Source organism: Candidatus Bathyarchaeia archaeon, assembly GCA_038883335.1.
Taxonomy (GTDB): Archaea; Thermoproteota; Bathyarchaeia; order Hecatellales; family Hecatellaceae; genus JAVZMI01.
In genome coordinates, this window is the sequence record JAVZMI010000004.1 from 1 (window position 1) to 105,625 (window position 105,625).

General features: G+C 46.9%; 106 protein-coding genes, 6 tRNA genes and 3 pseudogenes. 48 read left to right on the forward strand and 67 right to left on the reverse strand.

What is annotated here, in order from left to right; genetic code table 11:
* Positions 1-307: 307 nt before the first annotated feature.
* The 5 genes from QXJ75_02850 (at position 308) to QXJ75_02870 (ending at position 2,803) form a co-directional block, all read left to right on the forward strand.
* On the forward strand, positions 308-742 hold the full coding sequence (locus QXJ75_02850; protein MEM3737017.1) for a phosphoribosyltransferase family protein: 435 nt from the start codon (positions 308-310) through the stop codon (positions 740-742).
* Between the two features lie 37 nt (positions 743-779).
* Complete coding sequence (locus QXJ75_02855) at positions 780-1,286, forward strand: THUMP domain-containing protein (GenBank protein ID MEM3737018.1); 507 nt, start codon at positions 780-782, stop codon at positions 1,284-1,286.
* Between the two features lie 58 nt (positions 1,287-1,344).
* Complete coding sequence (locus tag QXJ75_02860) at positions 1,345-2,133, forward strand: proteasome assembly chaperone family protein (protein MEM3737019.1); 789 nt, start codon at positions 1,345-1,347, stop codon at positions 2,131-2,133.
* A gap of 15 nt (positions 2,134-2,148) precedes the next feature.
* Complete coding sequence (locus QXJ75_02865) at positions 2,149-2,598, forward strand: Hsp20/alpha crystallin family protein (GenBank protein ID MEM3737020.1); 450 nt, start codon at positions 2,149-2,151, stop codon at positions 2,596-2,598.
* 120 nt (positions 2,599-2,718) lie between these two features.
* Positions 2,719-2,803: transfer RNA gene (locus tag QXJ75_02870), tRNA-Leu, on the forward strand.
* Positions 2,804-2,995: 192 nt separating this feature from the next.
* On the opposite strand, the gene QXJ75_02875 is transcribed toward QXJ75_02870, so the two are convergent.
* From QXJ75_02875 to QXJ75_02890, 4 genes are all read right to left on the reverse strand, one after another.
* The gene (locus QXJ75_02875; GenBank protein ID MEM3737021.1) at positions 2,996-3,391 is read right to left on the reverse strand and encodes a hydrolase; all 396 of its coding nucleotides are present in this window, start codon (positions 3,389-3,391) and stop codon (positions 2,996-2,998) included.
* Positions 3,392-4,282: 891 nt separating this feature from the next.
* Positions 4,283-4,579 (reverse strand): DUF6114 domain-containing protein, encoded by a 297-nt coding sequence (locus tag QXJ75_02880; protein ID MEM3737022.1) that lies wholly within the window; start codon positions 4,577-4,579, stop codon positions 4,283-4,285.
* A gap of 590 nt (positions 4,580-5,169) precedes the next feature.
* Positions 5,170-5,856 (reverse strand): DNA alkylation repair protein, encoded by a 687-nt coding sequence (locus QXJ75_02885; protein MEM3737023.1) that lies wholly within the window; start codon positions 5,854-5,856, stop codon positions 5,170-5,172.
* A gap of 10 nt (positions 5,857-5,866) precedes the next feature.
* Complete coding sequence (locus tag QXJ75_02890) at positions 5,867-6,481, reverse strand: GyrI-like domain-containing protein (GenBank protein MEM3737024.1); 615 nt, start codon at positions 6,479-6,481, stop codon at positions 5,867-5,869.
* Between the two features lie 265 nt (positions 6,482-6,746).
* On the opposite strand from QXJ75_02890, the gene QXJ75_02895 reads away from it, so the two are divergent.
* Positions 6,747-7,238 (forward strand): hypothetical protein, encoded by a 492-nt coding sequence (locus QXJ75_02895; protein ID MEM3737025.1) that lies wholly within the window; start codon positions 6,747-6,749, stop codon positions 7,236-7,238.
* On the opposite strand, the gene QXJ75_02900 is transcribed toward QXJ75_02895, so the two are convergent.
* From QXJ75_02900 to ahcY, 12 genes are all read right to left on the reverse strand, one after another.
* A complete protein-coding gene (locus QXJ75_02900; protein MEM3737026.1) occupies positions 7,226-9,493 on the reverse strand; it encodes an amylo-alpha-1,6-glucosidase in 2,268 nt (755 codons plus the stop codon). The genes QXJ75_02895 and QXJ75_02900 overlap by 13 nt on opposite strands.
* Positions 9,493-10,737: a glycosyltransferase family 4 protein gene (locus QXJ75_02905; protein MEM3737027.1), complete on the reverse strand. Its 1,245-nt coding sequence runs from the start codon at positions 10,735-10,737 to the stop codon at positions 9,493-9,495. The genes QXJ75_02900 and QXJ75_02905 overlap by 1 nt, the downstream gene beginning before the upstream one ends.
* 141 nt (positions 10,738-10,878) lie before the next feature.
* Complete coding sequence (locus QXJ75_02910) at positions 10,879-11,184, reverse strand: hypothetical protein (GenBank protein MEM3737028.1); 306 nt, start codon at positions 11,182-11,184, stop codon at positions 10,879-10,881.
* Between the two features lie 344 nt (positions 11,185-11,528).
* Positions 11,529-11,646 (reverse strand) — tRNA-Ile (locus QXJ75_02915).
* A 150-nt stretch (positions 11,647-11,796) separates the two neighbouring features.
* A complete protein-coding gene (locus QXJ75_02920) occupies positions 11,797-12,894 on the reverse strand; it encodes a DNA topoisomerase IV subunit A (protein MEM3737029.1) in 1,098 nt (365 codons plus the stop codon).
* Positions 12,857-14,410 (reverse strand): DNA topoisomerase VI subunit B, encoded by a 1,554-nt coding sequence (locus QXJ75_02925; protein MEM3737030.1) that lies wholly within the window; start codon positions 14,408-14,410, stop codon positions 12,857-12,859. Before QXJ75_02925 ends, QXJ75_02920 begins: the two co-directional genes overlap by 38 nt.
* Before the next feature lie 6 nt (positions 14,411-14,416).
* Complete coding sequence (locus QXJ75_02930; protein MEM3737031.1) at positions 14,417-14,983, reverse strand: KH domain-containing protein; 567 nt, start codon at positions 14,981-14,983, stop codon at positions 14,417-14,419.
* Between the two features lie 131 nt (positions 14,984-15,114).
* Entirely contained in the window at positions 15,115-15,945 is an 831-nt protein-coding gene (locus tag QXJ75_02935; protein ID MEM3737032.1) for a serine protein kinase RIO, read from the reverse strand.
* Positions 15,946-16,107: 162 nt separating this feature from the next.
* The gene (gene eif1A, locus QXJ75_02940; GenBank protein MEM3737033.1) at positions 16,108-16,410 is read right to left on the reverse strand and encodes a translation initiation factor eIF-1A; all 303 of its coding nucleotides are present in this window, start codon (positions 16,408-16,410) and stop codon (positions 16,108-16,110) included.
* Positions 16,411-16,517: 107 nt separating this feature from the next.
* Positions 16,518-16,829, reverse strand: a complete 312-nt coding sequence (locus QXJ75_02945; protein MEM3737034.1) for a DUF424 family protein — start codon at positions 16,827-16,829, stop codon at positions 16,518-16,520.
* Positions 16,830-16,835: 6 nt separating this feature from the next.
* Positions 16,836-17,249: a translation initiation factor IF-2 subunit beta gene (locus tag QXJ75_02950; GenBank protein MEM3737035.1), complete on the reverse strand. Its 414-nt coding sequence runs from the start codon at positions 17,247-17,249 to the stop codon at positions 16,836-16,838.
* Between the two features lie 82 nt (positions 17,250-17,331).
* A complete protein-coding gene (gene ahcY, locus QXJ75_02955) occupies positions 17,332-18,591 on the reverse strand; it encodes an adenosylhomocysteinase (protein ID MEM3737036.1) in 1,260 nt (419 codons plus the stop codon).
* 142 nt (positions 18,592-18,733) lie between these two features.
* On the opposite strand from ahcY, the gene metG reads away from it, so the two are divergent.
* Positions 18,734-20,740: a methionine--tRNA ligase gene (metG, locus tag QXJ75_02960; protein MEM3737037.1), complete on the forward strand. Its 2,007-nt coding sequence runs from the start codon at positions 18,734-18,736 to the stop codon at positions 20,738-20,740.
* A complete protein-coding gene (locus tag QXJ75_02965) occupies positions 20,741-21,430 on the forward strand; it encodes a CehA/McbA family metallohydrolase (protein ID MEM3737038.1) in 690 nt (229 codons plus the stop codon). It begins immediately after the preceding gene.
* Here the strand turns inward: QXJ75_02965 and QXJ75_02970 are convergent.
* From QXJ75_02970 to QXJ75_03005, 8 genes are all read right to left on the reverse strand, one after another.
* Positions 21,390-21,548 (reverse strand): hypothetical protein, encoded by a 159-nt coding sequence (locus tag QXJ75_02970; GenBank protein ID MEM3737039.1) that lies wholly within the window; start codon positions 21,546-21,548, stop codon positions 21,390-21,392. The two genes, QXJ75_02965 and QXJ75_02970, sit on opposite strands and share 41 nt — an antisense overlap.
* A 555-nt stretch (positions 21,549-22,103) precedes the next feature.
* Positions 22,104-22,550: an adenylyltransferase/cytidyltransferase family protein gene (locus tag QXJ75_02975; protein ID MEM3737040.1), complete on the reverse strand. Its 447-nt coding sequence runs from the start codon at positions 22,548-22,550 to the stop codon at positions 22,104-22,106.
* A gap of 12 nt (positions 22,551-22,562) precedes the next feature.
* On the reverse strand, positions 22,563-22,823 hold the full coding sequence (locus QXJ75_02980) for a DUF357 domain-containing protein (GenBank protein ID MEM3737041.1): 261 nt from the start codon (positions 22,821-22,823) through the stop codon (positions 22,563-22,565).
* Positions 22,816-23,622 (reverse strand): diphthine synthase, encoded by an 807-nt coding sequence (dph5, locus tag QXJ75_02985; protein ID MEM3737042.1) that lies wholly within the window; start codon positions 23,620-23,622, stop codon positions 22,816-22,818. Before dph5 ends, QXJ75_02980 begins: the two co-directional genes overlap by 8 nt.
* Before the next feature lie 156 nt (positions 23,623-23,778).
* Entirely contained in the window at positions 23,779-24,105 is a 327-nt protein-coding gene (gene rpl12p, locus QXJ75_02990) for a 50S ribosomal protein P1 (GenBank protein ID MEM3737043.1), read from the reverse strand.
* 62 nt (positions 24,106-24,167) lie between these two features.
* A complete protein-coding gene (locus QXJ75_02995; protein ID MEM3737044.1) occupies positions 24,168-25,346 on the reverse strand; it encodes an MFS transporter in 1,179 nt (392 codons plus the stop codon).
* A gap of 123 nt (positions 25,347-25,469) precedes the next feature.
* A complete protein-coding gene (locus tag QXJ75_03000) occupies positions 25,470-26,138 on the reverse strand; it encodes a translation initiation factor IF-6 (protein MEM3737045.1) in 669 nt (222 codons plus the stop codon).
* Between the two features lie 137 nt (positions 26,139-26,275).
* Positions 26,276-27,550, reverse strand: coding sequence for an MFS transporter (locus QXJ75_03005; protein MEM3737046.1), 1,275 nt, complete (start codon positions 27,548-27,550; stop codon positions 26,276-26,278).
* A gap of 157 nt (positions 27,551-27,707) precedes the next feature.
* Between QXJ75_03005 and QXJ75_03010 the strand changes: the two genes are divergently transcribed.
* On the forward strand, positions 27,708-28,583 hold the full coding sequence (locus QXJ75_03010; protein ID MEM3737047.1) for a heme o synthase: 876 nt from the start codon (positions 27,708-27,710) through the stop codon (positions 28,581-28,583).
* A gap of 32 nt (positions 28,584-28,615) precedes the next feature.
* Here the strand turns inward: QXJ75_03010 and QXJ75_03015 are convergent, their stop codons facing one another.
* The 3 genes from QXJ75_03015 to QXJ75_03025 are packed head-to-tail and all read right to left on the reverse strand — an operon-like array spanning position 28,616 to position 30,851.
* Positions 28,616-29,542 (reverse strand): CoB--CoM heterodisulfide reductase iron-sulfur subunit B family protein, encoded by a 927-nt coding sequence (locus tag QXJ75_03015; GenBank protein MEM3737048.1) that lies wholly within the window; start codon positions 29,540-29,542, stop codon positions 28,616-28,618.
* Positions 29,524-30,447, reverse strand: a complete 924-nt coding sequence (locus tag QXJ75_03020) for a DUF2096 family protein (protein ID MEM3737049.1) — start codon at positions 30,445-30,447, stop codon at positions 29,524-29,526. Before QXJ75_03020 ends, QXJ75_03015 begins: the two co-directional genes overlap by 19 nt.
* Before the next feature lie 14 nt (positions 30,448-30,461).
* On the reverse strand, positions 30,462-30,851 hold the full coding sequence (locus QXJ75_03025; protein MEM3737050.1) for a DUF2096 family protein: 390 nt from the start codon (positions 30,849-30,851) through the stop codon (positions 30,462-30,464).
* 293 nt (positions 30,852-31,144) lie between these two features.
* On the opposite strand from QXJ75_03025, the gene QXJ75_03030 reads away from it, so the two are divergent.
* From QXJ75_03030 to QXJ75_03040, 3 genes are read left to right on the forward strand one after another with little or no spacing between them, the layout of a single operon-like run.
* Positions 31,145-33,595: a hydrogenase iron-sulfur subunit gene (locus QXJ75_03030; GenBank protein ID MEM3737051.1), complete on the forward strand. Its 2,451-nt coding sequence runs from the start codon at positions 31,145-31,147 to the stop codon at positions 33,593-33,595.
* Positions 33,592-34,347 carry a hypothetical protein gene (locus tag QXJ75_03035; protein MEM3737052.1) on the forward strand — a complete coding sequence of 252 codons (756 nt, stop codon included), beginning with the start codon at positions 33,592-33,594 and terminating at the stop codon, positions 34,345-34,347. Before QXJ75_03030 ends, QXJ75_03035 begins: the two co-directional genes overlap by 4 nt.
* Positions 34,344-35,669, forward strand: coding sequence for a nickel-dependent hydrogenase large subunit (locus tag QXJ75_03040; protein MEM3737053.1), 1,326 nt, complete (start codon positions 34,344-34,346; stop codon positions 35,667-35,669). Before QXJ75_03035 ends, QXJ75_03040 begins: the two co-directional genes overlap by 4 nt.
* Positions 35,670-35,978: 309 nt before the next feature.
* On the opposite strand, the gene QXJ75_03045 is transcribed toward QXJ75_03040, so the two are convergent.
* From QXJ75_03045 to QXJ75_03070, 6 genes are all read right to left on the reverse strand, one after another.
* Positions 35,979-36,395, reverse strand: a complete 417-nt coding sequence (locus tag QXJ75_03045) for a hydrogenase iron-sulfur subunit (protein ID MEM3737054.1) — start codon at positions 36,393-36,395, stop codon at positions 35,979-35,981.
* A gap of 15 nt (positions 36,396-36,410) precedes the next feature.
* Entirely contained in the window at positions 36,411-38,375 is a 1,965-nt protein-coding gene (locus QXJ75_03050; protein ID MEM3737055.1) for a CoB--CoM heterodisulfide reductase iron-sulfur subunit A family protein, read from the reverse strand.
* A gap of 90 nt (positions 38,376-38,465) precedes the next feature.
* The gene (locus QXJ75_03055; GenBank protein ID MEM3737056.1) at positions 38,466-40,520 is read right to left on the reverse strand and encodes a heterodisulfide reductase-related iron-sulfur binding cluster; all 2,055 of its coding nucleotides are present in this window, start codon (positions 40,518-40,520) and stop codon (positions 38,466-38,468) included.
* Positions 40,521-40,571: 51 nt separating this feature from the next.
* Positions 40,572-41,546 carry an electron transfer flavoprotein subunit alpha/FixB family protein gene (locus QXJ75_03060; GenBank protein ID MEM3737057.1) on the reverse strand — a complete coding sequence of 325 codons (975 nt, stop codon included), beginning with the start codon at positions 41,544-41,546 and terminating at the stop codon, positions 40,572-40,574.
* A 4-nt stretch (positions 41,547-41,550) separates the two neighbouring features.
* Positions 41,551-42,351 (reverse strand): electron transfer flavoprotein subunit beta/FixA family protein, encoded by an 801-nt coding sequence (locus tag QXJ75_03065; protein MEM3737058.1) that lies wholly within the window; start codon positions 42,349-42,351, stop codon positions 41,551-41,553.
* Positions 42,352-42,363: 12 nt separating this feature from the next.
* Positions 42,364-43,530, reverse strand: coding sequence for a (Fe-S)-binding protein (locus tag QXJ75_03070; GenBank protein MEM3737059.1), 1,167 nt, complete (start codon positions 43,528-43,530; stop codon positions 42,364-42,366).
* A 342-nt stretch (positions 43,531-43,872) separates the two neighbouring features.
* On the opposite strand from QXJ75_03070, the gene QXJ75_03075 reads away from it, so the two are divergent.
* The 3 genes from QXJ75_03075 to hypD all read left to right on the forward strand — a co-directional run bounded on the left by QXJ75_03075 (position 43,873) and on the right by hypD (position 46,664).
* Complete coding sequence (locus QXJ75_03075) at positions 43,873-44,358, forward strand: hydrogenase maturation protease (GenBank protein ID MEM3737060.1); 486 nt, start codon at positions 43,873-43,875, stop codon at positions 44,356-44,358.
* A 3-nt stretch (positions 44,359-44,361) separates the two neighbouring features.
* Positions 44,362-45,408: a hydrogenase expression/formation protein HypE gene (hypE, locus tag QXJ75_03080; protein MEM3737061.1), complete on the forward strand. Its 1,047-nt coding sequence runs from the start codon at positions 44,362-44,364 to the stop codon at positions 45,406-45,408.
* 140 nt (positions 45,409-45,548) lie between these two features.
* Entirely contained in the window at positions 45,549-46,664 is a 1,116-nt protein-coding gene (hypD, locus tag QXJ75_03085; protein ID MEM3737062.1) for a hydrogenase formation protein HypD, read from the forward strand.
* A gap of 333 nt (positions 46,665-46,997) precedes the next feature.
* On the opposite strand, the gene QXJ75_03090 is transcribed toward hypD, so the two are convergent.
* From QXJ75_03090 to hypF, 3 genes are read right to left on the reverse strand one after another with little or no spacing between them, the layout of a single operon-like run.
* On the reverse strand, positions 46,998-47,396 hold the full coding sequence (locus tag QXJ75_03090) for a hydrogenase/urease maturation nickel metallochaperone HypA (protein MEM3737063.1): 399 nt from the start codon (positions 47,394-47,396) through the stop codon (positions 46,998-47,000).
* Positions 47,397-47,428: 32 nt separating this feature from the next.
* The gene (locus tag QXJ75_03095; GenBank protein MEM3737064.1) at positions 47,429-47,677 is read right to left on the reverse strand and encodes a HypC/HybG/HupF family hydrogenase formation chaperone; all 249 of its coding nucleotides are present in this window, start codon (positions 47,675-47,677) and stop codon (positions 47,429-47,431) included.
* A gap of 40 nt (positions 47,678-47,717) precedes the next feature.
* Positions 47,718-49,994, reverse strand: coding sequence for a carbamoyltransferase HypF (gene hypF / locus QXJ75_03100; GenBank protein ID MEM3737065.1), 2,277 nt, complete (start codon positions 49,992-49,994; stop codon positions 47,718-47,720).
* 336 nt (positions 49,995-50,330) lie between these two features.
* Between hypF and QXJ75_03105 the strand changes: the two genes are divergently transcribed.
* On the forward strand, positions 50,331-50,777 hold the full coding sequence (locus tag QXJ75_03105; GenBank protein MEM3737066.1) for a BsaWI family type II restriction enzyme: 447 nt from the start codon (positions 50,331-50,333) through the stop codon (positions 50,775-50,777).
* Here the strand turns inward: QXJ75_03105 and QXJ75_03110 are convergent.
* Both QXJ75_03110 and QXJ75_03115 read right to left on the reverse strand, forming a co-directional pair.
* Positions 50,745-51,557: a site-specific DNA-methyltransferase gene (locus tag QXJ75_03110; GenBank protein MEM3737067.1), complete on the reverse strand. Its 813-nt coding sequence runs from the start codon at positions 51,555-51,557 to the stop codon at positions 50,745-50,747. The genes QXJ75_03105 and QXJ75_03110 overlap by 33 nt on opposite strands.
* Before the next feature lie 247 nt (positions 51,558-51,804).
* Complete coding sequence (locus tag QXJ75_03115; GenBank protein MEM3737068.1) at positions 51,805-52,446, reverse strand: molybdenum cofactor guanylyltransferase; 642 nt, start codon at positions 52,444-52,446, stop codon at positions 51,805-51,807.
* A gap of 108 nt (positions 52,447-52,554) precedes the next feature.
* Here QXJ75_03115 and QXJ75_03120 point away from each other — a divergent pair, with 108 nt between their 5' ends.
* Both QXJ75_03120 and QXJ75_03125 read left to right on the forward strand, forming a co-directional pair.
* Positions 52,555-53,103: an isochorismatase family cysteine hydrolase gene (locus QXJ75_03120; protein MEM3737069.1), complete on the forward strand. Its 549-nt coding sequence runs from the start codon at positions 52,555-52,557 to the stop codon at positions 53,101-53,103.
* A gap of 206 nt (positions 53,104-53,309) precedes the next feature.
* On the forward strand, positions 53,310-54,287 hold the full coding sequence (locus tag QXJ75_03125) for a zinc metalloprotease HtpX (GenBank protein ID MEM3737070.1): 978 nt from the start codon (positions 53,310-53,312) through the stop codon (positions 54,285-54,287).
* A gap of 9 nt (positions 54,288-54,296) precedes the next feature.
* Here the strand turns inward: QXJ75_03125 and QXJ75_03130 are convergent, their stop codons facing one another.
* On the reverse strand, positions 54,297-57,167 hold the full coding sequence (locus QXJ75_03130; protein ID MEM3737071.1) for a DEAD/DEAH box helicase: 2,871 nt from the start codon (positions 57,165-57,167) through the stop codon (positions 54,297-54,299).
* Positions 57,168-57,300: 133 nt separating this feature from the next.
* On the opposite strand from QXJ75_03130, the gene QXJ75_03135 reads away from it, so the two are divergent.
* From QXJ75_03135 to QXJ75_03145, 3 genes are all read left to right on the forward strand, one after another.
* A complete protein-coding gene (locus tag QXJ75_03135) occupies positions 57,301-57,894 on the forward strand; it encodes a signal peptidase I (protein ID MEM3737072.1) in 594 nt (197 codons plus the stop codon).
* An 86-nt stretch (positions 57,895-57,980) separates the two neighbouring features.
* Entirely contained in the window at positions 57,981-58,541 is a 561-nt protein-coding gene (locus QXJ75_03140) for a TATA-box-binding protein (GenBank protein MEM3737073.1), read from the forward strand.
* Between the two features lie 272 nt (positions 58,542-58,813).
* Positions 58,814-58,963, forward strand: coding sequence for a hypothetical protein (locus QXJ75_03145; protein MEM3737074.1), 150 nt, complete (start codon positions 58,814-58,816; stop codon positions 58,961-58,963).
* Between the two features lie 31 nt (positions 58,964-58,994).
* Here QXJ75_03145 and QXJ75_03150 read toward each other — a convergent pair whose 3' ends face one another.
* The gene (locus tag QXJ75_03150) at positions 58,995-59,960 is read right to left on the reverse strand and encodes a kinase (protein MEM3737075.1); all 966 of its coding nucleotides are present in this window, start codon (positions 59,958-59,960) and stop codon (positions 58,995-58,997) included.
* Positions 59,921-60,607 (reverse strand): DUF447 family protein, encoded by a 687-nt coding sequence (locus tag QXJ75_03155; protein ID MEM3737076.1) that lies wholly within the window; start codon positions 60,605-60,607, stop codon positions 59,921-59,923. Before QXJ75_03155 ends, QXJ75_03150 begins: the two co-directional genes overlap by 40 nt.
* Before the next feature lie 79 nt (positions 60,608-60,686).
* Here QXJ75_03155 and QXJ75_03160 point away from each other — a divergent pair, with 79 nt between their 5' ends.
* The 7 genes from QXJ75_03160 to QXJ75_03190 all read left to right on the forward strand — a co-directional run bounded on the left by QXJ75_03160 (position 60,687) and on the right by QXJ75_03190 (position 67,676).
* The gene (locus QXJ75_03160; protein ID MEM3737077.1) at positions 60,687-61,475 is read left to right on the forward strand and encodes a 6-hydroxymethylpterin diphosphokinase MptE-like protein; all 789 of its coding nucleotides are present in this window, start codon (positions 60,687-60,689) and stop codon (positions 61,473-61,475) included.
* A gap of 26 nt (positions 61,476-61,501) precedes the next feature.
* Entirely contained in the window at positions 61,502-63,097 is a 1,596-nt protein-coding gene (locus QXJ75_03165; protein MEM3737078.1) for a dihydropteroate synthase-like protein, read from the forward strand.
* Positions 63,098-63,298: 201 nt separating this feature from the next.
* Complete coding sequence (gene mptA / locus QXJ75_03170; GenBank protein MEM3737079.1) at positions 63,299-64,273, forward strand: GTP cyclohydrolase MptA; 975 nt, start codon at positions 63,299-63,301, stop codon at positions 64,271-64,273.
* A 99-nt stretch (positions 64,274-64,372) separates the two neighbouring features.
* Positions 64,373-64,765 (forward strand): dihydroneopterin aldolase family protein, encoded by a 393-nt coding sequence (locus QXJ75_03175; GenBank protein ID MEM3737080.1) that lies wholly within the window; start codon positions 64,373-64,375, stop codon positions 64,763-64,765.
* Between the two features lie 39 nt (positions 64,766-64,804).
* Positions 64,805-65,833 carry a nucleotidyltransferase domain-containing protein gene (locus QXJ75_03180; GenBank protein ID MEM3737081.1) on the forward strand — a complete coding sequence of 343 codons (1,029 nt, stop codon included), beginning with the start codon at positions 64,805-64,807 and terminating at the stop codon, positions 65,831-65,833.
* A gap of 11 nt (positions 65,834-65,844) precedes the next feature.
* Positions 65,845-66,897: a hypothetical protein gene (locus tag QXJ75_03185; protein MEM3737082.1), complete on the forward strand. Its 1,053-nt coding sequence runs from the start codon at positions 65,845-65,847 to the stop codon at positions 66,895-66,897.
* Positions 66,898-66,983: 86 nt separating this feature from the next.
* The gene (locus QXJ75_03190) at positions 66,984-67,676 is read left to right on the forward strand and encodes a helix-turn-helix domain-containing protein (protein MEM3737083.1); all 693 of its coding nucleotides are present in this window, start codon (positions 66,984-66,986) and stop codon (positions 67,674-67,676) included.
* Positions 67,677-67,681: 5 nt separating this feature from the next.
* Here QXJ75_03190 and QXJ75_03195 read toward each other — a convergent pair whose 3' ends face one another.
* Positions 67,682-68,182: a DUF1947 domain-containing protein gene (locus QXJ75_03195; GenBank protein ID MEM3737084.1), complete on the reverse strand. Its 501-nt coding sequence runs from the start codon at positions 68,180-68,182 to the stop codon at positions 67,682-67,684.
* A 162-nt stretch (positions 68,183-68,344) separates the two neighbouring features.
* Here QXJ75_03195 and QXJ75_03200 point away from each other — a divergent pair, with 162 nt between their 5' ends.
* From QXJ75_03200 to QXJ75_03210, 3 genes are read left to right on the forward strand one after another with little or no spacing between them, the layout of a single operon-like run.
* A complete protein-coding gene (locus tag QXJ75_03200; protein ID MEM3737085.1) occupies positions 68,345-68,572 on the forward strand; it encodes an LSm family protein in 228 nt (75 codons plus the stop codon).
* A 23-nt stretch (positions 68,573-68,595) separates the two neighbouring features.
* Positions 68,596-68,748, forward strand: coding sequence for a hypothetical protein (locus QXJ75_03205; GenBank protein ID MEM3737086.1), 153 nt, complete (start codon positions 68,596-68,598; stop codon positions 68,746-68,748).
* Positions 68,749-68,798: 50 nt separating this feature from the next.
* On the forward strand, positions 68,799-68,936 hold the full coding sequence (locus QXJ75_03210; protein MEM3737087.1) for a hypothetical protein: 138 nt from the start codon (positions 68,799-68,801) through the stop codon (positions 68,934-68,936).
* Positions 68,937-68,985: 49 nt separating this feature from the next.
* Here QXJ75_03210 and QXJ75_03215 read toward each other — a convergent pair whose 3' ends face one another.
* From QXJ75_03215 to pstS, 5 genes and pseudogenes are all read right to left on the reverse strand, one after another.
* Positions 68,986-69,843, reverse strand: coding sequence for an MBL fold metallo-hydrolase (locus tag QXJ75_03215; GenBank protein MEM3737088.1), 858 nt, complete (start codon positions 69,841-69,843; stop codon positions 68,986-68,988).
* 338 nt (positions 69,844-70,181) lie between these two features.
* Positions 70,182-70,941: pseudogene (gene pstB / locus QXJ75_03220) on the reverse strand (phosphate ABC transporter ATP-binding protein PstB).
* Positions 70,941-71,546, reverse strand: a complete 606-nt coding sequence (gene pstA / locus QXJ75_03225) for a phosphate ABC transporter permease PstA (protein ID MEM3737089.1) — start codon at positions 71,544-71,546, stop codon at positions 70,941-70,943. Before pstA ends, pstB begins: the two are co-directional and overlap by 1 nt.
* Positions 71,547-71,772: 226 nt before the next feature.
* Positions 71,773-72,723: a phosphate ABC transporter permease subunit PstC gene (gene pstC / locus QXJ75_03230; protein ID MEM3737090.1), complete on the reverse strand. Its 951-nt coding sequence runs from the start codon at positions 72,721-72,723 to the stop codon at positions 71,773-71,775.
* Positions 72,724-72,773: 50 nt separating this feature from the next.
* Positions 72,774-73,886, reverse strand: a pseudogene (pstS, locus tag QXJ75_03235) (phosphate ABC transporter substrate-binding protein PstS).
* An 84-nt stretch (positions 73,887-73,970) separates the two neighbouring features.
* Between pstS and QXJ75_03240 the strand changes: the two are divergent.
* Positions 73,971-75,014, forward strand: coding sequence for a phosphate uptake regulator PhoU (locus QXJ75_03240; protein MEM3737091.1), 1,044 nt, complete (start codon positions 73,971-73,973; stop codon positions 75,012-75,014).
* Between the two features lie 81 nt (positions 75,015-75,095).
* On the opposite strand, the gene QXJ75_03245 is transcribed toward QXJ75_03240, so the two are convergent.
* The gene (locus tag QXJ75_03245; protein MEM3737092.1) at positions 75,096-75,821 is read right to left on the reverse strand and encodes a tryptophan-rich sensory protein; all 726 of its coding nucleotides are present in this window, start codon (positions 75,819-75,821) and stop codon (positions 75,096-75,098) included.
* Between the two features lie 375 nt (positions 75,822-76,196).
* Positions 76,197-76,670, reverse strand: a complete 474-nt coding sequence (locus tag QXJ75_03250; GenBank protein MEM3737093.1) for a pyridoxamine 5'-phosphate oxidase family protein — start codon at positions 76,668-76,670, stop codon at positions 76,197-76,199.
* 221 nt (positions 76,671-76,891) lie between these two features.
* On the opposite strand from QXJ75_03250, the gene QXJ75_03255 reads away from it, so the two are divergent.
* Positions 76,892-76,997 (forward strand) — tRNA-Ala (locus QXJ75_03255).
* A gap of 96 nt (positions 76,998-77,093) precedes the next feature.
* Here the strand turns inward: QXJ75_03255 and QXJ75_03260 are convergent.
* The 3 genes from QXJ75_03260 to QXJ75_03270 form a co-directional block, all read right to left on the reverse strand.
* Entirely contained in the window at positions 77,094-77,516 is a 423-nt protein-coding gene (locus tag QXJ75_03260; GenBank protein ID MEM3737094.1) for an arsenate reductase ArsC, read from the reverse strand.
* Between the two features lie 68 nt (positions 77,517-77,584).
* Positions 77,585-78,271: an endonuclease V gene (locus tag QXJ75_03265; protein MEM3737095.1), complete on the reverse strand. Its 687-nt coding sequence runs from the start codon at positions 78,269-78,271 to the stop codon at positions 77,585-77,587.
* A 263-nt stretch (positions 78,272-78,534) separates the two neighbouring features.
* Positions 78,535-79,878 carry an NADP-dependent malic enzyme gene (locus tag QXJ75_03270; GenBank protein ID MEM3737096.1) on the reverse strand — a complete coding sequence of 448 codons (1,344 nt, stop codon included), beginning with the start codon at positions 79,876-79,878 and terminating at the stop codon, positions 78,535-78,537.
* Positions 79,879-80,230: 352 nt separating this feature from the next.
* Between QXJ75_03270 and QXJ75_03275 the strand changes: the two genes are divergently transcribed.
* Both QXJ75_03275 and QXJ75_03280 read left to right on the forward strand, forming a co-directional pair.
* On the forward strand, positions 80,231-81,112 hold the full coding sequence (locus tag QXJ75_03275) for a deoxyribonuclease IV (protein MEM3737097.1): 882 nt from the start codon (positions 80,231-80,233) through the stop codon (positions 81,110-81,112).
* Between the two features lie 70 nt (positions 81,113-81,182).
* Positions 81,183-81,515, forward strand: coding sequence for an MTH1187 family thiamine-binding protein (locus QXJ75_03280; GenBank protein MEM3737098.1), 333 nt, complete (start codon positions 81,183-81,185; stop codon positions 81,513-81,515).
* A 201-nt stretch (positions 81,516-81,716) separates the two neighbouring features.
* On the opposite strand, the gene QXJ75_03285 is transcribed toward QXJ75_03280, so the two are convergent.
* From QXJ75_03285 to trxA, 6 genes are all read right to left on the reverse strand, one after another.
* Positions 81,717-82,928 carry a bifunctional 5,6,7,8-tetrahydromethanopterin hydro-lyase/3-hexulose-6-phosphate synthase gene (locus tag QXJ75_03285; protein MEM3737099.1) on the reverse strand — a complete coding sequence of 404 codons (1,212 nt, stop codon included), beginning with the start codon at positions 82,926-82,928 and terminating at the stop codon, positions 81,717-81,719.
* 841 nt (positions 82,929-83,769) lie between these two features.
* Positions 83,770-84,189, reverse strand: a complete 420-nt coding sequence (locus QXJ75_03290; protein MEM3737100.1) for a secondary thiamine-phosphate synthase enzyme YjbQ — start codon at positions 84,187-84,189, stop codon at positions 83,770-83,772.
* 195 nt (positions 84,190-84,384) lie between these two features.
* Positions 84,385-84,675, reverse strand: coding sequence for a CRISPR-associated endonuclease Cas2 (gene cas2, locus QXJ75_03295; protein ID MEM3737101.1), 291 nt, complete (start codon positions 84,673-84,675; stop codon positions 84,385-84,387).
* A 1-nt stretch (position 84,676) separates the two neighbouring features.
* A complete protein-coding gene (gene cas1 / locus QXJ75_03300; GenBank protein MEM3737102.1) occupies positions 84,677-85,711 on the reverse strand; it encodes a CRISPR-associated endonuclease Cas1 in 1,035 nt (344 codons plus the stop codon).
* A 13-nt stretch (positions 85,712-85,724) separates the two neighbouring features.
* Positions 85,725-86,612: a type I-A CRISPR-associated protein Cas4/Csa1 gene (cas4a, locus tag QXJ75_03305; protein ID MEM3737103.1), complete on the reverse strand. Its 888-nt coding sequence runs from the start codon at positions 86,610-86,612 to the stop codon at positions 85,725-85,727.
* A gap of 330 nt (positions 86,613-86,942) precedes the next feature.
* Positions 86,943-87,284, reverse strand: a complete 342-nt coding sequence (trxA, locus tag QXJ75_03310) for a thioredoxin (GenBank protein MEM3737104.1) — start codon at positions 87,282-87,284, stop codon at positions 86,943-86,945.
* Between the two features lie 488 nt (positions 87,285-87,772).
* Here trxA and QXJ75_03315 point away from each other — a divergent pair, with 488 nt between their 5' ends.
* Entirely contained in the window at positions 87,773-88,663 is an 891-nt protein-coding gene (locus tag QXJ75_03315) for a fumarate hydratase (GenBank protein MEM3737105.1), read from the forward strand.
* A 27-nt stretch (positions 88,664-88,690) separates the two neighbouring features.
* Positions 88,691-89,341: pseudogene (locus QXJ75_03320) on the forward strand (FumA C-terminus/TtdB family hydratase beta subunit).
* A 12-nt stretch (positions 89,342-89,353) separates the two neighbouring features.
* Here QXJ75_03320 and QXJ75_03325 read toward each other — a convergent pair.
* Positions 89,354-89,770: a CBS domain-containing protein gene (locus tag QXJ75_03325; protein MEM3737106.1), complete on the reverse strand. Its 417-nt coding sequence runs from the start codon at positions 89,768-89,770 to the stop codon at positions 89,354-89,356.
* Between the two features lie 109 nt (positions 89,771-89,879).
* On the opposite strand from QXJ75_03325, the gene QXJ75_03330 reads away from it, so the two are divergent.
* Positions 89,880-89,978 (forward strand) — tRNA-Val (locus QXJ75_03330).
* A gap of 414 nt (positions 89,979-90,392) precedes the next feature.
* Positions 90,393-91,670, forward strand: a complete 1,278-nt coding sequence (locus tag QXJ75_03335; GenBank protein ID MEM3737107.1) for a mechanosensitive ion channel — start codon at positions 90,393-90,395, stop codon at positions 91,668-91,670.
* Positions 91,671-91,811: 141 nt separating this feature from the next.
* Here the strand turns inward: QXJ75_03335 and QXJ75_03340 are convergent, their stop codons facing one another.
* Positions 91,812-92,201 carry a hypothetical protein gene (locus tag QXJ75_03340; GenBank protein ID MEM3737108.1) on the reverse strand — a complete coding sequence of 130 codons (390 nt, stop codon included), beginning with the start codon at positions 92,199-92,201 and terminating at the stop codon, positions 91,812-91,814.
* A gap of 342 nt (positions 92,202-92,543) precedes the next feature.
* Here QXJ75_03340 and QXJ75_03345 point away from each other — a divergent pair, with 342 nt between their 5' ends.
* Both QXJ75_03345 and QXJ75_03350 read left to right on the forward strand, forming a co-directional pair.
* Positions 92,544-93,299, forward strand: coding sequence for an ABC transporter ATP-binding protein (locus QXJ75_03345; protein MEM3737109.1), 756 nt, complete (start codon positions 92,544-92,546; stop codon positions 93,297-93,299).
* A complete protein-coding gene (locus tag QXJ75_03350; protein MEM3737110.1) occupies positions 93,287-94,495 on the forward strand; it encodes a SufD family Fe-S cluster assembly protein in 1,209 nt (402 codons plus the stop codon). Before QXJ75_03345 ends, QXJ75_03350 begins: the two co-directional genes overlap by 13 nt.
* 231 nt (positions 94,496-94,726) lie before the next feature.
* Here the strand turns inward: QXJ75_03350 and QXJ75_03355 are convergent, their stop codons facing one another.
* Both QXJ75_03355 and QXJ75_03360 read right to left on the reverse strand, forming a co-directional pair.
* Positions 94,727-95,284 (reverse strand): RDD family protein, encoded by a 558-nt coding sequence (locus QXJ75_03355; protein ID MEM3737111.1) that lies wholly within the window; start codon positions 95,282-95,284, stop codon positions 94,727-94,729.
* A 63-nt stretch (positions 95,285-95,347) separates the two neighbouring features.
* A tRNA-Ser gene (locus QXJ75_03360) sits at positions 95,348-95,527 on the reverse strand.
* Between the two features lie 90 nt (positions 95,528-95,617).
* Between QXJ75_03360 and QXJ75_03365 the strand changes: the two genes are divergently transcribed.
* Positions 95,618-95,690: transfer RNA gene (locus tag QXJ75_03365), tRNA-Val, on the forward strand.
* Positions 95,691-95,761: 71 nt separating this feature from the next.
* Here the strand turns inward: QXJ75_03365 and QXJ75_03370 are convergent.
* Positions 95,762-96,322 carry a DJ-1/PfpI family protein gene (locus tag QXJ75_03370; protein MEM3737112.1) on the reverse strand — a complete coding sequence of 187 codons (561 nt, stop codon included), beginning with the start codon at positions 96,320-96,322 and terminating at the stop codon, positions 95,762-95,764.
* A 144-nt stretch (positions 96,323-96,466) separates the two neighbouring features.
* On the opposite strand from QXJ75_03370, the gene QXJ75_03375 reads away from it, so the two are divergent.
* Positions 96,467-97,513 (forward strand): polyprenyl synthetase family protein, encoded by a 1,047-nt coding sequence (locus QXJ75_03375; GenBank protein ID MEM3737113.1) that lies wholly within the window; start codon positions 96,467-96,469, stop codon positions 97,511-97,513.
* A gap of 116 nt (positions 97,514-97,629) precedes the next feature.
* On the opposite strand, the gene QXJ75_03380 is transcribed toward QXJ75_03375, so the two are convergent.
* Entirely contained in the window at positions 97,630-98,460 is an 831-nt protein-coding gene (locus QXJ75_03380) for a site-specific DNA-methyltransferase (protein ID MEM3737114.1), read from the reverse strand.
* Between the two features lie 158 nt (positions 98,461-98,618).
* On the opposite strand from QXJ75_03380, the gene iorA reads away from it, so the two are divergent.
* From iorA to QXJ75_03405, 5 genes are all read left to right on the forward strand, one after another.
* On the forward strand, positions 98,619-100,493 hold the full coding sequence (gene iorA, locus QXJ75_03385) for an indolepyruvate ferredoxin oxidoreductase subunit alpha (GenBank protein MEM3737115.1): 1,875 nt from the start codon (positions 98,619-98,621) through the stop codon (positions 100,491-100,493).
* Positions 100,494-100,504: 11 nt separating this feature from the next.
* Positions 100,505-101,089 (forward strand): indolepyruvate oxidoreductase subunit beta, encoded by a 585-nt coding sequence (locus tag QXJ75_03390; protein ID MEM3737116.1) that lies wholly within the window; start codon positions 100,505-100,507, stop codon positions 101,087-101,089.
* Positions 101,090-101,215: 126 nt separating this feature from the next.
* Positions 101,216-102,493, forward strand: a complete 1,278-nt coding sequence (locus tag QXJ75_03395; protein ID MEM3737117.1) for an ABC transporter substrate-binding protein — start codon at positions 101,216-101,218, stop codon at positions 102,491-102,493.
* 9 nt (positions 102,494-102,502) lie between these two features.
* A complete protein-coding gene (locus tag QXJ75_03400) occupies positions 102,503-103,363 on the forward strand; it encodes a branched-chain amino acid ABC transporter permease (GenBank protein MEM3737118.1) in 861 nt (286 codons plus the stop codon).
* A 2-nt stretch (positions 103,364-103,365) separates the two neighbouring features.
* Positions 103,366-104,379 (forward strand): branched-chain amino acid ABC transporter permease, encoded by a 1,014-nt coding sequence (locus tag QXJ75_03405; protein ID MEM3737119.1) that lies wholly within the window; start codon positions 103,366-103,368, stop codon positions 104,377-104,379.
* A 98-nt stretch (positions 104,380-104,477) separates the two neighbouring features.
* Here QXJ75_03405 and QXJ75_03410 read toward each other — a convergent pair whose 3' ends face one another.
* The 3 genes from QXJ75_03410 to QXJ75_03420 form a co-directional block, all read right to left on the reverse strand.
* Entirely contained in the window at positions 104,478-104,723 is a 246-nt protein-coding gene (locus QXJ75_03410) for an Lrp/AsnC ligand binding domain-containing protein (GenBank protein ID MEM3737120.1), read from the reverse strand.
* Between the two features lie 105 nt (positions 104,724-104,828).
* Positions 104,829-105,521, reverse strand: coding sequence for an ABC transporter ATP-binding protein (locus QXJ75_03415; protein ID MEM3737121.1), 693 nt, complete (start codon positions 105,519-105,521; stop codon positions 104,829-104,831).
* Positions 105,508-105,615 (reverse strand): hypothetical protein, encoded by a 108-nt coding sequence (locus QXJ75_03420; protein ID MEM3737122.1) that lies wholly within the window; start codon positions 105,613-105,615, stop codon positions 105,508-105,510. The genes QXJ75_03415 and QXJ75_03420 overlap by 14 nt, the downstream gene beginning before the upstream one ends.
* Positions 105,616-105,625: the final 10 nt, after the last annotated feature.

Below are 105,625 nucleotides of genomic sequence, written 5' to 3' on the forward strand. Positions count from 1 at the left end.
GGGAGGATAAAGTTTAACCCCAAACTATCTCCTTCCCTCTGACGCTCTCCTACTAACCGTCTCTACAAAAAAAACACACCACTAGAGAAATTAAACTCTAATGATTTTCCACTTTACCCGGTATTTTGTAAGTTGAGAGGCAACTTGCGCCGGAGTTGGATGTGAAGCTTAAATTAGACTGAGCCTCGAATCCTCAGACTGTTCAGGCTTGCAGTTATCTTCATCTTATTGGCAGCTTACCCGAAGCAGCCTTTAAACTCGTGTATAAGACTTTTGAGTGAGAGCCTCCAAATCTTTAGGGGGAGGTTTGTTGATAGGTTGGCTTTATGTGGATAGCCTCTGTAAGGTTTTGGCTAGAGAGGTCAGGGAGCCGGAAGTTGTTGTGGGCATCTTGAAAGGCGGAATGATTCCGGCAGTAATTATCAGTAACATCCTCCGCAAGCCACTTTTGGCGTTAGGAGTCCACCACCCTTGCGAGTATGTGAGTAGAGGGGTTCAGATATACCAGAATCTGCGTCGAGAGTTACTGGCTGGGCGCAAGGTTCTACTAGTGGATGATATATGCGACACTGGGGAGACCCTTCGAGCTGCGAAGGAGCATGTGGAGGGTTTAGGGGGGAAGGTTGAGACAGCAGTCCTCCAGAAGAGACACGGCTCCACATTCACTCCAGACTATTGGGTGGAAGAGGTCTGGGGTTGGGTGGTCTACCCTTGGGAGGTTGGACGTGCACACCATGTATGATTACAATTTAATAGTATCTTATGTGGGGCAATATGTGGTGGCAAGGAGCGAGGCGAGGAAGCTTTTGGCAACCCTAGGCGACGCTCATCCTAATATAGGACGGACTGCCGCGCGGGGTATCCTCGGCGTTAAGAGTAGCTTGAATAGTCGGTTAGTGGTGCAGGGTCTCCGTGAAATATATGAGAGGGATCCGTTGAGGTTCAGGTTTACCCTTAAATGGGTGCCGATTGACACCTGGACGACTTCGGATTTGGAGGCTATGCGTGCGGAGGTTGCCAAGCTTAGGGTAGCGATACTTCCAGGCGAGTGGTGGAGGGCAACCTTGGAGAAACGCCGTTATACGCTTCTTCATAAGGCGGAGATCATCGCCTCACTGGCGGAGTTGATTGACGATAAAGTTGACTTGAAGCATCCTGACAAGATTCTCCGGGTGGAGATAATCGGCAGGCACGCAGGCATGGCTATACTTACACCTATAGATGTCTTCTCAACCGCCAAACCCTACCTCGAAGGAGCTTCCGATGTGGTGAGGTTGGAAAGTTAAGCTTATTTCCGTGTATAGTTAAAAATATTATGGGTTGAGCCTCTTAGGGCTGTGAAGAATGACTGGGACTGAATTCTCAAAGGGCCAATTGATCTCGAGATATGGTGAGATCTCTGTTGTTGAGACTAAACCCCTCACAGTGGATAAACCATATGTCATAGTAGGTCTCCCAGAGGTGGGCTTGGTAGGCGTTATAGCAACTTCCCACATAGTGGGAGAGCTGAAGATGACGGATGTCGGCTACCTAGACTCTGAGATGCTCCCCCCAGTTGTTACCATACATGATAGTGAACCGAAATATCCGCTTCGAATCTTTCAGAGGGACAGAATCCTACTCGTTATCTCAGAGGTCTCTCTGCCAGCCTACTTCATTTTTCCTTTAACTAGGGCTATAGTTGACTGGGCTAAATCCAAAGGCGCCGAGTTCGTCGTAGGCTTGAGTGGGTTGCCGACTCCGAACCGCACCGAGATAGAGAAGCCGTCCATCATCGGGATAGCCACAACCCCTGAGACCAAGGATCTTTTATCGAAGTCTAATGTACCTCCATTCGAGCAAGGCGTAATAGTTGGCGCCTACGCCCTACTCCTAAGAGAATCCCTCAGGAAAGAGCAGCCCAACATAACTCTCTTCGCGGAGTCTCACCACCAGTTCCCAGACCCAGGCGCCTCCGCCTCAATTCTGGAGGCTCTGAGCCGAATTCTTAATGTCGATATAAATGTGAAGGCACTCTTGGAGAAGGCTGAAGAGATACGCCTTAAGGCGCGTGAACTTATGAGACAGACCCAACAGTCAATGGAGGCAATGAGCAAGGCGCAGGAGAGAGGAACGCCCAGCGTCTACGTCTAAGTGGGGAGGCGTAAGGTGTACTATTCGCGTAGGAAGAAGACGATCTTCGACACGATAGAAGCCTTACGGAAGGAGATGGATAGGATCTTCGAAGAATACTTCGAAGCCTTAACACCTGAGACTTCTCTATACGACTTTGAACGCAGAGGCCTTACACCTCTCACAGAGGTTAGGGAGCTTGAAGACGAGATAGTGGTAAAGGTAGATCTGCCCCGCGTGAGCAGGGAAGACATAAAGATCCAAGCGAATGAGAACGAGCTCAAGATTGAAGCCCCCCTGACCCAGCGCTATAAACCAGACCTCTGGAGCCCTTTCTGTAGCCGGGTGGAGTTTGACGGATTCCGAAAGGTTATCCCCCTCCCAGCCCCAGTTGATCCAAACAGGGCGAGGGCGAAGTTCAAGGATGGAATCCTCCAAGTGAGGCTGCCTAAGAAGATCACTGGAACCGCGATCCCAGTAGAGTAATTGTATGAATATTTCTCCGCAGTTTAACGTTACCGGCCTCGCGCCTAGGTTGAGATGGTTGAGGTTGCGGGTGAAGTGAAGAAGACTTTATAGATGGATCCCTCACAAGTAATTAGTCGGGCGGGGGTCGCCAAGCATGGTCAAAGGCGCAGGAATGAGGATCCTGTCCTGTAGAGGTTCGAGGGTTCAAATCCCTCCCCCCGCACTTAATTTGCACAAAACACGTTTATAATCTAGGTTTGCGCGTTACATTCTTTGTCGCAACATTCATTTGGACATTATTTCTTTTTGATGGTTTTCTGTAAATTGAAAAGCTTAGTAATCCTAGGTAGTATATTATTCCGAAGGCTCCCATCCAAATGCATACGCTGTAGATTTCTAGCGTAAGAGAGAGATCTTAGAAGGGATTTGTTGTTATTGGGTAGAATGGTGTTATGTCCGCATAAAGTGGCGCGTCCAGCAAAACGTGAAGACCAGTTCCTAAACCACCTGCAACAACGAAAGACTTCAGACTCAAACTGTTGCCTGCTTCCAAAAGAAATATTTTGTAAAGAGGTTGGAGAAATTTCTCAAGAATGAACATAGCATAACAGAGAACAATGCCTACTGATATAGCCAATATGAATGTGTGCAAGTATCCATGTAAGGGATACCTTAACCCAAGGAAGAGCACCAAAAAAGGTTCCACATCAACGATAACGCTTGCCAATAAGAATGTTGGAGTATGAAGATATTTCCTCAGGGGAAGACCTAACCCTAAGCCTGGACCAAAATGAAGAGGAGTAAAAGGCATATTCCAACTCCATTACCACCTATGAAGCTTGAGAATTTAATAATTTGCAAGAAAAACTGTTGAAATAGTAATGTTTTGATGGAAAGGGACTCTATACGGTTATGGAGAAACAGTTGAATAGGAGAACAGTTCTAATCATCCTTTTCTTTATCTTCCTTATCTCTGTAGTTGGGGTCTCACTGTATTGGCACTGAAAATTTAGCAGAAGAGAAGCTACAAGATTATATCACGCGGCTGGAGGATGAGGGCTTCACCATAGAAGAACGTCACTTGGCAGATTTTAATGTAGATGGAGCCGTTCCAATCCATTTTTCGGGGATTTCCGCAGTTTTGCCAAGCAAGAAGGCGTTAATCACATTTACCTTGATAGAGCGATACGTGCTCTGTTTTCCCTTCACTCAATAGACAATGAAGTTGAAGCAAACGTCTTTTACTACAGACTCAAAGTCAGGATGTTAACGCATACATGCATTTTATCTTGGTTTAACACGCGCCTGTTATGAATTCATGCAAAAAATCGGGAATTTAAACCGAGTTTTAAACCTAATCCCCACACTAAAGTTTACGACTGGCGTTTAAATTATCGGTTTAGATCACATTTTCTTGGGAATGTTGTCAATGATTCGATGTAGGATGTCTATGGATGTCTATAAAGCAAGCTTTGGATGCCTTGAGAGGTGACGAATCGAAAAGTCACAGAGATTAAGGCTGCTGACTATTCTTTTCGGCGTACTAAACTGTAAGTAATTTCATCTTCCACTGCTGATTCGAATCGTGTTATGGAAATTAAGAATAATATGGTTGTGGGGCTTTCCATTAGCAGACTGGATAAACTTTGCATTGTACAACAGCATTGATAAAAATTGTTGCAGATAATGAAACCCATAGCTTTTATGTTTGCTTTATTTTTTCTGGTTTCCAAAGTATAGCCAACATTCCTCCAAGGATTCCTAGGAGTAGCCCTATTCCCATACCACCCATGCAGCTTATCACACTAATTACTGAAAATACTATAATTAACGCGCCCCATAACTCATGTTGTGTGGGATTTGTGTAAAGCAGGATAGTAGCCGCAATTATTATTATGCCGAAGACTATGCCCACAATACCCATAGCATACGCAATTCCTTCAAAGTTCCATCCAGGCATATGCTCCTCCATTTCCTGCATCATACCCCTCCAGCCCATAGGCCACCACCAACTCCACCAAAGGCACATAATAGCGCTGCCTAAAACTATGAAAATGCCAGAAAGCAATGAAAGAAGGATAGCTGCCGTAGGCTTTTGATATGAACTCATCAGACTTTAACAGCGTATGTTTAGGATGAACGATATTTAAAATTTCACCTCTTAATCCCAACTACCATATGCAAACTGGCATATCTCTCATCATTTGTGTCGAAAACGCGTTGTCCTTTAATGCCTAGAGCGTTCTCTTCTTTTATGACCATGTAGAATCGCGAAATATAAGCTCGAATCTCTCGGGTTTGTATGCTTAATTCTTCTGAAGTATTACTGTTGAGTTTCATGATCTTTAAAAATTCCGAGAATTTAAACCCTGACCTATACACGGTATGATAGCTTGGGATGCGTGGCTTACCTCGTTTAATTTTCTCACTCCAGATTTCTTTAAGGTTCTACTCAGGTGAAAAGCAAAGAGCAAAAGATACCCAGAAATGAGAGAATCATAAAACTTTCAGCAGCTCTTCTCTAACTGCATTGTCTTAAAGACGATGCTGATATTACGCTATCTTTTGTGGATCCAAACCCTGTGTCCTTTATTTATTTCTGTCTCGCAGTCTCTTTTGAACTGCTTCGCTTGTTAACTCTCGAATCGCGTCGGAAGCGATCCACTGTGCACTTCTTGAATCCATTTTTTGAATCTCTTTTGCCGTTTCAATTGCCTTCTTGTTCAGATCTGGGTTTCGTTTTCCGATATTTCTTAACGCCCAGTTGACTGCTTTTTTGACATAATTTCTATCATCATTAGCCCCCTGTTTTATCACGGGCAGAAAGACCAAAAACTTCTCGTCTGGTGATTCCTTGTCATACCATGCTAGACACGCTATCAATACAAAACCTGCGCGCTTTTCAAATTCTTTTTCACGCTTTGTCCATTCTATTGCCTTCTCCCATGCCATTGATGTCTTACTAAACAGGTTCATACAACACTGATCGCATACGTCCCACGAGTTGAAATCCTTTATCCACAAATCCATTTGTTTTTCTGTCACTTGAATCGGATCGTCGATCATGCTCGCAAGTATACGCGCTTCATGAACACCTGAAAACCAAAGCTGTTGAGCGAGAGAGTGATCCTTTTCAATTTCTTTTGCTATTCTCCTTAGGTTTGGAATAGAAACTCCATAAGTATTCTCTGGATTAATACCAAACCGCGCCATGCCCTCTACTGCCTTGGGATTAGATAATTCCCTTAGTTTCCTAAGGATGTCCTCATATTGCATTTTTACCTTGTTATGTTCTTTCTCTTACTGGTTGCCGCAATATCGTCTTCATTTTTTCTTCAGACACTCGTTTTGGATCAGAGAGATAGATTTCGTGGTGGAGACCATTTTCGACGAGATTATTCTTTTCCATCAATTTTCTCATCTTTGACAGCGATTCAGGTTCAGTTGAATAAGGACCGACATGCATAATTTGAACACATTTACCCTCGGCTATTCTCTCAAACCTGATTTCCTCGACCAGTTCTATACATTTCTTCTTGATAATCTCTGCCTTGGCTTTCTCAACAATCTCCGAAGTTACAAATTTTGGCATACGAATGAGAAGTTTCCATCGCCACTCCTCACGAGGAACTTCCAACGCGGGCTTATCAGATTCAACCCACCAAAGACCCTCAAGTTTTGGAACCCCAGAATCATTACCTTGTTTTTTGCAAAGATTCTTTACACCATAAGCGATGGGATATAGCGCCTCTATTTTGGCTGTAAATTCTTTGCTGCCAGGAGCACCTTTGCCTTCTATTGTCAAAAATTTAGCTTCATCAAATTCAACAACTTCCGGCCTTGTCTTTGCCGCATAATATGTTTTGTATTCCTTTGTGAGGTCAAATTTTGTTGTTGCCACAGTTTTAATACCCCTTTCTAAATAGAATCGGTAATCTACATAAATTTTCCTAAAAGGTTGGCTGGCAACATCTAAGAACCAATGTTTAAACCTAACCCCCCGCACTTTAGAAGAGCAGTTTAAAGACGAAAACGTATATGCTAAGCGTGTTTGATTTGGACGTTCAAGGTATCCTGTCGCTGTTCTAATGTGTGGTTTAATATCTAAGCCTATACTATTATCGTTGCCTGTTTTTGCCTAAAAAACGACTTTCGGGGTATCTGGATTGAATAAAAGATGTATCACGGAGATAGTGATAGGTGCAATTATAATCGTTACTGGCTTAGCCCTCGAGTTGTGGTCCGCACAGCTATACTGGATCCAGACCTACCCACCTCCCCTCGGCAAACAGGTACTTGACATCTTACCCCCAGCTACCTGGCTGATTGGAGGACTATTGATAGCCGATGGTCTCTGGTGTATCTTAACCTCCAAGAGAGCTGTGAAGTTAAAGTTTACCCGATCCCTACTCTTGAGTGTAGTTTTAACACTCTGCAGCCTGATGTATAGTGAAGAGGTTATGTGGCCTGACTTCTACCACATAAACTACGGCTTTCCACTCGCCTGGCTAATTAGAACCCTGAGCACTATTGCAGGCCCAACTGACTATTTTAGAATCAATTTTCCAGCACTCTCAGTAGACATGATCTCCTGGTTCACAGTTGCTCTGGTAGCATTCTGGTTTTGGAGCAAACTGAGGAAGAACTATAAAGCATAATTGAGGTATGGGTCAACCCATTGCGACCAGAACTGGGCAGGATTTTTTACTGGAACTGGATTATCTTTAAAACCTTCCACTGGCGAAGGATTGACTCCAAGCGGTAGGCTGAACAGCTCATGGTTATAGAAGATTACCCCTTCACTCATCTGGTGGTCTAGGTTACTGATCAACAGCCCTCTAATGGCGTCATACTCTTGAAGCCTGCTCAGTAGCTGTATCAGAAAAGGCGTATCCCTAGGCCAGACCACTGCACCATGGTATTGTTGATCATCTAGGTAAATCTTATCTTCACAATTCTTCACCATAACGCCAAACGGCAAAACCTCATTGACATATTTATCCAACCAAACAGTTCTACGATATATAAGTAAACAGTCCTTTACAGTCCTCCAGACCATCTCCAATTTATCCTGTGGAAACAAATGCTGGAGAATAGTGGCGGCTACCATCCCCGGAGATCCCTCAGTCTCATCACGTCTAGATAGGTCACGGGATACAACATTATACATGAAATTTTTTCTTCCATTCCAAAAGACTTTAAGGTAACCATTTTTCGCAGGTTCGAGAATGCCTTTAACATCCTCAATGATCGTCGAGTTATGCAGCCCTGAAAATTTAGCCAAGTTTTCTATTAATTCGAGTACGTGAATCCATAGGGCGTTCACCTCTGGGAGACAAAATCTTGGAGTGTTAAAGAGACGATAGACTTCCTCAGGATTAGATGAGTCAAGTTCTTCCAGTTGCCACATTCTCGGTATTCTCGCCGGTAAGGCTTCAACTTTACAGTTGCCCTTCACGACAGCTATTCTCGAATCTGTCCACGAGTGCCAAGGCACACACGCCAGTAACCCATCTTCATGAATCACTGGCGAGCCGTTAACCGTATCAGTAGACGACTTTTTCCATGCTTGTAGAGTTCTCCCAAAGAGTTCTAGAACTTTGAGGGCAAAATAGGTGTCTCCTGTCTTTCTAGCATACTTACAGGCTAGTGAGAAGAATAGTAGAGTTGAATCTACGCTATCATAGGAGGGATTCTCCGAGGCTCTGGTTGGGAGGCTGTTAGGTATCCTACCAGTGTGCTCGTCGAAATACTCTACACCCAATAGAAGAGAATCCCTGACGAGTTTTAGCCTTCTATCGAGCAGTTCGAGAGTTTTCATGTTTTGAAGCAGGTTTAGGTATACATCACGGAACCAAACAGCCCTAAACCACCAAGCGCCGGCCTCAGGTACAGAAAGTTTGATCTTCTTTTGTGGAAGTAAGACTCTCGTTTTAAACCTCAGAAAGGCGTCTATTCTGGCTAAGATTGAGTTACGGATCTGCGGGTCGCCAATGTTCTTCAAGGGGAACACTCTGTTGAGCGTGGACGAGTTCTCCATCTCCATTCTGAGTGTTTCACCAAATGTTTGAGGGATTATCTTATCTTCAAGGTCTTCAGCGGCTACGTGGAAGATAATCTCGCCATCTTTAGGGTATCCAATGTAGAACAGGGCTGGAATGAATAGTTCTCTATGCTCCCCGCGAAATTTCACTCCCTGGGGCGTCATGACCCTAAACCCGTCATCAAGTTTGTAAAACCAGTCATGTCTCTTCTTTAACTCTTTAACACACGTAACCTCGTTTGGAGTGTAAATTTTTAGTGCATGCATGTCTTTTTCCACATATACTTCTCTTTTTTCAGCCTTAACTTTCACGCGATGCTTACCTGGTTCGCTCCCTGAGTACATGTGCCGAATGTCAACAAGTGGAGCGACAGCTAATATGAAATCAGAACTGAGTTTGGGAAGCTCTGCTTGGAAAGCCAAATTTAAACATGCATTGCTCCTGTTTAGCCAGTATATCACATTTAAAGAGCCGATTTGGCCGCTTGAACTTGTGATGGCATAATGGTAGTTTAAGAGGCCTGTTGTTGCGATAACCCTCACAGGCTGGATTGGTAAGACTCTAGAGCCGCTTAGTATAGAGAAGGCGAGACAGTCTATGAATTTCCAGTATTCCCCTTGTGTTAGCGCAAGGAAGCCTTCGTAAGGGTAGTCTCTATTTGGGGATGTGAGAAACAATTCTCCTGATTCTGTTCCTATTTTTATTGTCACAGAGTAAGCCGAGAGACCTAATTCAGCAACCTCGCTACGCAGTAAGAAACGGTGCGCCCTCGCAAAATGCCAGTCAGGGTTCTCATCCGTTTCGTAGGTGAAAACCGGGGTTGATAATTTACTATCCGTTATCATACTGGGGAGCTTGTAAACTACCATTAACGGAAAGATTCCCTGTAGATCTTTAAAGTTTGCTCAGCCACAACCTTCCATGTAAAATACTTTAAAACCCTAACTCTTCCGTTTTTGCCTAACTTTTTGGCGTATGCCGGATCTCTCAAAACTTCTTTGACACCCCAAGCGATGTCTGCCGGGTCTTCGCCGTTTACATGTATCCCATTTTGTTCAGGGCCTGAAGGAATAACCTGCTCCCTGAAGCCGACGCAACCCTTCGCCCCGACGACTACAGGTTTCTCCATAGCCATTGCTTCGAGGCTTACAATGCCGAAGGGCTCATATATAGATGGAAGGACGCAAAGGTCAGATGCGGCGTAATGAAGTATGCGTTCATCTTCTTGAACGAACTCAAACCTATAGACAACCTTATCGTTTACCCCTAGGCGCCCCGCCAGCTCCATTATGTCCTTCTGCTCCTCACCTCTCCCCAATATTACAAGCTTAACTTTTGGGAAGTCTCGGAGAATTAAAGGTAAAGCTTGGATTAGGTTCCTTACGCCTTTAACCCACGTTAGCCTACCAACGAAAAGTATCATCTGCTCATCTTCCCTTATGCCGTAACTTTCCCTGAGCTTTTGGATTTTATTAGTATCCACAACCTCAGGATTGTAACGTTCAGGATCTACGCCGTTCCATACTACGTGAATCTTCTTCTCATCCCATCCATGGCGGGTCAGGTCTTCTTTCATGACGTGACTGACGGTTATGATGTTGTCTGCCACCTGCGCTGTCGTATCCTCAATATGGATGATCACACGGGATCCCCCACCCATGCTTCTACCCCATTCTGTTGAATGCACATGAAATATGACGGGCATCCTTCTAAGCTCATTTTTAACTATCAACCCCGCTATGCCACTAAGCCAGTCGTGCACACAAACAACATCGTAATTGACTCCCTCCTTTCTTATAAGTTGGTTTACGAACTTGGAGGCTGAGAGTATATTGTAAGTGAACATATCGCTGAAGTACTTGATGTAAGTACCCCATCTTGAGAGGTCCTCTGTGACGAAGAGCGGAAAGACATTAGCACAGTTTACAATATTAGGCCTGTGAACTTCGACGCCCTTTATGATTTCCCGAGTTTTAAGATCACCGGGATTTAGTGTAAACACAGATACATCATGCCCATACTCGACGAACTCGCGGGTGATATACTGTGCGTAAGTCCCCAGCCCGCCGAAGAGAACTGGCGGGTATTCCCATACGAAAAATGCTATCCTCAACTTTTCACCCACCCTTGCAGTAAAGATGGAATATGCTTTTAAATATTCTTCAATTAGTTGCCCCTGTGAACCAGATCCACCTAGTGAATATTAGAAGAACAAACTTGGGGAAGTTTTGATGTTTTCATTAAAGCAGACGCCCTAAACGCTCACCAGTTCGACCTTGTTGATGTCCAAGGCAACCCTGTCGCCAACTTTTATGTCTAATTTCTCGTACTCACTAAGGCCCAGCTTAATTATTGTGGCAAATCCGCTCATCATCTGCGTGCTCAAAACGCGGCCTAAGTTTCTGATGAGTTCATCCATAGATCTGAAAGTCGACACCTGTGTTCCAAACGCTGGGTATTGACGATCTCTCATATCGCCAGGCTCTCTCAGAGAGACTAGGACATAGGGGGCACCGTCTGGTGCAGCTGTTATCTCCGTGACAACGTATTCCTTCTTCACATGTACCACCCGAACGATTATGGATATGATATGTAGTAAGACTATAATAGGCTATTCGCCGTTAAATTCTCGGAGCAGTTGAGAACTTCTAGACTCGCGAGGTGAATAGGGATGCAAAGAATCTTTAGATTAGTTCAATAACTTAGATGTTTACCGAATAGAGATTATCCGCCTAAAACAGGTTAGTAAAACCTAACTCCAATCTCACCTTCTGTGATTCATTCCCTTCTGGGTCATAAAACGCTTAATTTACGTTTACTTAAAAACTTGATGAGACACCCGTTAGCCTATGGTTTATGTTGGGTTGGCATTTAAGTGTTAAATCGCCTATTATGTGGCCTGTATGGTGGGCCCGCCCGGATTTGAACCGGAGACCAACAGGTTATGAGCTACGACAGAGAGACTTCTGTCGCTCTTTCAGTACTTCCAGCTCGGAAGCAAACCTGGCTGAGCTACGGGCCCCCTAAGATAGCAGAGAGCCTCTATCGATTTAAGAATTTTCCCCAACTCCCAGCATTCCTCAACATTCTGCACCCAAACAGTGAAACAACCTTCATAAACCCAAATTGTAGGGTTAAAAGAGACGAGAAATGGGGAGACTTTTGAGACGTGTTAATAGCTCTTCATCTCATCCAACCGTTTCGGGAGATACTCGTCTACAATCGTGGTCAGCCCATAACGGCTGAATGCCTCCTGCTCGGCCTTCTTGCGAATCTTATTGAACACTTCTATCTCTCTCCGCCAGAGACTCTCCTTATACCGCGGATCCTTCTCCAACTCTTCCAAACGTTTCAAGTCTAGTTCATTCAACCTCTCGGTTGGGAGTTTGTAGGAGATTATGTCAGAAGCCCACACCCCTGACCACTTTGCGTCAGGTGTAGTCAACTCTTTTAGGTGTGCAGCGTTGGCTGAGCCGGAGATTATAACTTGAGCTATGTGCATCCCCCATGGGTCGGCGTCGCAGAAAATATAAACTGGGAGACCCAATTCCTCATTCAGACGGTGGATTATATGTCGGGTGGCTCTGGGTGCCTGGCCAGCCGTATGAATTAGTATAGCCTTGTATTTTTTGTGAACCTCTTCCTCCAGAAACCGTGTGAACATGGCGCCCTTCTCAATGCAGATGACCAACTCAGCATCGGTATCTATGAACTCTGCACTTGATAATGCAGGCCCGATTATGACGCCGTCAGGGTGAACTGTGAGATTCAAACGTTTCCCTTCATACCGAGGCGCCGTATACTCTATGGTCAAGTTGCCGTATATGGCACTCCGCTCCTCAGGGAATACGTTGAAATCCTCCCTAGCAAACTCGATGACAGTCTCAAGGTCATTTATTATATCGTCCGATTCAGCTTGATCGGTGAAATCAACCCCGTAGGCCTGTGCCATGTAGTAGATGTCCCTTAGGGTACTCGTCCTACCTTGGAGTGAAAGCTGCCTGACTATGTCAGCCAACCAGATGAGCTGTGTGAAGGGCCTGAGGTGGCGGATATTTCTAGAGCTCCTTCTTATCTTCTTATCCCCCAACACGAACTGTCGAAGCTTCTCGTCGTAGATTATGTTACCAGTCGAACGGCTTGGGAGGTCTATTGTAGGGAAGGCTCCGGCATCTATTTGCCGACACACCTCACGGCCCAGCTTCTCTATGCTCTCTAAGACATGTTGCTTCTTACTCTTCACAGGACTTACGGTCTTCTTCGGGGCCATACTTCATCACACTCTTTAATAACGGTCTAATGTCTGGAGGTTCATTCCGCTCGATGATCTCGGCGGAGAACTTCGCAATTTTTGGGAGAAACTTCTCAAACACGTCGAGACGACGTTTTTCACTCTCGATCGCCTGTCTTCTTGAGAGGGAGATGGAGAGCTCCCGTGCGGCATCTCTAATACCGTTGAGGATTTCCCTTCTGATCTCAGGTACGTCGGCTATGAACTCTTTACCGACGCTCCGATAGGGAATCTTGGTGGAGCAGATGTGGACGAGAACTGCCAACGGTGCGTTGGGGACGTCTACATTATAGTGTTTCCAATTAATCCCGTTATGAACAACATCCCATGAAACATCACTGGACTCATCATAGAGGAGGGGTATCCTATTAGCAAACCTATAGAGAGAAATTTCTCCTGTCTGAGGTATTCCACCCCCATAAGCTACGCCAACCTCCACAATGAAAGGGAAACCTGAATATACTGAGGGAGCACGCTGCTTCACAGATACAAACTCTGGATTCAGCTCCTTCTTTATCCCGGCGCGAAGCAAATCCTCACCGAGCGGTGAGAGGCAATCCGCAGTAGGAGGTCGAAAGTCTGGAAAACATTTCATATGTTGAACCAACTTAACTACTTCGTCGGTGCTCAGCTTATTTGGGCGTCTCGAGGGTGGAATACCGGCAGATTCTAGGAAACGTTTGGCTATCACCGGCCCTACTCTGTGAAAGTGAGTCGTCATGAAGTTTAGCATGTCTTTGCAAGTTGTCCCTGAGATTATTCGCTTAACCGTCTCAACGTCTGAGCCGTAAGGGTGCGGTTTGGTCTCTTTGGGGGGAGAAGGAAGCTCACTTGCGACCCTCTCAAACCTATACAAACGTCCCTTCGGGTCGACGAAGGTCAATTTTGCGTAGGGTGTTACAATCGCTGTCTGTTTGAGGTATTCTAGAATTTTTGGGCCTGCTCGCAAATAGTCACCGTCTAACTTTATCTCGATAACGGTGCCATGCCATCTCTTATCATTCCTGTATGTCCTATGTTTTAGGACAACCGGTTTATTCCGTTGGATATCTACCAACAATTCATACTCATGAATTACTGGGGTACCCGTCGAGGAGATGACATGTACAGCATTATTTGTTGTTATCTGTCCGTAGAGAATAGCCATCGTCCCGCCGAGCCCGAAAGTCCCTCTAGACTGTCTTAATCTATACTTTGACCCGTAGAAGACTTGGGCTAATGCGTGTGGGATATGGCGGGCGGGAATACCAGAGCCATTATCTGCAACCCGCACTGCATATATGCCGACCCCTTCACCGCCCTCAGCGCCCTCATGGCTGATCCTGAGATAGATGTCAGGGAGGATACTGTGTAATTCACAGGCGTCAAAGGAGTTCTCAACTAATTCCCTAACCGTTGAGTATAAGGCGCGTGCAGGATTGCTGAAGCCGGCTAAATCTTTATTCCGGTAAAAGAAGTCGGCTGGGCTTATCTCGTAGAACTCTTCTTTCGACATAGTAGCTCACCCTTGCTCTTCCCAGAGCTTCAATTTCTCCTTCTTGAGTTCGCGCCTAACCCTGCTCAGATATTGGTAGACGGTCCTATGCTCACTCCCCCCTATAAGCCTCTGAATTGCAGATCTAGCGACCTCGACTTCTTTAGGCCGCCCTATAATCGCGACCGTGTGACCGTAGATCGATATGTGCGTGTCTGTATTCTCCTCTAGTATTCGGCGAGCTTTCCCACTCCGCCCAATTAACCTGCCCATCAACCTTTCCAAGTCAGCCTTTGACCGCCCCACATAGTCGCGCAGGTCAATTATCTCGAATAGAACATCATCCTCGAGTAGACATAGAGCTTTGGTGGAAGAGAAGCCATGGCCTATGGCTGATATCACATTTTGAAGTTTAAAGATGGCTGTAGGGTCGCTGGGCGCACTTGATGGCTCAAATTCTACTACGCCTGTATCGCTACTGACGACGAGGTTTACGTTGCACAGTTTCTCAATCTTCCTCTTAAATGAACCTTTAGGCCCTATTAGAACCCCTACTCGCTCTTCAGGGATTTTCATTCTAAGATTTGAACTCATTTCTAGACGTTCACTTATCCTCTTTAGATGTTATAGGGATTTCTAGCATAGAGCCAAAGCCCACGGGATCCCCCTTTATGATAATATAAAAGATATTAAGTATTATGTTTAATTTTTTATTCCTATCAAACTCAACTGCCAGTTAAAGTGAAGTTTGGCTTCGAGCCAGTCACCCAAATGTAAGTTACTTCGACCGGCTCTACTTCCACCCCAAGATGTTTGAAGAAGTTCGCAAGGTTGACTAAGTCGCGGTATAGTAACTGAGATGCCATCGGGTGTGTTAACAGAACTGCCTGCGACAGATCGAAGATAACAGGTTCATCGTTGACAACCATAACATTGAACCCGCTGAGGTCCCCATGCACGAGGCTAGCATCCCGATAGAGAATCTTCACATACTCCAAGAGTTTCTTGTAAACCCTACTGGGGTCATGAAGCTCCGCTTCCCTTAGAAGAGGCGCTGGTATACCATTGCTACCTATGAACTCCATTACCAACACATTATTCTCCACAGCATAAGGTTGAGGAACCCTAACTCCTACACTATAGGCTTTCTCGAGATTCTTGAACTCTTTAAGCGCCCAAGTGTATATCAGGTTGCGGGAATCACGTTTAACCTTCCCGAAGCGGCGGTCACCTTCGATATATTGTAGCATACCCTTCCTGAACTCAGCCGAGGCTACGAGATATATCTTCACAGCTAACTCGCGCCCGCTCTTGTTCAGCCCTCTGTAGATGCGCGCCTCTTTCCCACTCTTTACCACACCATAGAGGCGGTCAATTACACCTTTATTTATGAGGTGGTAAAGGGTCATCAAAGTGGGTTTATCGAAGACCTCTTCGAGAACATCGTAATCCTCGGAGCGTTTAATCTTCATACGTTGAGTTACGTCATAAAGCCTCTCATCTCGGTCAAGCTTCTTTTGAAACTTCCCTTCCGCTGGCAATTCATTCCGTGGCATGATATTCACTCGAATGAATTAAGTGATGAGGAGAATATTAGCTTCACAGTAGGATATGGATTAACCAGTCAGAGGGTGATGGGTTAGTTGAGGTATCATACATTCAAAAGCCGAGATTTTTCTGTGCAGTAAATTAATGAACAATGAGGTAATCGGCGGTTATTACATTTTTAGGTAGTTGTTCTTTCTAAGCCACTCTGCTTGATTATGTGTGTACCTCCACGTGATGTCTCCCTTTGAGTCGCTTTGGAACTCCCAAGGCGAGACTAGGACGACGTCGTTCTCTCTTATCCAGATCTTTCTTTTGAGTTTTCCACTAATCCTACATAGGCGATCCTTGCCGTCTTCGCACCTTACGACCATTCGATCGAAGCCAAGCATCTTGATTACGACGCCCAACATCTGCCCTTCACCAGGCAGTATAAGGTCTTTGAGTTCCTCCTCGCTCAAGACTTTCCTTTTCAATTTCCTACAGCTCTACCCGCTAAGCCACTTATCTCTCTCTCTCGGAAAGTAGCTTTACTATAATTTAAAACCTAGTACCAAACAACCATAACGCCTCTTCAGTGGAGCTACAGTTTTATTATCTGAGCGTGAGGAATACCACCAATAACTATTACGTTAGGCGCGTCAACGTAGCCAGCCTTAACTGCGGCGTCTACTATGGCTGGGCCTGTCAGGTTGACTATGGTAGCTGGTTTCAGGAGTTTTATTGACTCGCTAATTTCGATCTTTTCCCCTTTGTAGAAAGATTCACGAACTTCGAAGACTACTCTCTTCTCTTTATCCTCGAAACATTTCCCTAGAACGTCTTCATCACATATAGCCACAAGTAATTCCCCTCTGACCTTCGTCACCTTCGCGTAGACCTGAACCACGGCCACTAACTCCTATATTGCCCTCACAGAGGATTTTGCGCCGCACGCCTCACAGACGAGAAAGCGGAAACGCTCTTCCCGAACGATTTTTGTGTCTGGGGCGTGGCAGACTGGACATATGACGAACTCTTTGATATAGTCATCTACGATGTGGTTAACACGGACTTTATCGAATTTTCCCTGAAAGACCGCTTGGTCCTCCTCAATGCTTCCAGCGGTAGCAAGCTCCTTAGCCAAGTATCTAACAAGATGCTGGCAGTCTCTGTTGAGCGTCTCACATATATGCTTTAAGTTAGTGATGAAAGTCCGATTTCCCGCGATCACTACTGAGGGCCTAGGCGGTTCGAAACGTGTCTTGGTGGCCGCACCTTTAGGTAAATTCGAGTAAAGCCTGTTCAGCTGTTGCTCGTAGTTCTTCTCGTTCATTTATGATTCACGGAAATTGCTCAAACATATTATGATGCAGAGGAGGTAAAAGGAGTTTCGGTCTACGATAACCGCTCCGTCCTTAAGTGGTTCCCATCTCCCAACTTCGCATGTACTCAATTTGTTCAGCTGTGAGGTTATCTATCTCAACCTTCTGGCTCTGGAGAGCTAGCTTCGCTACCCTCTCATCGATCTCCTCTGGAACTCTGAAGACCTTAGGTTCCATATCACGCCCGTGACGTAAAAGATATTCAACCGAGAGAGCCTGATTCGCGAAGGACATCATCATAACTTCCGGCGGATGACCTTCAGCAGCCGCGAGATTGACGAGCCGACCCTCAGCCAATAGGTAGATGCGTCGCCCATCCTTCAACCGATACTCGTCAACATTTGGTCTAATCAACCTCTTTTGTTCAGCGAGCTCACTCAGTTCAGCGATGGATACCTCCACATTGAAGTGGCCGGCGTTGGCTATCACGGCACCACTCTTCATCTTTGACATATGTTCCCCGCGTATCACGTTTATATTACCAGTAGCAGTTACGAAGAAGTCGCCTATCTCGGATGCCATTAGAAGCGGCATCACCAAGAAGCCGTCCATCTTGGCTTCAAGAGCCTTCAAAGGGCTAACTTCAGTTACTATCACGTTGGCGCCCATCCCACGGGCTCTCATCGCTATACCACGGCCACACCAGCCGTAGCCGCAGACAACGAAGCTCTTTCCAGCTAAAAGGAGACCCGTAGCACGCAGTATACCATCGATGGTACTCTGACCTGTTCCGTAACGATTGTCAAAGAGGTATTTCGTGTAGGCGTCGTTCACCGCGATAATTGGGTAGCTCAGAACCCCGGATTTAGCCATAGCTCTAAGCCTCACGACGCCGGTGGTGGTCTCTTCCGTACCTCCGATCACTGCTCGCAACTGATCCTTCTTCTTGGTGTGTAGTGTCATGACTAAGTCTGCACCATCATCGAGGGTAACTTCAGGTTGATGTGAAAGTACATTCTCTATGCACCTATAGTACTCCTCGCCTGTCTGACCTCTCCAAGCATAGACATTAGTACCTTCGCTAGCTAATGCTGCCGCAACATCGTCTTGGGTCGAGAGAGGATTAGAGCCGCAGAGATAGACCTCCGCCCCTCCAGCTTTTAGGGTCCGAGTAAGGACTGCGGTCTCTTTAGTAACATGAAGACATGCGCCGACCTTAACACCTTTGAGAGGTTTACGTTTCTCAAAGTCGCTCCTGATACTCATGAGTACCGGCATTCTGCTCTCAGCCCACTCGATGGATAAGCGGCCTCCCACGGCTAGGGAGATATCCTTGACCTCAAACTCTCGCATAGCCACCCCTCCAAGTTGACCCTATTATCCTGAGTAGGAGGATTTAAGCCTCTTTCACCACGGTATTATGACAGATATATTGGGAAGCTACACTCTATAGGTGTATACTAGTAGACTGGTATAAGGAGGGGGAAGACAGCTCTTGGGGAGATGGCTGGTCACATCAGCTTGGCCATACATTAACCATGTGCCACACCTAGGGACGATGATTGGTTCTGTTCTCTCAGCGGATGTTGTAGCTAGATATCTGCGGATGAAGGGCGAAGAGGTGGTCTTCGTAAGCGGCTCTGACGAGCATGGCACACCTATAGAGGTCGAAGCCATAAAGGAAGGGAAACATCCGAAGGAACTTACAGATAGAAACCACGCCAAGATAAAAGACCTCTTCCAGAGGTGGAAAATCTCCTTCGACAACTACACAAGAACCGAGAGCCCCGTTCACAAAGAGATAGTACGGGAGATCCTCCTTAAAATTTACAAGAACGGTTACATCACCACGGAAGAAACCATACTTCCATGGTGCCCCAGATGCCAACGTTTCCTGCCGGACAGATTCGTAGAGGGAATATGCCCATACTGCGGGTATGAGGGAGCACGTGGGGATCAATGTGACTTCTGCGGCAGACTTCTTGAGCCTACCAAGCTGATTGGACTACACTGCACAATCTGTGGGGCACACCCAACTCTTAGGAAGTCTAAACATTGGCTCTTCGACTTGCCCAAGTTCTCGCAAAAACTTCTAGAATACATTGAAAACAATAGGCAGCTGCCAGACAATGCTAGGAACGCTACGCTCAAGATGATAGAGGAAGGCCTCAAACCCCGACCCATAACACGTGACAACTTTTGGGGGATACCAGCCCCATTCCCCGGGGCAGAAGGCAAAACCGTTTATGTCTGGATAGAAGCAGTGCTCGGGTACATTTCAGCCACAATTGAATACTTTAGAGACAAAGATAACCCCGAGGGTTGGCGTGACTATTGGGTTGACCCCTCGACACGGACGCTCTACTTCGTCGGGAAGGATAACATCCCTTTCCACACAATAATACTGCCAGCGCTTCTCTTAGCCAGTGGAGAGAAATATAATTTGCCATGGAATGTGGACTCGACAGAGTTTCTCATGTTCGAGGGGCAGAAGTTCTCTAAGAGCCGCAGAGTTGGAGTCTGGATTGATGAAGCACTTGAGATGTATCCTGTTGATTACTGGAGGTATACGCTCATTTCATCCAGACCGGAGGCGAAGGACTCAAACTTCACATGGGATGGCTTCTTAGAGAAAGTGAACTCCGACCTCAACGATACCCTAGGAAACTTCATACACCGCACACTAACCTTCGTCGACCGCTACTATAGCGGGCGTATACCTAAACCTAACAGGCTAGATAAGGAGGATGAAGCGGTACTCCAATCGATAAAGAAGTATAGCGCCGATGTTGCCTCCTATATTGAGCGGTTCAGGTTGCAAGCCGCAGTTGGGGCTGTAATGGAGCTAGCACGTCTCGGAAATAAATACATCAATGACAGGGAACCTTGGAAGACCATCAAGACCACTCCGGAGAGGACTGCGGCCACCATCTACACATCTGCGCAGATCGTAAAAGCGCTGGCAGTTCTATTAGCACCTTTCATGCCCTCCACGGCGGAATATGTCTGGGGGCTTCTGGGGCTTCCAAATAGCGTCCACGATCAGAGATGGATGTCTGCATCTGAGGAGCTGCCACCAAACCATAGAGTAATGAAGCCTAAACCAATCTTCTCCAAGATTGAACTCTCAGAGGTTAGACGCAAGCTGGAAGTGGGAGCCGTGGCAAGGGATGAAGGCAAGATGACAGTAGATGAGCTCTCCAAGTTTAGCCTCAAGATAGGCAAGATCATCGATGTGAACTCGGTTCCAGGATCTACAAAACTATACAAGTTGACTGTGGACATTGGGGGAAGCGAACATAAGACGGCTGTAGCAGGATTAAAGGGAAACTATTCAGCAGAGGAGTTGAGGGGTAGGTTGGTAGCAGTAGTTACCAATATAAAGCCGCAGAAGATCTTTGGCGTAGAATCTGAAGTAATGATCCTAGCTGGTGAGGACGACGAAAAAGTTGCACTACTGCAACCAGACCGACAGCTGAAACCTGGGAGCAAGATCTATTAAATGGAACTCAAACTTGACCTCCACGTCCACACAGTCTACTCTCTGGATAGTTATATCACCCTCGAGGAGGCTATCGAACGCGCAAAAGAGCAGGGTTTGGATGGTGTAGCCATCACGGACCACAACACCACCAAGGTCTGTAACAGGCTGCCGAACAACTCAGGTCTAATTATTGTGCCAGGTATTGAGGTAAGTTCGTTGGGGGCTCACATACTGGGGCTCGGTATTAGAGACAACATTCCAAGGTCGATGCCAGCCGCTGAGACCGTTGAAGCAATTCACAGCCTAGGCGGAGTAGCAGTCATTGCGCACCCAACCTCTATCTTAAAGGGCGCTAAAGAAGAAACTATTAAGCTGGCGAGACCAGACGCTATCGAGACAGTGAACTCTTCGACTATATGGCCCTTCTCGACCAAGATGAGCCGGCGACTGGCGGAGAAGTTAGCGTTACCTCAGACGGGTGGGAGTGACGCCCATACCCCCAAAAGTATCGGTACAGCTTATACCCGTATCGATGTTGATAGACCAACGCTCGACGATATCCTTAAGGCGTTAAAGGAGGGGAGGAGTAAAGCTGAGGGAGGTAGGGATTCTTGGAGAAATTTGGCGTTTAGGGTGGGTATGCGTGTTATAAAAAGTGGGAGGGCCTTTAGATCTCGTCCTCTATCTGATCCAGGTTTAGGTTTATGAGAATCTTCTTGTCAAATCCTGTTCGATCTTCTAGATCTGTCAAGTCTATCCCTCTAACAGGTCTTGAAGGATTGTGGATTTGAACACGCTCGGGCAGTATGACTTGTAATACTTTCATCGCTCTCTCCCTCCAGAGTTAACCACACTCTATAGCTTAGAGGATATATTCTATTGTATTTCAATTTAAATTAAAAATAAATACCAATGAAATATTAAAATATAAGCCTTTAGTTCGGCAAGCCAAACAATTATAAAAAAACACGTCAAAAACGATGATTAACGAATCCTTTTTTTAAAGGATTCGTATGGAATATCCTTTGGTAAGATACATGCCCATTAATGACAACGCGGCCGGTCACTGAAAAAGGCATCTCATGATCTTTACGCTCTGCAAACCAAAACAGTAAATACCCCACGCCTCTTTGTGGATGGCGACTCGGATTCCCTGCGTCTCATTTTTCGATTCTTCGAAGATTATGCACCCTTAACCCGTGCCCAAGCCTCTGGAATAGAGTACCGCCAAGCAGAGCTAATTTTCACCTATCTGCTACATTCAAATTCTTTAGAGTGAAGCCCGTGAGGCTCTTAACGTTGCGAACTCTAAATGGCTTGCCCGCGTTATTATCCCGTTTAGATGCCCTTCACCCAAGGTGAGTGGCGCGATACCAGAGCGCTACCTTAAGTTGTCGATTATCCTGCGCTTTATCTTGGAGGAACTGTTCAGATCTCCCCGCCCGAATTTTGGAATTGTTACAACCTTAATGCGGTAACCCCCCTCTTCGATGGCAGCTCTGACTTTCCCCGCGATCTCATGTTGGTCATAGCCGAGGGCGATGATGTCTGGCTTGTAGGTTTCGATTACTTCCGAGATGTTCAACTCCTCATGCCCCAAGAAGGCTTTGTCGACAGGTTTTAGGCCCTCAACGATAGCGAGTCGTTCATCTTCTGGAAGAATTGGATCCTGCCCCTTTAAACGTCTGACTGTGGAGTCCCGCGCCACCACTACTATCAACTCAGCGCCCTTTCCACCTAACCTCTTTGCCTCTTCAAGGAAGCGGAGGTGTCCATAATGGATCAAGTCGAAGACACCTGAAGCCAGAACCCTCTTACGCTCAGACAAAGCCTATCATCTCTAACTGTCCTCTTCCCACCTGAAATCGATAACCTTCAGAAGACGCAGGGCGTCTAAGAGCCCTTCACAGTAAGCTAAGGAGATTAAAGCCGTGGTAACATGGCCGTTCTTTCTGAAATAAATGGCATCCTCAAAATACCTCCTTGCCAAATCTATGACTTCCCCACTGTTTCTGTCAATTTTTTTAAGCTCAAGCTGAGAGAACACCCTCTCGAGATTTCCCTTATACCTCTCAAACTTTATGCGATCCTGCTCATCCATAGTTTCCACCCAACAGCCCCTCACTACAGTGAGCACCGGCGAATGCCTTCAACGCTTCCTTCTCCATGAAGTGGAGCTCCCCTATGAAGATTATAATGTGAGGAGGACCACCGAAGTCAAATTGTAGTAGATCGCCCACTCTACTGCATTTGATAGTTGGCTGATCTGAGCCAACCCTGGCAACCCCTACAGCTATCCGCTCGGGAGTGACAACTCCCTCTCTCCGCCTCTTCTCTATGGAGAGAAGATACTCGAGGCCCTCTCTAACTGTCATATACCGTCCATGGCTGGCTGCTATGTCGAGGAGTACGAGTGTATGTAACCTCCTAGCAGTGTTCTCGCCGATTACGTCGTAAGGTGTCTCCGGTCTGTAGATCTCGCTAGGGAAGGGTATAGTAACCGTCCTCCCAAATTTGTAGTTTTGGAGCCCAGCTGCCCCAGCTGCGGCTGTTAGAATAGATACACCAGGAATGACCTTAGTTTCAATCCCCAGCTTGTAGGCGCGGAGCCTAAGGTCAATATGGGTAGTAGCCGCCATTGGGTCGCCTGGAACGAGGAGGACAACATCTGACGCATCCGCATCCTTCAGGATGGTCTCTTCAGGGCGCTCCTCTAGATCCTCCCTACTCAGCTTAACGATCGGCTTGCCTAAAATTTTCTCGAGGTTCTGGATCGAGAGGCGGGGCATAAGACTCGTGTAGAGTTCGATGTATATCTTCTCAGCCTCCACAGCCCGCTTAAGCCCGGATAAAGTTAACCCACCTTCGTGGTCTAGCCCCAACCCCACAAAGGTCAACATACCCAACCACCACCTATTGGAAATTTGGCAAAGAAATACTATATGGGGCGAGATTAAACAGCCGCCGCTCCAACAGACCAGTTATAGTAACGGAGCCGCTACCTTAGCCGCGTAGAACACGGTTCGTATACTAGAGGAGGGTTAAGGGGGATTAATTTAACCAAAAAGAGCCCCAAGTCCAGCTAGGGCCTCCTCCTCCTTCTTTTTCTCCTCTTTCACTTCCTTCTTCTTCTCCTCTTTGGGTTTTGCAGCCGCCTCAGCTGGCATTGGAGCTGCTGCCGGGGATGCAGGGGCAAACCCTATAGGGGATGACTTTAAGGCCTCGTCGATGTTGACCTCTGATATGGCAGCTACGAGTGCTTTAACCCTCGCCTCGTCGAAGGTTAGTCCTGACGCTGAAAGAACCTTCTTAAGATTCTCTTCATTGACGGGTTGTTTAGCGAAGTGTAGGAGAAGAGCCGCATGAATATATGGGGAAGACAACAACACTCACCTCATCACCAAACAGCCATAGACCTTTCGACCATTTAGGTTTTCCGATCTATTTATCTCCCCTCATATTTGAAGGTTTTGCCTGAGGTTAACTGTTTTGAGCCAGACCTAGCTGAGATGAGAACTCCAGCGAATGCCACGAATGCCAACGAGAGGTAAGCGGGTTGGTAGCCTAAGATGGCAATGAGACCGCCGATAAGGTAGGGTGAAAACGCCCCTACCCCGCTGCTTATTGTGAAGTATACGCCGAGACCGCTCCCTCGGCTGGCCTCTGGGAGAAACGTTGTGGCTAAGGTCTCCGTAAGTGGAAAAGTGGAGAAGAGAAATATTGCTACGATAGCGACGGTGGGTAGAGCCAGTAGTGGAGAAGGCGCTAAGGCAAAGGCGAGTGTGCCAATCCCGATTGCGGTGAGCATTGCCGTCAAGAGTACTCGACGGTCTATCCTATCAGTCAGATAGCCGCCGATGAGCTGCCCTGCCAAGCCAAAGAGGAAGAAAAGTGAAAGTGTACTGCCGGCTTGAGCCACGTCGAAGCTGTAAATTACAGTTAGAAGTAGTGGAAGGAAGGTTACAACGCCGCGGTCTACCACAGTGACTGAGGCGTTTATGCTTGAGAGTTTGAGTAGTTGGCGGTTCCGTAGCACAAATGTCATCCTCTTACGCTCCTCTACGGTTGCAGAGTTGGCTTGGCGCCCGGCGAGAGGGAGAAATATGGCGGAGGCAACTACTCCAAGGAGACCGAAGAGGAGGAATGGCGTCCTCCACCCCCAAGTGGCCAGATGTGTTACCATGAGTGGTGTGATGAAGAAGCTAAGGTTTGTGGCGATGCCGTGGAGCCCGTATGCGCGCCCTCTCTCTTCGCTAGGGAAGTTCTGGGCTATAACGGCTATAGCGGAAGGGTGGTAAGTTCCTCCACCAAATCCGGCCACCGCTTGGAATATAAGCAGTGTCCAGTAGTTGGGCGCAAGCCCTGAGAGGAAGATACCTACAGCTGAGAGAAGAAGCCCTAACCCTATAAGCAGCCTACGATCAACCCTATCAGCTATAGAACCTATTGGCAACTGGAAGATTGCGTACGGGATAAAGAAGGCTGAGGCTAAGAGTCCAGCTTCTGTAGTGGAGATCTCGAACTCCTTGATGAGTATGGGTAGAAGTGGGGGAAGTATCACCCAGTATGAGTGGTTGAGCCCATGGACTAGCGAACATAGGGCGAGAATCTTATACCTCCGCAACGGCTGATTCAAAGCTGCATTAGAGTGGAAATTGACGTATATTAAAATTCAACGGGCTCGGTGTTCAGAAAAGTAGGTGGTTAGCGCTTCAGCTGAGTGAAGGCGCGAATAAGCCCAAAACCGTTAAACTTCGAAGATGTTCGAGATGATTAGAATCTCTGGGCCGGTGGTTGTTGAGCCGACTAAAGCCCCACGGACATTTACCAGAATGCCGCTAGCTACGTAGGGAACCCCACCGTTCACAGTCCCAACATCCACAGGCACCTTCAGAACTTCAGTTATTAATGCCTTCTCCTCTTCTTCGGCGTGCGGGTGGAGTAGGGCGCCTCGATTTGTGGCTGCTGCGAAGGAACCGACATAGGGTAGGTGGGCTATCTCGGCGGGGTGAACCTCTACGTCGAAGATGTCCGCAAGCGCCCTCATCTCGCTGGGTTGGAAGGAAGGATCCACCACAGCGCCTTTGTCGTTAAGGAGGATTAGGTTGCCTAGGGCTGTCTTCTTTCCAGCTAGACGTTCTACGTTTATGTCCCTTAATTCCCGCTTGAGGAGGCGAACTTCTTCCTCAGACGAGTAGTAAGGTAGAGCTATTCCGTGCGTATTCCCAGCTGCTAGGACGCCGTTGAGCTTAGACTCTCCGACATCTATTTGACAGACATCAACCCCCAAGACTTTCCGTATCTTTGCAAGCTTGCCCTCGGACACCCCGGTGGGAACTAATGCATAGGTATCGGTAGCTAGGGCGTAGATTCCCAAGTTAGGGCTTCCGAGGATCTCAAATCTGTGAATAGTCAATTCACTCACCGATAAACAACCAGACACTATAAACCTTACCATTACTCCGCAGAAGACCCCGCTCTTTACTGGAAGATTGTAATATTCAGATACATGAAGACACAGGCAATGAATCGAACAGGGATGGCGAGATTTCGTTAGGCAATGGGGACCTTCAATCTCCCGAAGACATATAAAGGGAAAAGGAACAAGGTACCGGATAAAAAGAAGAAGATCCCTATACCTTCTTGAGATTGCCAGAATACAAAAGGGAGAACCCCGCCAAAAAAGCCGCCGATGACGCTGCCAAGCCCTGTTGACGCGTAGTAAAGCCCACTACTCTCTCCAAACTTTGTCCTAGGAACGAGTTGCATGGATAAGGCTGTACTTGAGACGCTGAATAACGCCCAAGATATGCCTATAACCCCCAACAACACTATCGCAATAACGACTGCACTGTTCAACGGCGAGATAGTACAGAGGATAAAGAGAGGGAAGAGAACTACGCGCGAAGCAGAAGCAACCATAATGAGCCTTTTATCACCATACTTATCAGCCATAACACCCGACCACTGATAACCCACAGCCGATGCCAGCGAATTCACAAAGAAGATACTAAAAATCACAAACGGCTCCAAGCCTACCTCATTGAGGAAGAAGATTGGAAACGCGGTGAAGACTATAGTAGCTGAAGCTGAAAATATGAAAACCCCAAGATTGAACAGACCTAGATCTGAACCCACCTCACTAACCATCTTCTTGAAGAAACCAATAAGGTTTGGTGGTCTGTGAATCCACCTGTAATGAAACCTGGCGCGCTCGGTGACACTTAACCCAGCACGCTCGGCGGCAATCTCTTCCCTATTAAGGGGGACATCAGGATCTCGAATAAGAACTAGGGAAGCTATGGATGCAACGACATACATGCCTGCAGAGATACACATCAAATCTGGAAAGCTGTAGACCGCAACGCCTATAGCGCCAATTATCAGACCAGCTGACCACCCTAAACCTGAAACCATCTGATATATTCCTATCTTCTCATTCCATTTTCCCCGAGCATTTAACTCTACTATAAGCATGTTGGTAGCTGGCTCATGCATAGTAAAGAAGAAAGCCTGCAACACACTCCAGATCAAGAAGTCCCAGACGCCCTTCGCGAAGGCTAACGGGACTAATGTAGCACCCGTTAGCAGAAAAGAGGCTACGACGAAGATCTTCCGTCTACCGAGCGTATCTGAGATCACCCCCCAAATAATTACTGAAGGAATCACGGCGAGGTTGAAGCATGCTGTAACAATACCTACATCCAGCAGAGTACACTTCAAATTCTCAACTATGAATAGTGGAACTAAGACTGATAAGAGACCTGCAGCCATTTTATATGGTATATAACCATAAAACCATAGGTTTCTACATCCAGGTTTGTCCATAACCGCAACTCTGATTAATCCTGAAAAGAGCGAGATAAAAGATTTAAAAGTTTTGTGAAACGTAGAAAATCAATTCACATGGTAGACCTAACGATCGAGAGTGGGCAAAGGTTATCTTAGAACCGTCTTTCTTTATTTTGGCTGCGGATGTGCGAAGATGAAGATGGTTCGAACTCTTCTCGTCTACATGGAAGCTGCTAAGCTGAAGACAGTCTTGCTCCTTGTTTTCACAGGCATAAGTGCTGCTATAGCTGGTGGAGGAATATCTGTCTTCGTCAACCCTACCCCCCTTTTAATGGCTGTAGTGTTATCAGGAGCAAGCGGGGCTGCGGGGGCCAACATGCTCACAAGCTATTTGGACAGGGACATCGATGCGGTTATGGAGAGGACTCGAAAAAGGCCACTGCCGAGCGGAAGATTGATTCCTGCAAAAAATGCCCTTTATGTGGGGCTGTCCCTACTCGTCATATCTTTAGCAGCTTCGGCTACCGTCAACTTGCTTTGCACCTTATTGATATTCATTGCAGTCGTGGACAATGTCTTAATCTACAGCATGTTTCTGAAACGGAAAAACCCCCTGAGCGTCATTCTGGGAGGTTTTTCTGGTGGAATACCAGTGCTCGTAGGCTACGCCGCTGCCACCGGAACTCTGCCACCCATCGCCTTCTTAGTGGCAGCCTTAGTCGTCCTCTGGATACCTACTCACATATGGAGCCTCGCCATAAGATATAGGGAAGACTACTCAAAGGTGAGAGTCCCTATGCTTCCTACGGTTGTCAGTGAGAAGAAGGCTGTTCGATGCATAGCTTCCACGTCTATCCTTCTCGTAGCTTTCTCCCTCTCCCTTTATTTTGCGGGGGCATTTGGGTTGCTCTACCTTGCAGTAGCCGCTACCTTAGGCGCCGGCATGATAACATTGAACACGATCCTAATTCTAAGGCCCACTAAGAGGAATGCCTGGATAGTCTACAAGTATTCAAGCCCATACTTGGGACTTCTCTTCATAGCAATGGTCTTAGATACATTATTGTAAAAACGAAGTCAACTTTAGGCGTAAGCCGCCACCTACATGCGACGGAGGGAGGCAAGAAGCTTCTTCGCCGACACTAACTCCTTCCCAATGCCCAGATTTTTCATAGAAAGACCTAACGCCAAGCCTAGAAGCTGAGTGAAGTAGACTGAAGGTATGGAATAGTGTGTTCCAAATTTCTTGTTGATCTTGCCTTGATAGGATTCCAGGTTCATCTGGCATAATGGGCAAGCTGTGGCTATGCATTGCGCACCATTCTCAACTGCGCATTTCAGGAGGTTTCTGACCAGCGGTAACCCTACATCTTCGTTAGTCATTAATAATGTACCACCACAACATCTCGCCTTTAGAGGATAGTTAACGACTTCGGCGCCAGCCCATGATAGGACGCGATCCATTGTTGTCGGAGCCTCAGGGTCGTCAAAAGATCTCATCGGACGAGTTATCTGACAGCCATAATAAGGGGCAACCTTTAACCCTCCTAGCCCGCGAGAGCCAAACTCTTCATTATCGGAGGATACAAACGACCGTATTCTCTCTTCGCCTACATCGTTTATTAATATATCCAATAGGTGGCGTATTTTCAACGAACCGAAATACGTGAGACCGATGCGGCCTAAGGTAAACTCAACCTGCTTTCTGAGCTTGGTATCCTCTGCTAAGAGTGTGTTTGTTTTGTTCAGGGTCGTAAAACAGGAGGGACAAATTACTAGTATATCCCTACTTGTCCTTTCAGCTCTCGCTAAGTTTCTAGCCACTAGGGCATGTGCACTTAGCTGATCTATCGAGATATACGCTGTAGCACCACAGCAGTTCCAGTCCTCCAACTCAACTAGACCTATCCCCAGTGCCTCTGCTACTAGCCTTGTTGAGGTATCGTAGCCTTTCTGCAAAAGCTGGACGGAGCAACCGGGATAATAGGTGTATTGAAGTAGCCGCTCCACTATATATCTGATCTCCATGATGCTTGTGACGTTATCTGTTTTATCTCGCGGAGTCCCTTGATCTTACATGGGAGATGTAGCAACCGTCCCCTAACCAGAAGCTTTAACCCAAGACACGCCATTCCTAACAATCTACGCGGGCTCGTCGTAAGAAAGAATTTCATGGAGAGCTCTATCTCAGAAACTCGACCTTTACGGTTCACGATATCCACGAACATCTTCGCAAGAGTCTTGGCGGGAGTACCTACACCATTCAAACCAAGCTTACCACTCAACTGCCTAAGCCTGTACATAATCTCGGTGAATTTGATTCCCGCTGGGCAGCGAACCGCGCATAGATAACAAGAGGAGCACAGCCAGAAGGTGTTACTTGCCAAAACCTTATCTACAGCACCAGCTCTAATCAAGGCGACAAGTTTTCGCGGTGTATAATCCATGGCGAAGCCAGCTGGACATGAGCTACTGCAAGTTCCGCATTGGACACATCGTCTCATCTTTTGGCCGCCAGGCATCTCGTAAAGTTCATCGACTAGGTCGCGATAGAGTGGATGACCGCAGTAATATTGAAACTCCTCATATTTATCGAGCCCTCCAAGCCTAGCTCTCCAAGTAGCAACGTACTCTCTTCCAAATTCATCCTTAGCAGTTTTGAACAAGATACCTTCTAGTATGCGGATGCTCTGTGTAATCTGGTAGAGAGTTTCCTCCCTTGCTGTCGATGGCTTCTGAGATTTATATTGTCTGATGAGAACTCTGGAGTTTCTAAGTATGGTCTTTACCTCTGGTTCCACATGCGCACCCATTCTTCTTAGATCAACAGCCATATCAGCCAAGAGAAGCCAAGTACGTTCGATAAGCTCCTCTTTTTCCGCGTGTATGACAACAGATCCCTTTTTCACGCGGAGTAGCGCCCTTACCCCCACTTTACCTCTCCACACTACATCAGATCACAATAGTCCGGGTGCCCGTAATAGTAGAGAAAATCTCTATAATTGGCAATCTGTTCTATTTTTACTTTCCAGTCTGTAGCATACTTCCAACCTACTTCTCTTGCAGCTAGGTTTATCAGGCGGTCCAGCACATCATTCAAATTCCTTTGAAGCTGCGCTAAACTTTCATCTCTTAGGGTTGAGTGTAGCCCACAGAACTTAAGGCGCTTTATGAGAATTTTGCAACCTCGAAGCGTCGATATGATGTCGGAATCCACTTTTACATAACGTCTCCGTAAGTCAACAACCATGTCTGCAAGTAATAACCAGGCGTGTTGGATGTATTTTTCAGGTATCGGAAAGAGCTCCTTAGGAAGGGATGCCGGTCGTTCAAGCATATTCGCCCACCAAGTAGAATTTCCAATTCTACGGGGATATAAAGATCATGAAGATTATCATGAAGAAAATTTTGGCAAGAAAAATTGTCTATAAATCTTAAACTTACCGTATCGCTATTCTTAATTACCTAGTATAACAATTTTTATTGTCAAAAAATGAAAAACTCGAGCCCACTGATAGCCACACTTCAACGAGCTGCAACAAAAAGAGTGAACTTCTCTTGAGCATGTTCGCCGTACTTGCTCACCCTGTGAGAGAGAAGGTAATAACTGTACTGGGAGAAAGTGGCCCATTGAGCTATACCGAGCTTATGAATAGAGTGGGAATTAGGGAAACTGGAAAATTCAATTATCACCTTGAAAAAATCGCAACCCTCCTATCCAAGGAGCGTGGGCTCTACAGCCTCAACACGATCGGCTTGAAGATATATGAATTAACCAAAATTAAAAACGACCTTCTGGCCGGAAAGGCTGTAAAAAAAGAGGATCTCATTCCCCCAGTTCGTATAAATCGTATTGGCATTGTCTTATGCACTTGCGGAGGTGAAATAGACCGTGTGATAGATGTAGAGAGGCTAGTCAGAGGAGCGAAAGAGCTTGAAGGTGTAATTTCAGTCGAAGTCTTCACTAGATTATGCGCAGCGGAGAATGTAGAGAAGCTGAGTGAATGGTGCAGAAAAAATTTTATTAATATACTCGTAATAGCAGCCTGCTCGCCCGAAATCCACAAGCAAAAATTTAATCAGATTCGTGAACTCACCAGCATACCTATAGAAGTAGTTAACATAAGAGAGCAGTGTGCCTGGGTTCATATAGATAATCAACCAAAAGCCTCAGAAAAAGCTGGAGTGCTGATCGAGGCTGCGGTGAAAGCCTCAGTATTCAAGCGAAGCTTCCCGACTAGGAGGGTAGACATCAGAAAGAGTGTGGCAGTTATCGGAGGGGGAGTAGCAGGCTTAACTGTAGCCCAGTTCGTGGCAAAGGCCGGCTGCGATGTTTACCTTGTAGAGAAGAAACCAAGCCTAGGGGGGAAAGTGGCATCGTGGAGCCGCATATACGGGACTGGGGATTGCGCTAGCTGCCTTGTATCTGAGTTTACATCATCCGTAGCCTTAGCGCGCAACGTCCGAGTTTTAACGAACAGCGAGGTGAAAAACATCTCCGGCCGAGCTGGAAATTTTGAGTTGACAATTTTACAGAAACCTAGGTTTGTCGATGCATCCAAGTGTTTGCCGCGTCGATACTCGTGCATCGATGCATGCCCTAGATATAAAATTGAAAAAGATGTTTTCGGCAGAGTAAAAAGGAAAGTTATCTATCAACCCCGCCCTGCAATATATCCACAAGCCCCCATGATCGATGACTCCGATATCGAAAGTTGTAGAAAATGCAGGAAGTGTGAGGACGCCTGCAACAAGCTTGGCGCCAAAGCCATAAATCTCGACGCTAAATCAGAAGAGATAAAAATTAACGTTGGGGCAGTCGTATTCGCAATAGGTGGAGAGATATATTTAGGGAAATATCTGGGAGAGCTAGGCTACAATCCCCGCAACGACATTATAACCAGTGTAGAGTTTGAAAAAATGTTGTCTATGGACGGCCCGACCAACGGTCGAATAGTCAAACTATCTGACGGAAAGCCTCCGGAATGTGTAGCCATAATCCAATGTGTCAATGAAGGTATATGTTCAGGGTTTTGCTGCAGAGTCTCAAGGAAGTATCTTGAGTCTATTCGTGAGCAATTGGGAAATCTAGAGGTCCACATATTTTATGATAGGAGAAAGATGCCTGTAGAGATACCCTACTATTTAGATTTAATGGAAAGTGCACATCTGGTCGAGGATCTGAAAGTAATCTCAAAAGATGGAAGGAAAGTAGTGGTAGCAGAGAATAGAGAATATGAAGCCGACCTGATTATACTAAATGTTGGGATGATACCCAATAGCTATCTTAATGAGGTCCACAAAATTTTCGAGTTCAGCGTCGACAAGGATGGCTTTCTCAGACCAGAATCCCTTCCCACAGGAATCTTCGCTTGCGGGTCAATCACTAGGCCGAAGGACTATGACTCTATACTCATGGAGAGCAGGTCGACGGCTTTAGAGGTTATAACACTCCTATCCAAAGATAAGCTGACGGTCGAAGAGGTGAAGATAGAGATAAACTATGACAGATGCGGCTTATGTGGACTCTGCCGCCCTGCATGCCCTTTCAAAGCCATAACCATAAGGGGAGGGGTTATGGAAGTTGACGACTTTAAGTGTAGGGGCTGTGGAGCTTGCGCCCCTATGTGCCCCACCGGGGCCATAGAATTTACTCTCAACAATAAGGAAGTCTTAACTAAGATTGAGACTTTAGCCAGCTCCAAAATCTCCCCAAAAGTACTTGCACTGTGTTGCGCTTACTGCGGCTACGCGGCCGCTGACGACGCGGGAGTTAAGAGGGTAAACTATCCTCCAGGCGTTTTTATCCTACAGCTCCCTTGCACCGGTCGAGTAGACAGCGAATTCATACTCCATGCCTTATACTCGGGTTTTGATGGCGTCATGATTGTCGGCTGCCGACCAAACTCTTGTAGATACATCGATGGGATAAAAAAGGCCGTCAGGAAAGTAGATGTTCTCAGAAAAATATTTGGCGCCGAACTGGAGAAACGTGTAAGAGTTGAGACACTTTCGGCTGTTGAAGGGATAAACTTTGCGATGAATGCAAGGGACTTTATTAGAGAGCTGAGTAAAAGTTGAAGAGTTTAGAGAAACTGAAGGTATCATTCATCCAATTCAGCGGATGTAGCGGATGTGTAAACTCCATTCTATTCTCGCCGGTCTTCAGGGATTTCATGAGGACGGCTGACCTCTGTTTTTTCCCGTTTGTAACAGACTTTACATCTGTGGTTGAGCCTCAAGACGTGACGTTCGTAGAGGGGGCTGTCGTAGAGCCTGAAGAAAGAGCTCTCTTAACAGAGGTTAGGTCTAAAACAGAGAAGATTGTGGCTGTTGGGGCATGTGCCTGTCTGGGTGGAGTAACAAGTCTTCTGGGGAATATTACAGTTCATAGAATTTCGGACATCATTAAAGTGGACTACTCTCTGCCCGGCTGTCCACCATCGAAGGACATTGTCGGAAATTTTCTCTCCTCCCTACTTGTGAGGGAAGAGCCATCTATGCCACAAGCAAATCTTTGTGCTGAATGTCCATTTAAGCCTGCAAAACTGGATTACCCCGCGCCCATACAGAAATTGTTTGCAGATAAGATGCCTGAGAGGTGCTTTTTAGAGGATAAAACATTATGCTTAGGCCCCGTGACACGGGGGGGCTGTGGAGCGCTCTGCATAGGTTTAGGCCTGCCATGCGAGGGATGCAACGGGCCTTACAACGAAGACTCCCCCGGCGTCATTATAAATTTCTTCTCAGCACTCGACGCGCCCCTGAAGCAGGAGAGTAGGTTTAGAGACTTTTTCAAATTTCAGAAACGCTGGAAGGGTAGAAAGCTTTGAAAGTTAAGAGAACCTGGTTGATGACGAGGGTAGACGGTTACAGTGAAATAAGGGCTTACAGTGATGGAAATAGGCTACTGCGTGTAGAGTTTGCGGCGCCCAGATTTAGAGATTTTGCAAGGATCCTAGTAGGCAGGCGTATAGAAGAAATCCCTCGAATTGTAGCTCGCCTGTGTGGCGTATGCTCTCTTACTCATGAGGTAGCTGCGTGTAAAGCCCTAGAGAATGCTTTAGGGGTAGAGCCCCCTGAAACAGCTAAAGCCGTTAGACTTCTTATGCTTATGGGCGAGATACTCCGAAGCCACGCGATTCACTTCCTAGTCATGAACCTCCCAGACCTGATGTCCCTAGTTAACCCCCTAAAGCGGATGGACTTGAAGGGTATATCAGAGTTTAGACCGAAGATCTTGAGAAATGGGTTGGAGTTTATTCGTTGCGGTGAGAGGATACTTGAAGTGACTGGCGGACGGGCTGTTCAGCCCGTCCGCCCAGTTGTGGGTGGTGTCACGAAACCATTAACTAGGAGGGAGTGCGATGTGCTTCTGAGTGAGCTAAAGAGTTCTGTTAACACCGCGGAGTGGGCGTCAGAGCTAGCGAACAGCCTTGTGGCCGAAGTCGAGGAGAAGGAGACTTTCAATTTTAAAGAGAAATTTCACTATGTGTCTTCTTTAGATTTAGAGGGAGGGCAATTATTCTACGGTGGAGACATTATGGCGTTGGATGAGGAGTGCAAATTTACTGAGAGGATACTGCCCAGTGATTTTTATAACAGAGCGGTAGAGGTTGGTTGGGTAGGAAGCGAAACTCCAAACCTACCTGCACCAGGGAAGAGGGGCAACTACCTCTTAATGACAGGGCCTGAGGCGAGAGCTCTACTTGCTACGAGAGTAAAGTCCACGATCTTGCTTGAGAAGAAAGCAGAGATATCTAACACGTTACTTTTAACTTCAATCCGTTTGAGGGAAGCTATCTTCTGCCTCTTGAAGAGCATAGAGCTGTTAGGTCGTGACACCATAGCAGGTTCTGAGGTCCGAACTCCTTGGGAGCCTTCAGAAGGTTTAGGCACCAGTGTCGTTGAAGCCCCCAGGGGAACCCTGCTCCACCGGTACAAGATTAACGGAGAGGGTCTAATAGATTCCGCTGAGATTATAACTCCAACCAGTATGAAGACGCCGGGGATAAACTTGGTTCTATGCCATATACTCTCTGCTTGCTCTAAGAAGGCTTTATCTGAGAGTGAAACTTTGGAGAGAATTAAGATGGCCGTTAGGATGTTCGACCCATGCATCTCCTGTCTAACCCACGCATCAAGAATAGGGTAGACATCGAATTGTTAAGCAGAGACTAGTTATATGCTCACTCAAATTTATTCGAGAGGCAATGTTAAACTTCACGCATTGAAACTTTGAATCACGCTCCAATGACAAGCTCCGATAAAATTCGAAATAGAAACAGGGGTGCGCGAAGGCATAGATGAAGAAGCCAATTTTTAGTCTCTATAGAATTATGGAGGTAATCTTAAAAAAATGAGGCTGCTCGGGCATCGAGGCGGAGAGTCTATACTAGCAGGGCGATGTATCAATCTGAGTGGGAACACTTTGTCTACGCAGGGTCGATACGGCTATTTCCCTCTACCCAGTTTTCCCCCAGTTGAGGGGGCCCAACTCTCTGATAGTTTCGGTCATTTCTTTGACTACCCGCGCGAACTTTTCTGCCTCGGAGGCTGAGATCCACTCCAACCGCACCCTCGCCTCATCGATCCCCACCTGGCCTAGCAACTTTTTAAGTAGTAGGTACCGCCTGAAGGCGTTATAGTTCCCTTTGTTGTAGTGGCAGTCCCCAGGGTGGCAGCCGGCGATGAGAACGCCGTCAGCCCCTTGGGTTAGGGCTTTAATTATGAAGGTTGGATCTATCCTGCCGGTGCAGTTTACTCTAATAGGGTATACGTTAGGTGGGTAAGTCATCCTGCTTGTGCCCGCTAGATCGGCCCCAGCATAGGAGCACCATCGGCATAGAAAGCCTACTATCCTCGGTTCAAACCTCTCCAATCAACACACCTCCCACTAAATTGCTAAAATTCCCTCCATTTCGGCGTAGATCTGCCCGTCTGTGAAGCCTTGCTGCTTTATGGCGCCTGAGGGGCAGGCGGCTACACAGACCCCACACGCCTTGCACAAAGCCTCCTGCACAACTGCTACATTTTTATCCTCATCGAACTTTATAGCGTTAAATGGGCAGGCTCTGATGCAGACGAAACAGGCGGAGCAACGTTTCTCGTCTATCACGGCAATTTCAGGTTCAGTCGTCACCTTGCCGCGGTCGATAAGTGAAAGAACTTCCGCTGCAGCGGCGCCCCCTTGAGCCACAGAGTCAGGTATATCTTTCGGCCCTTGGCAGACACCTGCTATGTATATGCCGTCATTGGTAGTTGAGACTGGGGCTAGTTTTGGGTGCCTCTCTAGGAAGAAGCCGTCTTTGCTTCGGCTGAGGAGAAAAGTCTTCGCAACTTTGTTGCTGTCTCTTCTAGGTTCTAGAGCCACACTGAGGACGACCATGTCCACTGGAACTCGCAACACCGACCCTAGTAGGGTATCCTCGCATCTTACGATGAGCTTCCCCTCCTCTTCGGGTGTTTCAGCGAAATTGGTGACCTCCGCACCTTTTCCTCTTATAAAGATCACGTCCTCATTCAAAACTCTCTTATAGAATTCTTCGTAGCCTTTACCGAAGGCTCTTAGGTCTATGTAAAACTCGTACACCTTAGCGTTGGGCAACTTTTCCCTGACCAGATGCGCAAACTTCATCGACTGCATACAACATATTCTAGAGCAGTATTCGTGGTAATTCTCGTCCCGACTTCCTATACAGTGGAGGATGGCTAAACTCTTAGGTGTATCTCCGCTTTTCAGTAATATCTTGCCGCCAGTGGGCCCTGACGCGTTGCACATTCTCTCAAATTCTAGGGAGGTCACCACATTGTCGTAACGCCTGTACCCGTATTGAGCTGCAACAGACGGATCGAAGACATCGAAGCCGGTAGACACGATGACGGCGCCAACATCAACCTCAACGAACTCATCCTTATCATCAAACTTTACGGCGTCTGCTGGACAGACTTTCTGGCAGACCTTGCATACTCCTTTTGTGAAGAAGAGACAGTTTTCTGTATCGATTACAGGAATGTTGGGTACAGCTTGAGGGAAAGGTGTATAGATAGCCTTCCGCATCCCTAAACCGCAGTCAAACTCACTCGAAACCTTGACGGGACATTTCTCCTGGCATAAACCGCAACTTGTACACTTTTCAGGGTCGACATATCGCGCTTTTTTCTTTATTTTAACCTTGAAGTTACCTGCAAATCCGGAAAACTCTTCCACTTCACTGTAGGTTAGCAACTCTATGTTGGGGTGGACTCCAACGGAAGACATTTTTGGAGTTAGGATACAAGCAGCACAGTCGAGTGTGGGAAATGTCTTATCGAATTGCGCCATATGACCGCCTATACTTGGCTCCTTCTCCACCAGATAGACTCTCCTTCCAGAATCGGCGATTCGAAGCGCTGCCTCGATCCCAGTTATGCCTCCCCCAACAACCAAGGCTGCTGGGTTCACTCCGAAAGTTTTGATTTGTAAAGGTTCATGATTGGAGACACGTCTAACCGCGGCCGCTATGAGCCTCGCAGCCTTCTGTGTTGCTAATTTACTGTCACCCGTGACCCATGAGTCCTGCTCCCTAACGTTTGCCATCTGAAACAGGTAGGGATTGAGTCCAGCCTCATTCAAAACCCGCCTAAATGTCTGTTCATGCATCTGTGGGGAGCATGCTGCTACTACGATGCGGTTCAGCCCAAGTTCTTTTATGTCCTTCTTAATCATTTCTTGGCCTGGATCGGAGCACATGTACTTGTATTCTCTAGCCACGACTACACCTTCCAGCTTCGACGCGAAGGATGCTAACTCCTGTATATCCAGTTTTCCAGCTATATTCGTCCCACAATGGCAGATATAGACACCAATTCTATTCTCCATTTTTACTCACCTTTTTTTGTTTTCACGATCTCTCCTCATGGAGATTTCCTTTACACTCTAACATCTCATATTTCACCTCATACGCGTAAATCACATAGCCCTTGCAACTACCTCCGCTAAGTCTAGGAGTTTGACGGACTCCTCTTTCCCGAGGGATTTCAGCCCATCATCGAACATGGTGAGACAGTAGGGGCAGGCTGTCACTATCGTGTTGACGTTCAACTCCAACGCCTGCTTCGCTCGGTTGACGTTTATCTTCTCACCTAAAGTTTCCTCCATCCACACCCTCCCACCTCCACCTCCACAGCAGAAAGAGTTGTACCGACATCTCTCCATATCCTTCAGTCTTATGCCTGGAACTCTCTGAAGGACCCCTCTTGGCGCGTCGTAGACTTTATTGTGTCTGCCGAGATAGCATGGATCATGATATGTAACAACCTCGTCGACGCTCTTGGTCAACTTCACCTTCCAATCTTTTAGAAGCTCCAAGACGAATTCGGAGTGGTGTACCACCTCATATTCTCCGCCCAGTTGCGGGTACTCGTTTTTGAGCGTGTTGAAGCAGTGCGGGCATATCGTCACAATCTTCTTGATTTTGTGCTCATTAAAGATTTGGATGTTTTCTCGGGCCATCGTCTGGAACAGGTACTCGTTACCCAACCTTCTAGCTGGGTCGCCGCAACACCTTTCACCGTTGCCTAGGATGACAAAGTTTACTCCTGCTACCGTTAAAATCTTGGCCAACGATTCAGTTATCCTTTTGTTCCGACTGTCATAGGATCCTGAACAGCCTACGAAGAGCAGCACCCGGTTGTCTAATTCTCTCACTAAGGCGTCTTCCTCGCCAACGCGTTTAACGCTAAGGGACTCAGCCCACTTCTCCCTCTCGTTCTGAGGTAACCCCCAAGGATTTCCGTTGAACTCTATATCACGGAAGAGCCTTGCCGTATCGGGTGAGACTGAGCCTTCTGTGAGTACGAGGTACCTTCTCATCTCGATTATCTTGAGGAACTGCTCGATGAAGACAGGGCATTGCTCAACACACGCCGCGCAGGTTGTGCAAGACCAGATGACATCTTGAGAAATCTGACCGTCTAAGTCCCCGATTATAGGAGATACTTGGGTCGCTTGTTTTTTAAGCAAAGTCTTTCCGTTGGTTAGTAGGTTGCGTTTTAGATCCAAGATTACCTTCTTTGGGTTGAGTGGTTTCTTGGTTAGGTGGGCAGGGCAGTTGTCCTGGCATCTGCCGCACTCTGTGCAGGCGAAGAGGTCTAAGAGGTGCTTCCAGGTGAGATGTTGAATCTCGCCTGCGCCGAGAGTATCTTCCTTCTCGAGGTCAATGTAGCTTAGTGCCCCTCTGGGGTTCAGGGATCTGAAGAAGATGTTAATGGGAGCGGTAATTACGTGAAGGAGCCTAGTGTAGGGCGCTACGGCGATTAACGCTAGGGAGAGCCCCATATGAATTAGCCAGAGAGAGAGGTGTAGAGACTTTAGGAAACCCTCACCTAGACCCGCAACTGTAAAAACTCCAGCCAAGGCATTACCAACAAAGGACCAACCCTGCCAAGGGACTGGGGAAGCCGCTATCCTCAACCCTTCCACCATGAAACCGGTTAAGGCTATTGCCAGCAGAGATCCGAGGACAACCTTGTCCTGAGCTAGAACTCCGAGGCTTTCAGGCTTCAGTATATACCGGCGATACAAAGCCATAATTATGCCTAGGATAAGGAATGCCCCAAAGAAGTCCAAGACAGCCTCAAAAAGTAGGTAGAGCCCCCCTACAAGGTATCGCGCAGAGAGGAGAGGAATTAGGAGGTCTGTCTCAAGGAAGACCAAACCTGTACCTAGGGCTAGGAATATGATGCCCCAGAAGATGCCCGCATGCATAATGCCGGCATAGGGTTTACGTGAGACCCTCAGCTGAGCTACAGCATAAGCTAATAGACCCTTCAGTCTGTCGCCCACCCTATCTATTCTGAGTCCCCCCCTAGCCGTGGTCTTAAAGACCAATTTATAACGTCCATAAATGCCCCAAACAAATGTAACCAAAGCTACAGCTAGCGAGATGTAGGGTATGAGGTGTAGTGGCTCTGGAATATTCCAGAAGTGTTCCCTAATGGGAAAACCAAGCTCAACCTCGACCATTAACTGCACCATGTTAGAGTTGAATTGTTTAGGCCTACCCCTCTGAGATGATCATTTCTTCTTCAAAGCTTGAATTAACTGTGGAACCACCTTGAATAGGTCATCCACTATTCCATAGTGAGCATAGTTGAAGATTGGAGCGTTTGGATCTTTGTTAATCGCTACTATCATATTGCTTCCTTTCATCCCAGTCACATGTTGCGTCGCACCACTAATGCCCACGGCAACGTAAAGCTTAGGTTTAACGATCTTTCCAGATACCCCAACCTGTCTCCCTTTAGGCAGCCAGCCTTTATCAACCACAGGACGGGACGCCGCAAGGGCACCACCCAAAGCGTTGGCAAGCCCCTCAACTAACGGTATGTTCTCCTGCTTCCCAATACCTCGACCTACAGAGACAAGTACCTCGGATTTAGTGATGTCAACCCCCTCTTCGACGGGTTTAATATAGTCTAAGAATTTGCAGCGGAAATCTTCATCTTTCAACTTGGACTCGAGAGGTATTATTTCGGCTTTCTTGGCAGCACCCTCGCCGATTGGCTCCAGTAAACCCGACCGGAAGGTAACTACGTATTGGCTGTCTTTAGGGAAGGCAACCTCAACCTCAACCTTGCCGCCATACATCTGCCTGTAAGCCTTAAAGGTTTGATCTTCGAACTTCACGTTTATGCAGTCTGTCGCTAAAGGTAAGTTGAGCTGTGATGCTAGAGCTGGAGCTAGGTCTATACCCATTGAAGTGTGGCCCATCATAGTTAGAGCAGGCTTTCTTTCTTTCACAATTTCTGAGAGCATCTTCAGGTAGCCTTCAGAGTGATAGTCTCCAAGTCTCTTGTCCTCTACAACTAAAACCTCATCAGCTCCACGACATGCCAGCTGATCAGCCAACCCTTTCACCTCGTGCCCTAAGATGGCTGTCGAAACTTTCAGCTGGGTTTTCTCGCGGAGCTCTACGGTCTTCCTCAGCAGTTCATATGTTACGTCTCTGATCTTCCCCCCTCTATGCTCAGCAACAACTAAGACGGACATTCATTCACCCCCCGAAACCTTTCTCCCTGAGTATAGAAACCAAACCTGCTGCCTCTTCTTCTGGGCTTCCGCGGATGATTACAGTCTTCCTCTCAACTACTGGGATTGCCATCTTTGCCACCGATGCCCTCTTCCAGCCCATCACCTCAGCCGGATCTAAACCAATATCTTTCAGGCTTAGAGTTTTGATCTCCTTCTTCATCGCCGCTCTAATCTTAGCGAATGGGGCGTACCTTGGCACGTTTATTCCTGTCTGGATGGTTAATAGAGCAGGCAGAGGCAACTCTACAACTTGTTTAAACCCCTCCTCCAGCTCTCTCTCCACTTTAGCTGCCTTGCCGCCGGCTAGAATTTCCAGTTTCGTCACCAGAGTCACGTAGGGTAACCCAAGTAGAGTAGCTACGGTGGGCCCTATCTGGGCGCATCCGTCATCGGAAGCCTGAACTCCAGTAAAGACCAAGTCAAAGCTGAGGCCTTTTATGACTTTCGATAAAATCTTAGATTTTGCGAATGGGTCCAAGTTATCAACTATTTCATCAACGAGCTGGATTGCGTTGTCAGCCCCCTTTGCGTAACATTCTCTTAGGGTCTGTTCTATATTCTTGCTTTGCTTGGGAGTTGTGAGGGTGAGTACGGTCACTTCTCCGCCAAGTTTCTCTTTCAGCAGTACTGCCTCCTCCAGTGCATACTCGTCCCACTCGTTTATGGCGAATTTCAAAGTCTCTTTTGCGATGTCGGTGCCACTTACCTTAAGGTCAACCCCTTCCACCAGAGGGACAGATTTGACGCAGACGACTATATTCAAGATTTCACCTACCTACAGGGCTTCTCTAACTATCTCGGCTATATCTCTCACCTGAATTTCATCTTCTTTCCCTATAGACTTGACGCCATCTTCAAGTTGAATAATGCAGAAGGGGCAAGCCACTGCAATAATCTCAGCACCAACCTTTGCCGCCTCCTTAGCCCGACTTACGCAGGGTCTCGCCTCAGCTTTAGCCGACTCCTCTTCCATCCACATTCTCCCCCCGCCACCGCCGCAACAGAAGCTGTATTCTTTGATTCTCCTCATCTCAACCAGCTTAACTCCGGGTATGGCTTCCAGTATCTTCCGTGGCTCTTCGTATATGTTATTATGCCTTCCCAAGAAACAAGAGTCGTGATAGGTGATCTTTTTCTCTATTCGCTTGGAAAAGTTTAGTCTCCCCTCATCTAAGAGTTTGGAAATAAGTTGGGTGTGGTGTTGAACTTGGAAGTAGGAGGGGTAATCTTTCTTAAAGGTGTTATATGAGTGGGGACACTGGGTTAGGATGTTTTTTATTTTGTATTTCTTAAATGTGGCCATATTATCCTCCATTAACATCTCGAAGAGACCTTTCTCGCCAATTCTGTTGATTGAATCACCGCAACATTTTTCCTCGTTTCCCAGTATAGCAAAGTCCACCCCTGCATTGCTTAGAACCCTCACGAGAGACTTGGCAACCTCCCTATTTCTTGCATCATAGGAGGGAGTGCAGCCAACGAAGAATAGCAGCTCCGCGGAGTCGCCTTTAGAGAAGTCTTTTATCTCCAGCCCCTCAGCCCACTCTGATCTTTTAGAGTCTAAACCACCCCAAGGGTTACCATACCTTTGAGTGCTCATCAAAGCGTCTTGCAAAGTTTTCTGTATGACACCCTCCTCAACCTTGCGGCTTCGGATCTGTGTAGCAAGGGTCACGAGAGAGATCTTGCTAGGGCAGTTGATTTTGCAATTATAACAGGAGGTGCACAGCCAAGGCGAGTTGCTGTCAAGAACCTTATCCAGCAACCCAGCCCTGAGATAGGCGATAATGCCTCGGAAGGTGTGATCCATGGAAATTCCGTTAGGGCAGAGTATGCCGCATGTGCCGCATTGGATGCATTTCTTTATCATGTCACCTTCTGGGGTTGCGTATAGGGAGTTCAGGAATTCTTCTAACGGGCTGGAGGAAAGTATGCTGGACAACCATGTCTCACCTTGGTCTTTTCTTTTGTAGGGAGATAGATATAAAAGTTCTTATAATATATTCTTATCTTAAAATTTTGTATAATATATACTCAAGAATACTCAAGATTCCAGTTGAAACCAAACCACAAATCTAGGAGAAACCTAAAAGAGGAGCTACCAAAACTGAAGAGCTGGCCAGCAGGGTGACTAGAGTTAGTCCTATTTAATTCTCAACAAAGCCTCGAACTATACGTGCAACTGTGGTTGCCAGCAATCTGCAACAGCATTTGAGACCCTATATTAACTTATTATATACAGGCGTCTTTCTCATTTAACAGCCCCTGTGGTGTTAAGAGGAAGTTGAGAACTTTAATTCTAGGGTTAGGGAATCCGATACTAGGTGACGACGGTATAGGAATATACACAGCTAAGGTTCTAAGGGATAGACTGAAAGGTGTGGCGGAGGTCGACGTCAAAGAGCTCAGCGTCGGTGGGCTTCGGATTTTTGAGGAGATAATAGGCTACGATAGGGTTATTCTAATAGACGCCATCATTACTGGGCGCGGAGCTGCCGGCGAAGTCTATAGGTTTACCCCTAAAGACTTTGATAACACTTTACACCTATCGTCGCCTCACGACATTAACTTCACCACAGCACTGGAGCTTGGGCGTGTGTATGCTCAAGAAGAGACGCCTAAGGAAGTAGTGATCTACGCCATCGAGGTAAAGGAAAACCTTACCTTCACCGAGGATTTAAGTGCTGAGGTGAGAGCTGGGGGGCTTAGGGTTGCAGAAATGATTTTAGAGGAGTTGAAAAAGCCTATTTACGCCAACCGGGGTGGTTGACCATTGAAGACTATCACATTAGCTCACGGTGCTGGTGGCAGCATCACGCAGAGGCTTATAAAAGAGTACATAGTAAGGTATCTAGGCGGCAGCAAAGCCGAGGTACCATTGGAGGCACTTGACGACGCCGCCGTAATTGAGGGTATAGTTCTAAAGTCGGACAGCTACACCGTGAAACCGCTTTTCTTCCCAGGTGGCGATATTGGAAAGCTAGCAGTTGCGGGTACGGTTAATGATATAGCTGTGATGGGTGCCCAGCCGCTGGCGCTAGCCGCTGGATTCATCTTCGAGGAAGGCTTTCCCATCTCAAACTTCGAGACTATTCTCAGAAGCATGAAAGAAACCTGTCTCGATGCTGGCGTCCATATCATCACCGGCGATACGAAGGTTGTGGAGAAGGGGGCACTTGATCAGCTCTTAATAAACACCTCTGGAATAGGGAAGCGTAGCACAGCAATGGAGAGGAATATTGAAGAGGTGAAGAAGTACCGCTCCTTTGAGGGAAGCTGGCTTTTAGATTCAAACCTGAGGAGAGGCGATAGGGTGATACTCAGCGGCCCCGTGGGGGATCACGGGTTGGCAATTCTGTCATCTAGGGAAGGGTACAGTTTCGAGGGCGGCATCACATCAGATGTTACTCCCCTAAACAAGGTTGTGGATAGGCTACTGGAGGTGGGTGGAATTGTGTGCATGAAGGATGTTACGAGGGGCGGTTTATCTAATGCTCTCAATGAGTGGAGTGAGAAATCTAAAATTGGCATACTCGTTCAAGAGGACCGTATACCCGTTAACCAGAATGTTCAGGCAGCGTGCGAGATGCTGGGGATAAGCCCCCTCGAGGTGGGTAATGAAGGCAAACTAGTTATTGGAGTAGTACAAGAGAAGGCTGAGGATGTACTGGCTACTTTAAGGCAGACTAAGGAGGGAAGAAACGCCCAGATAATAGGGGCGGCCACAAACGAATTTGGTGGGGTAGTGGTTGAGACGAGCGTGGGGGGGAGAAGGATACTGCCTCCGCCGGCTGGGGACCCCATCCCACGGATATGTTGAAAGCTGGGGATTGTGCGGCATGCTTGCAAAAGGAAAGAATTTTTCTGGACCCACACACATCTTATGCGTAACGGCACGAAGTTAAGGCTCACACTTAATTTAAGCGAAGACGATTAAGCTATTATGAGTCGCGATAGGGCGTGTCTTTTTGCATGGAATCTTTGAGGTTGTACAGGGACAAGAGCATAGTGGATAAGCTCCGTAAAGCGATCTGGGAGATTATGCCTGAAAGAGAAATTCGAATAGTCCACGTGTGCGGAACCCACGAACAGACGATAGCACGTTACGGTCTCAGAAGCCTTCTACCCCAAAGGCTGGAAGTAAGAGCAGGCCCTGGCTGCCCGGTCTGTTGTGTACCAGCACACGACGTCGACGAAGCCATAAAGATAGCTACAGAGCATAAAAATTCAATTCTAACAACCTTCGGGGACATGCTAAGGGTTCCAGGCACAAACATGTCCCTCTGGGATGCGAGAGCCGCCGGTGGAGACGTTAGGATTGTCTACAGCATTAGTGATGCAGTAGAGCTCGCGAGGAGGAACCCGAAGAGAGAGGTGGTTTTCTTCGCAGTTGGCTTTGAGACCACAGCCCCAACTACGGCTTACGAGATATTAAATGCGCCGAGCAACTTTAGCGTCCTAGTCTCCCATCGGCTGATACCGCCCATAATGGAGCTGCTGCTAGGCTTGGGGGAGACCTACTTTGAAGGCTTTATAGCCCCTGGCCACGTGGCTACCATAATCGGCGTGAAACCGTTCAGAATCTTCCCCGAAACCTACCGTATGCCTACTGTAGTAGCAGGTTTCGAACCGTTGGATGTCCTAGCGGGCGTGAGGATGTTGCTTGAGCAGATCACCGGTATGAGACCACTTGATGTGTTGAATGAGTACACCCGCTCAGTTACGGAAGATGGCAATCTCAAAGCTCAAAAATTAATGGAGGAGGTATTTGAGGTTACCAGCGGTAACTGGAGGGGGATAGGTCGCGTCCCCAACTCTGCATTGAAACTGAGGGAAGAGCACCGAAGCCATGATGCCCGCCTGAGATTCAATGTCAAGGTCGAAGGGGCTAGGGATATCCATCCAGACTGTAGCTGCCATTTAGTATTGACGGGAAGACTGAAGCCGACTGACTGCCCCCTATTCGGGGAGATATGCACACCGGAAAGACCCTACGGCCCCTGCATGGTTTCAACTGAAGGCACATGCTACATCTGGCAACACTACGGAGAGCCCAAAAAAATTATTGAAAAGTGACTAAGTTTAAATCTCTACAAGCTCCACCACGCGAGTTTCGTGACAATTTTAAAATGAAGAGTGATGATGCAAGAGCGCGAGATGCTATAATGACTAGCCAAACATTTAGGAGACGCTAACATGTTTTAGGCTTTAAACAATAAAAAATGAGCGTGTATTATGAGGGGAGGGGGAGGCTTTTCGACCTTCCCTTTATGCCAGAATCACCATTCCCAGAAGCGGTAAGAGTACTTTTAATTAACTCGCCTAAATCTTAACCGTAGATGACCATAAAATCTTGCTGCAATTTTTTCCACAGAAAAATGCTGGCGAGAGAAGACATTAAAACTAAGTTCATTCTGTCTCAAACTTGAAGCTCTTGATAATACACTCCTTGCCTTCGAGGATTTGAACACGCCCACCGCATCTTGGGCAGGTGACCGGGGCTGGGAGACTGGTGTGACTGACGCCACCTACTTCCACATTGCCCAAGTACCCGCAACTCGTACATTTCACCTTGGGGTCTACTTCTTCAATGCGGAGATCTGAGTTCTCCATAAGCGTGCCTTTAACCAGAGCCTCATAAGCGAATCTCGCTTCCTCCAAACCTATTAAGAGAAACTTTCCCAGTGCTAACTGAACTTCTGTTACCTTCTTGGCATTATATTTCTCGGCTTCTTTTAGGATGCTCTCAACAACATCCTTCATGAGGGCATACTCGTGCATTCCTAGAGAATCCACCTCAAACTGCAAACTTGGGGCATAACTGAGTAGCGAGATTAGGCTCAACTGTCAAGTGTAGACCTCTCATGATTCAAGAATTCACTCCAAAGCCTGAGGGATTCCTCCGCATTTCTTTGGTCGAGCACCTGTATGGCGAACCCTGCATGAACTATTACGTACTCGCCCACGTTCACGTCGACAAGTGAAATATTTATTTCTCTAGTCACGCCGCCGAAGTCAACCTTTGCAAGTTCTCCTTTCTTTTCTAGTATGCGGGCTGGGACTGCTATGCACATTTCCTTCACGTTCACTTAGTTTCAATTAATTACATGTGGGTTTCCTATAAAGTTGCTACTTCACTAAGTACCCACAACCCACAGCTACAGCTTGACCGAACGAAACGCCCCCATCGCCTGGCGGAACTTTGAGGTTGGTGACGAAGCGAAGCCCAGCCCCTTCCACAGCCATCTTAATGGTTAAGGCGATTTGCTCGTTGTAGGCTACGCCACCCGAAAGACCGATAAACTTTACACCTAAACGCTTAGCTTCATATATGGCCAGCTCCGCCATCGCCTCAGCGATATAGGTCTGGGCTGAGTAGGCCAGATCTGAGAGTGAATGTTTCCCAATGTTCTCAAAGATGCTCCGGAGGAGATGTGATGTATCTACAACTCCGCTGTTTATCTTGGGCTTCAGGTGTAAAGAGTTCTTCCCACCTACGGCGGTGGACTCCAACTTCACCGCAGGCTCTCCATCATAGGTTCGCTCGTAGCAGACTCCAAGTAAGGCTGAGACCGCGTCTAGAACACGCCCGCAACTTGTAGTCTTAGGAATCTTACCCTTTTCGAGTTGTCTGAGGATAAGCTCCACTTCTCTAACACCGTAAGGGAAGCAGTCTGCCTTGGAGTACAACCAGTCCTCAAACCCATCAACTCCTGCCAGCATCCCAGCCACCATCCTGAGTGGATAACGCGTAGCCCTATCGCCCCCGGGCATAGGCTGCTCTTGGAGGTGGCCTAGACGCCTTAGGACCCCCTTGCCGACGTGAAATACCTCGCCACCCCAAGGGTTACCGTCAGAGCCGTAGCCGACGCCGTCACACACTACCGCGACCATCTCGTCTAGTCCACCCTCTCCGAGTAGAGACGCTGCGTGGGCTTCATGATGTTGCACCTGGACTACATCGCAGCCTAGACTCTCCCCCAGCCTCATAGCGTAACTTGTTGAGGCGAAGCTTGGGTGAAGGTCACATGCCACAACCTCAACCTTAGCTCCAGTCAACTCTAGGAGGTGGCCGGTCGTGCTTCTGAGGAATTTGAGGGACTCCAACTTTTCTACGTCTCCTATGTGTTGGGTAATGAAGGCTTTACGCCCTAAGAGTATACAGGAGGTCACATTCAATTCAGCCCCTACAGCCAGTGTACAGCGGTCAGCCGGTTTCTCCAGTTGGATAGGTGTTGGAGTGTAGCCTCGTGAGCGGCGTATTAGGCATGGTTTACCTAGATTGACCCGCAGTACGGAGTCATCGCACCGTTGGGCTATCTCCCTATCGTGTAGGAGTAAGTAGTCGACTGCTGCACCCAGCTTCCTCACCGCATCTGAGTTATCCACTATCATGGGCTCATCTGGCAGGTTGGCGCTCGTCATGACGAAGGCTGGCTCTCTCACCCGGTCGAAGAGCATGTAGTGGAGCCCGGTGTAAGGTAACATGACTCCAATGTTGTGAAGCCCTGGTGCTATCCCATTATCGAGGTAGAAATCCCTCCGCTTCTTCAAGAGTACGATGGGCCGGATATAGGACAGCAAAATTTCAGCTTCCTCATGGCTAACCTCAGCGAAGCTCCTCACAGCTTCCAGATCTCTCGCCATTATGGCTAGAGGTTTCTTTGAACGATACTTTATACTCCTCAACCGTGCTATAGGCTCGGGCCGCGTAGTCGAGGTGGCTATGTGAAAACCACCATTACCCTTTACCGCTAAAATGTTGCCTTCCTCTATCAGCCGGCCTGCCTCCCTTATAGGGTCGGCTGAGGGGATAGGCTTGCCATCTTTGGCGGCAAGGTATGCCCTCGGACCACACCTAGGGCAAGCTATGGTCTGGGCGTGGAACCTACGGTCTGAAGGATCCTCATACTCCCTCCGGCAGTCGGGGCAGAGGGGGAAGACGTTTAGGGTGGTGTTGGGCCTATCGTAGGGCAGCTTTTTGATGGCGGTGTACCTTGGGCCGCAGTCAACGCAGGTTATGAAGAAGTAGTCGTGGCGCCTGTCACCTGGGTTCCTCATCTCCCTCAGACACTCTTCACATACTGCCACATCAGGCGGTATTACTGAGCCTGGTGATGTACCCCCCTCCACACTCCCTAGGATCGTGAAGTCTGTGAAGTCTCCCCTATCCGCGCCGAAGTCTACTGCCAACTCGTGGATCTCAGCTAAGGGAGGCTTTTTGGACTTTAGGTCGCCGATGAAACCTTTAACATTTTCCTCATCGCCTTCAACGGTAATTTCGACTCCCGCATCTCCACGGTTCCGTACGTAGCCGACTAAGCCTCTCCTCACCGCTATGCGGTAGACGAAGGGGCGGAAGCCGACGCCCTGAACGATCCCTTTGACTATGACCTCAGCCCTCAAACACCACCTCTCCCGATTAGGTTGCAGGTGAGCCCGCCTTTTGAGTTGAATTATATTATTTCATGCAGTGTTATGAATTAAAGAAATCCACAAGATGAGTGTTTACCAGCTTAAAATTAGGTTAACAAAATATAAGAGTTCTTTCCATCATTGTTGACTATATGGGCATTGAGGAGACTGTTAGAGAACGGCAAAGAAGGGTTACTTTATCTGGTAATCGCTGGGAAGATTATGTGAGATTGTTCCTTAATGAGAAATTGCAAGGGACAGGTATAGAAATCATAATCGGTAAGAGTGAAGAGACTGTAAAAAAATAGGAGTGAAATATTGTGGAAGATGCTTACTCTCCCCCTCAAAATGTCCAATACTCAGAATACTGTTTGGGGAGATCTTGACCTTGTGGCTGTCGAAGGAGAAATTCCAATAACTATTATAAGCTGTAAGACCAGCTTACACGGCCGCCTTACTGAGACCTTGTTCTGGAGCCTATTGTTTAGGATGCTTACCCGAACAAAGATCGTGCTAGCAACACCTGACGCTGGAGCTGGAAGACCTGAGGAGTTAAGGTCTGAATGGGGAACAGAGGAGAATCCCAGTAAGGATCGTTTGCTTGCGGAATCGTATCTGGACGGCGTTTATGTAGAGAATGTGCCGGAGTTTTGTAAGCTTCAGGAACCTACAGCTTTGGGCGGCGTAATTAGACCTTTAAACGAGCTACCAGATGACATTAAAAGGTGGGCTGAGGAAATTTCAAGATTTATCCGCGGAAGAAACAGTTTTTAACATTTTCTCTAGCTTTTCTTGGAAAATACCATGTTCTTTTAGCCTTCTTATTGCTAACTCGCAATAGTTTCTATTGATTTCTACACCAATCCCAATCCTATTGGTTTCGAGGCATGCAAGCAGAGTTGTCCCGCTGCCTAGAAAGGGATCAAACACCGTATCTCCAACAAAACTAAACAATTTTATACATCTTCTTGGAAGTTCTAGGGGAAATGGCGCCGGGTGGCCTATTTTACTTCTATTTTCACCACCGAAGTTCCACACACCATTAGTCCATTCAATAAACTCATCTCTAGTTATGTCAGACTTCCCTTTATTTAGCTTCTCCCACCTCTTCTTGTAGAGTACCACGATGACTTCAACAGGGGCTATAACATATGGTGCGGATGCGCTTAACCATGAACCCCACGCAGTCCTTCTTGAAATGTTTTGCTCGTTCCATATGATAGTAGAATGGTAATTCCATCCAGCCTCCTTCGCCTTAACCGTGATATCAGCACAAACGCTCTGTTGGCCGCCTTTATTCTTGTCTAAAGGAATATTCAAGCATAATCTTCCATCTGGCTTGGAAAAATTATAACATCTAGCCAACCACTTCTCAGTAAATTCCAAATACTCGTCATAGGGGATGTTATCGTTATAATTCTCATATTTAATATCCACATCATAAGGTGGAGATGTCACGATGAGATCTACACTATTTTCTTTAATGGCGGTTGTTGTCAGAATATCGTCACAGTAGATGAGTATCGAGTTACTTTTAAAGTAGGGCTCTGTCACTTGTTAGGCTTCCTCACTCACGCATATTTACACGTATAGGTATAGCTCTTCCTGACCCCCCTTATTTTCTGGCCGATAACCTTATACGCTCTTAAGATAGTCTCTTCCCTCACGTTTTAACTTTTCCCAATTAAAAAGATGTTTAGACACAAATATTAAGCAACCGCGTCAGAATGCAACATATGTAGCCCCTGGCAAAGCTCTCTCCTATAAGATTTACCTGATTAAGTCAAGTTAATATCATTGATTACCTGTGGCTTTTCAACATCATATACATCTTCCGTGCAGCCTCCAAATCCGTTATTGTGTTTATATTGAAGAATGTTAGGAGTTCAGAGTCAAACCGTCTAAGCTCGCGGGTGGGCACATAGATCACCTTACCTATCCCCTCGATTAGGATCCTGACCGGAGGGTTTGAACCCTTGAACGCAACCTTACCAGCCCTGCGAAGGGCCTTAACCCTGTAGACCGAGTGGAGAGGTTCGATGTACCCGCTGGGCCAACGCGGTACAGCGGCATCTGCCCCCAAGGCGCTCTCGAAGAGATAACCAATTACCCTCGGCTCTACGAAAGGGGCGTCACATGGAAGGACAACCGTGTAGTCAGCCTCTGACGCCTCAGCCCCAGTGAGTATGCCCGCTACGGGTCCGCACTCTGAGATGGTATCCTTAACCACCTCTACTTCTCCCGGTAAAACCGTCTTATAACGGTCGATTTCACCTTCTTTGCTTATTACGACCGTGACAGCGTCTACGATATCTGCAACCCTTTGCACGATGTGGGCTAGCAGAGGCTTAGACCCAAGGTTTACTAAGGCTTTATCTGTCCACCCCATCCTAACGCTGTTCCCTCCAGCTAGGATTATGGCGCCCCTCCTCAGCCTAGACATGGTTAACCTAGATGAGAGAAATCCCCCAACCTATAAGTTATACATAATCTCAAGCCCCGCGATATGCAAATTAAGTTCAGGAGTCTAGTGAGTGTTGAGGGGGGAAAGATGGTTGAAGCCGTATTAGTGATAGATATGGCGAGGGATTTCGTGACTGGTAGACTTAAGGCTGAGAGGAGCTCGAGGATAATTCCGAAGCTCAAGATGCTGCTAGAAGCTGCCAGGCGGAGTGGGCGACCCGTAATCTACGTGAACGATGCACATCTACCACTAGACAGTGAACTCTCCATCTGGGGAGAACACTCCATGGCTGGAAGCGAAGAGGCTAAAGTAATCGACGAACTGAAACCACAAAATAAAGATTACATTCTAGGCAAGCGAACATACAGTGCATTCTACGAGACGGGCCTCGATCCACTTTTAAGGCAGCTTGGCGTGGATACAGTGGTGTTAACTGGGCTCCATACAAATATCTGCGTAAGACATACGGCTGCTGACGCCCTCTTCAGGGGCTACAAAATAATTGTACCTGAAGATTGCGTGGATGCCTCCACCGAGAGAGAACACGTAGAGGGTCTAGAATACTTAAAGAGGATCTACGGTGCCGAGCTGGTCAGTTCTAGGGAACTAGCGGGGCGATGGCTCAGAGACTATTGACTAAAAAAAGTCGAGTCCATGTATAAAACTTCAGATGTTGGGATCCTATAGAACACTCACAAGTCGAGATATTATAACAAGGTCTCTCGAGAACATCAAAAAGAGGCAGGATATGTTTTTATAAAAGAGTGTTTTTTATAGGCGAGAATCTCGAGAAACCTAAAAGTGAATAGAACTAAGCGTGGAGGTGAGTGTGTAGGTTGGCTATGGGTCTGATACGGCTTCGTCTCACTATGCTCGGTACAGTGGCGCTCATAGTCGCCGTGTCAACCCTATTCTTCACAGTCCTCCTCAGCTCCGTGGGAGCTAGCCTACTCTTCATAGTTCCCATTATAATCATATTCAACATCCTACAGTGGCTATTCGCCCCCAAAATGATAAACGCAATGTATAGAGTGGAAGAGATCCCACGCTCTAGGAATCCTTTACTTCACGAGACCGTCGAAGAACTTAGCCGAAAGGTCGGCATAAAGAAGCCGAAGTTGATGATGGCAAACATCTCCGTCCCCAATGCTTTCGCCTACGGCTCACCTCTCACTGGGAATATGGTGGCAGTAACTAGGGGGCTGCTTGACACTCTCGAGTACGAGGAGGTGGAGGCGGTACTAGGCCACGAGATCGGCCATCTAAAGCATCGGGATGTTCAGGTTATGATGTTCGTATCAGTCCTCCCAGCCATATTCTATTACATAGCCTACTCAATGATGCTCTCAGCTTGGTTGGGAGGCTACAGTGGAAGACGGAACGGAGTCGGCGGCGCCATGCTAATAGGTCTAGTTGCGATGGCTTTCTACTGGATACTCTCCCTAACAGTCCTCGGTTTGAGCCGTCAACGCGAGTACTATGCTGACAGGCGGAGTGTAATGATAGTAGAGGACGGTGCAAGAAAGCTCTCTGAAGGCTTAGCGAAGATAGTAACTTACACAGGCCGGATGAAGCTTAGATCACACCAAGAAGTTGGCAGGTTCAACGCGTTTAGAACCCTCTTCATCGCAGACCCTGAGAGGTCAGACCATGACTCGGCAGCACTTCTAAGGAGCCGTGGAGCCACCTCTGACCAGATGCTTGTGAGCGAGCTACTCTCGAGGAAGGTAACTACGGCCGATAGGGTGCTAGAGCTGTTTACTACACACCCAAACATTGTGAAGCGGTTAAGAGTCTTAGAACAACTAAGGAGAGCCTAACCGGAGTGGTTACCAGAACCTTCTTCGGAGCGCCTTCTTTTCGGCCTCGATGATGCCTTCGAAGAACTCTTCATCGGGCCTCTTGACTTTAATGAGGAGGTCTTCTATATCCTCTGGACGGAGACCGTGCCCTGCGAGGGCCAATGCCGCAGTACTCCCGTAGCTTGATATGAGCTTGGCTGAGTCGAGGATATACCTGTAGAGTTTCTCCTCCTTGCCTTTGAATGTTTTCACTTTTCTCTCTGAAATATCTCTCACACTGTCTTCGGCATCCTTAGCCATGCCTATCGCTGCGGAGCCGCAGTGGGGGCATCTTAGTTTACTGGGAAGGCCCTTTATCTGTAAAGTTGCTAGATATTTCCAGCAATTAGTGCATACGAAGACTGCGGCTTCATTCAGCAACCTCGCTCGAGCTGACTTGACAAGTATGCTCCTCATCTTCTCAGGCGGGATAAGATCGGTCTTTCGACCTATCTTCGTGACTCCGATTCTCGCCGTCGGCGTGGCCTCCTTGAGGTTTGTGATAGGCGTTATCGTGATTGAGCCCTCCTCGATTCTTTTGAGGACCTCTTTTGTGTTTTCTAAATCCATATCGGTGTTTAATGTATCTTTAAGTGCCTCATCGAAGATGACTGTCCCTTTAAAACCGTCGAGCAACTGCTTCAGGCTTATAGTACTGAAGTCAGCCTGCTTTGAGAGCGCCCCAAACTTTCTAGCAACATGGATCAGCCTACGCTTGAAGATGCCAGTCTTGGTGACTGCTTCAACTGCCAAACTATCGATATCTGATTTGGTGAGGCTGTGGAGAACGTCCAATACGTCCTTGACCTTCAGACCCTTTTCTGTACGGATAACTATTCGGTAGGGATCTTCCTGAACTCCGACCACTTGGCCGATCCTATCCGAGAGGAGGTGGCCAAGCATTCTGGCCAGCGTCTTATTTACGAGGGAGCCGAAGCAGCACTGTAGGATTATGTAGTCTTCCCACTCCTCGACGGTAATCCTACTGTCAGAAGGAACCGGATAACCTTGGGCGATTTGATCGAGAATCTCGCTGATGGCATCACCGATAACGCTTCTAGCAGCCGGATATCTGGTTGAGAGTTCACTCGCGATCTGGTCTCTGGTACTACCAGCTTTAAGCCTCTCTTCTACGAATCGCCGAATACCGCCGACCTCCATCGCTACATCGAAGGGCACTGGAATCTCTTCCCCAACCCAGCTTGGTATAGCTCCTGTGGGGTCCTCCACAGCCTTAACGTAAACCTTATCTTCATGGATGCTTAGGATCTTCCAAGCGCTGCCTCTGACTATAAATTTCACACCGGGTTCGCCGAATTCAGCCACGAATGCTTCATCTAGCACCCCTATAGGGGATTCCGAAGCCTCGTCCACTACGAGGAACTGCTTCTCGTCCGGGATCATGGAAAGATTTCCAAAGTAGTATTCATAAAGGTCCTTTGTCTTCTTGGGTCTGAGGAAGACCTGATCCTCAGCGGACAACCAAGCCAGTCTGGGAAACCTATTATGCATGTATGTGAGAACTTTCTCGAGGTCGACCTCATCCAGATCTCTATACGGGTAGGTCGATTTGAAGAGTTTCAGAACCTCGAGGAAGTGCCATCTGCCCTTCTGGATTATGAGCCCTACCAGTTGGTGAGTTAGTGCATCGTAAGGCTTCTCAGGGATGAACACTGGTTCGAGGTCGTCAGCCATGGCCCGCCTCGCGATGACCATTGCTTCAAGGGTATCATCTGAGTCTAGTGTTACCACAACGCCTTTAGGTATACGGCCTATCCTATGTCCGCTCCTGCCTACTCGCTGAACCAGCCTCGTGACCTGCCGTGGGGAGTTATATTGGACGACCAAGTCGATCCTTCCAACATCGATGCCTAACTCTAGAGAGCTTGTACATACTAGGCCTTTCAGCTTGCCACTCTTAAGGCCCTTCTCCGCCATGACTCTAGATGGTTTGGCTAGGCTGCCGTGATGTATGCTCACCGGAAAATTTAGATCCCAAACCTTGAACCTGCTCGCTAAAACTTCAGCCACAGATCTGGTATTGGTGAAGAGGAGGACAGAGTTATGTTTCTCTATCATATCCCTGATTACGCGGAGCCTAGCAGCTACCTCCGGGTGGGTGTAGAGTTTCGCCGCAAGCTCATAGTCTTCGCTAGAAGGCTTAGGGTAGAGGATCTGGAGTTTAATGTCCCGGGCTATAGAAACCTTGACTATCTCACAGCTTCTCATGCCTACCAAAAACTTCGCAACCCTGTCTGGAGAGCCAATTGTGGCTGAGAGGCCCACCACCTGGAAGTCCCTCTCAACTATCCATCTAAGCCTCTCCAGACCAAGGACAAGTTGGCTTCCCCGCTTATCGGAAGCTAGCTCATGGATCTCGTCGATGATAACCCATTTGACTGCTCTTAGGTGGCGGCGCATAAGCTTCCCGGGAAGGATTGCCTGGAGTGTCTCAGGGGTAGTTATTAACACCTCAGGCGGACTTCGGGCCTGTCTGCTCCTCTCCGAAACCTCTGTGTCGCCATGCCTTACCGCAACCTTCACGTCTAGTCGTTTACACCACCATTCTAGCCGTTCTAGGAGGTCACGGTTTAATGCCCTGAGGGGGGTTATGTAGATGACGGCAACTCCCTGGGGCCTCTCAGGTGTGGTGATGAGGTTGTTCAAGATCGGGAGGAAGGCAGCTTCAGTCTTGCCGGTGGCTGTAGGTGCGATGAGTAGGACATTCTTACCCTCGAGGATTAGAGGTATTGCCCGCCTTTGAGGTTCGGTAGGGACAGAGAAACCTCTCTCCTTTACGGCCTCCTGGAGTGGTTTGGCCAATAGCGTAAACACGTTCTCCGTCGGCTCCGTGGTCATCTTCAACCATTAAATGAGTGAAGGTGGCGGTAGAAAAACCATCCGAAGAAATGAGCGTTGGGATCTTTTCCGAAATTGATTTATTCCTTAGGGTTGTTATCTTTGCCGTCTATAGTTGTGAAGTGGCAGGGCTGTGATTCAAGGGGAAGATAGCTGCGGCGCCGAGGCAGATCGGAAGACCTTGACCTCTTCTAGGAAGGAGTGGCTTCGTATGGGTGTAACTTTGGCAGCTACGGTTCTGGTGATTGTGGGCGTGTGGGCAGGTATGGTATATCTTCTCCAAACTTCAAATCCTATAGCTTTTGTAACTGGGACTAGCATGTTGCCGGTTATGAGGGAGGGGGATCTGGTGGTTTTAAAGGGCACAAGCGCTCAAGAGATCTCTAGGGACTTTCAGGCTGGTGACAGCAACATTATCATAGTCTTCAGGAGCCCGAGTTCTAATACGTTCATAATTCACAGGGTGATCGCTGTAGAGTATGATGATCTGAATAATCCGGTTGGCTTTAGAACGCAGGGCTATAATGTCCCTTACCCTGACCCGGGAACCGTCAAGGAGAGCGATATTGTTGGAAGGGTGATATATTGTGTCCCCTACCTTGGTTACCTAATAATCTTTTTCGGCTCTCTTGAAGGTAGGATCATAAGCGGCGCGATCATAGTTATATTGGTCATCTGGACTGTGGTTGATGAGAGAAGGAGAGTTGGACAGGCAAAGCAGGCTTAGCGCCGTAGAGAGCTTTATATAGCGGGATAATGATAAAGTTTATATATAAAGCTTATAAAGGTGCCCTCCCGTTAAAAGGTGATATTTTGCCGAAAGCCAAGGCTACCGTCAATATTGAGAACGTTGTAGCTTCCGCTACATTGGAACATACAGTAGATCTGGACGCCATAACTAAATCCTTCCCCACTGCTGAGTATAGGCCTGAACAGTTTCCCGGTTTGGTCTTCAGGTTGAAGAAGCCAAAGACGGCAACTCTGATTTTTAACTCTGGGAAGATGGTTTGTACTGGTGCAAAGTCGGAAGCTCAGGCGATCAAGGCTGTTGAGAAGGTTGTTAAGGAGTTGAAGAGCCGCGGTATAGTAATAATAGGGAAGACGAAGACTCAGATCCAGAATATAGTAGCTTCAGCTAACCTCAATGGGCATATAGATCTTGAGCAGGCGGCTTACCGGTTGGGGAGGACGCTCTACGAACCTGAGCAGTTCCCAGGCTTAATCTATAGGATGGATGAGCCGAAGGTGGTGATCCTCCTCTTCGCCAGTGGAAAGCTTGTCTGTACTGGAGCGAAGAAGGAGGAGGAGGTCTACGCCTCGGTGAACAAGCTCCACCAGAGGCTTGAGGATGAGAAGATAATACACTATGACTGAGCTGGGTTACTTGAGTTTTTGATTTTTGTGAAATTTTCAGCTTGGTTTATTATATGAACAAATGAGCACGCTTAATGTCTGATTTCTGGCATCATTGCTCTTTTTACTCTAAAGAACTAAGAGGGTATAGGTAGGAGTCGTGCGCTTAAAGCAAAGAGACGAAGTGAGTTTGAGCGTGCATAGCTGAATCCGCTTGGTGGATGTGATCATCAACCTTTTCTAGCCCTATACGGGTTGATGAAAAGGTTTTAAGCTAATTGCTCCCCTCTAATATGGCGACATTGAGAACATTATGGCAGGTTACTCTCAGCTTAGTTGCCATAGCTATCGCCCTACTCTTCGGCTTATATCCAATCAACATAATCGTCATCGTAATCATAATTCTAATAATGCTCTACAACCTAAGAAAGGGGAAAACCTGAAGCCTCCAACCAAAACCTTCCACATCCAAAATTACTCGACGCTAATCTGTGCACCTCTATTGTCTGCTGCCGCATGGAAAACCAGCCCCCCAACACCTCGAGAGATGAATCTCCACACCACCTCTGTTAGAGACCTCGCAGCCTCCAACCCACGAACCAACCCATATACCGCTGGGCCCCATGAACTCTGACCTACCCCATACGCACCCTCTCTAAGCATCAAATCTATGCACTCAGCCCCAAGAAGGCTACCGAATATTCCGCCTTGGTAGTTTCGGAAAAATTCGCCAACAAACCTCTGAATACGAGTGAGGGATTCTCCGAATACCTCTATATCCTCCTCCTCTAAGGCTGGCAGCATCCTCATAAGAATTAGGCGGCAGATCTCTCCCAAGTTTACATCACTACACTTGAACTCCTTGAACACTGATATTTCAGTCTCACCACTTAGCCCCCTCCCCACACCTGGGATCGCAACAACGAAGAACCAGTCCTCTGGAAAACTTCGGCGAACAAGGAGTGGAGGGATACCCGAAGTTGGGGCAACTACACCGTCTCCGCATCTTAGCCCACCATCTAATATGAAGCCTCCACCTTCAAACGCAGCCGTACCTATCCCTGAGATTGAACCTCTACCCATGATTGCAGCCAGCTGCCTGACAGACAACCCAACCCCCAACAGCTTAGACAAGGCTGCGGCTACTGCAAGGGATAACTGCGTCCCAGACCCAAGCCCGACATGTCGAGGAATCATCTGCCTAACAACGAGGCGAACACCTGCATCTATACCGTGAAACCTCAGAAACCTCTTCGCAGCGGCCTCCGCAAGTTCAGCCTCATCACCTACAACCTCAATTTCTCGGTTTGGGGATGCCTCCAACACGACATTTGGCCGATCTACAGCGACACCGATAGAGCCATACATACGGCCAAAACTTCCAGTTGGATTAATTATGCCTAAGTGGAGCCTTGCGGGGGTCTTGACGTAGACTCGCAAAGTTCAGCCCTCCAAGACTCGACCTTACTGACTAGATCCGCCATTAAGAGAGCGTAACGTGAGGCTGGCGCCACCCTGCCTATTAGATCTTTGTAATGGTTTATCAGTAAGAGCAACGGTTCCACCTCTTTAACTCTGCCTGAGGATAAATATTCCCTCACCTTGGTCGCATAGATTATACTCTCTATAAGAGCGAACGTAGCCCTAGAGTAGGGTTTAGGATAAACCTTCTTAACTTCAAGCCGTGAGGCTACACAAATAAACTGCGCCCTCTCAACGCTTATCTTAGACTGACCAACCACCTGAAATTCTAAGTAAGCCTCAGCCCCCTTCAATCTTGGAGCGTCAACCGATTCGGCCGCTATAAACCATTCACATGGAACAGCTTCCATTTCACTCCGCCCCTTAACGGCGGTTCTATAGAATAGCTCCGGGTCTGATGTCAAGTTAACGACGCCGCACCCTTTCACAACGAGGTTGAGGTAAGTATGAGAAGTGAGGTAGGGGCGTATAACTAGCCTCCCTTCCTCTAAGGTTACGCCCATGGGCGCTGCATTGGGCTCTCCTCTCCCATTATAAGTGGAGACTATCACCTCAACTGTCTCGCCTTTGGTAAAGCCTAGTTTTATAAGTTCACATTCTGGCACGGCAGCCAAGGGTCTTCACCTACTTTATACTTTACCGTCATATATTTAGAGGACAACTGGGCTTTTAGGAAGATGGATTATGAAACTGGAAGACTGGTGGCCCTGGTATGAGAAGATAGCCAAGATCTTCTACTTGAATCCCGCCGAAGATCAGAGGGCAGCAGACCTACTCAGCAGCATCATAGGAAAGAGAGCCGCCCACCTCGAAGATTTAAGGCGGAAGGTGGAAGGCAGACCTGTGATTATCTTCGGAGCAGGCCCCTCCTTGGAAGAGAATTTGGGAGAAGCACTTAAAGTGATAGACCGCTTTGAATGGTGCATAGTCTCAGCCGATGGTGCGACAACGGCCCTTATGAAGGCTAATCTTACCCCCGAGCTTATAGTCACCGACCTTGATGGGAGGATTAAGGATATACTAGAGGCTCAGAAGGCTGGAGCTCTGACCGTCATCCACGCTCATGGCGACAATATTGAGGCCTTGAAAGGCTATCTGCCCGTCTTCCACGGCGAAATGGTTGGAACCACACAGGTTCAGCCGCGGCTAGGCGTCTACAACTTCGGCGGCTTCACCGATGGAGACCGCTGCGCCTTCCTTGCTGAAGCACTTGACGCCGTACTCATTGTTCTGGCTGGAATGGATCTTGGCTCAGTGGTGGGCAAGTACTCGAAGCCACACCTTGAAGCTGACAGCCCGGCTTGGGAGGCGAAGCGTAAGAAACACCAAATAGCCAAGGAACTCTTGTCTTGGCTCTCGAAGCATTCCAGAATGAAGATATTAAACGCCACAGGTTGCGGGGAGAAGATATGGGGAGTCCCGAACATTCGATTCGAGAACTTAGCCAGATGGAGAAACCTCACCGTTAGCTAATGGCAACTTGTCTAGAGGTGTGTTAATTGAAGGTTCTCGTAGTTACAGGCCAGCTGGCCTCCGACACCGTAAAACGCTATGTAAGGAAGAGCCCCGTGCCCATAGAAGTTATGGTTCTGCCCAAACAGGTAGCCGCCCTAATGACGACGCGTTATATCGCGGAGGCACTGGCATCTAGAGATCTTACAGGCTTTGACATGATACTTGTCCCAGGGATGATGATGGGAGACACGCTCCAAATACAGAAGAAAGTCGGGGTGCCGACTTTCAAGGGCCCAAGGCAAGCAGCTGACCTCCCAGCAGTTCTAAACCAAATAGCCCACGACAAGAAGATGCTGTCCACCACTAGACCAGCCTGCGAGTTGCTTGGAGATAACTTGAAGAGGAGGGCCATTAAAGAATTGAACCGCCTTAGGTCGGAGACAGCTGAAAAGGCAAAGAGACTAGGCAAATTCGCCATAGGCTCCGACGCGGGGAGAGTCTGGGTAGGAAGAGACCTCCCCCCACTTATATTAGCTGAGATCGTGAACGCACAACAACTCAGCAAAAGAGAACTCCAACAGTGGGCACGCTACTATGTTAGATCTGGGGCTGACATCATAGATGTAGGGATGGCTGCAGGTGGGGGGCAGCCAGAGGGAGCTGCGCGGGCTGTCAAAGTTCTCAAGCAAACCGTCAGGAAGCCTGTCAGCATCGACTCAAATGATGTAGAGGAGATAAGATCAGCGGTTGAGGCAGGGGTAGACCTGATTCTTAGTGTGAACGCTGATAATATGCCGGCAGTTGCGAAATTCGCCTCTGAGGTTCCAGTGGTCGTGACACCTATCTCCACAGAGTCAACTCCTACAGGCGTGGCTGAGAAGGTTGCCAACTTGGAGAGGAATATAGCCCAAGCGAAATCCCTCGGATTCAAGCGGATTATTGGTGACCTCATTCTGAATCCACCACTCCTACCAAGCCTCCAGAGTTCTCTAGAGGCATACTACAGGTTTGCTGAGAGGAACCCCGAAACCCCGCTACTCATGGGGATAGGTAATGTAACCGAGCTGGTGGACGTAGATTCGATAGGCGTTAACTTCATCCTCGCAGCTCTCGGGTTTGAACTTGGGGCAGCTGTCCTCTTCACCACAGAGGCGAGTGACAAGACGAGAGGCTGCGTCAGAGAACTCTCAACAGCCGTCCAGATGCTCCAGTTGGCGAAAAAGAGAGGCTCACCCCCCAAGGATCTGGGAGCAGATCTTCTCATCTTTAAAGAAAAGCGAAGAGTGGAGCCTCCAGCTGAGAAGTTACCCTTGAACGTGAAGGTAGTGAACGCGGCGGAGAGACCAAAGTTTACTTACGATCAAAAAGGCTGCTTTAAGATAGCCCTTGACCGGCGGCGTGGAAAGATAATCATGTACCATTACCCTACTGGCTCGACTAAACCTAAACTGGTGATCAGAGGGCGTAGACCAGTCGAACTATACACGGCAGCCATAGCGGAGGGGCTCATCTCAAGTCTAAGCCATGCAGCATACTTAGGCAGCGAGTTGGAGAAGGCACGCTTGGCGCTTGAAACGGGTAGGAGCTATATCCAAGACAGAACTACCGAAAGCGTATTCTATAAGGGCCAAACTTTCTGAGGCTCAGCAATCGTTTGAGTGCATACGCGTCGGCTTAACTATAAAATTTTTAAGATGCTGGCATAGCATAAGACCTAAGCGTACGCATTCGCCAACCCTAGTTTCCAGTTAGCCCACTAGGGTATCTAAATGCTGTAGACATTCCAACATATATGGGAGTATGCTAATTTTTTTGCAACCAGACTTAGGGTGACGGTGTAGATGAAACTGCCTGACGTGCAGAACAAACGGGCAGCCATCCCGATCTCGCTTCAGAAAGTTGGTGTTGTGGGAGTTAAGACGCCAATAGGCTATGTTTCATTCCATGGGAAACCTGTGGTGATAATCCCCACTTTTGACGTCTTCATAGATTTACCCTCGAAGCTCAAAGGCATCCACGCTTCGAGGAGCTATGAGGTGATACTTGAGATTATTGGGAGGCATGTAGGTCAGACATATAAACTCGAGGACATCTGCGCCGTCATAGCCAAGGAACTACTAAATCATCATGTGTATGCTACTAGATCCGAGGTGAAAGCTTACGGAGAAGCTATTCTAGAAAAACCTACACCCAAGCTTAGGAAGATCTCATACGAGTCATGCGACCTCACCGCAAGAGCTGTGGGAAAAAGGGGGGCCGAGGAGGGTGAGTTTAAAATTAGGAAGCAAATCGGAGTTGGAATTACAGGTCTAACAGCGTGCCCCTGCGCCCAAGAGATCCTCCGCGACATCTCCAAGAAGAGTTTAACAGGTTTCAAAGGGATCCCGAAGGAGGTAGCTGACAAATTTTTAGATTCCATACCGATAGCCACACATATGCAGCGGAGTTACAGCTCTATCTTTACGGATGTACCAGAGGGATTCGAGTTAGATGCAGCTCGAATCGCGGACGTAATTGAAGACTCAATGAGTGCCCCAACATTTGGGCTTTTGAAGAGGAGTGATGAGGCGGAGGTAGTTAAGATGGCGGCGGAGAGACCCAGATTCGTGGAGGACTGCATAAGGCATATGATGCGAAATTTCATAAGGAGCTTTCCTGAACTTCCAGATACAGTGGTTGTGGAATTTAAGGTTAGAAGCAGCGAGAGTGTTCATAAACACGACCTAGTGACTAGAAGAAAGATTACCGTGGGCGAACTCAGACGCGAGCTAAGGCGGGCATGCCATAGCGATCAGCCTGCCACCCCTCAACCTTAAAATGAAACCTCAGCGCGGCAATTCAACGATAAGAGATGCGTGCAGCCTTTATCTTTTTTACCACTAGTGTAGAATTTGTGGGTGTTGAGGCGGTTAGGTATGAAGGACCCAGCCGTTAAGTACTTTGCTAAAGGAACCACTGAGAGGGAGAGGGCAGCATTTGAAGGGGGAATAGCCCTCGCTGCTCTCTACCACCAGTTCGTCGGGACGCCTATATCCGGGGCTGACCTCAAGGCGGTAAGAGCGCTCGAGAAGGCTATGGAGCAGACGGCTAAGCTTCAGCCCTTCAGGGAAGATGTAAAAGTCAAGGTCAACACTAAAACACCGAAGGAAAGAGCTAGCCCCTACGACTATGAGACCCTGATGGGCGATCATCTTGATGTTACCGTTAATATCCGATATGGCAAGGCAAAGGCTACAGCCAGACTGAGATACATACCTGAGCTTGATTATCCGCTTATGTATATCGAGGAAATCGGTGAGGAATTATAGGTCAGGACTCAGCGGCGAGGCTTGGAGTTTCTGGCAACCTTGAAAACCTATATTAGGTTGGCACCTCGGGAAGGTGACTATCTGGAAACCCCAGATAGGATTATCTTCAGCGTTAAAGGCATAATCCACCCCCCAGACCGTGTAGTAGCTTACCCAAAATACATCCAAACCAAGGAAGGTTGGAGACGAAGGCAGGGTCGGTGCTACGAACGGATCCCAAGCCTTAGTGAAGCCTGCAAACTACTTAGGAGTAGGTTTCCAGAGTTTTTCCCTTACGACCCCGTATTCGGTTGTGAACAAGGGGAGGTCCCACGCTCGAAGATCTTGCGCTACTTCACACCCGTGTCAGCCCTAGCTGGTCTGCGGAGATTGGTGAGGCTTGACCCCTTGCAACACTGCACGCTAGCTCTCGCGGGCCTCCTGAGGCACAAATCACGAATTCAATTGAGTAAAGTTGGCGTCTCCGGCTCGATCATGCTAGGGCTTCACACGCCAGAATCGGATATCGACCTAGTCTTCTATGGCGAAGAGAGTTGCCGGAAGGTATACCGCACTCTAAGGGAACTCGCCCTCTCGAAGTTAGAGGGCGTTAGGCTATATGAGGAGGAGGATTTGAAGGCACTCTACCGCTCCCGGGTTTTAGATACATCTATGCCCTACGAGGATTTTCTGAGAATTGAACGCGGCAAGGTGCTTCAAGGCAAGTTTCAAGGGCGAGATTACTTCATCAGGTTGGTTAAAGAGCCTAGCGAGATTGGGGAGACTTATGGTGAAGCCTACTATAAGGCTGAGGGGGAAGTTGAATTTAAGGCTGAGGTGGTCGATGACTGTGACTCAATATTTACGCCTTGCCGCTACCTGATAGAAAACATTGAATATTCAAAGGGGCTGAAGGTTGATGATTTGAAGGAGGTGGTTTCTTTTAGAGGGAGGTTCTGTGAGCAAGCCCGGAGAGGGGACACTATCTCCGTTAGGGGAAAGCTGGAGAAGGTTTGTAAGAGAGACGTAGTATATCATAGGGTAGTGGTTGGAAACCAGCGCCAAGAATACATTCTTACGGTGAAGTGATGCCGCGCTCCTTGAGGGTATTTAAAGATAGGGATTACCTCCTAGCTGCCGGAGAACTCTACTTCTGTGTAGTGGGGTACACGCACCCTCCGGATAGGGTGATGGCTTATTTGAAGTATATTTCAGCCAAAGATGGAGAATGGGGTTCTGCTGGCCGAAGGTTCAAGCGGATATTGCCGTATTATACTATCCCCCACATACGTGAGACGTTAAACTTTCTCAGAGAAAACTTCCCAGAGTATGTATTCCATGACCGGTACCTAGAAACAGACTTCTCAGCAGTCCCACTCAAGAGTATAACATTCCACTTCTGCCCAGAGGAGAGGCTTAGGAGACTATTGGAGGTAGGGTGCAAGGATGAACTTGAAAGTGCGGCTGTACAGCTCGTATCGAAGCTTTCAGAAGAGAGCAGAGTGTCCACTGAGTTCTTTGGGGTGACTGGCTCTATACTGATTGGAATCCACCGCCTAGCCGTATCAGATATAGACCTCACCATCCTTGGGAGAGAGAATGCGCTAAAAGTCAAAGATGCCCTGCTAAAACTTTATACCAGCAAAAGTGGCAGCATTAAGAAGTTTTCAGGCGCACTAATGGAAGAATGGTGCAAAAGTAAGGCGGAGCATTACCCCTTAACCTGCAACGAGGCTAAGGTTATCTATGGGAGAAGTTGGAATAGGGGCATCTTCAACGACGTAAACTTCTCCGTTCACCCAATCAGGTTGGATAAAGAGGTTGCTGACGTATACGGGCGTAGAGCCTTCAGGCATATCGGCCCAGTGGAGGTGGAGGCTGCCATAAAGGATGCAAGCGATTCCATCTTCTTACCAGCTACCTACCGTGTGACTGATGCCCGCGTCGTTAGTGGTGTAGAGGTTGATGGTATAGAGGAGGTTGTAAGTTTCGAGGGTCTTTACGGTGGCATATTTCGCGAAGACGAGGTGATATCAGTTCGGGGCATTCTCGAAGAAGTTCGGGATGTTCAAAGTGGGAGAGCATACTACAGAGTTGTGGTAGGCTCTCTGGCGGCTGGGGGGCTGGATTTTATCAAGCCGAAAGAGGAATAGGAACTTTTTGTTACTATCTCAACTAAAGTAAGATTTAAATCATATTAAGAGAACTCTATTTTAGAGGCTTTATGCAACAGGATTCGATGGACACCCTCTTCGACGTTCTCGGCAACGAGACTAGGAGGCGTATAATTAGGCTGCTAGCTGAAGAGCCACGCTACCTCCTACAGTTAGCTAAGGAGCTGGAAGTAAGCCAACAGGCGATCCTGAAACATATGGAGCTTCTCAAACGTTACGGTCTTGTAAACGCTTACGAGGCGGACAGTGAACTTGCAGCCCCACCCCGCAAATACTATGCCCTCGCCAGATCCTTTTACATGACGGTTGGATTAGCTGGTGATACCTGCTATTTCAGAACATACGAGGTACCGCCACGTGTTAAAGAGCCTGCCAAATGCCCAATTGAACTTAAGAGATTAGAAGATAGACTCCAAGAGTTGGAGAAAGTCTCTGACATAGCAAAGAGCCTAGAGATGGCGGATTCGCTGATATGTGAAATCAATAGGGAGACTGAGAGGCTGGAAGAGGCAGAGGCGGCTCTTTTCTGTTTGAGGCAGAAAGCGCTGAACTTAGCTCACAAGAGGATTAGGGAGGCATCGACTGAGCTCCTTGAGAGGGAGATCCTCTACAATATGTTAGGTTCAGACAGACAGGTTGATGTAGACCTACTTGCAGAAGAGTTGAAAACACGGGAGAAGAAGATAAGGGATGCTCTCGCAGCTCTTCAGAAGAGACTCCACTTCCTAGAGAAAAAGACTAGAATCCCCGATGCCTAAGCCCTCTAGCTCAGCCCGGATGACAGTAATGCCTTCCAAAGCTTATCTCCCACGTAATGCACATTCACTGCAACTTTTCCCCGCCTTGTCATCGACATGTTCTTGGAGGGATATATTGACCACCCTATAGCGATTGGTTTTAGGTTCTTTTCGTCGATAATTATGAGGAGAGAGTCTCCGCCGAATTCACCATCAATTTTTACCACGCCAGGGGCCATGATGTCTGCGCCGTTGCAGATGTGAGGAACAGCCCCCATGTCCACTATCACCCTAGGTAGTAGACTAAACACCTCCGTGAAACCCAATGTCGGGAAAATTTTTCCGTCCTCGGTCTCTGCGAGTAGTGGGCGACCCTCAAAGAAATATACCTTCCATCCTTCTAGCTCTGCCACCTCAACAACAACGCGCCTCTTCAGATGCTTTTCAGCGAGATAGTTCACTATGGGGGCAGGAATCTTCTCTGTTAAATTATTTATTTCCCTACCCTTAAGAAAGTAACGACGCAACTCAACCTAAACAAAAGTATGCAGTTATTATACCTTACGATATAACCCGTCACTTAAGCTTTTATTGGGGACCCACAGACTCGACTCCTTCAAATTTAGGAGACTCTGCCATCGATACCTTTAAATTGTATACATCGAAAATCAGTGGGGTGGATGGTGAAGATGCCGGAGGATATGGCTACCAAGATTTTGGAAGAGAGCCTCGGCAGAGTCGTCCTAGTGAAGTTGAAGGGTGGCAAGAGTATTCGAGGTAAGTTGCAAGGCTTCGACCAGCACATGAACCTAGTTCTCCAAGAGGCGGAGGATCTATTCCCAGACAAGTCACTCAAGTTAGGCACAATCATCGTCAGAGGAGATAACGTAGTGGTCATATCACCACCAAAAACATGAGGGCAAAGCGCAGGTAGAGATCTATGGCGATATCATCCGGTAAGTTCAACAAGCCTGTTCATGTGAGATGCAGGAGATGCGGCAGAAGAGCCTTCCATATCCGAAAGAGGAGATGCGCCGCCTGCGGCTTTGGGGAGACTAGGAAGATTAAAAGCCCCACACTAAAGAGATTATAAAAAAAACTCAACTTAAAGGACATGACATTTTCAGCTTTTATTGCGTCTGTTTGGAATATTACCAGAACACTATTGAAGCTAGCCGGCTAGGCTATTTCGGTTTAGAGAGTACAGCAGACGCCAGCATGACCAGTATCTGTTTCGACTTCCATGTAGCCATAATCTTAGGCAAACTTTCTCAACTCTAATCTCCCTGAGCGTTGATTATTATTTTACTAGACATTTCAATCACATTTTTCAAAGCCTTAAAACATCACCGGTTCTGAGGGAGATGTAATGCTCGCCAAAGGCGTTGTTGAGCTGTTGGACTGCTTTGGACCCAGTGCAGTGGCACGACCCGATCAGTTTCAGGTTGAACTTTAGGAGTTCATCTATTGTCTTTCGGATCCTCTCGTCGCTAGCCTTTATTAGGTGGAAACCTCCAATCACCGCGTATAAATTGTTCTCCCCTGCTGTTCTCTGTGCGTGTCTAATGGTGTTTATTATTCCTGAATGCCCACAGCCGGAAATAACAACAAGCCCCTTACCCTCGAGGTCAAATATCAAAGACTGCTCATCCAACATAGCATCCTCCTTGAAGATACCCTCATCAACAGTTCGAAAGTCCTCCGTCTTTTCAAAGTCGACGCTTCGCTCTATTTCTCCCGTTGTCATAACCCCTTTAGCCAACATGACTGAGTTACGGGCTAAAAGCGGCAGGCCTCCGGCTGATTCAACATCGTGAAGTTTGAATGGCGGGCCTATATGTTTTAGGTTTGGTTTGTATGTAAACTTCGGGTTGAGGATTTTTGGGTGAGCTACTACTAAAGTTTGGCTGTTTATTTGTTTCAGCACATCTAAGAGACCACCAACATGGTCATAGTGCCCGTGGCTGAGAACTATCGCTTCAATATTCTCTAGGTCCACACCCAATGCTTTAATATTGTGAAGCGTAACATCCGACGAAGGACCTGTATCCATCATTATCAATGTCTCTCGGCTCTCATCTATTTTCACTTCTATAAGAAAGCACAGTCCATGTTTAGCTAACAAGTAGGGCTTCTCTAAGCTGGCTGAATTTTCAACTACAACCGTTAATCTCATCTCTTTAACCATAAACCATCACCACGCGTCCCGAAGTTTCGCCCTGAAACTTCACAGAGACAAGTTTCCCAGAAACTATTAAGGTATCGATATCTAAAACTCTACCTAGTCAACCAGGCGGCGTTCTGCGCTTCAGTACCTTCGCTACTTCGGTATCGTAAACCATCTTCACCATTAGCTGTTAAAAAGGGCTTCAGAACGTTTCTCAAACTTTTGTAGACGTTTCTGGTTTCAAAACACTCCATAATTAATACGAGAACGGTGCAATAAGCCAGCCCACACATTATTATGGAGAGCTAAGAACGATTCTTGAAGACCGGCGCTGATAATTTTGCCCGTATCTTTCATCTTCAACCAAACTCTCCTGTTATGTATCTTTCTGTTAGCTCGTATCTTGGATTTTCAAAAATTTGCTTTGTTGTGCCGTATTCTATCAGCTCGCCAAGATAAAGAAATGCCGTGTAGCCTGAAACTCTTGCTGCCTGTTGCATGTTATGTGTTACAATTACGACCGTGTAGTTTTCAGCCAGTTTCCGTATTAGGACTTCTATTTTCGCTGTTGCTATCGGGTCAAGGGCTGAGCATGGCTCGTCCATCAACAAAACTTCAGGTTCTACAGCTAATGCACGAGCTATACAAAGCCTTTGCTGTTGCCCACCAGAAAGGCTGGCTCCAGACTTGTTTAAGCTGTCTTTAACCTCGTCCCAAAGATTGGCAAGTTCTAGGCTTCGCTTGACAACTGCGTCAATTTTTTTTCTTGTCTCGAATTCCATTCAGTTTTAGGCCTGCGGCCACGTTATCGTATATGGACATCATTGGGAAGGGGTTTGGTTTTTGAAAAACCATGCCTATTTTTCTCCTTATCATAACAGGATCAACATCGCCGTCGTAGATGTTAACACCGTTAAACAAAACTCTCCCAGCTACTCGGGCGTAAGGGGTTATTTCATGCATCCGATTGAGGCAGCGGATAAAAGTGGTTTTGCCACATCCAGAGGGTCCTATGATGGCTGTTACGGTGTTTTCCTGAATTTCCATGTTGACATTTTTTAATACATGTTTTGAATTGAACCACGCGTTCAAGTTTTCTATTTGAAACTTGGCTGCCATTAATATCTCTCCCTTGTGAAAACTCTAACCGCAACGTTTATTCCCAAAACAAGCAGTATAAGCACCAAAGCTGAACCCCATGCTAGGGCTTTCCAACCTTCAAAGGGCGTCATTACGAAGACGAAGACGTTTAAGGCTAGGTTAGTAGCTGGTTTGTTTAAGCCGGCGAACCACCACCGCCAATATCCCATTGTTACAAGTACGGGAGCCGATTCTCCGGCAATTCTCGCGACGGAAAGCAGAATCCCTGTTGCCACCGTTTTTTTGGCACTTTTGAATACTATAGAGACAACGGTTTTCCACCTCGGGACACCTAAAGCTATAGCTGCCTCGCGGAGGCTTAGAGGCACAAGTTTTAGTGCTTCTTCAGTTGTCCTAGTTACGATGGGGACCATGATTATTGCCAGCGCGAAGGCTGCCGCGATAACTGAAAACCCAATTGAACGAACAATTAACGCGTAGGCGAATACTCCAATTACTATGGATGGGACGCCACTTAGAACATCATTAAAGAACCTAACAATTACAGGCAGCTTGCGTTCGTCATACTCGCTGAGGAATATGCCTGACATCAGTCCTATGGGGACGCCTATAAGGGAGGCCAAATAGTTATCAAGCTACCTTGGATAGCGTTTGCGATGCCCCCTCCCTCTTCGCCAACTGTAGGTGTCGGTTTAACAAGGAAATCTAGGCTAACAACGGAAATGGCTTTTTGAGCTACCTCACAAAGTATGCTAAAAAGAGGGATTAACGCCGCCACGAGGGATAGATACACAAGGAAAAGAACGGCATTATTCTTGAGTATCCTGAACCTGTAATAATCCATTTTTCTCACTCTTTAGCTATCCCCCTAACCAGCCTAAGCGCCCGCCAAACAACCAGCCGAGAGAGAAGATTAATTGTCAAAGTTATTAACAACAGAACGAGTGCGACGTTCATCAACGCGCTTACATAAAGGTCATATGTGGCTTCCAAAAGTTCATTAGCAATTATGGCTGCCATAGTGTACCATGCATCAAAAAGCGAAGGCGGCCAGATGTGAAATCTGTTTCCAATGACCATTGTGACCGCCATAGTTTCCCCGACAGCTCGCCCAAGTCCCAACATAGCAGCGCCTACAACCCCCGAACGCGCGTAGCTGATCACTGTTTTGACTGTTTCCCATTTTGTGGCGCCAAGGGCTATCATCGCCTCTCGCGGGGAATTTGGCACAACTGAGAACAAGTCTCGCATAACAGATGAAACTGTTGGGATAATCATTATCGCTAGAACGATACCAGCCGTGAGAGAACCGCCGCCATAGATGGGCCCTGAAAATGCAGGGATAAACCCGCAAAATGTTTGCATACTTGAATAGACATTGTCACGTAAAAAGGGTATTAGGACGAATATCCCCCAAATCCCATAGATAACGCTTGGAACAGCAGCTAAAAGCTCCACTAGAAAAGAAAATGCAAACCCAAATCTTTTAGGCATGTATTCTGAAAGAGCCAACCCTGTTCCAAGACTTATGGGCACGCCTATAAGGAGAGCGATGGCTGAAGTGACAATGGTGCCCAGTATTAACGGTAAAGCCCCGAAAATCCGAGATATGGCGGGGTCCCATTTAGTTCCCAAGACAAAGCCTAACCCGAAAGTTTGAATAGAGAGCCATGACCCTTTAACTAGCTCATAGACCATAAAACAAAGAAGCAGAAGGATATTAGAAGCAAACAACATGCCTACAAGCTCAAAGACACCGTCGCCCCTGATTCGCCATTTAAAACGCAAAAGAGATTTCATGGTTGATCTCCGAAAAAAAGGATATTTTGCGAGGACTCATGTTTTTATCTCTAGTGTAACTGTTGCCCGTTGTAGGTTATCAACTGGATTGTTGCCTCATTATGCGTGACAACGCTTGATGGCAAAGGAACATAGTATAGGTCAGACGCATAGTTTTGCCCGTCATGTATCGCCCACCACAAAAAATCCACCAGCGCCCTAGCAGCTGTTACATTCATATTTGGCAGAACATTCAACTCCCTGTATACTAGGACATAAGAGAAGCTTGTTATCGGGTAGGCGCCCCTAGCTTGCGCATTGCCGGCTAAACTGTCAACTATTGAAACCGTAGCCCAGCTTTCGTCACCCATTGGCAGGGTAACTGCGGCATAATCCGCAGCCTTGGCAAACGACTCAATGCTTGGCTCTATAAATTCGCCGGCGGCGTTTTGCACGTAACCATATGCCAAATTATTCTTCTTGGCATAGGTGAATTCGACATACCCTATGGAATATGGAGTTTACTGGACAAGAGCTGCGACTCCATCGTTTCCTTTTCCTCCGAGGCCGACTGGCCAGTTTACCGAGGTCCCCCTTCCAACGGTTGCTGTCCATTCTGAGCTTAAGTTTGATAAGTAACTTGTCCAAATGAAAGTTGTTCCACTTCCGTCAGACCTATGCACAACTATTATTTGCTGGTCTGGAAGACTGATGCCTGGATTTATCGTAGCAAGTTCAGGGTCATTCCACGTTGTGATTTTTCCGAGATAAACGTCTGCCAAGATCTCACCTGTAAATCTCAGCCCTTCTGATATGCCTGGAATATTGTATATCGGAACGACTCCACCTATGGTTATCGGCATATGCAATGTATCAGGCGCTTTTCCAGCTTGAACTTCTGATAAGGGGGCATCGCTGGCTGCGAAATGCACAGTTTTTTCGATGTGTTGCTGTATCCCTCCACCGCTTCCGATCGCCTGATAGTTAACTTGAATGTTAGGCTTAATCTTGTGATATTCAGCGGCCCACTTGTCAATTAATGGGAACGGAAATGTTGCGCCAGCACCGTTTAACGTTATGGATTGTGTTGCTAAAAAGTATTGATTGGCAAAAATACCCACCGCAACTATTGCGACTATAACTAGTGGTATGGCAACTTTATAGACGGCCTTCATTTGGTTCATATTTCTTCTAAAGTTCAGAAAAATCTATATATCTTATCCTAATATTCTATATAGTAAAAAGCTTGTTATATAGAAGGTTTCTACATGATAGAACAACCACGCGAAGAAACGAGGAAAATTCAGTTCACCGGCAAATCAACATACATTGTTTCGCTGCCAAAAAAATGGGTAGCTTCGCTAGGACTAAAGGTTGGAGGCCAGATAATTATATCCCAACAAAATAATTCACTGATTTTAACTCCAAAAGGAATGGCGAAAACGTACCCTCAATTTGTTGAGGCTGATATAAAAATTCCAGACGAAAATGACCCTAGCACTATAGTGAGAGAAATAATATCACTGTACTTAGTGGGATACAGCCTCATTGTTATAAGGGCAAAAGACAAACGCCTAAGTACGTCGCAAAGAAACGCCATAAAGGAGTTGGCAAGAAATAAACTTGTAGGAACAGAGATCATATCAGAAACATCTAATGAGATTAAACTACAAGTATTGCTGAGCTACCCGGAGCTTTCGGTTGAAAATGCTTTAAGACGCATGTGCCTTATCACCACTTCAATGCACGACGATGCAATACAAGCATTAAAAAACCTAGACAAAAAACTTGCAAAAGAGGTTATACAATTAGATGATGAGGTTGATCGCTTCAGCCTCTACATAATACGACAATTGAAGATAGCAGTCCGTAACGAGAGATCCCTTAAAGACATCGGGCTTTCCAACCCGCAAGACTGCCTGGGATACAGGGTAGTCGTGAAGTTCGTTGAAAGAATAGCTGACCATGCAGCAAAAATCGCCGAACATGTTCAGGCATTAGAAGAGAAACCGAGTGAAGAGATATTCAAAAAAATCTATGAAATAAGCGTCTTCGCTAAAGCAATTTTCGAGGACGCCATAAAATCTCTATTCAAAAGGAACTATATGCTAGCTGACCAGGTAGTTTCAAAAGCCAAAAAAATAGCGCCCCTCGAAGACGAAGTATTAAAAGAAATTCAATTGAGAAATAAACAAACAAATATTCCAAGCATGAGAATGATAATGGAGAGCATACGAAGAACAGCAGAATACACAAGTGACATTGCAGAGATAGTCTTAAACCTAAGCGTAAACCAAATACTCATAATCTAATCCAAACTCATCACAGCCAGTCATGAACATTTGAAGATGAAGACGCTCGGATTTACTTGCCATCAGAAGTAATAAAAGTTCTTATCGTCTCAATCTCGAAACCATAGCTACCAAGATCGATGCGGATACAATAACTACAGCGCCTATTTCAGTTGTTAAGACAATGCTTTGGTTTACATTTTGCTTTACTGCGATACCAAGCAACGCCCAGATTATTACCAGTCCATAGGCTAAATCTTTTCTAGTGGCTATAACAAGTAGCGTGATTAACAAGGCTACCATTAGAATTTGAATAGCCCACGTTTCTTGGCTTATTCCGAAACCATCCCATTTAACGGAAACTAGCGCGACCGCGACATTTGCAATAGAGGCAATAGTTATCCACCCCAAGTAGACGCTGAAAGGTATATGAACAGCTAGTTTTTCACGTAAGGGAACTACTGACTTGCCGATATTGACGCGCAGGTAAATCGCAATCAGAGTTACGAGAAGCAGAAACATTATAATGACGGATAAACTGAGATGTTCATACTGCCAAAGGAAAAGCCAGGTAACGTTTAACAAGTTGCTTATGATAAAAAACCACCCAATTCTTTTGTGAAAATCTTTTCCTTGTTTATTGGGCAGTGCCTGAAATATTACAAAGATTCCCAGTAGGATGTAGATGATTCCCCAAATGGAGAATGTGTAACCTGCAGGAGTTATTAGAGTCGGATTTGCGTCAGAAATCTGAGCCGTGTTCTTGCCACCGAGAATTGTGGTATTGCCGGCTAAGCCGTTAACTGCAATAGTGAACGCAAAAGTCACGATGTTTAACCATCTAAGAGGGGCAGAATTAGTGGATGCCATTTGCGCACTCTTTGAGTTTTATCTCTTAAGGCGGGTATATAAAAGTTGAGGCACAGAATATTAGAGATAGTTCCAGTGCAGGCGACGATTAAAAAAATTAGGCCTGGTGGTTAATAAACTGTGAGAATGTGGATGGTTGATCCCAGAATTATATGCAAGCCGCACTTGTTGGGGAACATGTTGAAATTCATATGTTTATTGGAACTATCAATCGTAGGAATTCTGTCAAGCCTTAGATGTAGAGAAAGATATGAAGCACTTTTACTAGAGTGTAAAGAAGTCCAGAGAGGAATTTTCGCGACCAAAATCTTGGAATAAACGCCCGACATTGAATCAAGGAGATTTTAAGCCAATTTCTTGTACCACATTCTCAAGCTTAACTATAATCAAAGGCTTTTGTGGAGCGAGTGAAGACCAGCCTTCTTCCTTTTTGAATCCATGAGCGGCAAGAAAGTTTGCGGAGAGTTTCTGTTTACCTTCTTCAGCCATTCTCTCTATTACCATGGCTCGCTCATGAGGATCAGTTACTATTTTCAGTGATCCTCTTAGAACAATAAACTTGTATTCACTAAGATCTGGCTTATACTTCTCTATCTCAATACAAACACGTTTATCCTTCTCAAGCAACCTCATCTTTCTACCATAATTGGTAAAGTGAAAGTAGATAAACCCGTTCATTAAAACATACTGGAATGGAGCCATGTAAGGGTACTTGTCTCCTTTGAAAGCAATTCGACAAATTACTTGTTCTTTAATCAACTCTTCGATTTCACTTTTACTCATTTTCGGCAATTTGAAAATCGTCAAAACTCACACCTCATAGGCATACTCTGCACTAATGTTGCTGACTAAACTACTCGAATTTGATCACCTTAAAGATATTGTCTGATTAGTTAAATTCATGCTTTTACTGAACAGATACCCATCACGCGCAACAGGCAAAACCTATAAACCCCCACCAACTCTATAATGCCGTAAACCAATAAACCATACATGAGAAACAAAACCAAAATAGACAAATCGGAAGAGGGCCGGTAGATCAGCCTGGAATGATCGTCCGCTTGGCAAGCTAAGCCTAAAATGCGGAAAGGAACACCCGTAAGGCCCCGGGTTCAAATCCCGGCCGGTCCACCACTTTACTTGTAGTTGCTGTCTTTTCTCCGCCTTCTGACTGTTCCTACGTTAAGAGACAAAGCAGAAGTATGGCGAAGTTTGAGTAGCTGGGTGTTTTTATCTCTCTGATAAACTAGTGCCGAATGTTTCTTCTATCCAGTCTTTGATTTTATCTCTTACATGCCTAACTTTTTCCAGTGTTTCGGTTTCTTTACCTTTAAATTCGGCTGGATCTTCGAAATCTTTGTGAAGTGTTTTACCTCCGGGAAAGAATGGGCACACTTCTCTCGCATTGTCGCAGAGCGTCACTACGTAGTCGAAATTCTGTCCAATGAATTCTTCTATACTCTTTGAGCGGTGAGTTGAAATGTCAATTCCAATCTCAGCCATTACCTTAACGGTGTAAGGATTAACTTTAGTGGGCTCTATTCCAGCACTATATGCTTCATATCTATCTCCATAGAGTGCGTTCAAAAATCCTTCCGCCATCTGAGAACGGGCTGAATTGTGCGTGCAGACAAATAAGACCTTCGTCTTCATGAAAATCTTAGAACTTACATCTGTCAAATAAACCATTCTTTCAGTGTGCCTCTTCATTAGATGCGTTATTACGATGAGTTTGGTGAGGAAAGTTTGTGAGCTCCAACAGTTTTTGCTATGATTGCCTTCTTAGCTAGGCTGTCTGCTGTTTTTAAGGGCTCAGGCATCTTGCCCCCACGCAGGAGACTGCGCGTCAAGTCGACGGCGCTGTCGAGAGTGACCATGTTCCCTACGCTGATATAAATCCACCGTCCACCTCCAGTGGATAGAGCCACACCTACCCTTCGCCCTTTGTAGAGTATTGGTGCAAGATCTCCAGTTGGAGGTTCTACTTCCCCACACAGCAACCCATCAGTTACACCTATCGTAGGTTGTTTTAGGATTACGCCTATATGTGAAGCTAGGCCGCAACCGTATGGATGTGCCACGCCATGCCCGTTTACCATCAGAACGTCGGGCTTAGCCTTGAGCAGTCTGAGAACCCTAAAGATCGGTGGAGCTTCCCTGAAGGAAAGAAATGTTGGGACATATGGGAATGTGACTCTAGCCTCTAATGTTCTTGACTCTATTAGACTAAGGCTATCATAGTCTAGAATAACCGCAGCTGCGACTGCTAATTCCCCCCTATACGCCACATCCACTCCCCCAACGTTTCTCACCCTTTGGGGGAGGCAATTCTCCTCTATAACTCGGCGACCTAACTCCATTTGAGCTCTCCTGGCAGCCTCGACCCTGAAATTGTCGGGAAACCTCAATAGTTCTATGTCCCTCTATGTGACCCCGCCTTAGGTAGATAGATAGCGGTTTAAGGAAGTCTTACACGCCTATGGTGGTAGGTGCCCTCGTAAAATATAAAATCCAACCTGCAGAAATATTAGGTATCACAGTTCAGTGAGACCTCGCAGCAGTTCAGCTTTGGCATTTAATAAAGCAGTCAAAGTGGTATGTCAGATATCAGCAGAGCGTGCGTGGAGACCGCCTCCAAGAGGCATTGCCTCATTAACGGGGGCATTGTTCCCTAGGGTGGGGGTTCTTTTATGAGACCCCCCCTCGCAAGATGCTCAACGATGGACTGCGCCCGTTTTATGATATTCGAAGCGTTCTCGTATAGATCCTCTCTGTTCGGCTTTATCCTCGCCACACCTTGCTCTATAGCCTTCTGGGCTACAGCTACGGCTTCTCTTGGGTAGACCTCCCACTCGGCCATCGATGGAATTATGTAGTCTTCACTCAGCCCTTTCTCCTCAGCCAACCTTGCCAACTCGTCTGCCGCTGCGATGCACATCTCATCGGTAATTGATGCCGCCCTAACGTCCAAGACACCTCTGAAGATTCCTGGAAAACCTAGGGAGTTGTTTACTTGGTTGGGGAAGTCCGATCTGCCAGTTGCCACCACCCTTGCCCCTGCCTCCTTAGCCTCCCAAGGCCATATCTCAGGGACTGGGTTTGCGGCAGCGAACACGATGGGTTCACAAGCCATGTTTCTGACCCATTCAGGTTTTATCACGCCGGGACCTGGCCTCGACATGGCCACAGCGACATCGACACCTCTCATGGCCTCTTCTATGCCGCCCATTCTATTTTCTAAGTTGGTCCTAAGGCAGAGTTCCCACTTCTCAGGATGTTCACCCTTAAGCTCGACCCTTCCAGAGTGTAGTATACCTTTACTGTCGACTACGAACATGTTTCCAGGTTTAACCCCGGCAGCGATAAAGAGTCTAGCAGTGCAGATACTCGCTGCACCTGCCCCAATCATCGCTATCTGGATTTCGCCTATTCTTTTGCCGACGAGCTTTAAGGCGTTCTTTAAAGCTGCCAGCATCACGGTGGCGGTCCCCTGTTGATCATCATGCCAAACTGGGATCTCAGTCTCCTTCCTCAAACGGTTGAGGATATAGAAGCATTTAGGTTGCTCGATGTCTTCAAGGTTTATTCCACCAAATGATGGTTGAAGCCATTTTACTGCGGAGATGAGTTCCTCGGCGTTCTGTGTAGCTAGGCAGAGAGGGTAGGCGTCCACGCCACCGAGGTATTTGAAGAGGAGCGCCTTCCCCTCCATCACGGGAAGAGCTGCCTCAGGGCCTATGTTCCCTAAGCCAAGAACCCTCGTCCCGTCGCTTACAATGGCTACCGTATTCCAGCGGTTGGTAAGATCATAGACCAGCCCTCTATTCTCGGATATGGCCTTACAAGGTTCAGCTACTCCAGGGGTATACCATATGGCGAATTCTTCGTAACTCCTAACTGGCGTCTTGAGAGAGACCTCAATCTTCCCACGGTAGAAGACGTGATATTTTAGAGCTAACTTGCTCGGCTTACAGGACCTCTCCAAGAGCTCTTCCCTTGTAGATCGTTCGGACAACCTGACCACTCCACTCTCAGACTTCGTTTTCACCTGTAATAAGATAAAGGCTATGCTAGTTTAAAACTGAACATTCATCTAGAGGCTTGCGAATAGCTGGATAAGAGGGTTTTATACTCATCACGCAACATACATGGATTGTTAGCTATATTGTGAAGGTCATTAAGACGAGACACCGTGCAAGCGGCAAAGAGTACGGTATGCCAAGAATCTAAACGCATGTAGGTCTCCGTTGAGCCCAACAGATAAAATATGCATTAATTCGTCTTCAAAAGGTTAAAACTGCTGCGTTCGAAGCTGACGTTTAAGTATCATCGCCATATAGTACCATAATAAGGGGCTTCGAGTCGCTTTGAGATTTGGAGTACACGTCTCTATTGCTGGTTCGATAGATAAGGCAGTGGATAGAGCAGAAGAGAAAACATGTGAAACATTCCAGATATTTACTCGAAATCCACGCGGTTGGAAGTTCGAACCTCTAACCTTAGAGGAAGCAGTATCCTTCCGCAGGAAACTTGAGAACGCCAGAATAGGGCCTGTGATAGACCATATGCCCTACCTCCCAAACCTGGCCTCGCCTAACGATGATGTTTACGAGTTATCTAAGAGGACTTTGGTGGCGGAGTTGGAGCGGTCAGGGCAGTTAGGAATACCCTACCTTGTAACTCACTTGGGCAGTCATCAAGGTAGCGGTGTGGAGCAGGGGAGGGATAGGATTGTTAAGGCGGTGAATTTGGCTCTCTCAAGGGTTGATAATGAAGTGATAATCCTCCTCGAGAATACTGCTGGAACAAAGAATAGCATGGGCTCCACCTTCGAGGAGATGAAACATATACTCAACCGCATAGACCAACCAGACCGTGTTGGAGTCTGTTTAGACACATGCCACGCCTTCGCCGCCGGCTATGAGCTGAGGGATGAGGAAGGTGTAGATATAACTCTCAAAGAGCTTGACAGAGTAATCGGCTTGGAGAAGCTCAAGGTTGTTCACGCCAATGACTCAAAGGGTGATCTAGGCTCACATATAGATAGACACGAACACATCGGACTAGGATGCATAGGTGAGGGCGGCTTCAAGGCTCTACTAAGACGCAAGGAGCTACAGCTGCTGCCGTTCATACTTGAAACTCCTGTCGACCGTCGACGCGACGATATCGGCAACCTAAAGAAGATAAGGGAGTTAGCTGAAGACCGCAAACCAATCAAACCTAGGCCGAAGTTAAAGCTGACCTAAGGGGCATAGGGGTCTAAGAGCTACTTAAAAGTTCGAGAAGAGAAATTAATGTAGGAGGTGTTGAAAGGTTTTGCCTAAACATGGAAGGGTGATAGCAGATTTGAGCATAATCCCGGTAGGTGTGGGAACAAGTATAGGGAAATATCTTGGTGCAGCTATCGCCGCCATTGACAAGTTGGGGAATGTACGCTACCAGATTACACCCATGAGCACAATTTTGGAGGCTGAAAGCATAGATGACATATTCAGGGCGGCCAAGTGCGCTCATGAGGCTGTTATAGGTTTGGGGGCGCAACGTGTTGAATGTGAACTGCGAATAGATGATAGACGCGATAAACTTAGGACACTCGAGGAAAAAGTGGAGGCTGTCAGAGAATACGCAGCAAGGGCGAAGGCAAGTTAGTAGAAAAAGTTGGCATATCTACAGGGGCTACACTTTAATCTGGCACAAAGACCCCCCAACTAACCCCACAAATACGAACCTACCACAAGCTGGAGTAAAACGGGGATGAGTCTTTTTAGACTATTGGAAATCTGTGAGGTGAAGGTCTATTTTGCAGCGTACTCTGCAGAAGCCTTAGAAAATCTTAATTCAACCGGCGAGTTATTCCACGTGCACCCTAAAGAGATCCATATCTACACCCAGCGACTGCAGGAACTCTCTAGCTGCCCTCCTTATATCCTTGGACTGCGTAATGTAACGACCAACAATAATTATATCAGCCCCAGATTGAAGGGCTAATGGTACAGTCTGCGGTTCTATGCCGCCCGCCACAGCAAATAGTATCTTTTTATCTTTGAAGAACTCCTTGATCTCCTTTATATACTCCCAACGGGTTTTGCCTCCACGCTCCTCGTCTATGCCACGGTGGAGAATAACTACGCCAGGCGGCTCCTGTAAAGATTTCAACACCGCAAGTGGATCCGCTACACCCATCATATCCACCATCGAGTAGATCCCAAACCTTTCAGCCTCGTAAATGAACTTGTCGAGGGTCTCTTTGGGCGCTAGGCCAGAGGCTACAACTGCATCGGCTGTCTCCTCATAAGCCATGTCAACCTCCACCTGCCCTACATCCAATGTCTTCAAGTCCGCCACTATGAACACATCCTTAGCAAACTCGCGCAGATCACGGATGACCTTCACACCATACTTCTTGATGAGAGGGGTTCCAGCCTCCAAAATTATTCGGTCACTCTGGGGCAATTCGCTGATGACACGCTTCACTACCTCAATGTCAGGAATGTCAAGGGCGACCTGCATATAGGGGGGCATCCAGAGCCTTGGCACCCTGAAGCCCATGATCGGGTGTTTAGCTCTATCCTTATCGTATAAAATCTTGTCGAGGGGGGGATAGCTACTTAGCGCCCTTTTAATAGCAAGCTTTGTAGCGCCGTAATTGTAATGATAGATACTACGGTAATCTTTGGCCTCCGGGTGGACGAATACACTTGCGACGATCACCCACTCATCGATCTTATCCCGAGGGATAACTCCCTCCTCCACCGAGTCAGCAACAGCCTTGGCCACAGCAGCCTGAGCCGGCCCAAAATATTTGCCTATCTGCTCAAAATCTTTGATGGTAACTTTAGGAACGATCAAAGTGAAAGGCTTCGGAGGGAGATTCGGCCTTATAACGGCTAACAATGGCGTATGTCCAGCTGACAGGTGTGAGAGACCATTCGCAAACGCTTGGCCTACAGGACCAGCCTTATCTCCGATGACCAGATCAACATGTGCGAGATCGGGCTCCTGCCCCACTAAAGCCTCGCCTATAAGGTATACATGCTGGCCGCCTGCCAAAATTTTACCCATCTTTTTGGCTTCCTCTAGGCGCTCAGGGAATTTTTCTGCGGCAAACTTAAGCCGCCTTTCAATTGTATCCCTTGAGACATTATATTTTTGCGCCATTTCTGCTATGTTTAAACCGCATTTGATGCCTTCTAAAACTTCTTCAACTCCTATTTTCTTATATTTTTCCGCAGACATTAGCTTGACACCAGTCGGTTGCTACATTTTGTGCCGCAAAATATATTTAAAGCTTTGCTAGGTGTTGAATAATGCGGCATGTAATAGGATACAGATGGCGGATTTTTATGCACCGGGACCCATTGTCGATAGCGGCCGATTAAGCCTGAGCTTTGTGGGGCTTTTGTTTAACGTAACTCTCAAATCGTGAAGGGCCGAACTGTAAATAAAGGGCATAAGTGATCGAGTTTTACAATTTTTTGGGAAAATCGTAATCGGCAGTAAACGCTACTCTAGAGATTTGGTGCCACTATGGAGCCGTATCTTGGAAGGGTGACGGCGGAGAGTTGGACACTAGCTCAGCATCGAAGATCTAAAGGTTGTTATTTAGTATAGACCTGAGATTCTCATTGTTGGGACAGGCTACTCAAGTTGCATGGATATCCCTGAAGAGACTGCAGTTTCTGAATGATCAGGGGATAGGGTTCTCAAAGTGAAGGCGGCAGCCGCGTTGCACCTGACATGTTGAAAATATACAGGTGTTAAAGGCCAACCTAGAAGCACATACTGAATAGCCAAACCTAGTAAGAGCTAAACGCAACCTGAGGTAGGTTACAATGTGCTAGGTGGGCCACAGCATTGAATATCATAGATGAGCAGAGGACTTCTAACCACCTCGCCTACAGTGTTATTCTCCCATGATTTGTAATACTAGCTCCCGAGATCGACTATGTATATCCAATTCTACGAAGACTAGCTGCTGCCAAGTTCCCAAGGTTAGCTTGCGATTCACGATCGGTACAGTCAAGCTTGGCCCTAGGAGTGAGGCTCTCACGTGAGAGTGTCCATTACCATCGTGCCACCGTCTTTCATGCTCGTAGAGGATCCCCCTAGGAGCTACCCTCTCTAGCATCGCTGGGAAATCTTTTAGGAGACCTGGTTCATATTCAATGGTGGTTACGGCTCCAGTGGACCCGGCTACGAAGACTGTTACAATACCGTCCTTAAGACCAGCCTCCTCTACAGCCCCTTCTACGAGGGGGGTTATATCTACCATTTCCAACTCTCCACGGGTATGGAGCTTGAGGTACTTCGTAACAACCTTCACGTAACACACCGGATAATCTTATTGCTAATGATAGTTTTAGATCTTGCTAGCAAACAAAACTAAAATTTATCTGGTCAAGACCAAGTCACATTTTAGCGGCGTCGTCTTTGCCGGATGATTCCGGCGAAACAAGGGATTATTGGCGGTATAAGTAGTGTGCCTTACCGTGTTACGAGCGCAGAAATTTCAGCTGTGTTAGAAGTAGGCAACTTTAGCTTTCTCTTCAACCAGCTCGTATCGCTTCGGTTTGCCGACTTCTCTTCTCCCCTTAAAACACACCTCGCAGAGTGGATATATCTGCACGTTCTCGAATAGATCCTTAATTAGGTTCTTGAGGTCTACTATTAGGCTGTTAAGCTCATCTCTCCTTAATTTTCCTATGAAAGCGCTATACTGAATCCTGTCCAGCCCATAATCCTTCAACGTCTCAGCCACAAGACTCCTCAGATTGTCATCCGTAACATCATAGATTACTATATATCGCATCTTACCACCCTAGCGTGAATGGGATGTAAGTTGTTTCATTTAGGAGGAAACGTGTAACACGGCGCGCCTGAGAATAGATGAAACTTTTAAGGGGCGCCCTCTGATTGTCGAACATAGCTTCAGAGTCAAGCCTCTCTTGTAGGCCCATAAGGAGCATCTTCACTACCTCCCGGCTAAGTATACGTCCTTCCTCAGGGCTCTCAACAACCAAAATCCCGTTTGGTTTAATTATGTTCCTAGAGAGTAAGCCGATCACTGCCCTATCCACAATTTGCTGCCTAAACTCTTCCATCAGATCGAGCACTAGCGAAGGTTTACCAGGCCTGTCCGCGTGTAGGTAACCAGCATAAGGGTCTAACCCCGCATGGCTGACAGCCTTCCAAACTTCCGGAAATAATACTGTTTGATAGCCAAAATTCAGCATAACATTAAACGGATCCCGAGCGCCTCTTGTCTCCCTCCCCTCAAAGTTCAACTCCTTAGGCAGAATCTCCTTTATGGCGCCCCAATATACTCTAGCCCCCTCCGCCTCGAGGTTCATTAACTCTTGGCGTTTTTCGTCTATTCTTCCACTTGTTACACTAGCAAGTCGTGTGGCGATGTCGCTAACTGCACGTCCTGAATCGTAAATTCTCTGGGCTAAGAGAGGATTTGTTGTCTTCCTGTTTTTGGCTATAAGCCGCAGGAAGTTTGCTTGGTTCGCTAGCTTTCCAGCAACGAAGTTCTTTGCTAAGAAGTAGCCTCGCTCGTCGTTGTATGCCAGAAACTGCTCTCGCCTAGCTCTTACAGAGCCAGTCATGGCTGTCGGCATTAGAATCGCATAAGGCCAACCGCCATACCTTGCAAAAACCACCTGTATGTTATGTGTCATCGCAAGGTTAAGGGCGCTGGCGGACATTGACACACCTTGGCATGCACAAACAATAGAATCCACATTATCCGCGACGATCTCGTCTTTTCTATCTTTCTGCTTAACAACAAACCTGTTTCTTTTACGTCCGAGGAAAATCCCGAAATCATCGAGGAATATTTTCAAACTTCGCCACCGTTTAACTGTAACAAACCTGATAATACCTGCACTCCTCGGTGCATTGCGACCTCTCAGGTCTGCCAGGGTCTCTCCTCTCAGCAACAATCTCTAGCTTGCGATCTCTCTCCTCGATCCACATGTTTCTCAGCTCATCGCTGGCGAAGAAGAGATCTTTCTTTACGAGTATATGATTGCCAGTCAGGTTCAGATATACAACGCAGCACACGTCGACAGGCACCTCGTGGACGCTCTCGAAGACAATGGAGTAGCCTACAGGGGCCAACCTATGCCAATCCTGCGGCTTGTCTCCAACTTTCAGATCAAACATAATTGCTCTCATATAATCGTAGCAATCTAAGCTCAACAACCCACTTAGACCTAGCAGTTCCCCGGAAATCTTATGCTCAACAAGGAATGGCACGGTTGAAGCCAGTAGATCCTGTTCAGATGCGTAAGGCTGGCTAGAAGCTATGTCAACGTAACGCGCCTCGCATATCTTCACTAAATACTCCCAGACTTTCCTCGCAGGCTCCAAAACTTCTTCCCGCTTTGCAGGTATCTCATCCCACCGGATCTTTTGCTCCCACAATTCAAAGTTCAGGCTGCGCTTCTGAAGGAAGGCTTGTAAACAGTCGCTCACCACACCATGTAAAATCTTGCCTAACGCCATCCTAGAGTTTAGAGTTCCAGAGATCTTCTCGACAAAGTTTAGATATATGTCTCTACCAGTGGGGCAGTATTTTGAGCAAACAGCATACATCGGCAACTTTACATCTTCGTAGTAAGGTTTCAAAGGTGGCTGATGCCAGCTCCAGCCTCGAAGCTCAGCGCTTACTCTGGCTTCTCTAGCTGCAGGCAAGAGTCTATGAATCAGATATTTGTGCTCTAAATCGGAAAGAAAATACATGGCCCCCGCAAAAAAATAAGTGCGTTAGAAACAATATAAATTTATGAGATTCCACGAATCTATGATTTTTGTAACAAATAACCCCACCATAAAACGTAGAATACGGATTGATTTCGAGAAAGTACTGGCAAGATGAAGAGTTGGAGGCTTGAAAGCTTCTATGCTAGCCAAGGCTTAGTATTGCGGGACAAATCTCCCGCCACTAAAGCGGAGCGCAACTTCCTACATACGGCTTGATCTGCTTTAGGTCACACGCGCCATCTATGCCGAGACATCGAAGCTTGGGGCAGCTTCTCAGCCGAGAGCCAGATAATTGCCAAGCCAGAAACGTTAAAGGTGCTTCTTGATCTTCTCTTCGATATATTGTTTTGGTGCCGCGCCGACCAATGTATCTACGACCTTACCTTCTTTGAAGAAAATTAAAGTCGGGATTGCTGAAACTCTATACTTGGAAGCGGCTGCCGGATTCTCGTCCACGTTAAGTTTACCCACAAGCAACTTTCCCGAGTATTCGGCGGCTAGCTTTTCTAGTATAGGTGCAACCATTCGACAAGGTGCGCACCATTCCGCCCAGAAGTCAACTAATACAAGAGGACCTCTCTTAATGAACTCTTCGAATGTTGATTCGTTGACGTTTATAGGCTTACCTGCCGAACCAGGGTTTAAACTCATCTATCCCACTCACTTTTTTACCAATATATCATTTTTCGAGCCTTATCAACCTTTACAAATAATACTTTCAACTGTCTATATGGCAAAAATTTAGAGTAATAGATTTAACGTCTACCAAAAATATTAGACTGTACTTTCTAAGAGAGAGGACTGACTCAGGTCGAGCTCGTAAAAGCTACTTCAGAGATCAAATACAAACTTCGGAGGGTTGGCAGCCGTTAGGGTGAAAGGCGACTTCACGTGGCGAGTTCTCAAACGTTATTATTCAGCCACCTATCCGTTGACAGACATCGAGATAATATCGCACCTCGAGATGCAATCCGTTTAGCTCCCGGATTCTATGCTTATCAATCAAGAGTGACTTGCTCGGGGTTCTAAAGTCTCCTTTAGCCCATCGACAGAGATACTCTTTTCCCTAAATAAAGGGTAGCCTAAAGGTTTATTGGAAAAGTGTCGTGATAATTAGGCTCAAAGCCCCGTGTGCGCCTATGGGAATCTCTGAAAAACTCGTTAGGCATGTAGCCTTCGAGCTGTTGAAGGATGCCGCAACCAGGCTCCCGCCAAGAGTGGAGCGTCTGTTGAGGGCAGCCTATAAAAAGGAGAGACACCCCGCTGGCAAAGCCCAGCTGAGGACGATTCTAGATAACCTTGATGCGGCTAGAGAGGGGTGCCGCCTAATCTGCCAAGACACAGGGCTGCCTCTCTTCTTCATCAATCTGGGTTTAAGGGCGGGAGTAAAATGTGATTTGGGGAAAGCTCTCAAGGACGCCACATTGAAAGCCAGCAGAGCGGTGCCATACAGGCCAAATGTCATCCACCCACTCAGGAAGGAGAACCCTGGTACAAACGTTGGGTGGGGGATGCCCTACATTTACTACACTGTTGAGCCTGAGAGTGAGTGGGTTGAGATTACAGCCTTTCCGAAAGGCTTCGGTGCGGAAGCGAAGTCAGGCTTCGCATACGTGACCACTGATAAACCCGTCGCTGAGGCTGTGATCAAATGTGTACTGGACAACATATGTCTAGCTCTGGGTGAACCCTGCCCTCCAGTTATAATTGGAGTGGGTCTGGGTGGAACCGCCGACATAGCGATGTCGCTGGCTAAAAGAGCACTGGTGAGGCAACCTCTAGGTGGCCACCACCGTGATCCAGAGGTCAGCGCTCTCGAGACACACCTCTTAGAGGCTGTCAACCGGACTGGGATAGGGCCTATGGCTGTTGGCGGAGACACCACAGCTCTGGCGGTACACGTAGAGATTTGTGGCACTCATACTGCTGGGTTACCGGTAGCCATAAACTTCCAGTGCTGGGCTGCGAGGCATTCCACAGCGCGGATACACCGCGACGGCAGAGTTGAGTATCTAACACATCCAAGGTGAGGGCACACGTCCAAAGAGTTCAGGTTTACCACACCTGTAACTGAGAGCCAAGTTCGCGAGTTGAGGGTAGGTGACAGCGTCTACCTGAGTGGAAGAGTGTACACTATGAGAGACATGAGCCATAGGAGAGCTGTTGAGCTTCTCAAACGCGAGGGGCGGCTGCCCTTCCCTTTGATGGGCAACGCAGTTTGGCACTGTGGGCCGGTAGTCAAGAAGTTCAAGAATCGGTGGGTGGTCGTGGCCGCTGGGCCGACTTCAAGTTCGAGGTTTACAGAGTTGGGGGCAACTCTGATTAGGGAGGGAGGAGTAAGACTACTAGTAGGTAAGGGTATTATGGGTCAGGTTGCCGTTGAAGCTATGAGAGAGCAGGGAGCAGCTTTCCTTATAGCCACCGGAGGATGCGCCGCTCTTTATTCGAGGATGATCTCGCAGGTGCTGGGGGTACACTGGCTCGATCTCGGGATGCCTGAAGCGGTTTGGGAGCTTGAGGCGAGAGACTTGGGCCCCCTACTCGTGGGGATAGACCCTACAGGTGGCACACTCGAAGAGGAAGTGAAGCACAAAGTTAGGGAGAATTTAAGACTCATTTACAAAGACTTGAAGATAGACCCCAAATATGATTATGCATGGTGGCCTAGGAGGGCTGTCGGAACGAGTGATGCTTCGGATAGTATTTAGTGTATGACCCATTCACCCGTAAGATAGTACCATTGAAGGCCTAATCCTATCAAGATAGTCGATGTAGCGAGTCAGATCCGTAACTGTGATAATTCCAACCAACATGTCACCCTCAACTACAGGCAGCCTCTTTATTTTGTTCTTAGCCATCAACCTGACAGCGTCCTCAATGGGATGATTAGAACTTATAGTTATCGGCGGCTTAGACATAATATCACCAACCTTAACCGCCACAGGATCAAGCCTCTCAGCGATTATTTTCCTAGCCAGGTCTTTCTCAGTAACCACGCCAACAGGGTTACCATCCTCATCAACAACAGCTAGACCACTTACCCGTCGATCATTCATTATGCGGGCGGCATCATAGGCAGTCTTAGAAGGCCCAATCGTAGTAACAGGGCTGCTCATCAAATCCTTGATTTGAATCAAAGAAGCCTAACCTTTAGGTACGAGAAAAGCAAGTTGAATATAAAAGCTTTAAGGTAGTATGGCGTCTTTAAGTTGCAAAGAATAATACACATCTGAAGCACATAGGAATGGGCCGGTCGTCTAGTCTGGTTAGGATCTCCGCCTGACAGAATATTGAGCCCTCAGGAGACGCGGGGGGTCGCCGGTTCAAGTCCGGCCCGGCCCACCAAATTTTAAGCGAATTCCTATTCAAAGCTCTCGTAGGTATTCTCGCAACTGGAAATCTGTAACACAGGAAAACATGCCTCATAAAACGAATACAATATAGTAACTGCCAAGAATCTTTGAAACATCTCAAACTTTGCGTTGCTCTATTTGTGGGAAAAGTTTTATTCATAACGACTAAATATAAAGGATACTGCCTCCCCTAAAATCTAGGTTAAGTAACCGCTAGGATGAAATTTGCTGTTGTTTGGTGGGGGTGTGAGGTTCGTCTTTAGAAGATAAGCCATGGGCAGACTATAAGGCGCGACTGACCCGAATAATAGTCATCATCCTAGTCGCGGTATTCGCTGCAGGCACCTTTCATTACGCCGCTAGATACATTCCTTTTATACCGGCAGATTTTGGACTCTACGCCAACTTGGCGGTCCTCTTTGTAGCCGGGTATTATGTCATCCGAACTATCTCCCAAATAATAGTAAGCTACGGTACACCGAGGCTTGGAGTTAGTAATACAGTCGCTTTGAAAAACCTCTTTCTCATAGCAGGCTGGCTTATTTTATTCTTAGTAGGCTCTTCCATGTTTGGAGTTGACCTTGCAGCAGCTTTGGTTGGAGTGGGGTTTGTAGGGCTCGTTCTTGGTTTGGCTGCGCAGACAGTGTTGAGTAACCTCTTCGCGGGAATTGTGATTATGATCTCCAGACCTTTTAAGGTCGGTGACCGTATCACGGTCAATACGTCACAGTATGGGTTTGTAGCTCCCACTTATCCACATGAGGTGCTTATACCTGGATATACTGGTATCGTCAAAGATATAGGAATGCTACGTACAAGACTGGAAGGCGACGATAATGTCCCAGTTTCATACCCGAATAGCGCGTTAATCCAAGCTATGATATTTAACCACAGCGCGGCTAAGACAAGAACTGTAAGAGTTAGGATGGATGTAAACCGAGATATACCCCTCAGCGAGCTCAGAGATGCAATAATTAAAGCCCTCAAAAATGAGCCTCTTATAGATGGCTCGCGCCCAATTGAAGTTTACAGTTTCATGGTCTCAGATGACAAGTACCATATAGCTATCACAGCATGGATCAACTCTACTTACGAGGAAGCCGGTAAAGCGGTTATTATAGATAGAGTACTCGATGTGATGTCTGAGTTAAGAAGGAAAGCGGGAACTGATGTTTATAGGCATTCCACAGTCAGAGTAGGCGACCAAGTCGTAGTTAAGGGTGAATGGGGCACCGTAGAAGAAGTAACCCCAAGATATACTATCATCAGGACTTGGGATAACAGGAGGCAAGTTATACCAAACCACATTCTAGATAACGAAGTCGTAATAAACTACACTTTGACTGATCCGAAAAAACTGTTCCCAGTAGTATTGTTTGTGCCATATGATACTGACTTAGAGAAGGCGAGAGAGATAATGGTTGAAGAGGCTAGAAAACACCCTGATGTCCTTAAGACTTTGGATCCGACCTTTCAAGTCTTGGATTTCACAGAAGGGGCAATAATGCTTCGCTTACTTTTTCTTGCAAAAGATCAGCCAACAGCTTTTAAGACTGGGTGTGATTTGAGGTTAGCGATAAAGAAAAGGTTCGACGATGCAGGAATTAAACTTTCCTGCCCGACCCGATATATAACGCCTGACTCACAATTGCACGTGTTAAACGAGAATAAAAATATCGCCTAGGGGGCTTTAATCTATAACTTGCTGATGGAGAATCATTCCGTTAGGGCTGCTATGGCCTAAAAGCTGGAGAAGATAAGGCGAGAGAGTCAACAGCCCACAAGGACTGCTGGAGAATAATTTGTAGAGGTTATATATCTAATTTTAAGATTCGATGATACTCTCTGAGGGGGGACACTCGTCACTCAAAGAGAGCCTAGAATACAGGTCGACGAGCGCTGAGGGTTTATAAAACCAAAGAAGCTCTTTCGGAAGTCTACTTGGGTCTTCGCTGTATTTCTTACTAAGCGCTAAACCAAGCTCATGTAGTTTGCAAAGGTGTTCCCAATAGAGTCTAACCTGGGGGTCGCTTCTAAGCGACATTAAGTCTAGGTCGAGTTCTTGAATTCGACGGAATGCAGCTTTCGCTAATTCTTCCATCTTAGCTCTTAGTTCTCTCGCGAATGCGAGAATAGACTTCTTATCTTTTAAGATAAGTGCGACTTCTGGTTTTTCAAGGTCTAGCTTTTCTAGCTCTAGCTTTCCTAGTTCCAATTTTAGTTGAGTTGACATCGTCCTTCGCGTTTAACTTAGTTTGCGCGTCATATAAGATTTGTGTATTTTCTATATACATTCAAAAATTATCTATATATGGTAAATATTGCCGCAGTCTCACGTCAAAGTATCGCTTAAAAATTCGCTATGCTAAGCAAAAAAGAGACGCTAATATACCAACGCATAAACACCAAAAACATGACACATTTAAAGCCCACCGTTACCTACCACTCACAATGATTACCAACTCACCATACACCTGAGCTGCTAAGCCTCAGCGATATGAACTCTGAAACGGCGCTAGGTGGCTCTCAGTTTATATGTAACGCTAAGAGAGTTTACTTGAGAGTGACGGTAATGTTGGAGATAAAGAATTTATTTGTCTCCATCGGTGATAAAGAAATTCTCAAAGGCATAAACCTAGCGGTCCCCACCGGCGAGGTTCACGCTCTCTTCGGACCTAACGGTTCAGGTAAGACCACCCTCTTAAGGACGATCATGGGGTTCCCTGCGTGTAAAGTAACATCAGGGTCTATCACCTACAATGGAGAAGACCTTGCAAGGGTTCCCCTGAACGTCCGAGCTGAGAAAGGCATAGGGTTTTCATTCCAGAGACCCCCAACTATTCGCGGGGTGAAAACTAGAAAGATACTGGAGAAGTGCAGCAGAGGCAGGTTTGACGTTGAATGTTTGGCTGACGAATTAAAAATGAGGGATTTCCTCGACCGCGACATAAACGCGGGGTTTTCAGGTGGAGAGATCAAACGCGTTGAGCTACTTCAACTCCTCGCACAGGACCCCACCTTCATTCTGCTAGATGAGCCTGAATCTGGTGTGGATATACAGGCCATAGGCCTTATCGGAAATATGATCAACCGCCTTCTAAGAAGAGACAGCAAATGCGCACACCAGAGTACCCCTCCAACATCGAAATCAGCCATCATCATTACACATACCGGCGACATCTTAGACTATGTGCCGGCGGACAGAGGGCATGTACTCTGTGGCGGCAAGATAATATGTAGCGGCAACCCTTCTACAATCCTAAATAAGATAAGGAGCGCAGGCTACGAGGAGTGCTTAAGATGCCCGAGTTAACTGAGCGTGCATTACGCGCAAAAGAGAAGAAGTCAGCTTTCGGTCTAGACGTAGACCTATCCGAGTTCGATAGCGAATCCCCCCAACTTGAACCCGTAGAGGATCTTACAAGTCTGTCAGGATCCGAACAGGCTGCAGTGAGCGCTGTTGGGGTAAGTATTAATGAGAGTGAACGTTCAGGCACTTTCCTACAAATTGACCACAGAACCTGCATTGCACGAAGCTATGACCCTGGTGTTGAGGTAATGAGCATAGACGAGGCTTTGAGTAATTATCCATGGGTAAAAGATTATTACTGGCAGATAGTTCAAGTAGATGCAGACAAGTATACCGCACAGGCTGAACTAAAACGCACCTCGGGATACTTTATTAGAGTGCTTCCTGGCAGGAAAGTACAATATCCTCTTCAGAGTTGCCTATTTTTGAGCCATGACCGCCTAGCACAGAACCTCCATAACATAGTTATCGTCGAAGAAGATGCCGAAGCACATATAATTACCGGTTGCACTATCAGCCCGCGTGTTAGAAGAGGCCTCCATATTGGAGTCTCCGAGTTTTACATCAAAAGGAATGCACGGCTTGTCTTCACCATGATACATAACTGGGGTGAAGAAGTAGCTGTTAGGCCTAGGTCTGCTGGGCTGTTAGGTGAAAATTCCTCTTTCACATCAAACTATATCTGTATGCGCCCAGTCAGATCTCTACAGATGTATCCAACCACGTATCTAAACGGGCGTAATTCCAGCGTGCGCTATAATAGTATACTGCTAGCAAACCCGGACAGTGAGCTGGACGTGGGAGGGAGAGCTGTGCTAAATTCGCCAGGCTCCTCGGCGGAAATTGTCTCGAGGGCCGTTACGATTGGCGGAAAAGTGTGGGCTAGAGGGCATCTGTTGGGCGCGAGCCCCGGCATAAAAGGACACCTCCAATGTAATGGGCTCATACTCAAGGAGGGAGGGTTCATCAAAGCGATCCCTGAGCTTGAGGCTAACTCGCCAGACGTTACGATGACTCATGAAGCCTCGGTAGGTAAAATAGCTCAAGAGGAGATCGAGTATCTAATGGCCAGAGGGATCTCCGAGGAGGAAGCCATAGCTCTAATCGTCAGAGGCTTCGTAGACATCAAGATCGAAGGACTTGGCCCAGAACTTGAGAGAGAGCTGGACCAGATCTTGACGCATGCTAAAGGCATGTAACCAATACTATACATCGCCAGTTCAATCCAACGATATTTACTGAATGTTGAGGCCCCCCTGAGAGTGCGATTTCAGCGTAGAAGACGAGCTGCATGACCTTGAATAAATTTTAAACGCGTATTGGGAGCTGAATGCAAAGGTAGGGCCGAAGTTCATCTAGATACCAGTAAGACTTCGCAGGTAAGCGGCTAAACAGTGTAAAATCTGATCACCTAAGAGACGGAGAATATTTCAGTCTTTGGTATATGTTACTCCTTTGGCTTCAGCTTCTTCCTTAGGCATATATACGACTATAGTGTCAGAGAGTTTATTGAAGAGCCTCTGTCTTTTTGCACTGCATGAACTTGCAACCCAACCGATTATACAATCCAAAGGCAGGATGAAAGCCTTCCCAAAGCTTTCAAGCGCAGCTTGAACGAAGGTAATTTTAGAGCCGTCAAGCCGGGTTACTTTGAGATCCATGACAAGTTTTCCAATAGACCTTCCAGAATACCCTTCGACTAAAGTCCAATAGATGAACGGAATGATACTTCCAAAACCAAAATCAAAAAAAGGTATACTTTCAAAAGGCCATAGTCTAAATTCATATTCTGAGCTTGAAGGCAGCAACAGATGAGGGAGTAAACCGACTAGTATTATGTCAACGAACCAGGCGACGAATCGACTTTCCCACTTAGCTAGGCGAAGTTTAACCGTAGGCGTTTCGGTCTCAGTTAAGGGTACCCCACATTTCGGGCAAAACTTCGCATTCTCACCTACCTCAGCCCCGCATCTGGCACAAAGTAGCATCGTTAATCTACTACTGAATTTAGGAAAAACGTATTAAATGTTCCTTTTTATCGAAGGAAACTGTGGCGCCGGGGACGGGACTTACCAACCCAGACGGAATGCCCAGGCTTTTTGAACCCGTGAGGCTCTAACGAGCCACAGACTCACCGCCTCTGGATAGCAGGCGTAGGCTCCCCAGTGGAGATCTGCGCCCTACCAGACTCCCAGACATCGCGCACTACGATGCCTCTAGGCGACCCCGGCTCAACTAACCAGAGATCCACACAGCTAAAAAAAGTTTCTCAATTGTAGAGTAAGTTTATTTATATGCGCCCACTAAAACACTCGGCATGAGGGCCGGTGGTCTAGTGGTTATGATATCGCCTTTACGAGGCGATGGTCGCCGGTTCGAACCCGGCCCGGCCCACCTGCTAAAAGTGAACCCACATAGCTAGCGCAGAGGAACAGCTTGAAAACTAGGTAGGAGACCGCTCTCACTTAACAACGTTTTAATATCAGTGTTTCCCTTCCAACTTTGTCAGCAGCTTCTTTCCCCACCAGCTTTTCAGCAATCTTGAGTGCGAATGGGAGTGCTGTGGCTGGACCTTTACTCGTCACTATGTTACCATCGACCACAACAGAACCTTTTCTAGGTTTGCCTCCTCCCTTTTTGAGCTCTCCCTCCATACCAGGGTATATCGTGCAATATTTCCCTTCAAGAATGCCAGCGTCGGAAAGGACGGCTGGGCTTGCACATATCGCAGCCACGAGTTTATTAGCTGCGAAAGCCTCTTTGATCATGTTTAGCACTCTCTGATCTTTCCTGAGATTCTCATAGCCAGGAGAGCCACCTGGGCAGATAACCGCGTCGAAGTCTTTGACGGACACCTCTTCGATAGATTTATCGACCTTGAACCCTATCCCATGTGAACCTTCAACTATGTCCGGCTTTAAACCGACCATGGTTACTTCTACGTTACATCTTCTCAAAATATCTACGATGGTTGAGGCTTCTATCTCCTCGAATCCTGGAGCGAAGAAAACTAACACTTTAACCATAGGTTGGTCGATTTTTAGAAAAAACGGTATCCCTTTTTAAGTTTTCTAAGCATCACCTAACAAGTCCATCTAAGGGGGCTTCAGGGCAAAGTTTAATGAGTTTAGGTAGAAATCGTACCATTCGCTATGGAGGGCGTTTAGGGTATGAATGCCCATGAATTAATTGAAAGTTACAGCAACCTTATAGACCGCAGGCTTGGGGACTACGTCCAGGAAGTTGTGAGGAGAGCTGCGGGTTACCACTCCTTCATCGCGAGCGTGTATGAAACCTTGGGGGAGTTTCTCCTGAGGAAAGGTAAGCGGATAGCCTCTTGCAGTACACTTCTCACATATGAAGGGTATAATGGTAGTGTTGACAGTGAAATCTTGGATGTATGTGTAGCCGTAGAATTCTACCGCCACTCCATTCTGATCCATGACGATCTGGTAGACGGAGATAAATATAGGAGGGGAGGTTTGACCATCCACACCCTCTACGCAGAGGATCACAACCAAAGGTTTGGTGAAGCCCTAGCCCTCTTCTGCGGAAATCTCCTCTTCTCACAAGCCCTAGCCGTCCTGTGGGGCACACGGTTTCAGAGAGACTCACTATTTCGAGCCTCTCAACTCCTCACTGAGGATTACCTCGCCGTGAACGAGAGCCAGATCCTCGACCTCCTATTCGAATATAAGACACCTACTGTGGAGGAGTGGAGAGTTATGGCGTCAAAAAGGGCTGCCTCTCTGTTCAAGGCTACTATGGGTATCGGAGCTCTCCTCGCAGGCGCCCCAGAACGTGACATCAAAAAGGTGAGAGAAGCAGCTTCACACATAGGCTACGCCTTCGACATACAAGACGACCTCATCGGCACGTTCGCCTCTGAGGAGCAGTATGGAAGACCGCTAGGAGGCGACATTCTACTGGGCAAGAAACCTCTTCACATAGTTTATGTCTACGAGATGGCGTCAAAGGATGAGCTCAAAGAGCTTGAAGATGCCCTGAAAGCCCGAAGCTTGGACAAAGGGGTGATCGAGATTGTGAGAAGGGTGGTGAAGAGGTGTGGTGCATTGGAGAGGGCCGAGAGGACTTTGAAGGAAGAGGCATTAAATGGTATAAAGCTACTTGACGACACATCTATGCTGCCGGAAGGTAAAAAGCGACTCCGAGAAATGGTAAAGTTTGTTACGGAGAGTTTTGACTGGTACAAATGAAAGCCCCATGCTGTCGTTATGCTCCAAGAAACCGTTAATGACTCGGCAAAAATTACTCGCATATTTTCAACGATTTTAAACGTGCTAAGAGGTTTTACCTGTATGAATCCAGTCGACTATAGTTTCCTTTGGGCTAATCTCTCCTTAGCTATCTTAACATATGAAGGGTCTATCTCGAATCCTATGAAGTTGACATTTAATTTAATACATGCTAAGGCAGTAGTTCCAATCCCCATGAATGGGTCTAGGACGACGCTGCTTGCACTGAATCCATGTAGTCTAATGCATAGTTCTGGAAGCTTCTCGGGGAATACTGTCGGGTGAGGTCTAGATTCCTGTATGGTCTCGTAAGGTATAAACCAAGTGTTACCTCTCTCCCTCAAGTCAATCTTGGCAGATTTCCACCTTCCAATGTTAGACTTATCCTGGTAAGGTATCCCTATGGCTAACTTATCCAGGTGTACGTTTCCCCTCTTCGTGAAGTGAAAGATGTACTCATGACAGTTACTCAGGAATTTCCTGCTGTTGACCGGCTGATAGTGCCCAACCGCTATATCCCGCTTAGCATGCTCATAGTTTCCAACATCCTCTCTCGATATTGCTATTGATTTGATCCAGTGTATTGTATTCTGGAGAGTGTAATGTTTCCTAAACCGGTTCGCAACATCCATGGCAACCCAAGGATCCGAAGACTTACCGCCGACGTTCAAGAAGAAAGACCCCTCATCTTTCAATATCCGTTTAGATTCTTCTGCAACCTTCTCCATCCAATCTAGATACTCCCCCCGAGGCTTATCATCACTGTATCTGGCATATTTCTTCCCGATATTGTAAGGTGGCGATGTAACAATTATATCGATAAATTTATCTCTGATTAACTTCATTCCTTCGAGGCAGTCCATGGCATAAATCTTGTTTAAGTCGAGGGTTTGCTTTGCTGATATCATCAGTCAGATCTCTAAATCTGATTTGTTACTTATCTGTTTAATTTTTATAAATTAAAAACTGTTTCCCTCATCTCTGAATTGATAAACTTTGCTGAAATCAGTTATATAATGTAGCGTGAGATTAATCTAGCCTCCGATGAAGGAGGGGGAAGACTGAATTGGATTACGCGAGCCCCATAGTTGGAAACGAAGGAACCCGACGCCTCCTCTTGGGCAATGAAGCCGTCGCAAGGGGAGCCTTAGAGGCAGGGATACAAATCGCCACAGCCTACCCTGGAACACCCTCCTCAGAGATCGCCGACACGCTCTCTAAGGTAGCCAGGGAATTCGGGCTCTACATGGAGTACTCGGTGAACGAGAAGGTTGCTGTTGAGGTGGCGGCTGGCGCTGCGGTATGTGGGGCTCGAGCGCTAGTCTCCATGAAGCATGTGGGGTTGAATGTGGCGGCGGATACGTTGATGACATTGGCTTATGTAGGTGTTAAGGGTGGGTTTGTAATTGTTACAGCCGATGACCCCTCCGCTTGGAGTTCCCAAAATGAGCAGGATAACAGGTACTATGCCCTCTTAGCTAACATCCCATGCCTAGAACCATCCAGCCCCCAAGATGCAAAAGACATGCTGCTTTACGGCTTCAGCTTGTCTGAGCAACTTGAGCTGCCAGTTATGCTCCGCCTCGTCACAAGGGTAAGCCACATGAGGGGGGTTGTAACTTTCGGGCAGATACAAGAGAAAAAATCCTGTAAGGTTGAGTTTCCTAAAGATCCTCAAAGGTTTGTGATGGTCCCTGCTAACGCACGTGTTAGGCATGTTGTGTTACTGGAAAAGATGAGCTCAGCGTTGAAGATTTCTGAAAAATCAGATTTCAACCGCATCGTAGGTAGGGGTAGGATAGGCGTGGTGACCTCAGGGGCTTCCTTCAACTATTGCATGGAAAGCCTCGCGCTCTTAGGCATGAAAGCCTCTGTGCTAAAGCTTGGGATAATTCACCCCCTCCCAGCGCGGCTTATTTCAAACTTCGTCAGAAGACACAATCCAATAATTATTGTAGAAGAGCTTGAGCCATACCTAGAGCTCCAAGTCAAAGCCCTTTCAAGAGCAGCCTACAACATACCTCTCTACGGAAAGTTCGATAGCCTTCTTCCAAGGCATGGAGAGTTATCGACAAGAAAGGTGGTTAGTGCCCTGTCCAGAATCCTCCATAAGAGTCCATCAATAGACTTCGACAAAATTGACGCAGAGGCTTCCAAGGCTGAGAAGCTTGCCCCCAGCAGACCTCCAGTTCTATGCCCCGGTTGCGCCCACAGAGCGGCTTTTTACGCTCTGAAAGTAGCCGCTGGAAACAGAGCGATATACTCGACAGATATAGGATGTTATGCTCTAGGCGCCCAGCCTCCCCTCTCTATCGGAGACATCCTTATTTGCATGGGCTCCAGCGTGGGGCTTGCTGGAGGCATTGGTAAAGTTGTAGATGACCCTGTCATAGGGGTTGTGGGCGACTCGACTTTTTTTCACGCCTCAATCCCAGGCTTAATCAATGCTGTTTACAATTCGCACAAATTTGTTTGCGTAGTCCTTGACAATCAAACGACGGCTATGACAAGTTTCCAGCCACATGCTGGCACCGGGATTACAGGGATGGGTGAACAGGTGAAACCGATACTCATCGAAAACATAGCGAAAGCATGCGGTGTCGAGTTCGTCAGAGTGGTTGACCCTTACGATCTAAAGCTAGCAATCTCGACTGTCAGAGAAGCACTCCAGCATCCAGCGCCATCAGTGATCATATTTAGAAGGTTATGCTCCATCCTCGACCTACAGACGAAACGTAGAAAAGGCGAGAAGATACCGCAATACCGAGTTGAGGAGAGTAAATGTAACAGATGCATGGCGTGCATTAAACTCTTAGCTTGCCCTGCTATTCTGGTGGCAGAAGGCAAAGTTTTCATCGAAGAGACCTTATGTGTAGGGTGCGGCATTTGCGCCCAAATATGCCCTATGCACGCCATTGCCAAAGTAGGTGAGACGAACTGAGGAGGAACATCGTGATCGCTGGAGTCGGGGGGCAAGGGGTAATACTTACAGCCCTCATTATAGCAAACGCTGCCGTCAAAGAAGGATTAGACGCTTTAGTCAGCGAGATACATGGGATGGCACAACGTGGAGGTGCTGTCATCTCACACGTGAGGATTGGAAGAGGAATCCACGACCCATCCGTTACTGAAGGAACCGCAGATGCAATCTTAGCTCTAGAACCTGCGGAAGCACTACGCGCGCTACGCTATGCTTCATCTGAGACGAGAATGATAATTAACACTAAGCCGGTAATCCCGACTACGGTTTTTATTGGTAGCACCGCTTATCCTCCCATTCAAAAGATATTAGATGAGTGCCGCAAATTCAGCCGGCATATAATTCCTCTGGACGCCTACAAGCTGGCCTTAGAGGCTGGCAGCCCTCTAGCGCAGAATATTGTCCTTCTAGGAGTACTGGTAGCTACAAAAATTTTCCCCATTAAAAAAGATACAATATTAGATGCCATAAAGGAACTTGTATCTGGAAGATATTTGGAAGCCAATGTCAGAGCATTTCTATCAGGTTTAGAAACTCTGCCAGGTTTAGAATCATAGAGGCCAGTTTTACACCATATCCAAATGAAAATTCTCAATGTAAAACGGCAATTTTTAAATATAAACTCTCCACGAAGAGTTATTCTAAACAGTTAAGGAGGTAAGAATCTGGCGATCTCGAAATATGTGGCAGTCGCCATTATCGCGGTAGTTATCGTCGGTGCCGGTGTGTACTTTGCCTTTAAACCCGCTGAAAAACCTTATGGAAAAGACGAGGTTGTGATCGGTGTCTTAGCGCCGATGGCAACCCTTCAAGGAAGCGTCCAGAGAGATGCTGTTGCTCTGGCGATTGATGAGATTAACGCCAATGGCGGAATACTCGGCTTACCTGTGAGGATGGTTGTAGGAGACGACAAACTCGAATCCGACACTGCTATAGCCGAACTTAGAAGACTAGTAACCGTAGAAAATGTCGACGTACTTACTGGCGGTTATTCAAGTGGCGTTATGTCAGCAACGATGGAAACTATGTCTGAACTGAAGATCGTATTTCTGGCAGACGCTTCATCCCCAACGCATCCGGCAAAGGTAGCTGCAAACTATACAAAGTACAAGTACTGGTTCAGAATAACCCAAAATAACGGCGCTACATTCGCTTTCGACCTCGCCGACATGATTGATATGCTACGAGCGAATGGAGTGCAAGTAGACAAGATCTACATAATTAGAGATGAGCATGTATGGGCTGACGATGTCGAGACATACTTGAATCCGTTACTCGCTGAGAGAGGTGTAGAAGTAGTAAAAAACGTGAAGATTCCCAGAGGCTATACAGAGTATGCGCCTCTAATCATTGAGGCCCATAATCTAGGCGCTCAAGTAATTCTGCCTATTCTTGCTATTTCAGGAACAGGCGACGTCTTAGCTAAACAATGGTCCACATTGCAATTGCCTGTATTGCTGGCTGGACATGATTTAGCGGCTCTTGATCTGGGATTCTGGAACAAAACTGAAGGAGCGGCTAACTATTACATATTCATCTCTGACGGCGGCGTGGTGCAAACAGCACCACCTACTTCAATGTGCGCCCAATTTATCGCAAGCTACACAGAAAAATATGGGCACCCTCCAGAAGCACATCAAGGCTACGGTGCATACGACGCGGTTTACATTTACAAGATGGCCGTAGAGGAGGCTGCGAGAGCTGGGGAGGCGAACCCGTTTGACTCCGACGTCGTAGTCAAATATCTGGAAGAGCTAGCTACTCCAGAAAGCCCTGTGGAGCTAACGAGGAAAATTGCATTTTATCCGCCGGGGCACGAGGAGGGGTGGGATCACGACTTGGCCTGGGGTGACGAACTTGTCAGAAACTGGATATCGCAGTGGATAGATGGGAAACAGTACCAGATATGGCCACCGGAAAGGGCTAACGCTGAACTAAAGCTTCCACCATGGTTTGAGTAGCCGCAAAAAATGATAGAACTATTAACGACGATTCTAATCTATGGCGCAACCTTAAGTGGAATCTATGCTCTAATCGCCTCTGGTTTCACATTGATATTCGGCGTCTCGAGAATAATGAATTTCGCCCATGGATCCTTTTTTATACTTGGAGCTTATTTTGGGATTACTCTCATCCACGGCATCGGCCTTAACCCGTATCTTTCAACTATAATAAGCATGCTTCTAGTGGGACTCGTAGCTGCAGGTGTGTATAAAGGTATAATGTCTCGGGTGAGAGAACATGATGTAATGGTCATAATTGTAACTTTGGCGCTCGCCCTGATCATTGAACAGTTTATTCTATTAATTTTTGGCGAACATGGAATATCCTTTCCCTCCGTGGTTGGGGGAGTCATAACCATAGGAGGAGTACTTATACCAGTCATAAGAGTCTTCGTCTTTGCAGTTGCGATTGTGGCCCTGATTCTGCTTTGGACATTCATCTGCAAAACGAGGTTGGGGAAGGAGATAACAGGAGCATCTCAAGATGCTGAGGCAGCAACGCTGATGGGTTTAGATGTCGATAGACTATTTATGATCACCGTGTTCATATCAGCCGTCCTCGCAGCGTTAGGAGGAGCACTGTACGCACAGGTTTATGCGGCAAACCCTTTTCTAATTCTTAAATCTCTAATCTTCGCCTTTGCCATAGTCATTCTAGGGGGACTGGGTAGTGTTAAGGGTAGCATAATATCCGCCTTCATTGTTGGCTACATATTAACGGCTGTGATCGTTCTTTACGGGGCGAGATGGTCGGAACTTGTCGCGGTGTTGATGATCCTAGCTATTCTAGTGTTGAGACCTACAGGGCTATTTGGGGTAAAGGAGTAACGATGATTGCAGGTCTCAAAAAAGTTAGTTTCAAGGATAAAAGAATCTTTGAGATACTGGCTTTTTTGGTCGTGGCATTAATAGTACCTGGATTTGCGTCCGATGCGTTCGTATATATTTTAGGTCTAACTTACCTCTTCATAATTCTTGCAGTAAGTTGGGACATAATAGTTGGTTACGCTGGCCAGATAAATCTCGGTCATACCGTTTTTGTCGGTCTGGGCGCATATACTGCAGCCTTGCTGCAGGTTCCTTCAAGGCTCCAGGGGACGTTTCTAGAATTCATGTCTAAAATTCCTCAAACCCCAATTTTCATGTCGATTCTTTCTGGGGGAGTAGTAGCTGGAGTGGTTGGATTGATGATTGGAGTCATAACTCTTAGGTTTAGAGGATGGTACTTCGCTTTAGTCACCGCGGTGCTACCATTGGTTTTCATAGAAACTACTATTATATGGAGTGATGTATTTGGCGGAGAAGAGGGATTTTCGATCGGATCAGAGAACGCACTTGCGCCAACAATTGCAGGGAAATATTACAGCGCTCTTGCGCTCATGCTTATTTCTGTGGCAATAATGTTTGCGGTAGTAAATAGCAAGATAGGCTTAAAATTTAAGGCTGTAAGAGAAGACTTCTACCTCGCCGAGTCTGTTGGAATTAATACGGTATACTACAAGGTCCTCGCTTTCGTAATAAGCTCCTTCTTTGCTGGAGTCGCTGGAGCGGCAATAGTTCACTACAGAATCAGCGTATCCCCCAGCCTTTATGATATTCCGCTAATGCTCCTTATTATACTCGCCGCAGTTACCGGAGGTATTGGCACGATATTCGGTCCGATAATTGGCGGCCTCGTAGTCTATTTGATAAAGTATTGGTGGTTAAAAGGGGCAATAAGTGCATTACAAACAGCTGGACTTCCTGTTAATGACGACATAATCCTCTATACAATACTGATCGTCCTTGCTGTCCTTATGCCCGAGGGGCTATGGTTGAAAATCAGAAAACTCTCGAAAACATAATATTACACCTGTGCATAAACTCGCTCTGCGTAATGCTTATCCGAACCCTAAAAGGGATTGACAACGCTCTCTTCCGCTATTTCCTCTCTAAATCAGGTTTAGAAGGCTAATAGGGTCTCGGTTGCTTGTACACCTGGAATATTTCTAATTTCATCGTCCACTATACGCAGTATCTCTTCCGCAGTCTCCGCTTCAACATGTAGAAGTATATCAAAGCGGCCTAAAGTGAGGTAGACCGCCTTCACTCCAGCCAAATTCTTGAGTTTCTCCTTATAAGTTGCGCCTGTGTAAACCTTATGAAGCCAGCCAACTCCAACCTTGATCATAACAAAAGCTGTAACCATCACCGCCACCTTTGTTCTATAAAATTTAGCGTCGGACACATTAATAGCTTTTCTTCACCCGGGCAGGAAAAAATTGGGTATACTTCTTAATCATAAACTTAAAAACTAAAGTCTTTCCATGTAATATTTTTCCAAGCCCTTAAGAGACTCGACCGTACCTTCTTCCACTATTTCTCCTTTAATCAAGATGTTCACTCTATTAGCCAGTTCAAAAGCTAAACGAATGTTTTGCTCTATCAATAAAATCGATGTTTCAGCTTCTTTCTGTATCTTTTTCACAGAATCTCTTATACGCGACAAAAGCTTGGGTGCTAAACCTAGGGACGGTTCGTCCATTAAAAGAAGCTCAGGGTTCGACATTAAAGCTCTACCTATAGCTACCATTTGCTGCTCTCCACCACTTAGCATCTTAGCAGCATGTTTACTTTTTCCTTTGAGTTCTGGGAAAATACTATAAACAAAGTTTAATTCATGATCGCAATGTTTAGCTCTTGCCCCCAGTCTGAGATTGTCCTCAACAGTCATCTCGTTGAAAAGTTTCCTTCCTTCAGGGCACACTCCTATTCCTTTAAGTACTCGTTCATGCGGCCTAAGTTTAGTTAGGTCTTCACCGTTAAATTTTATTTTACCCTCAGTTTTTACTAACCCGATTATCGATTTTAACAACGTAGTTTTCCCAGCACCGTTTGGGCCAAGTATAGCGACGGTTTCTCCTCTCTCCACACCGAGATCGATACCGCGCAATATTACCGCCTTTTCATAGTAGGCTTTCAAATTCTCAATATCAAGTACTTTCATAGTCAACTCCCAAGTAGGCTTTAATCACCTTTTCATCTCTGATTATCTCTTCAGGAGTCCCTTCGCATATAAGCCGACCACGATCCAGAACTATGGTTCTCTTA

Bases quoted from the DNA above. Each gene is read 5' to 3' on its own strand.
- QXJ75_03145 (MEM3737074.1), top strand. From the start codon at position 58,814: ATGGCGACATTGAGAACATTATGGCAGGTTACTCTCAGCTTAGTTGCC.
- QXJ75_03115 (MEM3737068.1), bottom strand. From the start codon at position 52,446: ATGTCTAGGCTGAGGAGGGGCGCCATAATCCTAGCTGGAGGGAACAGC.
- cas2 (MEM3737101.1), bottom strand. From the start codon at position 84,675: ATGCGATATATAGTAATCTATGATGTTACGGATGACAATCTGAGGAGT.
- QXJ75_03130 (MEM3737071.1), bottom strand. From the start codon at position 57,167: ATGACCACGGAGCCGACGGAGAACGTGTTTACGCTATTGGCCAAACCA.
- trxA (MEM3737104.1), bottom strand. From the start codon at position 87,284: ATGAGTTTAAACCCTGGTTCGGCAGGTAAGCCTATAAACGTCAACGAA.
- pstC (MEM3737090.1), bottom strand. From the start codon at position 72,723: ATGAAATCTCTTTTGCGTTTTAAATGGCGAATCAGGGGCGACGGTGTC.
- QXJ75_03105 (MEM3737066.1), top strand. From the start codon at position 50,331: ATGCTTACTCTCCCCCTCAAAATGTCCAATACTCAGAATACTGTTTGG.
- QXJ75_03205 (MEM3737086.1), top strand. From the start codon at position 68,596: ATGGCGATATCATCCGGTAAGTTCAACAAGCCTGTTCATGTGAGATGC.
- QXJ75_03405 (MEM3737119.1), top strand. From the start codon at position 103,366: ATGATTGCAGGTCTCAAAAAAGTTAGTTTCAAGGATAAAAGAATCTTT.
- QXJ75_03415 (MEM3737121.1), bottom strand. From the start codon at position 105,521: ATGAAAGTACTTGATATTGAGAATTTGAAAGCCTACTATGAAAAGGCG.
- QXJ75_02965 (MEM3737038.1), top strand. From the start codon at position 20,741: ATGGAACTCAAACTTGACCTCCACGTCCACACAGTCTACTCTCTGGAT.
- QXJ75_03060 (MEM3737057.1), bottom strand. From the start codon at position 41,546: ATGTCCGTCTTAGTTGTTGCTGAGCATAGAGGGGGGAAGATCAGAGAC.
- QXJ75_02925 (MEM3737030.1), bottom strand. From the start codon at position 14,410: ATGTCGAAAGAAGAGTTCTACGAGATAAGCCCAGCCGACTTCTTTTAC.
- QXJ75_03260 (MEM3737094.1), bottom strand. From the start codon at position 77,516: ATGAAGACGAAGGTCTTATTTGTCTGCACGCACAATTCAGCCCGTTCT.
- QXJ75_03370 (MEM3737112.1), bottom strand. From the start codon at position 96,322: ATGGTTAAAGTGTTAGTTTTCTTCGCTCCAGGATTCGAGGAGATAGAA.
- QXJ75_02950 (MEM3737035.1), bottom strand. From the start codon at position 17,249: ATGAACGAGAAGAACTACGAGCAACAGCTGAACAGGCTTTACTCGAAT.
- QXJ75_03175 (MEM3737080.1), top strand. From the start codon at position 64,373: ATGAAGGACCCAGCCGTTAAGTACTTTGCTAAAGGAACCACTGAGAGG.
- QXJ75_02970 (MEM3737039.1), bottom strand. From the start codon at position 21,548: ATGAAAGTATTACAAGTCATACTGCCCGAGCGTGTTCAAATCCACAAT.
- mptA (MEM3737079.1), top strand. From the start codon at position 63,299: ATGAAACTGCCTGACGTGCAGAACAAACGGGCAGCCATCCCGATCTCG.
- QXJ75_02920 (MEM3737029.1), bottom strand. From the start codon at position 12,894: ATGGCCCCGAAGAAGACCGTAAGTCCTGTGAAGAGTAAGAAGCAACAT.
- QXJ75_03410 (MEM3737120.1), bottom strand. From the start codon at position 104,723: ATGGTTACAGCTTTTGTTATGATCAAGGTTGGAGTTGGCTGGCTTCAT.
- cas4a (MEM3737103.1), bottom strand. From the start codon at position 86,612: ATGTATTTTCTTTCCGATTTAGAGCACAAATATCTGATTCATAGACTC.
- QXJ75_03240 (MEM3737091.1), top strand. From the start codon at position 73,971: ATGATAGAACAACCACGCGAAGAAACGAGGAAAATTCAGTTCACCGGC.
- QXJ75_02935 (MEM3737032.1), bottom strand. From the start codon at position 15,945: ATGCCACGGAATGAATTGCCAGCGGAAGGGAAGTTTCAAAAGAAGCTT.
- QXJ75_03160 (MEM3737077.1), top strand. From the start codon at position 60,687: ATGAAACTGGAAGACTGGTGGCCCTGGTATGAGAAGATAGCCAAGATC.
- QXJ75_03055 (MEM3737056.1), bottom strand. From the start codon at position 40,520: ATGGTCGAGGTTGAGCTTGGTTTTCCCATTAGGGAACACTTCTGGAAT.
- QXJ75_03015 (MEM3737048.1), bottom strand. From the start codon at position 29,542: ATGGAGATCAGATATATAGTGGAGCGGCTACTTCAATACACCTATTAT.
- QXJ75_03355 (MEM3737111.1), bottom strand. From the start codon at position 95,284: ATGCTACTTTGTGCCAGATGCGGGGCTGAGGTAGGTGAGAATGCGAAG.
- QXJ75_03315 (MEM3737105.1), top strand. From the start codon at position 87,773: ATGGGAATCTCTGAAAAACTCGTTAGGCATGTAGCCTTCGAGCTGTTG.
- QXJ75_03125 (MEM3737070.1), top strand. From the start codon at position 53,310: ATGGGTCTGATACGGCTTCGTCTCACTATGCTCGGTACAGTGGCGCTC.
- QXJ75_03025 (MEM3737050.1), bottom strand. From the start codon at position 30,851: ATGCTTGAACGACCGGCATCCCTTCCTAAGGAGCTCTTTCCGATACCT.
- QXJ75_02930 (MEM3737031.1), bottom strand. From the start codon at position 14,983: ATGAGTTCAAATCTTAGAATGAAAATCCCTGAAGAGCGAGTAGGGGTT.
- QXJ75_03200 (MEM3737085.1), top strand. From the start codon at position 68,345: ATGCCGGAGGATATGGCTACCAAGATTTTGGAAGAGAGCCTCGGCAGA.
- QXJ75_03215 (MEM3737088.1), bottom strand. From the start codon at position 69,843: ATGGTTAAAGAGATGAGATTAACGGTTGTAGTTGAAAATTCAGCCAGC.
- QXJ75_02900 (MEM3737026.1), bottom strand. From the start codon at position 9,493: ATGGTAGTTTACAAGCTCCCCAGTATGATAACGGATAGTAAATTATCA.
- QXJ75_03380 (MEM3737114.1), bottom strand. From the start codon at position 98,460: ATGATATCAGCAAAGCAAACCCTCGACTTAAACAAGATTTATGCCATG.
- QXJ75_03400 (MEM3737118.1), top strand. From the start codon at position 102,503: ATGATAGAACTATTAACGACGATTCTAATCTATGGCGCAACCTTAAGT.
- QXJ75_02885 (MEM3737023.1), bottom strand. From the start codon at position 5,856: ATGCAATATGAGGACATCCTTAGGAAACTAAGGGAATTATCTAATCCC.
- QXJ75_03190 (MEM3737083.1), top strand. From the start codon at position 66,984: ATGGACACCCTCTTCGACGTTCTCGGCAACGAGACTAGGAGGCGTATA.
- QXJ75_03005 (MEM3737046.1), bottom strand. From the start codon at position 27,550: ATGGACAAACCTGGATGTAGAAACCTATGGTTTTATGGTTATATACCA.
- QXJ75_02860 (MEM3737019.1), top strand. From the start codon at position 1,345: ATGACTGGGACTGAATTCTCAAAGGGCCAATTGATCTCGAGATATGGT.
- dph5 (MEM3737042.1), bottom strand. From the start codon at position 23,622: ATGTTGACCTTTGTGGGGTTGGGGCTAGACCACGAAGGTGGGTTAACT.
- QXJ75_03285 (MEM3737099.1), bottom strand. From the start codon at position 82,928: ATGGGTAAAATTTTGGCAGGCGGCCAGCATGTATACCTTATAGGCGAG.
- ahcY (MEM3737036.1), bottom strand. From the start codon at position 18,591: ATGCGAGAGTTTGAGGTCAAGGATATCTCCCTAGCCGTGGGAGGCCGC.
- QXJ75_03120 (MEM3737069.1), top strand. From the start codon at position 52,555: ATGGTTGAAGCCGTATTAGTGATAGATATGGCGAGGGATTTCGTGACT.
- QXJ75_02875 (MEM3737021.1), bottom strand. From the start codon at position 3,391: ATGCCTTTTACTCCTCTTCATTTTGGTCCAGGCTTAGGGTTAGGTCTT.
- QXJ75_02880 (MEM3737022.1), bottom strand. From the start codon at position 4,579: ATGGGCTGGAGGGGTATGATGCAGGAAATGGAGGAGCATATGCCTGGA.
- QXJ75_03375 (MEM3737113.1), top strand. From the start codon at position 96,467: ATGAATGCCCATGAATTAATTGAAAGTTACAGCAACCTTATAGACCGC.
- QXJ75_03350 (MEM3737110.1), top strand. From the start codon at position 93,287: ATGCCCGAGTTAACTGAGCGTGCATTACGCGCAAAAGAGAAGAAGTCA.
- QXJ75_03010 (MEM3737047.1), top strand. From the start codon at position 27,708: ATGAAGATGGTTCGAACTCTTCTCGTCTACATGGAAGCTGCTAAGCTG.
- QXJ75_03050 (MEM3737055.1), bottom strand. From the start codon at position 38,375: ATGGAGAATAGAATTGGTGTCTATATCTGCCATTGTGGGACGAATATA.
- QXJ75_02980 (MEM3737041.1), bottom strand. From the start codon at position 22,823: ATGGATGAGCAGGATCGCATAAAGTTTGAGAGGTATAAGGGAAATCTC.